Here is an 86,342-nt window from a genome sequence, read left to right as displayed (position 1 = left end):
CGGTTCGAACCCGTCATCCTCCACTATTTTGATTAATACCTTGGAGGGGTAGCGAAGTGGCTAAACGCGGCGGACTGTAAATCCGCTCCTTCGGGTTCGGCAGTTCGAATCTGCCCCCCTCCACCATTGATGGGCTATAGCCAAGCGGTAAGGCAACGGACTTTGACTCCGTCACGCGCTGGTTCGAATCCAGCTAGCCCAGTTTTTTGAGCCATTAGCTCAGTTGGTAGAGCATCTGACTTTTAATCAGAGGGTCAGAGGTTCGAATCCTCTATGGCTCACTCATTAATGAGACTCGGGTTAACCTAGTTATTTAGTAACTGGTTAACCCGAGTTTTTTATGTTTATCACGTTATGGGTTTTATGTGGTTTTCTTAATTTAAATAGTCTATTTAATTAATAGTTGTATTTGTATTTAATTATGATAATTTATTAGTAGGGAATGAGTTGCTATTGCAAAAAATCATACAAAGGAGTCATTTTCTATGAATGATATTGTCGTAGTTATATGTTGTGGAATAGCAGCACTCGTTGGAGGTCTCATCACAGAAGTGACCTTAAAAAATAAACCTATACTCATTAGATTGCTATCTATTTTAATCATTTACATTATTGTTTTTGTGATTTTATTACTTATTAGCTTTAAGTTCTTTTAAATTTGGACCTCAAGTAATTATAAATTAAACTATTCATTTAATGTCTGATGTTGGGTTGTTATTTCTAACATTAGACATTTTTACAATTATGTCTGGCGTATGCTACTTTATAACTTTAAAATCCCCATATTATCTACATATACAATGATACTGCAGCTTCTTATTTAACTACTCACCATCTCCTCAAAATACGCATTAGAACGGAAGCAACCCCATTTTAATGCCGAAATTAAATTATTTTTCCTTATTCTTTAAAAAATTTATTTTGAATAAATATACAGGTTATATAGTAAGAATAAAATGGTTAAATTAGAAAGCGCTTACATTTCATTAGAAGACTCATTTTTGACAATTGTATGTTCAATAATATTTATGGTTTTTTTATGAATTTTGTCTTGTTATATAATTCTTATTATAACTTGATATATAAAGTTAATTACCTTACTATAAATTTAATTGAGTACAAAAGGGGTTTTAGACATGAATAAAACAATAGACATCATAGGAGCGCCTGTAGCATTTGGACAAAGAAAACTAGGTGTAGACTTCGGCCCAGATGCGATCAGATATGCTGGTTTATTAAATAGATTAAAAGATTTAGATCTTACATTTAATGATAAAGGAAATATACAAGTGCCTAAAATAGATTTAGAACGTTATTTGAGTGAGCAAGAGGGTGCACGTAACTTACCTGAAATCGTAGAAGTTTCTAAAACATTAAGTGATGCGACGTCAGAAAGCGTAGCCCAATCTCATTTTCCACTCACGCTTGGTGGAGACCATTCTTTAGCGATTGGTTCTATATCTGGTATCAGTCAACATTATGAAAATCTAGGAGTCATTTGGTATGACGCACATGGTGATTTAAATATTGCAGAAGAATCACCATCAGGGAACGTGCACGGCATGCCATTACGCACATTACTAGGTGAAGGTGATGAACAGTTAGTTAATGTAGGAAGTGAAGGTGCTAAAGTTAAACCTGAAAATGTCGTGTTAATTGGGATGCGTGATTTAGATAGCGGTGAACGACGCTATATTAAAGAACAAAACATCAAGACATATACAATGGCTGATGTGGATCGCTTAGGCATCCAACAAGTCATTAAAGAGACGATTGAATACTTAAAAGATAAAACAGATGGTATTCACTTATCGTTTGACGTAGACGGCTTAGACCCATATGAAACACCGGGAACGGGTACACGTGTGCCAGGTGGTTTAACATATCGCGAAAGTCATTTTGCGCTTGAACTGTTAAGCCAATCAAATTTAATTACATCTATGGATCTTGTTGAAGTGAATCCATTATTAGATCAAGGGAATAGTACTGCAGAACAAGCAGCAGTACTATTAGGTAGTTTCTTCGGAGAAACATTACTTTAAAATATAAATATCCATTTTTAGCTGGAGCTCCAATGAGTTCCAGCTTTTTTGTGAGAAGGAAGTAATCAAAAGAAAGTTTCATTAAAACCACCTGCTAAACATGTCATCCTTATTTTAAAAGAATCCTTATTTTCTCTCTGTTTTGTGTTTAAATTAATATGACAGGCGCCCTTGAGATTGGTATAATAAAAGAACGTGGGAACAGATTACCGGAGGAGATGCTATGGATTTATCCAATTTATTTGATAACTGGAGTACGCTTAAAATTATAACAACCGTACTCGATTTAATCATCGTTTGGTATGTACTTTATCTTCTCATTACAGTTTTTAAAGGTACGAAAGCCATTCAATTATTAAAAGGGATTGTTGTTATTGTAATCGGACAACAAGTCAGTAAAATGCTGGACTTAACCGCGACAGCTCGACTGTTTGACTTAGTTATCCAATGGGGTGTACTCGCACTCATCGTCATTTTCCAACCTGAAATACGTCGGGCCTTGGAACAATTAGGTCGAGGTAGTTTATTTAAACGTTATACGGGTACAGTCAATGATACTGAAGATCAACTCGTTGAAGCTGTAACAAAAGCGGTACAATATATGGCCAAACGTCGTATAGGGGCCTTGATTGTATTTGAAAAAGAAACTGGCCTCCAAGATTATATAGAAACAGGGATTTCGTTAGATTCTGATATTTCGCAAGAGCTTTTAACGAACGTCTTTATTCCTAACACACCATTACATGATGGTGCGATGATTGTACAAGGTAAGAAAATCGCAAGTGCAGCGAGCTATTTACCACTATCAGACAGTGCTAAAATAGCGAAAAGCTTAGGTACTAGACACCGTGCCGCAGTGGGTATATCTGAAGTTTCAGATGCGTTCACGGTTGTCGTTTCAGAAGAGACAGGTACCATTTCAGTCACTTTAGATGGTAAATTACGTAAAGATATCTCAGCTGACGCATTTAAAGAATTATTAGCTGAACATTGGTTTGGCTCACACTTGAAAAAGAAAGGTGTGAAATAATATGATAGAGAGTAAATGGGGATTGCGCTTCATCGCTCTAGTCCTAGCACTTTTGTTTTTCTTATCAGTGAATAACGTCTTTGGTAATATATTTGATATTGATAATATAGGTCAAAAATCTAACGAAACAGTAGAGGATGTACCTATACAAGTTAAATATGATTACAAGACGTTATATGCAAGTAATGTACCTGAAAGTGTTGACGTCGAGTTATCTGGTTCACATTCTCAAATTCTTAAAAATGCGAACAACGAAAACATTAAAGCTGTGTTAGATTTAACCGGCGAAGAAAAGGGTATACACTCCTCAAAATTTAAAGTGAGCGGACTAGAAGACGATATTAAATATTCAGTGAAACCGAAACAAGCTACTGTAAACCTAGAAGAGAAGGTAAGTAAAAATATTAAAGTCACACCAGATGTGAGCTCCAAACACATTGATGATAGATATAAAATCAGCGATCAAACAGTTTCTCCGGAAAATGTTAAAGTAACTGGTGGTCAAGAACAAATTGATAAAATTGCTTATCTTAAAGCAACATATAAAAACGATAGTAAAATCACGCAAGACACAACAGATGTAGCAAAAATCACCGCATTTGATAAGAATTTAAATAAACTCAATGTGGCGGTTGAACCTAAAGAGGTTAATCTGAGCGTTAAATTAGAACCTTACAGTAAAAAAGTAAAACTTAAAACGAAAACAGTAGGTAGCTTATCTGATGGCAACAAACTAGATGACATCAAATTAAGCGATAAAGAAGTAGAAATTTTTGGTAATCGTGATGATCTAGAAGATATAGATTCAATCACCGCTAAAATAGATTTAGATGACATTCATGAATCGACTGAACAAGATGTCGACTTAGAATTACCAGATAATGTATCAAAAGCAGAGCCAAACGAAACGACTGCTACGATAAACTTAAAATAACAGGAAAATGATAAAGGAGACATAGACAATGGGAAAATATTTTGGTACGGACGGCGTTAGAGGCGTTGCAAATAAGGATTTAACTCCTGAACTTGCCTTCAAATTAGGCCGTTTCGGTGGTTATGTACTCGCACATAATGAAGATAAGGATCACCCTAAAGTATTGGTCGGTAGAGACACACGTGTATCTGGCGAAATGTTAGAATCAGCATTGATTGCCGGACTTGTTTCTATAGGCGCAGAAGTCATGCGCTTAGGTGTCATTTCTACACCAGGTGTTGCTTACCTTACAAAAGAGATGGAAGCGGAATTAGGCGTTATGATCTCAGCTTCACATAATCCAGTAGAAGACAATGGTATCAAATTCTTTGGATCAGATGGTTTTAAACTCTCTGACGAACAAGAGTTAGAAATCGAAAAATTACTCGATGAAGAAGATCCTAATTTACCACGCCCAGTTGGTGAAGATATTGTCCACTATTCAGATTACTTTGAAGGGGCACAAAAATACATCAGTTACCTTAAATCTACAATTGATGTTGATTTAGAAGGTATGAAAATTGCTCTAGATGGCGCGAATGGTGCGACATCTTCACTTGCACCATTCTTATTCGGTGATTTAGAAGCGGATACAGTTACAGTAGGTTGTAACCCAGACGGCTACAACATTAATAAAGAAGTAGGATCTACGCATCCTGAAACACTAGCTGATGCAGTTGTTGAAAATGAATGTGACTTCGGTCTTGCATTTGATGGAGATGGTGACCGCTTAATCGCAGTTGATGAAGAAGGTCAAATCGTCGATGGTGACAAAGTGATGTTCATTCTTGGCCAAGCCATGGCGAAAAATCAAGAGCTTAACGATAACATGATCGTCTCTACAGTCATGAGTAATTTAGGCTTCTATAAAGCACTTGAAAATGAAGGTATTGAATCATCTAAAACCAAAGTAGGTGACCGTTACGTCGTCGAAGAAATGCGTCGTGGTGGCTACAACCTAGGCGGTGAACAATCTGGTCATATCATCATGATGGATTATAATACAGCAGGTGATGGCCTACTCACAGCGGTTCAACTTGCGGCAGTGATTAAAATGACAGGTAAAAAACTAAGTCAACTTGCTGACCAAATGAAAAAATATCCGCAATCATTAATCAATGTGCGTGTGACTGATAAACACGGTGTCACTGATAACATTGAAGTACAAGCGGAAATGGAAAAAGTAGAATCCGAAATGAACGGTGAAGGTCGTATACTCGTTCGTCCTTCAGGCACAGAACCCCTCGTTCGTGTCATGGTAGAAGCTTCAACAGATGAAGAAGCAGAATCATATGCACAACGTATCGCAGACGTGGTTGAAGCACAAATGGGTCTAGACTAATATAAATCAAAAGCACGACTACCTAATGATAGTGTACTGAACCCCAGAAATTAGATTTTAGTCCAACTTCTGGTGTGCACATCATAGGGCAGTCGTGCTTTTTTATTAAAGCGATTCATAGACATTTACAAAAAGCATGAGTTATTACGTTAATTTCTCACTTTCATTACAATATTGTAAAAATAATACTATAAATAATTTGCAATGCGCATCAGAAACGTTGTAGAATTAGACATAATTAATGAAAGGAGGATAGGGGTATAAAAGTAAAGCGCCTGTACAAGTCTCAAAGAGCTGTTTAACATTTAAAGTTTATAGCAGAAATTTTAATAGACAACTCTGAGGAGCTTGTAGACGAGGAGGATAGTGATCGAATTATCGGCGGATGCTATCCCGGATGTGGCTCATCCGAAATCTTATTAAGTAAAACATTGAGGCAACTCAGTGCACAAAGTTAATAAGTTAGCCGAAAGTAAGTAGCAAATATTAAGAATTTGAGTAAAAGGGTGCAGTATGCCTTTTTAAGGTTTGTGAATTCATATGCATCTTGGAAAATTTAATCGAGAAACTTTGCATTTATGACTACATCACTTATATATAAAGCGCATATTGGCCGTTTTACCTAACTATTGGAGGTAAATTACTTATGTGTGGAATTGTCGGATATATCGGCTATGAGAATGCGAAAGAATTACTATTAACTGGATTAGAAAAATTAGAATATCGCGGTTATGATTCAGCAGGTGTGGCAGTTGTCAATGATGACGGCACACACGTTTTTAAAGAAAAAGGCCGAATTGCAGAATTGAGAAAAATCGCTGATGAAGACGAAGCAGATGGAACAGTAGGTATTGGTCATACACGTTGGGCAACACATGGTACTCCTAACTATGAAAATGCTCACCCACATCAATCTTCTTCAGCACGATTTACACTTGTTCACAACGGTGTAATCGAAAATTATGAAGAATTAAAATCAGAATATATGCCAGATACAGAAGTGGTTTCAGACACTGATACAGAAGTCATTGTCCAATTAATTGAACACTTCTCAAATGAAGGCTTATCAACAGAAGAGGCCTTTACAAAAGTCGTATCATTACTTGATGGATCTTATGCCTTAGGTTTATTAGATAGTAACGATAGAGATACGTTATACGTAGCGAAAAATAAATCTCCATTACTCATCGGTGTAGGAGATGGCTTTAATGTCATTGCATCAGACGCATTAGCAATGCTTCAAGCAACAAATGAATACAAAGAAATCCACGACCACGAAATCGTTCTTGTAAAACGTGATTCAGTTACAATTAAAGACCAACAAGGTAACGTACAAGACCGAGAAACTTATATTGCAGAAATTGATGCATCAGATGCTGAAAAAGGCGTTTACGATCATTACATGTTAAAAGAAATCCACGAACAACCTGCTGTGATGCGTCGTATTATTCAAGAATATCAAGATGAAAATGGTAACTTAAAAATCGACCAAGATATCGTAAATGATGTTGCTGAAGCGGATCGTATTTACATCATTGCTGCAGGTACAAGCTACCATGCAGGGTTAGTCGGTAAAGAATTTATTGAAAAATGGGCTGGTGTGCCAACAGAAGTACACGTAGCCTCTGAATTCGTATATAACATGCCGCTCTTATCAGAAAAACCATTATTCATCTACATTTCTCAATCAGGGGAAACAGCAGACAGTCGTGCTGTATTAGTTGAAACGAAAAAATTGGGACACAAATCATTAACTGTAACAAATGTAGCTGGTTCTACATTATCAAGAGAAGCAGATCATACATTACTCTTACACGCAGGTCCTGAAATTGCGGTCGCTTCTACAAAAGCATACACTGCTCAAATCGCTGTGTTATCTATACTTTCACAAGTGGTGGCACAAGCACGCGGTAAAGAAGTAGACGTAGAATTACTTCGTGAACTAGCGAAAGTGACTACAGCGATGGAATCTGTTGTCGATGACGCAGAATATATGGAACAAATTGCGAAAGACTACTTAGCTACAACACGCAATGCATTCTATATTGGTCGTACGATCGATTATAATGTCAGCTTAGAAAGTGCGCTTAAACTTAAAGAAATTTCATATATTCAAGCAGAAGGATTTGCGGGTGGTGAATTGAAACACGGTACAATCGCATTAATCGAAGAAGGTACGCCTGTCTTTGCACTTGCAACACAAGAGGGTGTGAATGGTTCAATTCGCAGTAATGTGCAAGAAGTCGTCACACGTGGTGCACATACATGTATCGTTTCAATGGAAGGACTCGATAAAGAAGGAGACACTTACGTGATTCCTCACGTCCATGAATTATTAACACCACTTGTTTCCGTTGTGGTCTTCCAATTAATTGCATACTACGCAGCTTTACACAGAGATCTTGATGTGGATAAACCACGTAACTTAGCGAAATCTGTAACTGTAGAGTAATTGCGAATGGCTACATTTAAATGTAATGAGCGATAATAATTTCATTTTAAAATGATAAGAAAGATCCAGTTGGCGTCTCTTCGCTTCAAACTGGATCTTTTTATATATCAGCCTTTTTCAAAACGAAAAGCCATGATTAAAATCAATATGCATCATTGAACAAAGGGGGAGAAGCTTATGTTGATTAACCTAACACATCTTTCTAAAATCAAAAGGGGTAAAGAAATTTTAAAGGATATTTCTTGGCAGATTCAACCAGGTGAGAAGTGGTTACTTTACGGTTTGAATGGCGCAGGGAAATCTACGTTACTTAATATTTTAAATGGCTATGATTTTGCGACAAGCGGGACTGTAGAACTGTTCCAGATGGAGCCTGGTAAGGTGGGATATTCTGCAGATCGTGTCAGACAACACATTGGCTTTGTCTCACATCAATTAATGAATCGTTTTCAAGAGGGAGAAACTGTCCTTGATATTGTCATTAGCGGTGCATATCAATCTATCGGTGTGTTTCAAACGGTGACCGCTGAAGTTGAAAAACAAGCATATCAGCTTTTATCAGAAGTAGGCATGGGAGCCTTTTCCGAAGCCTATTATGGCACCTTATCTACGGGTGAGCAACAACGTGTCCTCATTGCACGTACGCTCATGGGTCAACCATCGATGTTAATACTCGATGAACCAGCGTCAGGGTTGGATTTTATTGCCAGAGAAACTTTATTATCAGCATTGGAACAGCTCTATATTCAACGGCCTGAACTTTCCGTCATCTATGTCACACACTTTGTAGAAGAATTAACGCCCCATATGACGCATGCATTATTGTTACGTGACGGGCAATGTTTTAAAAAGGGAGAAATCCGTGACGTACTCAATGAGACAGTGCTGTCTCAATTCTTCCATCGACCCGTACATTTAAAACAACACGAAGATAGATATGCTTTATTTTTACAGTGACAAAGATTGCGCAAATAGGTATGGCGTGCCATACTTTATATAAATGACCATGAATGATAACGGAGGGAAATGAGATGGACGATGTTAAAGCAATATTTTTAGACATGGACGGGACGCTACTCCATGAAAATAACCAAGTTAGTTTATATACTAAAGAGGTGATTGATCAGTTACGTACACAGGGTTATAAAGTGTTTTTAGCAACGGGTCGATCACATGATGAAATTCACTATCTTGTGCCTGAACATTTTGAAGTTGATGGTATCATTAGTTCTAATGGGACATTAGGCCACACATTAGAAGGTGTACTGTTTAAACACACCTTATCTCAAGCGCAAGTGTTGGATCTCGCTCAACGCGCAAAAGCAGATGGTATTTATTACGAAGTGTTTCCTTTTGAAGGAGATCGCATCGTGTTAAACGAAGATCGTCAATGGATTGAAGCGATGATTGAAGGAGAAACTCCACCGAACCAAGTGAGTGAGAGTGAATGGTTATCACGTAAAGATGCGTTAAACGGCAAGATTAACTGGCAAGACGAGTTCTCTGGCGACGGCTATTCGAAAATATATTTGTTTGCGCCTGATTATGATAAGATTTCTGATTTTCGCAAGCAATTACAATTAGATCAAGATACATTACGTATCTCTGTGTCTAATTCATCTCGTTATAATGCAGAAACAATGGCTTATGGCATCGATAAAGGCTCAGGTATTAAAGAAATGATTGAGCACTTTGGCATCGAACAGCATGAAACGCTTGTGATTGGTGATAGTGATAATGATCGTGCGATGTTTAATTTTGGTCATTATACAGTTGCTATGAAAAATGCGCGACCTGAAGTCCAAGCTCTAGCTAAGGATATTACTTCTTTAACGAATGAAGAAGATGGGGCGGCTAAGTATCTAGCACAGAACCTATTAGGAGAAAAGTAACTGCACACGTTAAAACTAAAAAGAGTTGTTTAGACATAAAAAATGCGGGAACTGAATCGTTCCCGCATTTTAATTTATTATTACTGTTTTGGTTCATCTGATTTTGTAGTATCACGATCTGATTCTGTTACTTGTGACTCATCTACATTTGACTCTGTTTGATGGTGTGATGTTTCGTCGTTAGATGGTGTCGCATAATCTTCAGCATTTAGACCTGAGGATTGAATGTTTGAAGGACCTACTGAAGGTTGTGCTGACGTTGTGTTATCACTGCCATTTAGACGTCCATTACGGTTGAAGTATTGTACGACTGCAATGATGTTGAAGTAGTAAATTAAGATACGTACAATGACTACGATCACCATAAAGATGTTAATCAAGATTGTTGCTACGGTTTGAGAAATACCACCTGTAGAAATTACAAGGGCTTGATTAACTGGTCCATCTAAGATGAGCACGACTAAGTTAAGTAATAGGATACCGATAAAGAATTTGAACCAAGTTTTGTTTCCGTTTTTAATACCTTTGAATCCTAATTTCACATCTTTCCAAGCGCCTCTTCTTGGATCTTCTGTATATGCTGTAGTGTAGTTAACAATGACAATAGTGAAGAACCAAGTAATAATTGATTGGATGAATGCTAAGATTAACACTAAAATGACATTTAGTGTGAGTGCATAACCAATAAAGTGCTCAGATGTTGCTAGGCGTGCTTGAATTGCACTGAATAAATGAGAAACACCTAGATTAGCGAGTTGTACTACGATGTATGTAATGACACCGAGTATGACTAGGAATAATAAAGTAAATAGTGAAAGTTTTAAACTTTTAGCATATCTACCTTTTCTAAAACTAGCTATGATATCGCTAAATGAAACTTTTTCTTTATTGATTGCTTTTCGAATCGCATGAATGATGCCTGCTATTAATGGATAACCAATGAAAATGTACAGTAAGATCGGCAACAATATAGCTAAAGCAATTAATGCGATCACTTTACCAGTAATTTGCTGCATCATGAGAGATAGGACCAATGTTTGTATTGCAGCTGACACTGGAATGACAGATACAAACGCTAAAACAAATAAAATCACAAGACCAATTAACGTGATAAGTAACGTTTTGGCGTGTTGTGGTTTCATATTCTGTATAGCAAGCTTATGAAATTTAAACACTTTGCACACTCCTTTTTAGTGATATAAACACGATACCAAAAATTTTAGGATTTTAAAATAAATAGGTAGCCAAATGGCAAATAAATGTTATTATAATAAGAATGGAAATAATTTTAAAAGGGAGGTTTCATCATGAAATTCGCAGTTATCACTGATATACATGGTAACTTTGATGCTTTAGAGGCAGTATTGGATGATATTGATAGTAGAAGTAATGTCAAAAAGATTTATAACTTAGGCGATTTAGTCGGTATTGGTCATGAAACGAATAAAGTATTAGATGCTGTATTCGATAGAGATGATATGGAGATCATTGCCGGTAATCATGATGAGGCTGTGATGTCTATTATTAATGACACACCGTATCCCAAAGATTTGGAAGACAAATTTTACGAACATCATCAATGGATAGAAAGTCACATGGATGAAGATTACTACGAAGAACTTAATGCATTACCAAGAACGAGAGAACTCACAGTAGAAGGTAAGAAAGTTCTTTTCATTCATTATGAAATACCAAATGATCAATTGGAAGTATCTATTGATGAACAACCATTTAGTCCAATCGTGACACCTTCATTAGAAAATATGTCTGAACTTTTTAGTGATAAAGATGCAGATCTCATCGTGTTTGGTCACAACCACACTGTGCACATGTATGATGATAAAGAAACCATTTACTTCAACCCTGGTTCTGTAGGTTTAAACAATGGTGCTTATGCGAGCTATGGACTCGTGACGATTAATGAAAATGAATTTTCTATCGAACGTGTCAAAGTACCTTATGATAACGAAGAGTTTATTGCAGGTTTTGACGAAAAACAAGTACCAGCCAAATCGCTGATATTTGATCAATTTTTATAGACACAGCGCAACAAAACGCAGTCACGAGATACACAACAATTCAAAATGATACAAAGAAAGACGTATTGATTTATCTGCACTTCATAGAAAGGCAAAGTACGATTTGCCAAAGAAGTTGCGAGATACCAATACGTCTTTTTTAATGTATATAGAATTCATCTACATTGTCTTTAGTGGTGGTGATGATGTGCATGTTTCGTATTATTAATGACAGAACAAAACGTTTCATCACCGTGATCATGGTTGGCTGTTTCTAATTGAATGGTCATGTGTTGGATATTGCGTTTTGCGAGTTTTTGTTCGATAGATTTCAGTATCGCATCACACGCCTCAACGGTGAGCTGTGGATCGATGACCGCATGACAGCTTACTGCGTTAATCCCATTTGAAATGGTCCAGACATGACAGTCGTGTACATGTGTGACTTGAGGTTCAGATTTAATCGCATGGATGACTTGTTTAATAGATACATCTTCAGGTGTTCCTTCCATCAGTACATTAATTGAAGCGGCGATAATACCCCAACTGCTATGCAAGATAAGCAACGATACGATGATACTAATGATAGGGTCGAGGAAGTTCCATCCAGTGAGCCAAATACCCACTGCCGCTATCATTGCACCGACAGAACCTAACAGGTCACCCATCACGTGGATAAATGCACCGCGCATGTTAATGTTATGGTCTGTATCACCGCTTTTAAACATTAACCATGCCACGACGATATTCACGATTAAACCGATTAAACTGATGAGTAACATTTCTATCGATTGCACGTCTTCAGGTTCGATAAAACGCTGAATCGCTTCAATAATTATGATGATGCCCACGATGAATAAAGTCACACCATTAAATAACGCTGCTAAGATTTCAAAACGTTTGTAGCCAAATGTTTTATGAAAGGTTGCTCGTTTTTCTGAGAAGTAAAAAGCCACGAGGGCCACACCGAGTGAAACAGTATCACTCACCATATGTAAACCATCTGACATCAACGCCAAACTGTTAGAAAGAAAACCACCGATGATCTCGACAATTGTAAACGAAAGAATAATAATAAAACTGATTGCTAAAATCGTTTTATTATCTGTATGAACATGTTGATGCATGTGATTATGTTGATGATTACTCATTGTCGTCATCTCCAGTTATATTAGTGTTTAGCATGGTGTATTGCTTGATAGAGTAGGTCAGTGACGTGGTGATCGTCTACTTCGTAAATCATAGACTGACCTTGTCGTGTCGCTTTAATCAACTTGGCTTGTTTTAAGGTGCGCAGTTGATGCGAAACATTGGATTGAGTCATATCGAGTGTCGTAGAGATATAATTGACGCTCGCTGATCCTTGATTGAGTAAATGTAAAATTCTCACTCTGTTTTGATCACTGAGTGCTTTAAATATTTCAGTTACCCGTGCAAGTGTTGTTTCGTTTAACACTTGGGATTGTTTTTTCATGCTATCACCTTTTTAATATATTAATATATGTTCATATATTAATCCTTTTATTTTAGAAGGTCAAGCCTGAGAGCTAGTCGTGTTTTATAAAATGATAGCCGGGTAGAAAATGGGTAAATGATTGATGAAGGGGAGAGATATAAATGAGTATATTAGTCATAGGCGCTAATGGCGGCGTAGGTAGTAAAGTATTAGCTAAGTTACAAGCAGATGGACAAGATGTCACTGCAGGTGTGAGAAATGAAGATCAGTTGAATACTTTAAAAGACAGCGGTCGCAAAGCTGTGTTAATCGACGTAGAACACGATGATATTGAGACACTTACTGAAAAAATGAACGGTTTTGACAAGGTGCTCTTTTCTGTAGGTTCAGGTGGTAGCACAGGTGCAGACAAAACGATCATTGTAGATCTAGATGGTGCTATTAAGACGATAGAAGCAAGCAAAGCGAATAACGTTTCACAATATGTGATGGTTTCAACATTTGATTCAAGACGTCAAGCATTTGATGATAACAGCAATTTAAAACCATATACGATTGCGAAACACTATGCGGATGAATACTTGAAAGAGTCCGGACTCAATTATACGATTGTTCATCCTGGTACGTTAAAAGATGACCCAGGCAGCGGTAAGATCGAAAGCGAAGCCTTCTTTGACAAGCACGGTGAAATTAGCAGAGAAGATGTCGCTGCTGTGTTAGAAAAAGTACTTACCGATTGGCAAGGTCACAATAGTGAATTCCAAATCATTAATGGAGATACTGAAATAGACTCAGCACTTGAACCATTTAACAAATAAAATAACATTGAAAATGTGATGCCCACTAGTTATGTCTATGTGAAGACATATTTAGTGGGCTTTTATGATGGAAAATTAAATGAAGGACTATAATTATAGGAAGAGAGTTGATATAATTAGGAGAGGTATATAGCTTTATTTTAATCATGTGAAATGAACTGATATGAAGGCTATAGCTCGTAACGTAGTTGAGGTTGCTCACATCATTCACAGATTACAGAATTTTTATGATACATAAATGAGCTAAAAATCGTTTTGGAGGTGCGGTAATGCCGTTATTTTTGAAACCAGTATTACACGAAAAAGTTTGGGGCGGAAGACGACTTGAAGACTTTGGCTATCGTCTACCCAACGATCATATAGGAGAGGCATGGGCAATATCTGCACATCCAAACGGTAAGTGTGAAATTGTGAACGGTCCTTATGCCGGCCATACACTAGATCAAGTGTGGGAAGACCATCGCGAATTGTTCGGTGATTTCCCAAGCAAAGATTTTCCGCTATTAGTGAAAATGGTCGATGTCCAGTCACCACAATCTATCCAGGTGCATCCAGATGATGCTTATGCGTATGAAAATGAAAATGGACAGTACGGCAAGTCAGAAAGTTGGTACATCATTGATGCAGAGCCAGGTGCTGAAATCGTCTATGGCGTTACATCAGAGGACCGAGATGAAGCCATAGATAAGATTAAACAAGATGATTACGAAGCGGTGCTCAACAGAGTGACAGTGACACCTGGGGAATTTTATTTTATTCCTGCTGGCACGATTCATTCAATTGGAGCCGGTGTCATCGCATATGAGACAATGCAATCATCTGACGTTTCTTATCGCATCTATGACCATGACAGAGATGCAGAAGGTTTAGGTCGTGAATTAAATAAAGAAAAAGCGTTAGATGTGATTGAAACCAATCAAAGCTTAACTGCTGCTACGACAGATGTTGAATTCGTTGAAAATCACAAGCGGACGAAACTCATCGCCAATGATTTCTTTTCAATGGTGAAATGGGAAATATCAGGCACATTAAATTATATGAAACCGAGAGAATTTGTATTGATTTCAGTCATTGATGGTGGCGGAGAAGTCGTCGTTGATGGTGAGATTTATAACGTGGCGAAGGGCAGTAACTTTATATTGACGTCACATGATTTAGATACTGTGTTCGAAGGAGATTTCATTTTACTCGTGAGCTTTTTATAACATAGAGAGGAAGGGTTCATCGTGGAAAAATTTTTATACGTCGCATTGTTTTGCGGCATACTATCTGGCGGTGGTGTGTTTATGGGCATGCCTCCCTTTCCGTCAGTTGCACTGCCCATTATCATCAGTTTAATTGGGATTATATGCAGCTTGATTACGATTAAAGACAAAGATGTCAATGGCTTCTTGAAATTAGGCGGTGTGCTCATTAATATTATGCCTTTATTTGGAGCATTCACGTTAATGAGATAAAAGATAGTATTGACACATTGGATGTACAGAAATAGTGCGTTTAGCAGAATATGAGGTAGCGATGTGACAAGATTAAAAGGACTGACGTTAACAGTAACTATTGCAGTAATTGCGACATTATTAGGCATGGTTGTCCCAGTGATTGGTAGTGCCATTTTCGCTATTATCTTCGGGATGGTCGTGAATCATTTCATACGACTACCTGACTCGTTTACACCGGGGATTAAATATAGTGGTAAGAAGATTTTACATTATAGTATTATCGTCCTTGGTTTTACGCTCAGCTTTCAGGCTATCGGGGAAATAGGTTTACGCTCGTTACCTATCAACATAAGCACACTCATCGGTGCATTTTTAGTAGTGTATATGGTGATGAAATTATTGCGTCTCGATACAAAGCTCAGTATATTAATCGGTGTAGGAACTGCAATTTGTGGGGGCTCTGCCATCGCGGCAACAAGTCCTGTGATCAAGGCACGTGAATCACAAGTGGCTTATGCTATTTCAACTATTTTTCTATTTAACATCATTGCCGTGTTTATTTTCCCACCACTTGGACATTTATTACATATGAGCCAGACGGCATTCGGTTACTTTGGTGGCACCGCCATCAATGATACATCCAGTGTGGTGGCTGCGACGGCAAATTATGGAGGACATGCATTAGCGACAGGAACGATAGTGAAGCTCACGCGTACATTGATGATTGTACCAGTCGTCTTATTTTTTACATATTTGACGGTAAAGGAAGAAAGAGAACGAAATCACAGAGTTTCGATCTTTCAAATATTTCCTTGGTTTATCGTCTGGTTTGTTGTAGCCTCATTCGTAAGTACGGTGCTAAATTTCCCACCTGCATTAATTAATGTCTTTCATCACATTGCGCTCTTTTTAATTACGATTGCAATGGCAGGTATCGGGTTAACCGTAGATATGAGACAGTTTAAACAAGCAGGGATAAAGCCAGTAATATTAGGTTTGTTAACATGGTTGGTCGTGATTGTGATCAGTCTCATCATGATGAAATACATACAGCTCTTTTAAAGGGAACAGCTCATGTGAATGGTTAAAATGATAAGAAATAAAAAATTTTGTATAAAGGTAAGGGAGTATCCAAATGACAGAGGAAATCAATTATTTTTGGTTGAATTGCGGCTATAATCGTTGGGATCATCAATCGCAACTGGAAGGACAGACAACACTGTTTGAATCTGGTGCACATTTTAATCCAAGCCAAGGATTTCGTGCTTTTAAACATGCCAAAGTAGGAGATCAGGTGATATTTTACCAAGTACAGATGGATACAGGCCTCTTAGGATATGGTGAAATCACGCAAGTTCAAACAGGTGCACAAAATAAAATTCGTGTGCAGTTTGAATTAAAAAAACAGTTAAAACCGCTCACAACAGATTACTTAAAACGTAGTGAGACGTTAGAGTTTCGCATTAACAATATGAAAGAAACGTTATTTAATCAAATTACGAAAGAGGAATTTGATTTGATTGTTCAACTCGGTGAGGGTGAATCTAAAATACCGAGATATTTCTTTTTGGCTGAATCACAAGAGTTTGAACCTGAAACGAATTATACGATATATACACATACGTATAACGGTATCAAACGTAATGGCTATCATTATTATACGCAGTTAGAAGTAGGAGACCAGCTTGTGTTTTTCGATCGAAATGCCAATCAATCTGTCATTGGATTAGGCGAAGTCAGTACCCACATTCATGAAAAAGCACCGATACCTGGACGTACGAATAGCACAGCGATTGAAGTTTATTTTGAACGTGAAATTCCACCTGTGTCTCTCGCAACACTAAATCAACATCCTAAGTTGAAAAACTTATATTTTTTACAAGAAAATGCGAAACAGGCCATCGCTGGATTATCTTCAGCACAATATGAAGCTATTCTAGAGATGAGTGAAAATCAAGGCGTTAAGCCACAATTTAAAGCCGTTAAACCAAACGAACAAGTCGTTGAAAGTACTTCAGATGACATTAAACCGTTCATTTTACTCGTCGTGGACAAAAAAGAAGAAGGTCTCAAGTCTGCAGAAGATTTACTCCAATCTACTAATGCGAACCCTGTATTAACGACAGGACATCCAGACTTTAGCGAAGACATGTTATATGGTAAATATTTACCGAATGAAACGGGCGCGTTATATTACAGAGAAGGTTTCATCACAAACTTGATGCCAAGCCGAGATAAACGTTACTTAGTCATCGATAACTTTAATCGCATTGATCCTGATATTTTCCAAACGTATATTAATGTATTAGAAGGTTATGAAATGACATTGCCACGTTACAACAAAGATGGTTCCATGGTTAAATGGTCACGCAACAAAGATTCTTTCTATCATTTTAATCCGAACTGGCACATTATCGGTATTACTTATGATGATTTAGAAACGATTAAATCTAAATATTCTTCTCAGTTTTTAAAATATGCGCGTATTGTCAGAGTGAATCAAGATTAATTGAATCAATTTTATCTTAATGAGAGTGAGATATATCATAGCTATTCCAAGGTGTTCGTATGCTGAATGATACATGAGGTTATTCAAGCGTAGCACCTGGTTGAGCAGTGTATGTTATATTTCGCTCTCATTTTTGTTTGTAGGGGGATGAATTAGGTTATAGTAAGGGTGAAAGTGATGTGTTAAAGCATAAGGAGTGAATCAAGATGCCAATTATTTATTATGATGGCAATTGTGTATATTGTTTTAACTATACGATTTGGTTAATTCGTCATGGATTACCTAAGACGTATCAATTTGCGCAATTACAAGGTCGCATCGGTCAGCAGTTAGCACATAACTATCCAGAAACACAACAATATGACAGCGTGATTTTACAGGAAGGATCAGATTTTAAATATTATTCTGACGCAATCAAATCCATTTTACTTGCGCTCCCGGTCGACTATAAAGGCCTCGGTCTTGGATTATCGCTTTTTCCTAAGACAGTGAGAGATGTAGGGTACAAGACCTTTGCGAATAATAGAGATAAAATGTGGAAAACGCACTGGCAACAGGCAACACCTTATGAAGAAACATTTTATTTAGATCGAGAAGAAAATACGAACTTGAACAATTAGCGAAAGATTGAGGTATTTTAGAATGTACAGCATAACGTTTGAAGTCTGACCGTTGAGGCAATTTAGCGGTTCATACGGCATGATGGACACTAACACTTTTAGCATACGATACGCTCTGCAAATGCATGCTATTATCAATTAGATGATATGTATTATCAATTAGGGTGTAGAAAAATGTAGGTTGAATGTTAATGTGTAGTATCATCATAAAAGTATAAGTATGTTTATACAAGCCGATATGAAGCGGTATGCGTTAAGTTTCGAAGTTTCTTAAAGTTATTGCTCAAAAGGCTTTACTTTTGATAATTATTATAATATAATAGTTATTGTAAAGAACACAGATAGTGAATTAAAAATTTGAATTGGTATAAGGAGAGATTTTTAATATGGCAAATAATAGCGAAGTAGTACGCGTATTAAATCAACAAGTTGCAAACTGGACAGTGGCATTCACTAAAATTCATAACTTCCACTGGTATGTAAAAGGACCTAACTTCTTCTCACTACACGTTAAATTTGAAGAATTATATGACGAAGCAAGCCAATATATCGATGATTTAGCTGAACGTATTTTAGCAATCGGTGGTAACCCAGTTGCAACATTAAAAGAAAGCTTAGACATTTCAATCGTTGAAGAAGCAGGCAAAGGTTATACAGCTGCTCAAATGGTTGAAGAATTATCAAATGACTTCACTAACATCTCTAAACAATTAGACGAAGCAATTGAAGTTACATCTGAAGCAGAAGACGATGTAACTGAAGATATGTTTATCAGCATGCAAAATTCAGTAGATAAACATAACTGGATGTTAAAATCTTTCTTAGGTGAATAATCCATCTAAGTTAAATGAATCATATACGGTGAGTTCAATATAGCCGTAACACAAAAGTGCGGGGCAGTACCTCTATTAAAGAGGTGACTGTCCCGCTTTTTTATTGAAAAATATGTGTTTGAGACTTAAAGGCAAACTTTGTATATCAACTATCATGAAAGCGCCGACTGATGAGACACATCAATCGACGCATAATACTGGGTATATAAATCGATTATTCAGCGATTTCTAATGCAATTTCCATCATTTGTGTAAATGAAGTTTGACGTTCTTCGGGTGTTGTAGATTCATCACGAAGTAGGTGGTCACTTACAGTAAAGATGCCAAGTGCTTTTTTACCAGCAGCAGTGGCATTGAGATATAAAGCAGCTGATTCCATTTCAACACCTAGGATGCCCATACGTGTCCATGGTTCATTGAATGATTCATCAGTATTGTAGAATGTATCTGATGATAAGATGTTACCGACATGTGTTGTAGCCCCGATATCGTCTGCTTTCGCTTTAGCTTGTGTAATTAAATTAAAATCAGCTAGTGGTGCGAAGTGGCCTGGAATTTGGTATTGATCGACGTAGTTAGAATTTGTAGATGCACCTTGAGCAATGATGATGTCATAGAGGTTTACATTTTCTTGAAGTGCGCCACAAGATCCTATACGTATAATTGTTTCTACATCAAAAAAGTTAAACAATTCATATGAGTATATACCAATACTAGGAATACCCATACCTGAACCCATGACTGAGACGGGTTTACCTTTATATGTACCTGTGTAACCAAACATGTTACGGACTTCATTAAATTGAACGACGTCTTCTAAATAGTGTTCAGCGATGTATTTTGCACGGAGGGGGTCTCCTGGCATTAATACTGTTTTAGCAATTTTTGCGCCATTCGGTTGTATGTGTGGTGTACCTGTTGTCATTTGTATCGACTCCTTTAATTATTTATCAAAATAAAGATAACATTTGTTTATATTTTTTGCTAATTTTTGTAGTATTACTGTGAGGAACGTTTTAAAAAGACGAACTTTAATAAAATAAAAGACGTACTCATTTTGAAAGTACAGGAGGCAAATGATTAATGAATATCGCAAAATATATAGATCATACGTTATTAAAACCAGAAACAACACGTGAACAATTAGATCAATTGCTTGAAGAAGCTAAGCAATATGATTTTAAATCTGTGTGTATTAATCCTTCACACGTTAAATATGCAGCAGAAGCATTAAAAGATACAGATGTATTGGTGTGCACAGTGATTGGTTTCCCACTCGGAGCTACAACAACAGCGTCAAAACAATTTGAAACGGTCGATGCGATTAAAAACGGTGCGAGTGAAGTCGACATGGTCATCAACATCGGTGCGTTAAAAGACGGACGTTATGATGATGTTCAACAAGATATTGAGGGCGTCGTAACATCAGCAGAAGGACATACGGTTAAAGTGATCATTGAAACATGTTTACTTACTGATGAAGAAAAAGTTAAAGCTTGTGAATTGAGCCAAGCTGCAGGCGCTAACTTCGTGAAAACATCAACTGGTTTCGCCGGTGGAGGTGCTACCCCTGAAGATGTAAAATTAATGAAAGACACAGTAGGTGATGCATTAGAAGTGAAAGCGTCAGGTGGCGTTCGTACAGTAGAAGATTTTAATCAAATGATTGAAGCAGGTGCTACACGTATCGGTGCAAGCGCAGGTGTGAAAATTATCCAAGGGTTAGAAGCAGATACGGATTATTGATTGCACAACAAAATAAGCAATAAACGACTACATCTTCATGTGACGTGACTGCGTCTAAGATGAGACGTTTGAAGGAGGCAACAATGATGAGAATGGTTGATATCATTGAGAAAAAACGAGACGGTAAAGCATTAACCAAAGAGGAAATCGAATTCTTTATTGAAGGCTATACGCAGGGAGATATTCCTGATTACCAAGCTTCTAGTCTAGCGATGGCGATCTTTTTCCAAGACATGGATGATGAAGAACGTGCGACTTTAACGATGGCGATGGTTAATTCAGGAGACTATATTGATTTATCTCACATCAAAGGCGTCAAGGTAGATAAACACTCCACAGGGGGTGTCGGCGATACGACTACACTGGTACTCGCACCACTTGTAGCGTCTGTAGGTGTGCCCGTCGCGAAAATGAGTGGTCGTGGATTAGGCCATACGGGGGGTACGATTGATAAATTAGAATCCATCGAAGGTTTCCATGTAGAAATTTCTGAAGATCAATTCACACAACTCGTGAATGATGATCGTATTGCAGTCATCGGTCAAACAGGTAACCTCACGCCAGCTGATAAAAAATTATACGCCTTACGTGATGTGACAGGTACAGTTAATTCAATTCCACTCATTGCTTCATCGATTATGAGTAAGAAAATTGCTGCGGGTGCAGATGCGATTGTTTTAGATGTGAAAACCGGTAACGGCGCATTTATGAAAACGGTCGAGGATGCAGAAGCCCTCGCACAAGCGATGGTACGTATCGGTAATCAGGTGGGCCGTCAAACGATGGCGATCATTTCAGATATGAGTCAACCATTAGGGCACGCCATCGGTAACGCTTTAGAAGTTAAAGAAGCGATCGCCACTTTACGTGGTGAAGGACCTAAGGATTTAACAGAGCTCGTATTAACATTGGGTGCACAAATGGTCGTTTTAGGCCAACAAGCAGCGACCATTGATGAGGCACGCAACTTGTTAGAACAAGCGATAGAGGATGGTCGTGCGTTAGATAAATTCAAAACCTTCATCTCTAATCAAGGCGGTGATCCGTCAGTCGTAGATGATGTATCTCGTTTGCCTCATGCACAATATCAATACGAACTTGCGGCACCACGCACAGGGGTTGTCACTGAAATTGTGGCAAACGAATTAGGTATTGCCTCTATGATGTTAGGCGCAGGAAGAAAGACGAAAGAAGACGAGATCGACTTAAGCGTTGGACTTGTGTTAAATAAAAAAGTTGGAGACAATGTGAACGAAGGTGAATCGTTGTTGACCATCTATAGTAACCAAGAAGAGATAGAAGAGGTTAAACAAAAACTGCTAGATAATATAACAATATCTGACAGTGGTGACGCACCCACATTGATATATAAAATGATTACAGAGTAGGGAGAGTTTGACATGACAACACTATTTAAACGCGTACATTTAATTGTAATGGATTCAGTAGGTATTGGCGAAGGCCCTGACGCAGAAGCGTTTGGTGACGAAGGAAGTCATACATTAAAACACACGTTAGAAGGTTTTTCAGAAACATTACCTAACTTAGAGCGTCTAGGACTTGGGAACATAGAAACTTTACCAGTGGTTTCATCCGTGGATGCACCACAAGCGTTTTACACAAAATTAAGTGAAGCATCTGTTGGTAAAGATACAATGACAGGTCATTGGGAAATCATGGGCTTAAATATTATGCAACCATTTAAAGTGTATCCTAATGGCTTTCCAGATGAACTCGTACAAGAAATTGAAGCGATGACTGGCCGTAAAGTTGTGGCTAACCGTCCTGCATCTGGTACGCAGATTATAGAGGAGTGGGGCGAACATCAGATGAAAACGGGTGATCTGATTGTTTATACTTCAGCTGACCCTGTTTTACAAATCGCAGCACATGAAGATGTCATCCCGTTAGAAGAGCTCTATGACATTTGTGAAAAAGTAAGAGAGTTAACGAAAGATCCTAAATATCTGATTGGTCGTATTATTGCACGTCCTTATGTAGGTGAACCAGGTAACTTCACACGTACCTCTAATCGCCATGACTATGCGCTCAAACCATTTGGTCGTACAGTGATGAACGAGTTGAAAGATGCTGGCTATGATGTCATTGCCTTAGGTAAAATCAATGATATATATGATGGTGAAGGTGTGACTGAAGCGATCCGTACGAAAGACAACATGGACGGTATGGATCAATTAATACAAACCGTAAAACGTGACTTCAGCGGTTTAAGTTTCTTAAATCTCGTTGACTTTGATGCGAAATATGGTCATCGTCGTGACAAACCTGGATATGCGCAAGCATTGAAAGACTTTGATAATCGCTTACCAGAACTCATAGACGCATTACAAGAAGATGACTTAGTGATTATCACTGCAGACCACGGTAATGACCCAATTGCAGAAGGTACAGATCATACGCGTGAATACATTCCAGTCTTGATGTTCAGTCCGAAAATCAATCAATATCATGCGTTATCACAAGATACAACATTTAGTTCTATCGGTGCGACGATAGCAGATAATTTTGGCGTCACATTGCCAGAGTTTGGTTCAAGTTATCTCGCTGAAATGGGAGAACGAGAATGATGAAATTGTTACGCATGTTTATAGCAGCGATTTTTACTGGCGCTGGCATATTACACTTTACCAATGAGTCAGGCTTTAGAAAAATCGTACCGCATTACTTACCATTACGTAAAACGGCTGTATTGATTACTGGCGTATTCGAAATTATATTTGGCTTGACTTTATTTATAAGAAGACCCGGTCAAACTATGAAAAATGCGATGAATGCTTTCTTATTAGCTGTATTTCCTGCTAATATTTACATGGCGAGAAAGCAAGTGGCATTAGGTGAGTTACATTTACCTAAATGGATCTTATATGCGCGCTTGCCACTACAATTTGTATTAATGAAAATCATTAAAGCATTATAAAAAGAAAAAAAGCCTTATCCTAATGACGAGCTAAGACATATGATGTCATGATTACTCGCTATAGGATAAGGCTTTTTTGATAGTTAGAAGATATTATTCTCCTGTACCGTAAATATCATGCCATTGATCACGATGATCTAAAAAGTCTTGTGCAATGGCTTTTGCACCGTCTAATGAGTGGCTTGCTGCCCAACCACATTGTACTTCATTACATGCAGGGACTTCAGTCGCATTTAAGACATCGTTAAGTGTTTGTTCAACGATATTTAATACGTCATCGTAGTCATCATGGTTGATGAAAGAAACGTAGAAACCTGTTTGACAACCCATTGGACTTAAATCGACAACTTTGTCAGTATGGTTTCTGATATTTTCAGCCATTAAATGTTCAAGTGAATGAAGTCCTGGCATATCCATGTGTGCTTTGTTCGGTTGTTTAAAGCGAATATCATATTTGTGAATTGTATCGCCATTTAATCCTTCTACTGTACCTGCTAAGCGAATAAATGGTGCTACAACTTTAGTGTGGTCTAAGTTAAAGCTTTCAACGTTCATTTTTGTCATGTCTAACCCTCCTAAGTTCAATCCTACCGTCATTGTATCAATTGCTATACACTTTTACAATTTCACTAACCCCATGCGATAGATACATTTTAGCTTAAATAACAGAAAATTGTTGCAAAAACGAGTATATCCGATAAAATAGGTAATAATTAAAAATACACAAGTAACCAACTTTAAAGCGACATATTTAATAATAATTTAACAACATTGTGTACGTTTGTAAAAGAGTAATAATATATGGAGATTAAGCAATTTATCTTAGATTTTATAGATAATCAGCGATCTGATTACATTTTGATGAGCCATCGCATTCACCAACGTCCAGAATTAGGAAACGAAGAAATTTTTGCTTCAAGGACACTGAGTGAACAATTAAGTAATCATGGTTTTGAGGTGGAGACGGATATAGCGAGTCATGGTACTGGATTTATTGCCCGTTATGACTCTGGTAAAGAGGGACCTAATATCGGCTTTTTAGCAGAATATGATGCATTACCTGGTTTAGGACATGCTTGTGGTCACAATATTATCGGCACGACGAGTATTTTAGCAGGGATTGCATTATCTAAAGTCATTGATGATTTGGGTGGACAAGTGATTGTGTATGGTTGTCCAGCTGAAGAAGGTGGAGAGAACGGCAGTGCGAAAGCCTCATATGTCAAAGCGGATATTTTCGATGATTTGGATGTAGCTCTCATGGTACATCCAGGTAATGAAACGTACGTGACTGGGCCGACACTAGCTGTAGATGTCTTGGATATTAAATTTTACGGAAAAAGTGCTCACGCCTCTGAAAATGCACCATAAGCACGCAATGCATTAGATGCGATGATTTCTTACTTTAACGGTGTCGCACAACTGAGACAACACATCAAAGAGAACCAACGCGTACACGGCATCATTATCAATGGAGGCAGTGCTGCAAATATTATACCGGATTTCACGCATGCACGATTCTATACACGTGCGACATCGCGTGAAGAGCTCGACATACTCACAGACCGTGTAAGACAAATTGCAAAAGGGGCTGCACTTCAAACCGGATGTGATTTTGAATTTGCGCCGATACAAAACGGCGTCAACGAATTTATCATCACGCCCAAATTGGATGATCTATTTCGTAAATATGCAATTGAAATGGGAGAACGTGTGGTTGATGAAGACTTTGGTTACGGTTCGACTGATACTGGGAACGTCAGTCATGTCGTACCAACGATCCATCCACATATCAAGATAGGCTCACGTAATCTCGTGGGCCATACCCATCGTTTTAGAGAAGCAGCTGCAAGTGTACAAGGGGCCGAAGCTTTAATTAACGGCGCTAAAATACTCGCGCTAATGGGTCTAGAATTAATCAGCAATCCAACGTTACTCGCTGAAATTCAGGCCGAGCACCAACAAATAAAGGGGAATTAGTATGACAGAACTTCGGGGATTACATCCTAAACTAACGTTAAGTGACTTATACGATAGCAATGTCGTTTATACATCGAGACCATCTTATACTTCTAATCCATGGCTTGAACCAGCCGAACATCAATCTAATTTTTTGACGGGACGTGAATTGTTAATCGCAAATCAGATGCCAGTCATCGTACATGAAGCGAGTGTTACTGATAAATTATCACAATTATTTGACGCAATTGGCTTCTCAATACCTGATTCGATTTATCGTTTTCACGATCAAGAGAGTTATGAATCCTTAATCCAACGTCTTGCTTTGAATGAGGATAAAAAGATTTATTTCCAATATGTGCATGGGGACGAAGTGCTAGATGCAGCCCATTATGCGTTAAATAAAGAAACGTTTATCGCATTAAATAATAAAGCGCGGATTGAAGAATGGACAGGAGGACGTTATCTACCACGCCGTCAAATTGTCACGCTTGAAGACTTTGATGGTGTTATTAAAGAGTGGGATTTTCCATTTGTATTAAAACCAGGAGACGATCTTCCTACTGCGGGTGGCTATGGTGTGATGATTTGTTATGACGAAGCGGATCTGGAAAAAGCATCACGACGCATTCACCAAGCTGAAGAAGCGACCCAACATATCATTATTGAACAAAAAGTAGAAGCGGTGGCGAACTATTGTGTGCAGTATGCCTATAGTGATGAATTAGGACTACAGTATTTAAGGACTGCAGAACAATTAACCGATCGATATGGTTTTTATAAAGGCAATCAGAATGTGAAAGACGTCCCTCAAAATGTGATTGATGCAGGACGTGAAATCATGGAATTGGGTGTTGAACAAGGATTCTTTGGCGTAGCAGGATTTGATTTACTGCTCGACGATCAAGATGAAGTTTACGCCATTGATCTCAACTTTAGACAAAATGGTTCGACGAGTATGTTACTACTCGAACCGGAACTCAATGAGGGTTATCACAAGTTTTATAGTTATATTTCGCCATGTGATAATACACACTTCTTTGAAACGATCTTAAAATATGTGAAACAACACGTGCTGTTCCCGCTTTCTTACTATGACGGCGAATGGTATACCTCAGAAGAAGTACCGTCGCGTTTTGGATGTATTTGGCATGCATCTAGTAAAGAAGAAGTGGAACAGCTCGAAGCACAATTTTTAGCCGAACTCGAGGGATGAGCAGTGCGCTTCATCGTCTTTTAAGACAATCTCTTTTCAAAAAAAGAGTTTCTTTCACAGGTTTCAGTGGTTTGACAGTAATGTTTAATTTTTGAATCCATCGTCACTTAAACCCTCGTGTCAAACGATGTTGTTTGACTACCATATAGGAGTCATATATATTGTTAATTGCATACAAATTTATGAAACGAGGGTTAAATTATGTCGTATAAAGAACAGTCATTTTTTCGTGATATACTGGTAACAGAAATCTTTTACATCGCTACAAAAGACAAAAAAATGATTCGCGCTAAAGATTCAGACTACATTTGCGCATGGTCTGATCGTGATTTAGCAGAAAGTTATTTAAAAGATGCACAAGTGCCTTATGACAAGATTCATGAAATGGATATCGATCGTTTTGCGACGTATGAAGTAGATGAGGTCTTTGATAAAGGGGATCATGTGTTAATTAATCCTTCAGCTGACGAAGAAGGGACACAAATTGATATTGTAGAAGTCACTGAAGAATTAATGACTGAATTAGATAACATCCGTGTGAAAGAATTCGCCAAAGATGTTGCGAAAGAAGATTCAGTATACGGTTTAACACGTAAAGATGAAAACCACTTCATCATGATTGGTGATAAACCAGATGAAAAACCACACATCATGCCTGTTTGGAGTATCCGTAACAGAGCAGCAAAAGTGCGTGACCATGACTTTGAAGAATGTGAAGTTATTGAAATTGAAGGAGAAGTCTTTGCGGAATGGTTAGATGAACTCCGTGATGATGATAATGCGGTTGGCGTCGACTTAAAAGCTGGGGTCGTTGGAACAGTCGTATCTGCCCAAACTTTAGCAGATGAAATGTATTAATCTATCATAAATAAAAGAGTAGGATAGAAACCTTGTTCTTATAAACAGGTTTTCATCCTACTCTTTTTTAGATTTAAGCGTTTAGATAAATCGTACCGAGGGCACCAGAAAAAGCACCATGGTCAATATAATATGGTTTGCAACCACGTAAGATCGTATAATCTTCAACGACTTTCCGTAATAATGAATCATTGTGGAATGAAGATCCAATATAAACGACATTTTCAGTTTGATATTCGCGTGCAACGGTGATGGACATTGTTGTGACAACTTCACCTACGACACCTACGACAGAAGCAAGTTTATCTGCATCAGAAAAATCTTCATCCATATGTTGCATGACATGAGCAAAGTTTGCGGCAGTTAAGTCACCTGAAATAGGTGGTTCTGAATCTTTATAAATGTGTTTCACTTTTAAATCTATTAATTCTCGATCACCTTGTTGTGCTGTATCAGTCAGTGTTTTGTAGTCTTTGATACCAGTGAGTAAGAATCCTAAACCTTGAATCATACCGCCACCTGTACCGATGCCACCGACACGTTGTTGTTTAGTGCCATCATAATAGTGGATCGAAGTCCCTGTACCGACATTTGAGAAAATATAATCATCGAGATAGTAACCTTGTTCTTCTAATAAGATATGTAATCCTTTTGCAGCTGCGTCGAATTCTACAAATGTATTCGCGTCTTGTTTGAGTTGATCTTTGATGACGCCTGCATTACCTCCTGTTAAGCTAATGGATTCAAAGGTTTCACTATTTAACCATTGAATGACTTCATCGATATTTGTTGTTAAAGTTGTTTCATAACTCCGTTCATTATCTTGGACTTTGACGATTTTAATTAATGTCCCACCTGCGTCAATGCCTACTTTCATGACTAGACCACTCCTAAATAATTTTAAACCATACAATAGGTTGCAAAGATATTAAGTTAAATCAATATTATATTAACGAAAGAGGAGTCCTAATGTAAAGATTTTCGTAAGCGCTTTACTACCTGATACCACTTAAATCTAATCGCGCACAATCATAAAAACGCAGTCATATGTAGATATGCCATGATGCGTAGAGCTAATTGTGAAGAAATCATGACGCTTTGCTTTACAAATGTATATTTTTCACAATATTTATCATTTCAAATCACTGAAATTAGCTTATTTACGCGTGATTAAGGATTATTACAGAGAATAAGGGGAATAAAATATTAAGTTATGTTTCATCTTATCTGAATGAAGGTTTTATAATTAAGCAGATTTTAAGCCTGGCAACAAAATGAGATGAAACCATCAAATTAAACGAATGAAAATTAAAAAAGATGAACCAATTAATAAACTGGGGGATATAAAGATGTTTGTAAAAGAACAATATGAAGATATAACAGTACAAGTCTATGAGGAGCGCTATAGAGATGCGTTATATGATTTTGTATTAAGTGAAAGACAACAAGTCTATTCTTCTTTACCTAAAGAGGTGCTGGACGATGCGCTCAATGATGAAGATCGGACGGCAAATATCGTATTAAATGAAGAAGATGAAGTGGTAGGATTCTTCGTATTACATCAATACTATCAACACGAAGGCTATGATACACCGAATCATGTCGTATATGTGCGCTCATTATCAATCAACGAAGCACATCAAGGGAAAGGGTACGGTACTAAAATGATGATGTATTTACCGCAATATGTACAAACTTTATTCCCTGATTTTAACCATTTATATCTTGTCGTAGATGCTGAAAATAAAAGTGCATGGAATGTTTATGAACGTGCAGGTTTCATGCATGCAGCTACGAAAGAAGAAGGACCGATTGGAAAAGAACGCTTATATTATTTAGATTTAGATTCTAAATATGTGTCTTCCCTTAGATTAAAACCTAACGAAGATGCGTCTATAGAAGAGATTACGATTGTGGATTTAAATAAAGATGATCAACAAGTTGGCTTTTTAGCGCTCGAACAACAAGAACAAACACTCGTTATTCACGCGATAGAAGTCGTAGAAACTGAACGCGGTAATGGTATCGCTGAAAGTGCCTTAAGACAATTGGCTACGTATGTGCGTAAGCATTTTGAAGCGGTGAAACAAATTCGCATTACGCTATACGGTGAGGAAAATGAATTCAAACCGCTCTGTCATGCAAGTAATTTTGTCGACGTAGCAAGTAACGCATACTTCACTGTTTTTGAAAAATACATAAACTACTAATATGCGTTGCGAAATCACGTGTTGTCATTTATAATTTAAATTTGTTACCATAAATAGAGTTACGACGACAATGAATTTTTGATAAATGCCTGTGAAAGGAAGTATATGTAGTATGAAAATTCAAGATTATACAAAAGAAATGGTTGATGAGAAATCCTTCATTGATATGGCTCATACAATGTTAGAAGAAAAAGGTACTACAATGAACTTGTATGACATGATAGATGAGCTTAAAGCATTAGGCGAATATACAGATAAACAAATTGAAGACCGCATCGTACAATTTTACACAGACTTAAACACAGACGGTCGATTCTTAAATGTTGGAGAAAATGAATGGGGCTTACGCGACTGGTACTCTGTCGCTGACATTGAAGAAAAAATCGCGCCAACAATTCAAAAATTTGATATCTTAGACGATGAAGATGAAGAAGATAAAAACTTAAAATTATTAGGTGACGATGATCATGACGATGACGACGATATTCCAGCCAGCACCGATGACCAAGAAACATTAGATGCAGCTGAAACACCTAATGATGACAGTCAAACTGAAGAAGAAATCAATGATTCTGATATCGTTATTGATGAAGACGAAGATGACGAATTAGAAGAAGATGAAGCGGCGATTGCTGATCAAGAAGAAACATCAGACGATGAAGATTTCAATGAAGAATCATCATAATTTATAATTGACTTTTTGACGCAAAATGATAGAATTTAGTTTGGGCTCCTTTAAATAGGACAACGTGTATAAACCATACGCTCCCCCTTACAATACGTGAGAGGGAGCGATTTTTTTATTAATAATAATGATGTGAAAAATAAACGCATTAAAAAACTAAAAATTACGATTCAATGCGATGAATAAGTCGTGGAGATTAACGTTTGGAAGTAGGAGGACTAGAAATGACAAAATTTATATTTGTAACTGGTGGGGTAGTTTCTTCATTAGGTAAAGGAATCACTGCAGCTTCATTAGGTAGATTGTTAAAAGATAGAGGATTAAATGTAACCATTCAAAAGTTTGACCCTTACCTCAATGTCGATCCGGGTACGATGAGTCCGTATCAACATGGTGAAGTATTTGTCACTGACGATGGTGCAGAAACAGATTTGGATTTAGGACATTATGAACGTTTTATCGATATTAACCTAAACAAATATTCAAACGTTACAGCAGGAAAAGTTTACTCCCATGTACTGAAAAAAGAACGCCGTGGTGACTATTTAGGCGGTACAGTTCAAGTCATTCCACATATTACGAATGAAATTAAAGAACGCTTATTATTAGCAGGTGAAAGTACGAATGCGGATGTCGTAATCACAGAAATTGGTGGGACTACGGGTGACATTGAATCACTCCCATTCATCGAAGCCATCCGTCAAATTCGCAGTGACTTAGGTAGAGAAAATGTCATGTATGTCCACTGTACTTTATTACCTTATATAAAAGCAGCGGGCGAAATGAAAACAAAACCAACACAACATAGCGTCAAAGAACTACGTGGTCTTGGTATTCAACCAGATCTTATCGTCGTGAGATCTGAATATGAAATGACGCAAGACTTGAAAGATAAAATTGCATTGTTCTGTGACATTGAAAAAGAAAGTGTCATTGAATGTCGTGATGCATCTTCTCTATATGAAATTCCATTACAACTCAGCGATCAAAATATGGACGACATCGTCATTGATCGCCTTCAATTAGAAGCTAAATATGAAACACAATTAGATGAATGGCAATACTTATTAGATACAGTGAATCACTTAGAAGGTACCGTTAATATTGCGCTCGTAGGTAAATATGTAAGCTTACAAGATGCTTATTTATCTGTCGTTGAATCATTGCGCCATGCTGGTTACCCATTCAAAAAAGACATTGAAGTGAACTGGATTGATTCTAGTCTACTTACACCTGATAATGCGGCTGAATACTTATCAGAAGCAGATGGTATTTTAGTTCCGGGTGGCTTTGGTTTCCGTGCAAGCGAAGGTAAAATTGCAGCAATTCAATACGCACGTGAAAATAACGTACCGTACTTTGGTATTTGCTTAGGTATGCAACTCGCGACTGTAGAATATGCGCGTAACGTCTTAGGATTAGAAGGTGCACATTCTGCAGAGTTAGATCCAGAAACACCGTACCCAATTATTGACCTATTACCTGAACAAAAAGACATTGAAGATTTAGGTGGTACATTGAGACTTGGCCTATATCCAGCACATATTAAAGAAGGAACAATGGCGAGTGAGATTTATTCAGAACAAGATATTGCTGAAAGACACCGCCACCGTTATGAATTTAACAACGATTTCCGTGAACAATTAGAAGAAGCTGGTTTAGTATTCTCAGCTACAAGTCCAGATGGGCGCTTGATTGAAATGGTTGAATTGCCGAAAAATGATTTCTTCATCGCTTGTCAATTCCACCCTGAATTCTTATCAAGACCTAACCGTCCACATCCAATCTTCAAATCATTTATTGAAGCAAGTTTAAACTACCAACAACGTAAATAATAAAATGAGTATGATAGGGCTAAGTCTAGATGCGCACTGATGCGCGAGACTTAGTCTTTTTTTAATAAAATCATCATGGCATCGTTCCTTTTAACGTCGAAAATACTGCCTCGAATAGCCAATAATTAAAAATGCAAAATAAAAACGTTTTCATTTAAAAGTATTTCTGTACATGGGGTGGAATTCTGGTATAATCAGTTTGAATTTGAAAAAGACGTGCGTAATGCACGAATAGGAGGAACTACAATGCCTTTAGTTTCAATGAAGGAAATGTTAATTGACGCGAAAGAAAATGGTTATGCGGTTGGACAATACAATTTAAACAATTTGGAATTTACTCAAGCTATCTTAGAAGCTTCTCAAGAAGAAAATGCACCAGTGATTCTTGGTGTGTCTGAAGGCGCAGCACGTTATATGAGCGGATTTTATACAGTAGTGAAAATGGTGGAAGGGTTAATCCATGATTTAAATATTACTGTGCCTGTTGCGATTCACTTAGACCATGGTTCTAGTTTCGATAAATGTAAAGAAGCGATTGATGCAGGTTTCACATCTGTCATGATTGATGCCTCTCATGAATCATTTGAAGATAATGTGGCAATCACATCCAAAGTAGTGGAATATGCACACCAACACGGTGTTTCTGTAGAAGCTGAACTCGGTACAGTAGGTGGACAAGAAGACGATGTTGTGGCAGATGGTATCATCTATGCAGATCCAAAAGAGTGCCAAGAGCTTGTTGAACGTACAGGTATCGATACACTTGCGCCAGCTTTAGGCTCAGTACACGGTCCATACAAAGGTGAACCGAAATTAGGTTTTAAAGAAATGGAAGAAATTGGTGCTTCAACTGGTTTACCACTCGTACTTCACGGAGGAACAGGTATCCCAACCAAAGATATTCAAAAAGCGATTCCATTCGGCACAGCTAAAATTAATGTAAACACTGAAAATCAAATTGCATCAGCAAAAGCAGTACGTGACGTCCTCAACAACGATAAAGATGTATATGATCCACGTAAATACCTAGGACCTGCACGTGAAGCAATTAAAGAAACAGTCAAAGGCAAAATTAGAGAATTTGGCACAGCGAATAAAGCTTAAACGTCATCTCACTCATCACAATACAAAGTAAAAATCATCTTATATAAAACGAGATCTCAATGTGATTCTTTAGTTGATAACAGCTCAGCGAAGCCTGCAGATGTGCGTTAGCCTTACACATCTAAAGCAAAAGGGTCAAATACCGAGGTCTCGTTTCTTTGTGTGCAGTTCTATCATTCAGCGTATAGCTTAAATTGTGCTATAATAATTTATGCTAAAGTACAACTTTGTGCTACAAACGAAACCATTTACCTTGCATGAGTATGAGTGACTGTCGATGCACGATTTATGTGTAAGGGTTATCATAAATCGTTGACCTAAAAAATGAAGGCTGTCGTTGTTTTCTCATTTTGCAAACCGTATTCTTTTCATTTATAATGCTCATGATGTAAAAAATAAGTAGGACAAATATAAAGGAGATTAAGCTATGGCTCAAGAAGTGATTAAAATTAGAGGTGGTCAAACACTTAAAGGGACAGTAGACATTCACGGTGCTAAAAACAGTGCAGTAGCGATTATTCCGGCTACTATTTTAGCAGAAGAACCTGTGACGATTGAAGGCTTACCTCAAATTTCAGATATAGATACATTAGTCAGTTTATTAGAGGATTTAAATATTAAAACTGAGATTGATGGCACAACTTTACATGTAGATCCTACTGAAATAAAAAATGCACCCCTACCTAATCATAAAGTGCAATCATTACGTGCTTCATATTATATGATGGGAGCAATGCTTAGCCGTTTCAATAAATGCGTGATTGGTTTACCAGGGGGATGCCCACTTGGACCTAGACCGATCGATCAACATATTAAAGGCTTCAAAGCATTAGGTGCAGAAGTCGATGAATCAAGTAGCACATCTATGAAATTAGAAGCGGAACACTTAGCAGGTGCTGAAGTTTATTTAGATGTGGTGAGTGTCGGTGCCACAATTAATATTATGTTAGCAGCAGTTCGTGCTGAAGGACGCACAGTGATTGAAAATGCTGCGAAAGAACCAGAAGTCGTTGACGTGGCGAACTTCTTGATGAGTTTAGGCGCAAACATTAAAGGTGCAGGTACCACTTCAATTAAAATTGAAGGGACAGATCATTTACACGGAACTACACATACAGTCATTCCTGACCGTATCGAAGCAGGTACGTACATGTGCATGGCCGCAGCCTGTGGAGAAGATGTAAGAATTAACAATATTATTCCTAAACATATGGAACCTCTTACAGTGAAATTAAAAGAACTCGGCGTTAACGTTGACGTTCAAGAAGATCACGCTGTGATTAGTAAAGGTGATACGTATCAAAGCGTAGACATTAAAACGGTAGTTTATCCTGGTTTTGCAACAGATTTACAACAACCCATTACACCATTACTTACAATGTGTGACGGTATTTCTACAGTAACTGATACAATTTATCCAAAACGTTTTAAACATGTCGATGAGTTAGAACGTATGGGTGCATCTATTACGACTGACGACGGTACAGCTACAATCAAACCTTCAACGTTATCTGGCGCAGAAGTTTATGCGAGTGACTTACGTGCCGGCGCATGCTTGATCGTTGCTGGTTTATTAACCCAAGATGTCACAACTATCTACAATGTTAAACACATCTACAGAGGTTATACAGACATCGTGAAAACATTGAAATCTTTAGGTGCAGATGTGTGGACTGAAGAAGTTTAAGATTTGTGGTATCATTGTATAATAAAAGTGATAATAAGTGAAAATATACAATGATATTGGGAATGAACCAATTGGGAGAGGTGATATTGATGGAAGTTTGCCCATATCTAGAAGAAACTTTTAAAATTGTAGGTAAAAGCTGGAATGGCCTTATCATCAACTACTTGTCTCAGTGTCCAGAGCAGACGGCACATTTTTCAGAAATCAAACGAGATTTAAAAAAAATTACACCACGCTCTTTAAGTATGAAACTGAGTGAGTTAGGTGGATGGGGATTAGTTGAAAAACAAATAACATCTAAACAGCCAGTACAAATTAGATATCAATTAACAGAAAAAGGTGTCGCACTGGCAGAAGCGTTAAAACCATTGGAAAATTGGGCACATACCTTTATTAATTTAGAACAAGAAAGTGCTCAAGACGACAAAAACGCACAATAATGTAAGCATCGTTATGCGATCTGCATCAACGATCTAACGCATTTAAATTAGTAATAAATGAGAACGATTAAATCCGATCAACCGCAGAAGATTTTGTAGAAATCACTGACGTTTAGCGAAAATGCTAGGTTGAGTTTCGAGGTTTAATCGTTCTTTTTATGTTTAGAAAAGCGGAAGCATGTCAATATAATATATATATGATTAAGAATTAAGGAGTGTTGAGATAATGAAAAACTACACTAAACAGTATATTAATGGTGAATGGGTAGATAGTAATAGTAACGAAACACTTGAAGTTATCAATCCAGCAACTGAAGAAGTTATCGGCACAATTGCAAACGGTAATAAAGAAGACGTTGACCAAGCAGTTAAAGCCGCTAAAGACGTATATTTAGATTTTCGCAACACACCAGTAAAAGAACGCCAAGATTTATTAGATCGTATCGTTAAAGAATATCAAAACAGAAAAGATGACATTATCGATGCCATCACAGAAGAATTAGGTTCTCCTTTATCAGTATCTGAAAACACACATTATCAAATGGGCTTAGATCATTTCACAGCTGCAAGAGACGCTTTAGATGATTTCCAATTCGAAGAAAAACGTGGAAATAACTTAGTGATGAAAGAAGCGATCGGTGTTGCAGGTTTAATCACACCATGGAACTTCCCAACAAACCAAACAGCATTAAAATTAGCAGCAGCATTCGCAGCAGGTTGTCCAGTGGTACTTAAACCATCTGAAGAAACACCTTATGCCACTATTATTTTAGCAGAAATTTTCGATAAAGTAGGCGTACCTAAAGGTGTATTTAACCTTGTCAATGGTGACGGTGAAAACGTTGGTAATCCAATTGCAGAACATCCAGATATCCGCATGGTATCATTCACAGGATCAGGTGCAGTTGGTTCTAAAATCATGCAAAAAGCTGCAGAAGACATCACAAAAGTTTCTCTTGAATTAGGTGGTAAATCACCTTACATTATCCTTGATGATGCTGATATCACAGAAGCAGCTAAAGGTGCGACAAGCAAAGTCGTTAATAATACAGGTCAAGTTTGTACAGCAGGTACACGTACACTTGTTCCAGAAAGCAAAAAAGAAGAATTCTTAACAGCTGTTAAAGAACAATTCGAAAACGTTAAAGTCGGTGATCCTCGTTCTGAAGAAACAGACGTTGGTCCAATCATCAACAAAAAACAATTTGATCAAGTTCAAAGCTACATCGATAAAGGTGTTGAAGAAGGTGCTGAGTTATTCTTCGGTGGCCCTGGTAAACCTGAAGGCTTAGACAAAGGTTACTTCGCACGTCCAACTATCTTTAACAATGTAGATAACAAAATGACAATTGCACAAGAAGAAATCTTTGGTCCAGTGATGTCTATCATCACTTACAATGATTTAGACGAATCAATCGAAATTGCGAACGATACTAAATACGGCTTAGCTGGTTATGTATTTGGTAAAGATCAAGAAACATTACAACGTGTTGCTCGTTCAATCGAAGCAGGTACTGTTGAAATCAACGAATCAGGTCGTACACCAGACCTTCCATTCGGTGGTTACAAACAATCTGGTTTAGGTCGTGAATGGGGCGACTACGGTATCGAAGAATTCTTAGAAGTGAAATCAATCGCAGGTTATTCCGAAGAATAATCAAACACATTCTCATATCAACTTGAATGAAAGCGAAGTGGCTGAAACATCGTGGTTATGTTTTCAGCCACTTTTTTTATTCTTTTTTAAAATGAATTTCCGTATATATTTTTTACATATTGAAGCGGGTTAGCAATTTAAATTCGTTTTGTGTTTGTATGAAAAATTTGCTATAGTTAGTGAGGTACATGAGATTAATTTTGATCAGTTCAAAAAATATTAAAATATGAAATGGGTGCAAGATTATGCCTGGAAAAGAACGTACATCTCCTCAATATGAGTCTTTCCACGAATTATATAAAAATTATACGACAAAAGAACTCACACAAAGAGCGAAGTCACTCAAGCTAGTTAATTATAGTAAATTGAATAAAAAAGAATTAGTCTTAGCCATCATGGAAGCACAGATGGAAAAAGACGGCAATTATTATATGGAAGGCATCTTAGATGATATTCAACCTGATGGTTATGGCTTTTTAAGAACAGTCAACTATTCCAAAGGTGAAAAAGATATTTACATCTCCGCAAGCCAAATCAGACGTTTTGAAATCAAACGCGGCGATAAAGTGACCGGAAAGGTTAGAAAGCCTAAAGACAATGAAAAGTATTACGGTCTCTTGCAAGTTGATTTTGTCAACGATGAAAATGCCGAAGAAGTCAAAAAACGTCCCCACTTTCAAGCTTTAACACCTCTCTATCCTGAAGAACGTATTGTTCTCGAAACTACAGCTGAAAATTATTCAACGCGTATCATGGATTTAATTTCTCCGATTGGTTTTGGCCAACGTGGTTTAATCGTGGCTCCACCTAAAGCAGGTAAGACATCCTTATTGAAAGACATCGCAAATGCAATTGCTGAAAATAAACCCGACGCAGAATTGTTCATCTTGCTTGTAGGTGAACGTCCTGAAGAGGTGACAGATATTGAACGCTCTGTAGAAAGTGTTGAGGTTGTACATTCTACTTTTGATGAGCCACCGCAACACCATGTTAAGGTTGCAGAGTTACTACTCGAACGCGCAAAACGTCTTGTAGAAATCGGAAAAGACGTGATTATCTTAATGGATTCCATCACACGTTTAGCTCGTGCCTACAACTTAGTCATCCCACCGAGTGGCCGTACACTTTCTGGTGGTTTAGATCCAGTATCACTGCACAAACCGAAAGCCTTTTTTGGTGCAGCGAGAAATATTGAAGCAGGTGGTAGTTTGACTATTCTTGCGACCGCACTTGTCGATACAGGTTCTCGCATGGATGACATGATTTATGAGGAGTTCAAAGGAACGGGTAACATGGAACTTCACTTAGATCGTAAATTAGCTGAACGTCGTATCTTCCCAGCTATTGATATTAGACGTAGTTCTACGCGTAAAGAAGAATTGTTAATCTCACCAAAAGATATGGAATCACTATGGCAACTACGTAACATGTTTACTGATTCTGTAGATTTTACAGAACGCTTTATCCGAAAATTAAAACGTACGAATGATAACGATGAATTCTTTAAACAGTTACAAGAAGCTGCGAAAGAAAGTACGAAAACTGGTAAACCAATCATTTAAGGTGATTTGCAAAGGTTGCGTTTCACCATAGAAATTTTACAATAATGGGTTGCGTTTTATATCGCTAACATTTATAATAATTTAGTATTGGGTAAGAAACTCACAAATAACTCTGTTCCAGATGGTTCAGGGCAAAGGAGCTGAAAATAATGAAACAAGGCATTCATCCCGAATACCACAAAGTTATCTTTTTAGATACAACTACAGATTTTAAATTCTTAAGTGGTTCAACTAAAACATCATCAGAAACTATGAAATGGGAAGACGGTAACGAATATCCAGTTATTCGTTTAGACGTGTCTTCTGATTCACATCCATTCTACACAGGACGTCAAAAATTCGCTGCTGCGGATGGTCGTGTAGAACGTTTCAACAAGAAATTCGGATTCAAATCAAGCAACGACAACAATTAATATTGTTTTTTCAACAGGCTGGGGCAGTTTATCGTCCCAGCCTTTTATCGTTCTTGAGCATCATGATGATGAACTTGTGTAGAGCGTTGACACTTTATGCAATACGGTTTCATAGGTGATCAGAGCGGAATACGTGGTACTCTGGCCAATCATGAAATGATTTTGTGAAAGCAATCCTGCTCCTTTTTTGTATTTTCAAAATACGATGAAACGGAAGATATATACATACAAAATATGATATAATGAATCGATTATGTTTTGAAAAGGGTGGAACTGACGATGAATGAAGCGCACCAATGTGGGTGGATAGAATGTATTACAGGCAGCATGTTTAGCGGAAAATCAGAAGAACTGATTCGTCGCTTACGCCGCGGCTTGTATGCAAAACAAAAAGTGATCGTTTTTAAACCCGCTATAGACGATCGCTATCATAAAGATAAAATTGTGTCACACAATGGTAATTCAGTTGAAGCGTTTAATATTACGACAGCTTCTGAAATATTCAAACAAGATTTAACCGATGTAGATGTGATCGGTATTGATGAAGTACAATTTTTCGAAAAAGAAATTGTTCATATTGCACAAAAACTTGCGGATCAAGGCCATCGTGTCATCGTGGCAGGATTAGACCTCGATTTTAGAGGAGAACCTTTTGAACCTATGCCACAACTCATGGCTGTCAGTGAAGAAGTGACCAAATTACATGCGGTATGTTCTGTGTGTGGCGGTCCAGCAAGTCGAACTCAACGTTTGATTAATGGGAAACCAGCAAGAATAGATGACCCGATTATTTTAGTAGGTGCAGACGAAAGTTATGAAGCGCGTTGTCGAGCACACCATATTGTATTACCATCTATAGAAGAGGAGGAGAACGATTAATGTTTGATCAATTAGAGATAGTAGAAGATAGATATGAACAACTCAATGAAATGTTAAGTGACCCAGATGTAGTAAATGATTCTGAAAAACTACGTCAATATTCTAAAGAACAAGCAGATTTACAACAAACGGTCGATGTATATCGCCAATACAAACAAGTGAAAGAAGATATCGAAGAAATAGAAGCGATGTTACAAGAGACAAGTGATAAAGATGAAATTGACATTTTAAAAGAAGACTTAAATGCTTCTAAAGAACAAATTCCTGAACTTGAAGATCGTTTGAAATTCTTACTCATCCCTAAAGATCCTAATGATGATAAAAACGTAATTGTTGAAATCCGCGCTGCAGCTGGTGGCGATGAAGCGGCAATCTTTGCAGGTGACTTATTGCGCATGTATTCTCGCTATAGCGAAACGCTCGGTTACAAAACAGATATCGTAGAGATGAATGCAAGTGATCACGGTGGCTATAAAGAAGTGAGTTTCATGATTCAAGGTCAAGGCGCCTATTCTAAACTCAAATATGAAAACGGGGCGCACCGTGTACAACGTGTACCAGAAACAGAATCTGGTGGTCGTATCCACACGTCTACAGCGACGGTTGCTGTATTACCTGAAGCGGAAGACGTAGAAGTCGAAATTCGCAATGAAGATATTAAAATCGATACGTATCGTGCAAGTGGTGCAGGGGGCCAACACGTAAATACAACGGATTCTGCCGTACGTATCACACACTTACCGACAAACACAGTCGTTACTTCCCAAGATGAAAAATCACAAATTAAAAACCGTGAAAAAGCGATGAAAGTATTAAAAGCGCGTGTGTATGACATGAAAGTGCAAGAAGAAGAGGAAAAATACGCGTCAGAACGTAAATCCGCAGTAGGTACAGGGGATCGTTCAGAACGTATTCGTACCTATAACTATCCTCAAAACCGTGTCACAGATCATCGTATCGGTTTAACGATTCAAAAATTAGACCAAATCATGGAAGGTAAATTAGAAGAAATTATAGATGCCTTAACAATGTCAGAACAAACCGAAAAACTGAAAGAATTGAACAATGGTGAACTATAAAACAGCCCTTGAAACTGCACAGCAGCAAGCACAACAACAAGGGTTTGAAGCGTCTCGTGCAGAATGGTTGTTGCTAGATTGTTTACACTGGAATCGGACGCAGTTGATTATGCATTTAAACGATGAGATGCCTGAAAGCCATGTGAAAATGTATGAACAGGCCGTAGAGCGCATGCTCAAAGGCGAACCGATTCAATACATCGTTGGTTTTCAATCCTTTTATGGTGAAACATTTGAAGTCACCCCAGATTGTTTAATTCCGCGACCAGAAACGGAAGAAGTCATGCTTTATTTTCTGGAACAGCTTAACGAAGGCGAGCGTGTCGTAGATATAGGAACAGGAAGTGGTGTACTGCCAATTATGTTGAAGCGGTTGATGCCATCATTAGATGTGTATGCGACCGATTTATATCAAGCGCCACTCGAAGTAGCTAAACGTAATGCAGGCCACCATCAAGTCGAGATTCAGTGGTTAAAAGGCGACGTATTGACGCCGTTAATAGAGCGAAATATTAAGGTAGACGGCCTCATCTCAAACCCTCCCTATATTTCACAGAATGAACGCGACGTGATGGATCAATCGGTCATTGATTATGAACCATCACAAGCATTATTCGCAGAAAATGAAGGCTATGCAATTTATGAAAAAATTTTACAACAGCTACCCCAAGTGCTCAATGCCGGTGCCCATGTTGTGTTTGAAATAGGGTATCATCAGGCGGATTATCTGAAACAGTTCATTCAAAATCTGTATCCGACGATACCGGTCAATGTTGTAAAAGATATGAATGGCAATGATCGAATCCTTGCGTTTCAGTGGTCTGCTGAGTCGTAAATGAATTTGTAGTGTTCATATTGTTAATAATGACGAAAGGAGTGTGACACGAAGATGGAAACTAAAGTTTGGGATTTGAGACCGTATCGCGATGACTTAACACGTTATCCCGATTTAAGTGAAATTCAACAAATATATCGACAAGGTGGTTTGATTGCGCTACCAACAGAAACGGTCTATGGCCTCGGAGCAAATGCTTTAGATGAATCAGCGGTTCGTCATGTGTATGAAGCTAAAGGCAGACCTTCTGATAATCCACTCATTATTCATGTACACAGCGAGGATCAATTAAATGACTTTGTGTCACATATCCCAGCTGATACGCAAACATTGATGGATGCATTTTGGCCAGGTCCTATTTCGTTCATTTTACCGTTGAAAAAAGGTTATTTATGCGATCGTGTGACAGGAGGACTTGATTCTATCGCTGTCAGAATGCCGAGCCATCCGATTGGACGACAAGTGCTACAACTGGTTGACCTTCCTATTGCAGCACCGAGTGCTAATTTAAGTGGGAAACCTTCACCCACAACATTCGACCACGTCTATCATGATTTAAATGGTCGTATCGATGGTATTATACAAGGAGATCAAAGTGAAGAAGGGCTTGAAAGCACCGTATTAGATTGTACACAAGTGCCATTCCGTATTGCGAGACCTGGGGCCATTACAGCTGAAATGATTGAATCGGTGATTGACCAACAAGTAGAACGTATGGGCCTGGTAGATCAAGATCGACCGATTGCACCAGGTATGAAATATAGACATTATGCGCCAGAAACACCAGTAACGATTGTGAGCACGTTAGAGGAAGCCCAAGCGTTGCAAGGTGACAAGGATTGGAGTCAAACGGCTCTGATTTTTCCAGATAATTATCAGAATGATATACCAGATCAAGCATCATTTATTTCACTGTGTCAAAACGAACAAGATATCAAAGGTGCGAACCACAACTTATACCATGTATTACATCAGCTTGACGCAAGAAGTAACATCAATCAAGCATATATTTTCGGCTTTAAACCGAGTGATGAAACAGCTGCCATTATGAACCGTATGGAAAAAGCAGCCACACCATCTGTAGCGAAAGGGGAATAAAGCAAATGCATATCATTTTTGTGTGTACTGGCAATACTTGTCGAAGTCCTTTAGCTGAGAGTATTGCTAAATCACAATTAAAAGATCATGAGATTGAGTCTAGAGGCGTCTATGCGATTGATGGACAGCCCATCGCTTCAGAAAGCCGTACACTCATTGAAAACCATGACTTGCCTATGGTAGATGCCGCACAAAACTTTAGTGCGAAAGATTTATCAGCAGATCTGATTCTAACTATGACCCAAACACATAAAATGGTGTTACAGACGCAGTATCCTGAAGTCGCTCATGTCTATACGTTGAAAGAATACGTCGATGAACAAGGAGATATCGCTGATCCTATTGGCGGCGGTCCCGAAACATATCAAGCCATCTACCAAGAACTAGACGAACTCATCCATACACTTGCGCAAAAATTAAGCTAAAAATAGAATAGAATCAATGAATTGGGTTTAGCTATCACATCACGCTTTGATGAATGATGGATGCTAAGTCCATTTTTTATATTTTGAAGGGATTTATAATAAACTCAGAAAAATTGTCATTGCCTAAATCATTGAGTAAAGTGGCTTTATAAGATTGCATTACGATACGAGACTCCTGAAGCATTCAGCCGAAACTGAACCTTCATTTTGGCCAAATGTGAAGCGGAATGGTAAATCAGTATGAGAACGTGTATAAATACGTTATAATGTTCATTAATAGCAGCGTGCTATTGCATTTCAGTCAAGCGACAGAGACTACATAAGGATTAAATAAAGAAGGGGGTGGGCATATGGAAGATTTAAACACATTGCTCAATGAATTAAAGTCACAAAATTTTTTCAAAAGTGAAGAACTATGCATCATCGGTTGTTCAACCTCAGAAGTGCTCGGCGAACGTATCGGAAGTGTAGGTTCAATGGACGTCGCTAAATCCATATTTGAAGCGTTAAAAGCGGTAGAAGAAGAAACAGGTGTATCCTTTGTGTTTCAGGGATGTGAACACATCAACCGTGCCGTTACGATTGAACGCAAACACTTTAATCCATTAACGATGGAAGAAGTGACAGTTGTTCCAGATGTACACGCTGGTGGGAGCTTAGCTACATATGCTTATCAACACATGGATGATCCAATGGTAGTGGAACATATCACAGTACCAAAAGGAATAGATATCGGCCAAACGTTGATTGGTATGCACATTAAACATGTCGCTATTCCCGTACGTACCTCAGTGAAAAACATCGGTGAAGCTGTCGTGACAATAGCTTCTTCAAGACCTAAGAAAATTGGTGGAGAACGCGCGAAGTATAACTTAGACGAAATGAGGGGATAGAATGTCATATATTCAAGAACAAGATGCTAAACTTTATGAAATCATTCAGAAAGAATTTAACCGTCAAAATAATAATATCGAGTTAATCGCTTCTGAAAACTTTGTTTCAAAAGCAGTGATGGAAGCACAAGGTTCAGTACTTACAAATAAATATGCAGAAGGTTATCCGAACCGCAGATATTACGGTGGCTGTCAATTTGTTGATGAATCAGAAACATTAGCCATTGAACGTGCGAAAGAGCTCTTTAATGCTGAACACGTCAATGTTCAACCACATTCAGGTTCACAAGCAAACATGGCTGTTTATTTTACAGTACTTGAACAAGGGGATACAGTATTAGGTATGAACTTAAACCATGGCGGTCATTTAACACATGGTTCAAAAGTCAACTTCAGTGGTCAATTCTATAACTTTGTTGAGTATGAAGTCGATAAAGAAAGTGAATACATCGATTATGATAAAGTGTTAGAAATTGCGAAGGAACATCAACCTAAATTAATTGTAGCTGGTGCATCTGCGTATCCACGTGAAATTGATTTTGCGAAATTTAAAGAAATTGCAGATGAAGTCGGTGCTAAATTAATGGTAGATATGGCGCATATTGCTGGTTTAGTTGCTGCAGGTTTACATCAAAATCCAGTAGAACATGCTGATTTTGTTACTACAACGACTCATAAAACATTAAGAGGCCCACGTGGCGGTATGATTTTATGCAAATCTGAGTACAAAAAAGATATTGATAAAAAAATCTTCCCTGGCGTACAAAGTGGTCCGTTAGAACATGTTATTGCAGCAAAAGCTGTCGCATTTGGCGAAGCGTTACAACCTGAATTTAAAACATATCAACAACAAATCATAAAAAACGCACAAACATTAGCATCAACGTTAGCTGATGAAGGATTCCGCATCGTTTCAGGTGGTACAGACAACCACTTAGTTTTAGTTGATGTTAAAGGTTCTACAGGTGTGACTGGTAAAAAAGCCGAAGAAGCTTTAGATGAAGTCGGTATTACATGTAACAAAAATACGATTCCATTTGATGAAGAAAAACCATTCATTACAAGTGGGTTACGTATTGGTACACCAGCAGCTACGACACGTGGATTCAAAGAAGAAGACTTTGAAGAAGTAGGTAAAATCATTAGCCTAGTACTTAAAAATCCAGAAGATCAAGATGCGATCGAAGAAGGTAAATCACGTGTGAAAGCATTAACAACAAAACATCCTTTATATCAACCATAGTAGGAGGCATTTAACAATGGGTAAAGTTCACGTTTTTGATCATCCATTAATACAACATAAATTAAGCTATATTAGAGATAAACATACAGGTACGAAAGAATTTAGAGAGCTTGTAGATGAAGTTGGTATGCTCATGGCATATGAAGTCACTAGAGATTTAGAGCTACAAGACGTTGAAATCGAAACACCTGTTACTACAATGACAGCAAAACGATTGAGCGGTAAAAAACTCGCTTTCGTTCCTATCTTAAGAGCAGGCTTGGGTATGACATCTGGTATTTTAACACTAGTTCCTGCAGCACGTGTGGGACACGTCGGTTTATACCGCGATCCACAGACACTAGAAGCTGTAGAATATTTTGTTAAACTACCACAAGATATTCAAGAACGTGAAATCATCGTCGTTGATCCGATGTTAGCGACAGGTGGTTCAGCAATCGCAGCGATCGATTCACTCAAACGTCGCGGTGCTAAAAACATTAGATTTATGTGCTTAATTGCTGCACCTGAAGGCGTAGAAGCATTACAAAAAGCACATGAAGATGTAGACATCTATATCGCAGCATTAGACGAAAAATTAAACGACAAAGCTTATATTACGCCAGGCTTAGGTGATGCAGGCGATAGATTATTCGGTACAAAATAATCATGTAGGAGTTGCAGCACATGAAGAGAATAATGACAGTTTTTGGCACGCGGCCAGAAGCGATTAAAATGGCACCACTTGTACAAGCATTAAAAGCGGATTCAATGTTAGATCCCATCGTTGTTGTCACTGCACAACATCGAGAAATGTTAGATACTGTGCTACAACAATTTAATATTGTACCTGACTATGATTTAGATATCATGAAGCCCAATCAGTCCTTATCTGAAATCACTGCTTCAGTTGTTCCTCAATTAGAACAAGTAATGCAACAGGAAAAACCAGATATGGTATTAGTCCACGGGGATACGATGACGACATTCACCGGTAGTTTGACGGCCATGTATAATCAAGTCCCTATCGGTCATGTAGAAGCAGGACTACGAACATGGGACAAACGGGCACCATTTCCTGAAGAGATGAACCGGCAGATGGTAGGAGTGATGGCAGATTTACATTTTGCTCCTACCGATAATGCTGCCAGTAATCTTGAAAGGGAAGGCAAGTCAAAAAAAACGATCGTCGTGACAGGTAATACAGCCATTGATGCAATGCAAACGACGATAACCCGACATTATCATTCCAGCATTATCTCTCAATATCAGCAATCGAAGGTCATATTATTAACTGCACATCGACGCGAAAATATTGGGCAACCGATGTCACACATTTTTAAAGCGGTTCGACGTATTGTTGAAGACCATGAAGATGTCGTCGTCGTATACCCAGTTCATAAGAATCCTAAAGTACAAGCGTTAGCGCAGCAATATTTAGGAGAACATGAACGCATTCATTTAATCGATCCACTCGATGTGGTTGATTTTCACAATTTCGCAAATCAAGCTTATCTGATTCTTACAGATTCAGGTGGTGTGCAAGAAGAAGCACCTTCATTAGGTAAACCCGTGCTCGTGCTTCGCGATGTGACTGAACGACCTGAAGGGGTTGCAGCCGGTACGCTGAAAATTGTAGGGACTTCAGAAGCCTCAGTTTATGATGCCACACAATTGCTATTGAATGATGAAAAAATCTATCGTAAAATGAGTAGTGCTACGAATCCATATGGAGATGGGTTCGCATCTCGACGCATTTGTGAAAATATTAAATATTTCTTTTGTTTAATAGATAAAAAACCGTTACCCTTTACATAAGCGATTGATATTCAAGTCAAAAATGTGGTTTTTAAAAGAATTTATCACAACTATTTGAATAGAATTGACACGGAATATCACGTATATTATGATAGAAAATGTATGAGTGGAACGGTTTTTATTTGTGGATTTAACAATGAAATGAGGCACATTTTTTGAAACCTTTCAACATCATTTTTAAGCAATACATTCAGTACTATATCTATGCAGTTATTGTGCTGATTATTGTGTACTTTTTCACAAACTCACCATTTATATTAGGATTAATTGTCGGTACAATCGGTTCCATGTTAAATACGTACACGTTTGAATACTATTTAATGAAGGCGAAAAGATCCGATACGTTACATATTTCGACAGGTAGTGTATGGAGATACTTGATTACACTTCTCGCTTGTATTATATGGTTAGTCTTCAGATCTCGTATGAATATTTTTGGTGTAGTTGTCGGTTTAATGATTTCTTATGTATTAATGGTGATAAGACCATGGTTACATAGAGAAAAATAAGTTACGAAAGAGGTGTGAATATGGATCACGGAAAACCTACTGTGAGTTGGAATCTCTTTGGTGTAGACATCGTGTTTAACTTGTCATCGATTCTGATGATGGTTGTTACAGCGCTTATCGTTTTTGTTATAGCTATTATCTGTACACGAAACTTACAAAAGCGGCCATCAGGTAAACAGAATTTCATCGAATGGGTCTTCGATTTCGTTCGAGGAATCATTGAGAGTAACATGGCTTGGTCCAAAGGTGGCCAATTTCATTTCCTAGCAGTTACTTTGATTTTATTCATATTCGTGGGTAACATGTTAGGACTTCCATTTGCTATAATTGTGAATGGAGACACCTGGTGGAAATCTCCTACAGCAGATGCCACTGTTACTTTAACGTTGTCTACATTGGTAGTGTTATTAACACACTTCTATGGACTGAAAATGGGTACCAAGAAACAGTATGTGAACAACTATACTAAACCGATTTTCTTATTACCAATTAACTTATTCGAAGAGTTTACTTCAACGTTGACGTTAGGTCTTCGTTTATTTGGTAATATCTTTGCAGGTGAGCTCCTACTAGGATTATTAGCAGGGCTTGTTTTTGAACACGCCTCATGGGGTTGGATCATCGGTATACCAGGCTTAATCGCTTGGCAAGCGTTCTCTATCTTTATCGGTACCATCCAAGCATATATCTTCATTATGCTATCAATGGTTTACATGTCTCATAAAGTACAGAGCCATTAATTAAGTTACAAATAAACATTATATTAGGAGGATTTTTAAATGAATTTAATCGCAGCAGCAATCGCAATTGGTTTATCAGCATTAGGTGCTGGTATTGGTAACGGTCTTATTGTATCTAGAACAGTTGAAGGTGTAGCACGTCAACCAGAAGCACGCGGACAATTAATGTCAATTATGTTCATCGGTATTGGTTTAGTCGAAGCATTACCAATCCTTGGTCTTGTAATTTCATTCATCGTAATGTTCATGTAATTACACACTAGAAAGGGCGAAGTCAATAGGCTTTCGCCGTTCGTTTTATCTATAAGTATTACGTTCATAATGAATGAAAGGAGTGTCTAAGTAATTGACTGCGACGATAAATACATTCGTGCTTGGTGCAAACCTTAATGTAGAATGGGGCACAATGATTATTACCCTCTTCACATTCTTAGTTTTACTTGCGCTTTTGAAAAAGTTCGCATGGGGTCCGTTAAAAGACATCATGGATCAACGTCAAAATGATATCAATAAAGATATCGATGACGCTGAACAAGCAAAACTAAATGCACAAAAGCTTGAAGAAGAAAACAACCAAACATTAAAAGCAACACAACAAGAAGTGCAAAAAATATTAGAAGACGCAAAATTACAAGCACGTGAACAACAAGAACAAATCATTCACGAAGCAAATACGCGTGCAAACGGTATGATTGAAACTGCACAAAATGAAATCAACAGCCAGAAAGAACGCGCACTTGCGGATATCAACAACCAAATTTCACAACTGTCAGTTTCAATTGCAGCTAAAGTGTTAAACAAAGAAATTTCTGAAGAAGATCAAAAAGCCTTAGTTGATAAGTATATCAAAGAGGCAGGCGATAAATAATGGCAAACATCGAACAAAAATACGCAAAAGCATTATTTGATGTCGCATTAGACACTAACACTTTAGAAGAAATGTACGAGGATTTCAGTGCGATTAACGAAAGCGTACAACCCTACATTTCACAGTTCAAAGCAATCGATCAAAACCCTCAACAGACAAATGAACAACGCTACCGTTTTGTAGGCATTGTTTTTGGTGGTGCCAATAAATACTTGTACAACATGTTTATGGTTCTAGCGAACAATCGTCACTTAAGCATCATTGGCAAAGTGTTTGAGGTTTTTAATAGTTTATATAACAAATACTATAATCAAGACACTGCTGTTGTCGAATCTGTATACGAATTGTCAGACGAGCAATTGACACAGATTGAAAATGTGATTAAAGATCGTACAAATCTCGACAAAGTAATGATTGAAAACAAAATCAATCCTTCATTAATCGGCGGGGTACGTATCACAGTGGATACAACAGTCATGGATGCAAGTATCGAGAACGAATTAAAAAATATGAAACAACAAATGCTTAGATAAACAATAAATCAAAAAGGAGTGACATTGATGGCCATTAAAGCTGAAGAAATCAGCGCATTACTTCGCTCACAGATCGAAAACTATGAGACGGAAATGTCAGTTACCGACGTAGGTACGGTCCTACAAATTGGTGACGGTATCGCCCTCATCCACGGTCTTAACGAAGTCATGGCTGGTGAGCTAGTAGAGTTTAGTAACGGCGTACTAGGCCTAGCTCAAAACTTAGAAGAATCTAATGTTGGGGTTCTTATCTTAGGACCATATTCCGACATTAAAGAAGGCGATGAAGTTAAACGTACTGGTCGTATCATGGAGGTACCAGTAGGAGATGAATTAATCGGTCGTGTCGTTAACCCATTAGGTCAACCACTTGATGGACAAGGCCCAGTGAATACGACAAAAACACGTCCTGTTGAGAAAAAAGCAACAGGTGTTATGGATCGAAAATCAGTTGAAGACCCATTACAAACTGGTATTAAAGCGATCGACGCATTAGTACCAATCGGTAAAGGTCAACGTGAGTTAATCATCGGTGACCGTCAAACTGGTAAAACAACAATCGCAATCGATACAATCTTAAACCAAAAAGACCAAGGTACAATTTGTATCTATGTTGCTATTGGTCAAAAAGAATCTACTGTACGTGCGAACGTAGAAAAATTACGTCAACAAGGTGCGTTAGACTACACAATTGTTGTCTCAGCATCAGCAGCACAACCAGCACCATTACTTTACATCGCACCATATGCCGGTGTATCAATGGGTGAAGAATTCATGTTCAACGGTAAACACGTATTAATTGTTTATGACGACTTAACTAAACAAGCCGCTGCTTATCGTGAACTGTCATTACTATTACGTAGACCACCAGGCCGTGAAGCTTACCCAGGTGATGTCTTCTACTTACACAGTAGATTGTTAGAAAGAGCTGCGAAATTAAACGATGAACTTGGCGGTGGTTCAATCACAGCACTCCCAATCATCGAAACTCAAGCAGGCGATATTTCAGCATACGTACCAACTAACGTAATCTCTATCACAGATGGACAAATCTTCTTACAATCTGATTTATTCTTCTCAGGTGTAAGACCAGCGATCAACGCAGGTCAATCTGTTTCTCGTGTCGGTGGTTCAGCACAAATCAAACCGATGAAAAAAGTTGCCGGTACGTTACGTTTAGACTTAGCTTCTTATCGTGAATTAGAATCATTTGCACAGTTCGGTTCTGACCTTGACGAATACACAACTCAAAAACTTGCACGTGGTGAACGTACAGTTGAAGTGTTAAAACAAGATCAAAACCAACCACTACCTGTAGAAAATCAAGTATTGATTATCTTTGCTTTAACAAATGGCTATTTAGACGATATCCCTACAAAAGATGTAACACGCTTTGAAAGTGAGTTAAATCAATGGGCTAAATCAAATGCGAGCGATTTATTAAACGAAATTAAAACTTCTGGTAAACTTCCAGAAAGCGATAAATTCGATTCAGTACTTAGTCGTTTTAAAGAAACTTTTAGCAAATCAGAAGACTAGTCGTTAAAGTAATTACAAAGGTGGTGAGATAATGGCATCTCTAAAGGAAATAGATAGTCGTATTTCTTCAACGAAAAAAATGAAGCAAATCACAAAAGCGATGAACATGGTTTCTAACTCTAAATTGCGTCGAGCTGAAGAAAACACAAAATCATTTAGACCTTATATGGAAAAAATGCAAGATGCGATCACAGCTGTCGCAGGCGCAAGTAAAAATAGTAATCATCCAATGCTACAACAACGTGATGTTAAAAAAGTCGGCTATTTAGTAATTACGAGTGATAGAGGTTTAGCAGGCGCTTATAACGCAAATATCTTAAGAACTTTAATTAATGATATTAACGAAAGACATCAAAGTTCAGATGAATACGAATTATTAGTACTCGGTCGTACAGGCGTTGAATTCCTCGAACACAGAGACTACGAAATTCGTGATACTTTATTACAAGTACCCGATCAACCGTCTTTCAACGAAATTCAAACATTAGCTAAAAAAGCGATCGATATGTACAATAACGAAGATATTGATGAACTTAAAATCTACTATAATCACTTCGTAAATATACTAGAATCTAAACCAAGCAGTAAAACGGTTCTTCCATTATCTCCAGAAGATTCTAGTCAAGGACAAGGTCAAATGTCATCTTATGAATTTGAACCAGACAAAGAATCTATATTAAGTGTGATTTTACCGCAATATGTGGAAAGCTTAATATATGGAACGATATTAGATGCGAAAGCGAGTGAACATGCTTCACGTATGACAGCGATGAAAAATGCATCTGATAATGCGACAGAACTTATTGATGATTTATCATTAGAATACAACCGTGCGCGTCAAGCAGAAATCACGCAACAAATCACTGAAATAGTCGGTGGTTCTGCAGCACTTGAATAACGATTAAAGGAGGAAATAAACATGGGAGTAGGCCGTGTAACACAGGTTATGGGTCCAGTCATTGATGTTCGTTTTGAACATAACGAAGTGCCTAATATTAATAACGCCTTAGTACTCGATGTTGAAAGAGAAGACGGAACAGTGTCTTTAACTTTAGAAGTAGCTTTACAATTAGGCGATGACGTTGTTCGTACCATTGCAATGGATTCAACTGATGGTGTTAAACGTGGTAACGAAGTCAAAGATACTGGTAATAGCATTAGCGTACCAGTCGGAGACGAAACTTTAGGACGTGTCTTCAACGTTCTAGGTGAAACAATTGATTTAGAAGATAAACTTGATGATTCTGCGCGACGTGACCCTATACATAGAGAAGCGCCAGCGTTTGATCAATTATCAACTCAAGTTGAAATTTTAGAAACAGGAATTAAAGTTGTTGACTTATTAGCACCTTATATTAAAGGTGGTAAAGTTGGACTCTTCGGTGGTGCCGGTGTTGGTAAAACCGTTTTAATCCAAGAATTAATCAACAACATCGCTCAAGAACACGGTGGTATTTCAGTCTTTGCCGGTGTAGGTGAACGTACACGTGAAGGTAACGACTTGTACTATGAAATGAGCGACAGTGGTGTAATCAAGAAAACAGCCATGGTCTTCGGACAAATGAACGAACCACCTGGCGCACGTATGCGTGTTGCTTTATCTGGTTTAACAATGGCTGAATATTTCCGTGATGAACAAGGACAAGACGTATTGTTATTCATCGACAATATTTTCCGTTTCACACAAGCCGGTTCAGAAGTTTCTGCCTTACTAGGTCGTTTACCATCAGCCGTTGGTTATCAACCTACATTAGCAACAGAAATGGGACAATTACAAGAACGTATTACTTCAACAACAAAAGGATCAGTTACTTCAATCCAAGCAGTCTTCGTTCCTGCCGATGACTATACTGACCCTGCGCCAGCAACCGTATTCGCTCACTTAGATGCGACAACAAACTTAGAACGTAAATTAACAGAAATGGGTATTTATCCAGCCGTTGACCCATTAGCTTCAACTTCAAGAGCGTTAGAACCATCAATTGTTGGTCAAGAACATTACGATGTTGCCCGTGAAGTACAATCTACTTTACAAAAATATAGAGAATTACAAGATATTATCGCTATCCTAGGTATGGACGAATTATCTGAAGATGACAAACAAACCGTTGACCGTGCACGTCGTATTCAATTCTTCCTATCACAAAACTTCCACGTAGCGGAACAATTTACTGGTCAAAAAGGTTCTTATGTACCAGTAAGTAAAACAGTTGAAGACTTCAGAGCTATCTTAGATGGTAAATATGACCATATCCCTGAAGATGCTTTCCGTCTCTGTGGTGGCATGGAAGATGTACTTGAAAATGCTAAAGATATGGGTGTTGAAGTCTAATAAATTAGGAGGTAAAGATAATGGATAATGTATTCAGTTTAAATGTTGTCACTCCTAATGGTTCTGTTTATGAACGTGAAGATGTTGTACTCGCTGTGTTAAAAACAACAGCCGGAGAACTTGGTGTCATGAAAGGGCACATTCCAACAGTAGCAGCACTTAATATGGGCTATGTCAAAGTTAGTTTAGACAATGGCTCTGAATATCTCGCAGTTAGTGATGGCTTTGTTGAAATTAGACAACAGAAAGTTTCAATCATTGTCCAAACTGCAGAACCTGCGAACGAAATTGATGTAGCTAGAGCAGAATTGGCTAAGTCAAGAGCAGAATCTCACTTAAATAGTGATGATGAAAATAGTGACATCGAAAGAGCGAAACGCGCTTTAGCACGTGCGAATAACCGAATTCGTGTTGCAAACTTAGTATAAGCAAGTCAGATTGAAGTTAGTAAAGAGGTTGAAGCTTTTACTAGCTTCAATCTTTTTTTATGTCTTCATTAATTTAATCATCTTCTCTGTTATAGTTACCATCGCATTCATTAGAAGTTATGATTTAATTCATGTAAAATAAAAGTACAGTGAATAAACGAGGAGATACGAACATGGAATATTTAAGTCAATTTGCGATCGTCCATTTGGTGTTACATGTGTTATGTATATGTGTCGCTTATTGGGCGTTAAATGCATTGAGATTAGATCAACTTTTTAAAAAGGGATATGCGTTACAAGTTCAAGTGTGCATGATTTTCTTCGCCATTTTACTTGGAACTGCAGTAAGTAATTTCCTTGTAGACCTTTTACAATATTCAACTCAATTAAAATATATACTTCAGTAATTCAAATACTTTTCATGGATTTGTATTAAAGATATAATTGTTTAGAACTTATTAAGAAAGGCAATGATTTAAAGGATATAAAGTGGAGGATTTTAGATGGATATGAGAGATAAAATCGTGATCAATGGAGGACATAAACTCACGGGGGAAGTCCAAATTGAAGGCGCAAAAAATGCCGTTTTACCCGTATTGACTGCTTCATTACTAGCAGCAGAAGGCACAAGCGTATTGAGAAACGTCCCAGCGCTCAGCGACGTTGATACGATCAATAATGTGATTTCAAACTTAAATGCAGATGTGAAATATGATCAAGCTGCAGGTACAGTCACAGTGGATGCGACACAAGAATTATATGAAGAAGCACCTTATGAATACGTTAGTAAAATGAGAGCCAGCATCTTAGTGATGGGGGCATTATTAGGACGTTTAGGACATGCGAAAGTAGCCTTACCTGGTGGTTGTGCAATTGGAGCAAGACCGATTGAACAACACTTGAAAGGATTCGAAGCATTAGGTGCAGAGATTCATATGGAAAATGGTTTCGTCTACGCTGAAGCTAAAGGTGGCTTAAAAGGTACAACGATTCACCTTGATTTTCCTAGTGTGGGCGCAACTCAAAACATCATCATGGCTGCTTCTTTAGCAGAAGGCAAATCAGTACTTGAAAATGTCGCAAGAGAACCCGAAGTCGTTGATTTAGCCAATTACATCAATGAAATGGGCGGTAATATCACAGGCGCAGGTACAGATACCATTACGATCCAAGGGGTAGATACCTTACATGGCGTAGAACATTCAATTATTCCTGACCGTATTGAAGCAGGTACCTTCTTAATTGCTGGCGCGATTACACGTGGAGATATTCTTGTTAAAGGCGCAATTAAAGAACATATGAAGAGCCTTACTTATAAATTGGAAGAAATGGGCGTGACATTGGATGATCAAGATGATGCAATCCGAGTTACAGCTCCAGATGAATTGCAACCTGTGGATGTTAAAACATTACCACATCCAGGTTTCCCAACAGACATGCAGTCTCAAATGATGGCTTTATTACTCACAGCAGAAGGTCACAAATTGATGACTGAAACAGTGTTTGAAAACAGATTTATGCACGTAGCAGAATTTAAACGAATGAATGCGAATATTTCTGTGGAAGGTAGAACTGCGAAGATAGAAGGTAAAAGTGAACTTCAAGGTGCTCAAGTAAAAGCGACCGACTTACGTGCAGCTGCTGCATTGATTTTAGCAGGATTAGTTGCTGAAGGTACAACAGAAGTCACAGAACTGCAGCACTTAGATCGCGGTTATGTTAATTTCCATCATAAACTGGCAGATTTAGGCGCAGATATTAAACGCGTTTCTCAATAATGAGCGCATCACAAGAAAATATTAAAGTAAGTGTTGGAGGTTATTAATATGGAAACGATTTTTGACTACAATCAAATTAAAGAAATTATCCCTCATAGACAACCATTTCTATTAATAGATAAAGTGGTTGAGTACGAAGAAGGCCAAAGTTGTACAGCCATTAAACAAGTGTCTGGTAATGAACCATTTTTCCAAGGGCATTTCCCAGAATATGCAGTGATGCCTGGAGTACTCATCACGGAAGCGTTAGCTCAAACAGGGGCTGTAGCATTATTAAATACTGAAAATAATAAAGGTAAACTTGCGTTATTTGCTGGTATTGATAAATGCCGTTTTAAACGCCAAGTCGTTCCTGGGGATACATTACGCTTAGATGTAGAAATTACTAAAATGAAAGGACCTATCGGTAAAGGTAGTGCAAAAGCAACAGTCGACGGCGAATTAGCTTGTAGCTGTGAACTTACTTTCGCATTACAAGATCCGCAATAAATCGTCCATATCATTAAAATGTACGATTAAATAAAAGGACAATGCGCCACTGAGGATACGAATCAAACATGAGATGTGTTTAGTGATAGGTATCCATCAAGATTGGCACATTGTCCTTTTTTTATTTGTTTTCATTTTTTTCTGCTTTAAGACGGGGTTTCGATTGCATCATACGGACAAACGATTGTTTAAGTTCTTCACCTGTAAGTCCATCATCTACTAATTGTTCTAATAAACTTTCAGCATAGACTTGTCTTAACGTATAGATATGGCATTCAAAAATGACAGAAATGGTAGATTCTAATTTTTTAATATGTTTAATCGTAGCATCGAATAATGCGGGATCATTCGCAGGACGTGTAATGACAACACGAATTTCTAACAGTGTTTCATCTTCATAGTACTGTTTCATTTGTTCATAGTGATTGTTAGAAATAACCACTTCTAATAACCAGCCAGGTCCACTATTTTCTAAGTTGATAATGACTCCGTCTTGCAACTCGTACTCGGTGACTGAGCCGTTACTTGCCACGATTTGAAATCTTACAGCTTTAAATGTTTTCATGATCTCACTTCCAATCCATATTTTGAAAATATACCATATATTAATTTATGTACTCATTATAACGCAATTTATACCATGAAGGTGGGAATTTTCATATTTTATAGAACCGACCTTATAAAATTCTTGTAAAAGTGCGTTTTGACTCAGTATAAGTAGATTGATTAAGATATGAGTAATCAAAGGAGGTGACATATGGTCAATACAATTGTAATCGTGGGTCGATTAACGAAAGACCCTAAATTCATAGAAAAGGAGGACACGCAATTTGCTACATTTTGTGTAGCAGTCGAACGTAACTACAAGGACAAAGATCAACAGCGCCCCGTCGATTTTTTGTTCTGTAAAGCTTTTGGTCGTATTGCAAATAATATTGCAACGTTTACGGAACAGGGTTCACTTGTTGGAATCACTGGTCAAATGCATTCTCGCACATTTGAAAAAGAGGACCAAACACACTTTGTTTCGGAATTATACGTTGAAAAGATTAAATTTTTATCTTCTAAACCAGACAAGCAGACCAGCCCTATGCAAGACGCTGCAACTTTTAATGTTGAACACGAAGAAGATATTTCTATCGAACATTTAATTCCTTTTAAAAACATTGACTCAATAGAGCGAATCTAAACTCCCTTTATCCATCTTTAAACAATTTCATTAATCCATCCTACTAATCATTATACTCATGAGGGCTGATTTCCATGAAATTTCAATTATTTATGGAAAATAGCCCTTGATTTTTATATTTTATGGGTGAAAAAGGGTTGATTTTAAAAAAATAAGGCCTTTAAAAGGTAAAATTGGTCCCCTAAACAGGGCAGAATTATGTGATAAATTACAGGGATATTACATAGATTTTTCTTATATATAATACATAAAAGGGGAGCACGACAGTCACTAAAGAATGAAAGGTATATATTACAAGCGCTTATGCATGTAATCCGCATGTAAAGAATCTCCTGTTTTTTTTTATTTCGCTGTAACCTACGAACTTTTGCATGATGTTATAGTATTACTTGTAAATAACAAGAGAAAAAAACTTACCTAAATAGGAGGATTTATAAATAATGAAAAAAACAGTATTTGCTTCAACATTAGCACTAGGATTAGGCGTAACTGGTTTAGTAACTGGTCAACAAGCAGATGCATCAGAAGAAGGAATTAACAAAGCAGAATTAGCACAATTAGCTCAATCAAACTCTGAAGAATTAAACCAACACCCATTACATGAAGGTTCATATAACTATGACTTCACTTACAATGGTGTGCCTTATCACTTTGAATCAGACGGCCAAACTTGGAGCTGGTCATACGGTATCGAAGTTGGTTCAAACAACGTTTCTGAATCAAACAACGATGTAGCAGCTACTAGCCAAGCTACTTCAAATAACAATGTAGAAACTCAAAACTACACTGCACAAAGTGAACAACAAAACACTCAACAACAATCAACTCAACAATCTGAAAACGTTCAACCAGAAGCACAAGCTGCACCACAAACTGAATCAACGCAACAACCACAACAATCAACTCAATCATCAAACAACTCAAGCAGCCAAGCTTCATCTGGTTCTTCAGTTAACGTAAATGGTCATTTACAACAAATCGCTCAACGTGAATCAGGCGGCGACATCACAGCTGTTAACCCTTCATCAGGCGCAGCTGGTAAATACCAATTCTTACAATCTACATGGGATTCAGTAGCACCAGCTGAATACCAAGGTGTTTCTCCTGCAGAAGCTCCAGAACATGTACAAGACGCAGCTGCTGTTAAATTATACAACACTGCTGGCCCTACACAATGGGTAACTGCATAATCTCAGTTAGATTAAGATAATGAAAAGATAAGTGAGGACGAACATCGTCCTCACTTTTTTTATGCCTTTAATTAGTCTGATATGAAGTGAAATAAAAGTATTATCTTATTATACATTCATCAATGTATGCGCTTATATTTTTGCTTTTAATAACTGCTTTTGTTATGTTAAAGACAAATACGATAACTACTAGGGGAGCATTTTGCTGAGATGATGAAAATCAGACCCTTATGACCTGATTTGGTTAGTACCAACGTAGGAAAGTAGTCTTCGGAGCGAATGATGACACATTTTTGCCTGAAACTACATTCCTGCGTGGATGTAGTTTTTTTAGGAGGAGAAAAAGATATGTCATTTTCACAAGAATTAAAAGATGCTGCACAACCATTGATTAAAGAGATTTATCATGATCCATATATTCAAGGCATGTTAAAAGGGGATTTACCGAAAGAAGCTGTACGTTTTTATTTGAAAGCGGACGCCTCTTATTTGAAAGAATTTGCGAATCTTTACGCATTGATTATACCTAAAGTAGATCGATTGGAAGATGTAAAATTCCTAGTTGAACAAATCCAATTTATCGTAGATGGTGAAGTTGAAGCGCATGAGATACTTGCTTCTTATGTAGAAGAACCTTACGAATCTATCGTGAATGAAAAAGTTTGGCCACCTTCTGGAGATCACTACATTAAACATATGTATTTCAATGCGTTTGCGAAAGAAAATGCTGCTTATACGATTGCAGCGATGGCACCTTGCCCATATGTATATCAAGTGATTGGGCAACAAGGTCTTAAAGACGATGCACTAAATAAAGATTCTGTGCTCTCAAAATGGTTTGAATTCTACAGCACTGAAATGGATGAACTCGTTGATGTCTTTGATCAACTTTTAGATCAATTAACAGCACAAATGACAGATACTGAAAAAGAAGAAGTGAAAGCAGCGTTCCTTCAAAGTACGGTTCACGAACGTAACTTCTTCGCAATGTCTTACAACCAAGAATCTTGGGAGTTTGGAGGTCAAGACCATGAATAAACCTAAAATTGCATTAACAATTGCAGGTACTGATCCTACTGGTGGCGCAGGCGTAATGGCTGATTTGAAATCATTCCACTCTTGTGGCGTGTATGGCATGGCTGCGATTACGAGTATTGTGGCGCAAAATACAAAAGGGGTTCAACACATCCACAATCTAGATATTGAGTGGTTGAGAGAACAACTTGAAAGCATTTACGACGATGAATTACCTCAAGCTTTAAAAACAGGGATGATTGCTTCTAAAGATATGATGTTACTCGTCGAAAGTTATATTAAAGATCATCCTGAAATACCATATGTTATCGATCCTGTCATGTTAGCGAAGAGTGGAGATTCACTCATGGAGGATGAAGCCAAACAACATCTTCAAAATATTTTATTACCACATGCCATGGTTGCGACACCTAATTTACCTGAAGCTGAAGAAATTACAAATCTTAATATTACAGATGAATCTTCTATCTACCAAGCGGGTAAAATATTTATAAAAGAGATTGGAAGCCAAGGTGTTGTGATTAAGGGTGGCCATATGGGTGATGATGAGAAAGCGACAGATTATCTCTTCACAAAAGATGATGTCTTTACATTTGAAGAACCTCGTTATGATACACCACATACGCATGGCACTGGCTGTACATTCTCAGCTGTGATCACTGCTGAATTAGCCCAAGGACGTTCTATTTATGATGCTGTGAAAAAAGCAAAACGCTTTATCTCACTTAGCATTAAACATACGCCTGAAATTGGCCAAGGTAGAGGTCCGGTGAATCATTTTGCATATATGAAGGAAGTAGGTTTAGATGATGAGTAATTTAGAAATATTAAGAGAAAATAATCCACTCGTGGTTTGTTATACCAACGATGTCGTTAAAAATTTTTCAGCTAACGGATTGTTAAGCTTAGGTGCAAGTCCTGCGATGAGCGAGGCACCTGAAGAAGCAGCCGATTTCTTTGGGGTTGCAGGTGGACTTGTCATTAATATAGGTACGATTACTGAAGGTCGTGCAAAAGATATGTTAAGTATTGCACGTACAGCAAATCAAAAAGGTACACCGATTGTATTCGACCCTGTCGCTGTAGGTGCTTCTCAATATCGTAAAGCCTTTAGTGCACAGTTCTTAGATGAAATTGATGTTGCTGTAATTAAAGGCAATGCTTCTGAAATTCAAACATTAATCGATAGTGAAACGACAATGAAAGGGACAGAAAGTGCCGATGATCTAGACGTAGTTGAAATTGCACGAAAAGCACACGAAACATTCAATACAGCCATCGTAGTGACTGGGAAAGATGATGTAGTTGCACATCAAGGCCAAGTGATTAAACTTTCTAACGGCTCACCGATGTTGGCGAAAATCACAGGTGCTGGTTGTTTGTTAGGTGCAGTCGTTGCGGCATTCTTACAACGTGAAACAAATCCTGACGCAGAGACATTGGTTGAAGCAGTCGGTGTGTACAATATCGCTGCAGAACACGCACAACAACATACCGACGATCAAGGACCTGGTAGCTTCTTAACTGCATTAATGGATGCGCTCTATCACATTACATCTGAAGATGTGGCTCAACAGCTTAAGAAAGAAGTGATTTAATGGCTTTTAATCGTAAACAGTTGCGTTTATACTTTATTGCCGGTACGCAAGATGTCGTGAGTGATACCTCACTCAAAGATATATTGACTGAAGCATTAGAAGCGGGCATTACACTATTTCAATATAGAGAAAAAGGCCCAGGCTCATTGACCGGGGAGGAGAAAGTAAACGAAGCGAAAGCATTACAACAACTATGTCATCAATATGATGTCCCATTCATCGTTAATGATGATGTAGCCTTAGCGAAGGCGATTGATGCAGATGGTATACATGTGGGACAAGATGATGTTGAAGTAGCTCAGTTTGCTGAACAATTTGAAGGTAAAATCATAGGCTTGAGTGTCGGAAATGTAGAGGAGTACCAACAATCCGATCTGTCGCATGTGGATTACATCGGTGTTGGACCAATGTATACGACGATTTCTAAAGCTGATGCAGAAGCGCCTGTCGGTCCTGAAATGATTCCAGAATTGAGACAATACGTTCAAGATTTACCGATCGTTGGTATCGGTGGCATCACTACGGAGAATTACGATCAAGTACTTGAGGCAGGTGCAGATGGTATCTCAGTGATTTCAGCCATTACACGTAGTGAAAATGTGACGAAAACTGTACAGAAATTTTTACAAAAATGAAAATAGAACATAATTATCCATTTTTTGTTTTCTACTTGCCTCTTATTATGATAAAATGAAGCCTATGCGAATATATCTTTTGAGGTGGGAAAATGAAGAAAAAAGCACTACTACCTATGTTATTAGGTGTAATGGTCTTTTTAGCAGGGTGTGACTACTCAAAACCAGAGAATAGAGATGGTTTCTTCTTTAATACATTCGTTGCACCTATGGATAAACTGATTCATTGGTTAGGGCATGCCTTCAATGATAACTATGGTCTAGCAATCATTGTTTTAGTATTAGTGATTCGTCTAGTCTTAATGCCATTCATGTTATCTAACTATAAAAACAGTCATATGATGCGTGAGAAAATGAAAGTGGCTAAACCTGACATTGATGCAATTCAGGAAAAAGTTAAACGCGCACGCACACAAGAAGAAAAAATAGCAGCTAACCAAGAAATGATGGAAGTTTATAAAAAGTACGATATGAACCCGATGAAAAACATGTTAGGTTGTTTACCGATCATCATTCAAATGCCAATTATCATGGGCTTATTCTTCGTGTTGAAGTACCCATCAAGTGGCGGTTTTACAGAACATCCTAATTTCTTATGGTTCGATTTATCTAAACCAGATATTTGGATTACCATTATTGCCGGTGTATTATACTTCTTACAAGCATACGTATCAAGTATGAGCATGCCACAAGAACAAAGACAAATGGGTTATATCATGATGATCATTTCACCAATCATGATTGTTTGGCTTTCATTAAGTTCTGCTTCAGCCCTCGGTCTTTATTGGTCAGTCAGTGCGGCATTCTTGGTTGTACAAACGTACATAGCTAATACATACTACTCAAGATTAGCTAAAAAAGAAGTTGCACCAATGATAGAAGCTGTTGAAGCAAAACGTAATAACAAAGGTAAAAAAGGTAAAAATACCCAAGTCGTTTCTAAGAAAAACAAGAAAAAATAAGCATCTTTGAATCATGTCATACAAGGGTATTCAATGAGATACATCCCCTTTACTTATTTTAATCACAAAATGAGTAAAGGGGTTTTGTTTGTTTAAGGGGCTCTCCACCATTTATGGTGGGAAAATGTCACTATATATTAAGTGGTGCTCTACAGATTGCTTACCTGTCCTCGCTTTCTTAGGCGCTTCACTTCAACTAATTTTGGCTAATAAATAACACATTAAATTACTACATGTATTTGGCCAAAATGGATTTTCAGTTTCGGCTAGATGCCTCAGGAGTCTCGGACGGTGATGCAATCTTTCTAAGCGACTTTATCCGATGTTTCTGTTGGAGTCGCCTTTTTTCTTATCTCGTTTATAAAGTCTAAAGATAATAAAAATCCTATTTTTAAAGAAGTCAAAGTTACGATAACCGTAGGATACCCGCTTAATCAACTTAATTTTGTGATTGATTCCTTCTATAGCACCGTTATTTAAATTTTGATAATCCATCGCATTATCTATAATTTCTTGATGTTTTTTATAAAATCTAACGATTTTCTATATGACAGGTGTTACATCATTTTTATGGTTCTTCATCTTTTGTTTAAGTACAAATAAAAGAGAAATAGAAGTAGATCGCTACTCATTCATTAGACCTAGATTTGGGCATTAACATTGAGCGAGGGAGAAGAAACTCGTATAATAGATTGTTACCAATTACTGGGAGGTACAAAGAATCGTGAAGAGAGCGATAAAAATTTTATTGATTTGCGGTGTAATCTTAATTCCTGCGATACTCATTTTCACCAACATGGAACGCATACAATCTTGGTTTAATGATATTAAAACCACAGTTGCATCTTCAGATCAGTCTGAAGATGATTATGACTGGGATGATTTGTTTGATGGCAGTAGAGAGACAGAAACCTTTGGCGAATATGAATATGCTGACTTCGATGGGAAACACTATGGCATTGACTATGCATTGCCAAGAAAAACACCGATTAAAGCAGCTGCAGATGGCATAGTGACACGTACCTTTAAGGATAAATTAGGCGGAAATGTATTACAGATTGCAGAAGATGACGGTAAGCATTATGAATGGTATATGCATTTAAGTGAGTACAAAGTAGAAACTGGGGATGAAGTGAAGAGAGGGGACGTCGTTGCATTATCTGGTAACACAGGTGAGCAGACGACCGGTCCACACCTTCATTTTCAACGCATGAAAGGCGGCGTAGGTAACAAATACGCTGAAGATCCAGCGGATTTTGTGGATCAATTACCTGATGGCGAAAAAAGTCTATATGATCTAGAGAAATAAATGTCCATCATCTTATAAGCACCATGGCACACTTCCGCGAAGCCATTTCATCTTCCAAAAAAATCGTCCATAATATATAAAATAAGCGAGGTTGGATCGCACGCTTGCTTGATTGATTCAGGCAAAGTCGTGTTCCAATCTCGCTTTTTTAATAAAAATATGAAGTTAATTTTATAGCGTTAACTCTACAGAATCGGTGATATAAGTCTTGAGATACCTTCTTTAAATTTAATCCATAAGCCTCGTTTTTCATAAAGTGATTTTGTCAGACGGTAAGAGACCTCTAGATCTTCATAGAAACTGTCTCTCAATTGTTTTGCAATATCTGAGTTATAAATAAAGGCATTGATTTCAAAGTTAAGAGTAAAGCTGCGGTGATCAATGTTTGTCGTACCTACACTCGCAATTTCGTCATCGATAACCATCACTTTCGCATGGAGGAAACCATTGTCGTAATGGAACACGTTAACGCCAGAATCTAATAATGATGCGACATTATTATACGTTGCCCAAAAGACGAATGGATGGTCCGGTTTACTAGGAATCATAATATTAACGTCGATCCCACCTAGCGCAGCGATTTTAATGGCATCTAGGAATGATTGGTCTGGGATGAAATAAGGTGATTGTATGAAAATGGATTTTTTCGCTGAAGCGATCATTTTCAAATAACCGTATTTGACTTGTTCCCATTCTTCATCAGGGCCACTCGTTGCGATTTGAACACCGGTCGTACCGCCAGAATCAACATCAGGGAAGTAGCGTGATTCGTATTGTAAATTGTCACGAGAAGCTTGAGAGTTCCAATCTAACATAAAACGTAATTGTAAGGCATTAACCGCATCTCCGACGATACGTAGGTGGGTATCACGCCAGTAACCAAATTTTTTCTTCAAGCCGAGATATTCGTCACCTACATTGAAGCCGCCAACGTAGCCGATGTGACCATCAATCACGACGATTTTTCTATGGTTACGGTTATTTATACGTAAATTGATGAGTGGTAACTTAGATGGGAAGAACGCCTCAACTTGTCCGCCTTTTTTACGAAATGATTTAAAGGCTTTCAGTGATAGACCACGAGAACCCATATCGTCGTAAAGCATTTTAACTTCTACACCTTCTTCTAGTTTACGTTCCAGTGCCTCTAAAATGCGCTTACCTAAACCATCATTACGAATGATGTAATACTGAATATGTATGTAATCGCGAGCCTGCTCAATATCTTCTAGTAATTTATCGAATTTTTTCTTACCATCTGTAAAGATTTGAATATCATTATCTGTAGTAAGAAAGGCTGAATTATTCCCTAACAACATTTGAATCATGTCTTTATATTTCACGATCTCATAACTGCCTTTGGAAAAGTCATCGGATTGTATTTCTGCGAGTTGTTCTTTAACGATCATCTCAAGTCCAATTTTGTCTTCATCATTCAATTTGAAAATGTGAGAACGTTGGATTTGGCGACCGAATAACAGATAGAGAATGAATCCTAAGATAGGGATGAAGGCCAGTACAAATAGCCATGCCCAAATCGATCCTGCAGAACGTCGCTCTAGAAATACAATGGTAAATCCAAAGATAATATTTAAAAGGAAGGCGCCAATTAAAACGATGTTAAGAATTAAGTTTGTCGATCCAAAAGCTGTCATGTATGGAAAAAAATCAAACATAAGCTGTCCTCCTTTATGTAACGTTGATCACTTTGTTTTTAAATTCTACAACATTGTATCACTTATTTACCAGTTTGACATTTGACTCATACGGGGACGGGGTATAACATGAACGTGAATTATGAAAGAGGGGTGCTTTTGGTGGAGGAGCAACATGCGCATCATTCCGAAGAAGTTAAAACCAATTTAAGATCGAGATTGAACCGCATTGAAGGACAAGTGCGAGCGATTAATCGCATGATCGATGAAGATGTGTATTGTGATGATGTGCTCACACAGATCAGAGCGACACGTTCAGCACTTAATAGTGTGGCGATGCGACTATTAGATTATCACATGAAAAGCTGTATTATGGACAAGGTCAATGACGGTAAACAACAAGAAGCGATGGAAGAATTATTAGTGACGTTTCAAAAGTTGATGAAAGGGTAAGATCAATTAATTATGAAGCAAACCAAGACGATTTATTTGGAACCAGTGAAAGATCAGACAGAAGGTGAACATATAGAAACGACGCTCACACACTTAATCGGTGCAGACAGAGTAGCCTTTAATGACAATCCAGATGAAATCGAAATTGAATTTGACACACCAATGAACCTCAATACATTAGAAAAAACTGTTTATGATCTCGGGTGCACTGTGCTATATTAAATATGAAAGGAAATTGAATCCGTGTGATTGTATATAGCTTAAATTTGAGGTTCAATCCATGACGATGAACCCTTAAACACAGACGAATAATGTTAGTTATATTTATTTATTGTGAAGTTTTTAAAAGATTCGAAAATTATGTAGTAATTTATATTTAATTAGGGTAGAATAAAAATGAACTTATAGTAAAAGGTGTGATAACATGGATGACAATAAAGATAAATTGCAAAATGTAGTTAAGTTGTTATCATCATTAGGAGTAAACATAAAGAAAACTAAATCTAGACTTGAAGTAATGCATTCATTACCAGCAAATATTAAACCGACAAATGAATTGAAGTAATAATTCACATAGAACGATTAATTTGTCATTTTGCATAGATAGATATCGCGATTTAGTTTAAATGGTTTACATGAGAAGTAAATAGGGTCACTTGCGAATTTGTTCACGACCCTCGAAATAGGTAGCTTGAAATTTTTAGCATAAGGACAACGATACAGTCTAGATTGTTCCAGCATGTTCGTATACCGATTTAGATGAGTATATGACATGGTTTTGCTTATTGTATATAAAAAGATTAGATCAATGTTATCAATCCATATGATATAAGGTACTGCTACATTGGGATTTACGTAAAGATCTCAAGTAGGAGTACCTATTTTTATGCCTTTTTCTAAATCATTTGCTAATCCTACTTTGCTTTATTTAAAAAGAAAACGCCGATTCACCTGTAAAAGTGCAATCGACGTTTTTTATATACCTTATGTGATAGGGGTGCTTTTTTACTGTTGTTCTTGATAAAGCCGTGTAGGTTGATGATAGTAAATCGATAACACGATACCGACACCACACATTAAGCTCCATAGCGAACTACCACCGTAACTGATAAATGGTAATGGAATACCTGTAATAGGTAATAATTGGATAGTCATACCTACATTTTGTACAAGGTGGAAGAGAATTAAAGAAATAAATCCTATGATAAAGATTTTATTGAACGGTCCATCATTTTTTGTAGCTAATCGTGTGAGATGGAACACAAGTGCTAAGAAGATAAGAATGAGTACGACTGCACCAATAAAACCAAATTCTTCACCGATGACTGAAAAGATAAAGTCGGTATGGTTTTCAGGGATGTAAACTTCCCCTTTATTAAAGCCCTTACCGAACAGCTGACCTGAACCAATGGCTTTCATTGATTCGGTTAAGTGATAACCCTCGCCACTACTATAGGTATATGGATCTAACCAAGAATTAATACGACCCATTTGATAAGTTTGAATGCCTAGTAGTTTTTCAATCAGTTCTGGTTTAAATATAACTGACAAGATAATACTTGCAGCAGCGATGATACCAGTCAGGAATAACGGCGCCAATATCTTCCAAGTAATCCCGCTAATGATCACGATACCTGCAATAATAGCTAGTAGTACGAGCGTTGTACCTAAGTCGTTTTGCAGTAGAATCAATATGAGCGGAATGAAAGATACGCCAATAATTTTAGCTAATAAAACGAAATCTGTTTCGATCGATTTATTAAATGTAAACTTGTTATGACGTGATATTAAGCGTGCCAATGCAAGGATGAGCACGATCTTCATGAACTCTGAAGGTTGTATACTGATTGGTCCAATTGTATACCAACTTTGTGCACCGTTGATGATTGGTGTGATGGCCGTTTCAGGCATGATGATTAAAACGAGTAACATCACGCATAAGATCGCGTACAGTAAATAGGCATATTTCATTAATTTTTTAGGCGAGATAAACATAATTAAAGCGGCGAGTAAGCCACCTAAGATGTAATAAATAATTTGTCTATTACTAAAGTCGGAACTGTATTGTCCGCCACCCATCGCGGAGTGAATAATAATGACACTAATGATGGCTAACAATGCAATGATACCAACGAGTATCCAGTCTATCTTGCGTATCCAATGTTCATTTTTTGATTGACGTGAAGTATTCATTATGTACTCCTTTAAATCGAATATTTCCCTAATAATCTATTATATACCGATTCTATATGACTTTATACTAATTTGCTAGAATCAACTACAGTTTTAAATAGAAAACGCTAGGTTTGAGACTTTCATTTAAATGAGATCAAACACGTATTTTTATCACTAAAATAAATGTTTTAAAAATCTTTCATATAAAATGGGTAACAAATGCAAAAGCGTATGTAATCATGGTATGATAAAGTTTAAGAAAATTATTTTGGAGGCAACATACATGGCAAAAGAGAATATATGTGTAATTTATGGGGGAAAAAGCGCAGAACATGATGTGTCGATCCTGACAGCGCAAAATGTATTAAATGCGATAGATAAAGAGCAATACGACATCGATATGATTTATATCACCAACGATGGCCTATGGAAAAAACAAGAACGTGTCTCAACACCTATCGAAGACCAAGAGACATTAAAACTCGAAGATGTTGAGCCAGGGGATATCTCTCAACTCTTAACTTCAAATGCAGATGGCGAAAGTTATAGTGCAGTCTTTCCATTATTACATGGACCTAATGGTGAAGATGGTACTATCCAAGGTTTATTTGAAGTCTTAGATATTCCATACGTGGGCAATGGTGTACTCGCTGCATCAAGTTCTATGGATAAACTTGTGATGAAACAATTATTTGCGCATCGTGGCTTACCACAATTGCCATATGTAAGTTTCTTACGCAGTGAATATCGTAAGTACGAAGATAACATCTTGAAACTTGTGAACGATAAACTTGAATTCCCAGTGTTTGTTAAGCCAGCAAACTTAGGTTCAAGTGTCGGTATTAGTAAATGTAATAACGAAGAAGAGTTAAAAGCAGGTATCGAAGAAGCATTCCATTTTGACCGTAAACTTGTCATTGAACAAGGTATCAATGCACGTGAAATTGAAGTAGCTGTGCTAGGTAACGACTATCCGGAAACGACGCTTCCAGGTGAAGTGGTGAAAGAAGTTGCGTTCTATGACTATAAAGCGAAATACAAAGACGGTAATATCCGCTTAGATATTCCTGCTGACCTAGCACCAGACGTGCAACAAACGTTACGTGATATGGCTGTAGAAGCTTTCAAAGCGACGGACTGTTCAGGTCTTTTACGCGCAGATTTCTTTGTAACTGAAGACAATCAAATCTTCATTAATGAAACGAATGCAATGCCAGGGTTTACTGAATTTAGTATGTACCCAAGTCTTTGGGAAAATATGGGACTTGCATACCCAGATCTCATTAAAAAATTAATCGACTTAGCTAAAGAGAAATATGCTGATAAACAACAAAACAAATACAAAATTGACTGAGGTTGATAAACGATGATTGAAGTAACCTTAAAACAAATACAACAGTGGATTCCTTGCGACATAGAAGCGGAAGATTTATCACAATCAATCAAAGGTGTCACAATCGACTCACGCCAAATCGAACCTGGCATGTTGTTCATTCCATTTAAAGGCGAAAATGTTGACGGACATCAATTTGTGAAACAAGCACTACAAGATGGTGCAGGTGCGTCATTTTATGAAAAAGGAACAACGATAGACAAAACTGTTTCTGGTCCTATTATATGGGTTGAAGATACACTCGACGCATTGCAACAATTAGCCCAAGCCTATGTAAACGACGTCGATCCTAAAGTCGTTGCAGTTACTGGATCAAACGGTAAAACGACGACGAAAGATATGATTGAAAGTGTATTGAAACCACACTTTAAAGTAAAAAAAACGCAAGGTAATTATAATAATGAGATTGGTTTACCCCTCACACTTTTAGAGTTAGATCATGATACTGAAATCTCTATTTTAGAAATGGGCATGTCTGGTTTTCATCAAATCGAATTATTGTCTCATCTTACACACCCAGATGTCGCAGTAATTACGAATATCGGAGAATCTCATATGCAAGATCTGGGTTCTCGTGAAGGTATCGCACAAGCTAAATTTGAAATCACAACAGGTCTAAAATCAGATGGTTTATTTATCTATGATGGCGATGAACCGCTCCTCGCTCCACACGTCAATACATTAAAAGAAGTCGAAGCTGTCAGTATAGGACTCCAAGCAGAGAATAAATGCGTATGTCACTTGGATGAGATCACCTCAGAGGGTATTTCGTTCACATTGAATGCAGAAGAACAATATCATTTACCAATCTTAGGTAAACACAACATGAAAAATGCAGCAATGGCGATTACAGTAGGTAAACATTTAGGACTCACTTATGAGATGATTCGACAAAACATCGCCCAAGTGCAGCTTACTGGCATGCGTATGGAACAACACCCATTAGCACAAGGTGGGCTTGTGATTAATGATGCGTACAATGCAAGCCCTACTAGTATGAGAGCAGCTATAGATACGCTTGGTGCTATGGAAGGTCGTAAAATTCTCGTTCTTGGTGATGTGTTAGAGCTTGGCGACAACAGCGCTGATATGCATGCAGCTGTCGGAGCATATCTAGAGGGTAAAGCGATTGATATACTTTATACGTTCGGAACAGAAGCAGCAAATATTCATCGTGAAGGTCAACGTTTTGTTCAAAGTGCGCAACATTTCGATGATAAATCTGCGTTAATTCAACAGCTTAAACAACAGGTCCAATCAGGGGATAAAGTGTTGGTAAAAGGTTCAAGAGGGATGAAATTAGAAGAAGCGGTCGATGCATTATTAGATGACGGTTCACGATAAACCCTAAAGATTGTTATGATGGTGAAAGGAACCAAATAAAAGTGATCTATACTTTAACTGTATTAATCCATGCGTGAGATCGCATTGTGATGAAGTTAAAACACATATTCTAATTATAATTTGCTTTTTTAGCGCTTTATTAATGACTCGATTAACAAAATATATTTGCAACTTGTGTTTTAATAGTGGTAATATTAAGAAGTTGAAAAAATTACACAATTAAAAGAACGTAATTAAGTATATATCAAATAAAGGAGAATTACTTTGCAAAATTTTAAAGAGTTAGGGATCTCGGCTAAAACAGTAGAAACCCTAGAATCAATGGGTTTTACAGAAGCCACACCGATACAAAAAGATAGTATCCCTCTTGCCTTAGAAGGTAAAGACATTCTTGGCCAAGCACAAACAGGTACAGGTAAAACAGGTGCTTTCGGTATCCCCATTATAGAAAAAGTTGCCGGCAAAAAAGGTGTTCAAGCCTTGTTATTAGCTCCAACAAGAGAATTGGCGATGCAAGTCGCAGAACAAATCAAATCTTTTGCGGTGGGACAACCGATTCAAGTAGTGACTGTCTTTGGTGGTATGCCGATCGACCGCCAAATTAAAGCGTTGAAAAAAGGACCTCAAATCGTGGTAGGGACACCTGGACGTGTGATTGACCACTTAAATCGTCGTACCCTTAAAACGAACGATATTCATACCCTCGTATTAGATGAAGCAGACGAAATGATGAACATGGGCTTCATCGACGATATGAAATTTATCATGGACAAAATTCCTGCAGAACAACGTCAAACACTATTGTTCTCAGCGACAATGCCTAAAGCAATCCAAACTTTAGTACAACAATTTATGAAATCCCCAGAAATCGTGAAAACGATGAATAACGAAATCTCAGACCCTCACATCGATGAATATTATACAATCGTGAAAGAATTAGAAAAATTTGATACGTTTACGAACTTCTTAGATGTACATCAACCCGATTTAGCAATTGTGTTTGGTCGTACAAAACGTCGTGTTGATGAATTAACAAGTGCATTATTATCAAAAGGCTATAAAGCAGAAGGGTTACACGGTGATATCACTCAAGCCAAACGTCTTGAAGTGTTGAAGAAATTTAAAAACGATCAAATCGATATCTTAGTAGCGACTGACGTTGCTGCACGTGGTTTAGATATTTCTGGCGTCAGTCACGTTTACAACTTTGATATTCCGCAAGATACTGAAAGTTATACGCACCGTATCGGACGTACAGGCCGTGCAGGTAAAGAAGGTATTGCGGTAACATTCGTTAATCCTATTGAAATGGATTATATTAGACAAATCGAGCAAACGAATGGTCGCCAAATGAAAGCACTTCGTCCTCCACATCGTAAGGAAGTATTAAAAGCACGTGAAAACGACATTAAAGATAAAGTGAAACGCTGGATGTCTAATCCTAGTGAACCAAGACTTCAACGCATCGCTTATGATTTATTAGAAGAATATAACGATGTAGAACTTATCGCGTCATTACTTCAAGAACTCGTAGAAGCAAACGATGAAGTGGAAGTACAATTAACATTTGAAAAACCATTAGCACGTAAAGGCCGTAATAACAAAGGTGGTCCACGCCGTAACAATAAACGTGGTGATGGTAAATACGATAATAAAAATCGTCGTAATAGAAACTACAATAATAAAAAAGGCAACCACGACCGTAACTCAAATAAAAAATCTATGAAAGGTCGCACATTTGCTGATCATAAAAAATAAGTAACGTGTGTGATGTAAGCAAGGTAGGAATCATGAATGGTTCCTACCTTTTTTAGTGCAACATGAAGTAGGTGAAAGGGCAAAAGAAAGCGGCTGATTCATTATTTTAATTAATTTATAAAATAAAGGGACCTATTTTTAGTGAATTTATGATATGTTATAAGTAATAAAAATTGCTGAAAGGGGTATGACATGAATACGAATGAAGCATATCATCGCAGCCCAAAGCAGGCGTTAATATATTATTACATTACAGAAATTGTTGAGGGGATTATAACTATTGGGGTTATACTCGCGTTATTATATTGCTCTATTCATTTTAATTGGCTCAATATTTTCGATTATGGCTTTTATGTATTACTTGCGCTAGACGTGATTTATATCTGCGTTGGGCCTTGGGCGAGATATAAATTCCAGTTTTATAAAGTGACGCCAGAATTTTTAGAAGTCAAAAGTGATTTTATTTTCAAATCGCGAAAAATTATGAAATATGAACGCATTCAATTTACTGATAGGAAGACGAATCCGTTGATGAACCGCTGGGATCTAAGTGCTTTAGAGTTAACGACGGCGGGACATGAATTAGAACTACCGTTGATGGCGAATGAAGATATAGAACGTATTGAAGCGGATGTCTTTCAACGTTTGAGAGGTGAAGATACCGATGTCTGAACCACAAAAATTACACCCTATTTCTTATTTATCCGGTTTAATTAGCGTAATCAAACAAAACTTTATTATTATTATTATCTTTTTAGTATTTAACATTAGAGATTTTGATTTTACGGATCCGATGAGTTATATCATGCCATCTGGATTTATGATATTGATTATAGTGCTTTCAGTCTATGCGTTTCTTGAGGTCTATCAAACACGATATTGGATTGAGGGAGATCATTTTATCGTGAAAAAAGGGATTTTGACGAAGAAACGAACTGAATTAAATATTCGTCGTATTCAATCTATGGATACGAACCAAGGGATCATCCAACAACTTGTGAAAGGTGTTGAACTTAAAGTTACAACACCGAGTGATGGCATCGTGCTTGATACGATTTCAAAAAGTCAGAGTGACATGTTACAACAAGCATTGAGAGAAAAACAACGTGAACTAAAACAAGCACAGTCAACTGATCATGTAGAGACGAATGAAGCACAATCTGAAGCAGCGCTTGATACCGACACAATAGAGGAGAAACATCGTATATACCATATGACAGTGAAGGAATTGCTACTCATGGCGATGACGAGTGGGGCAATCGGTGTGGCCTTTGCGGTGATTGGACCGATCGTTGGTAACTTTACAGAATTTATACCATGGGATGACTTGTTTGGTGAATTTGCAGTTTTAGGTCAATCTGTGACACTCGTAGTGATCGCAACACTGATGATAGGTATTCTTATCAGCTATATCGTAGGTACGTTGATCGTTATTGTGCGTAATTTTAATTACACCGTCGATCAATCTGGCAATCACTTATATATTAGTTATGGTTTATTCACAGTGAAGCATATCACTGTACCGGTAGATCGTATGCAAGCGATTGTTGAAAATCAGTCATTCTTAAGAAAATTATTCGGTTATACTTCTATGTCGCTCATTATCACAAGTGATATGACAAGTAGTGATGTTGGTGATGACAATGTTGAAGATGGAAAAGTAAAAGTTTTACCTTTTATAAAAAGAGACAAAGCATATGAATTGATGAAAGATTTGATACCAAGTATGCATTTTGAAGAGCCAGAAACAGGCATGCCTTGGCGTGGTTACCATCGTCACTTCTGGATTCCTGCTGTCGTATTATTTGCGATCGCCGGTATTGTCCATTACTATTCCACATCTTGGGGCTATGCAGTGGCAGGTGCGATCACAGTCATCATGGCGTTGCATGCTTTAGCCTCTGTTAAAATGTCAGGTTTCAACGTGAAAGATGACGAAATGGTCGTTCGTGACGTTACAACCTTTGGTATCGAGCAGTCTTATTTCAAATATAATAAAGTGTTAGGTATGGAAATGGATAGCAATCCTTTCCTTGTCAGAAGCGAATTGCTCAATTTCAACTTTGTAATTGCTAAAGGTATTATGGATGAAGATATTGGACTCGAATTCGTAGAACAATCCAAAGTAGAAGCTTTAGAACAATGGTACTTGAGAGGTGAGAACCATGACTAATTATCAACGTATGTCCCCATCAGCTAAACCTGTAATGCGTATTACAGGTGTTATGACTAGTATCATTTTAGCGATACTTTTAGGTTCGGTGATTGTTGCAAATCAATTTCTATTACATTGGGCCGGCGACACGGTGGTTAAATGGGTTACTATCATAGGGGTCGTACTTATCATATTGATTGCAGTCTACATGATTTTAATTCGACCTATTTATAAATATAAAATTTTCCGTTATGATGTGGGTGACCAGGAGATTACTGTACGTAAAGGTATTTGGTTTATTAAAACGAGAAAAGCACCCTATTTTCGTATACAAAACTTGAATATTGAAGAAGGGCCTATCATGCGAAAATATGGGCTAGCTACATTGTCGCTATCCACAGCTGGTGGTGATCTCGATGTAACCTTAGTTCCAAAAAAAGAAGCACGAAATCTAAAAAAACGCATTAGAGCACTGAAAAAATCTGATAACGCTGTAGTCTCTAATGAAGACGGCGTTGCACAACGTGTCGATGTGCATGAGGTTTCTCCTGTCTCACATGAAGATTCAGAAACGCCTCATGAATATAAGGAAGAATATTCACAAAAACAAAATGAAGTAATACATGACTCTGAAACGCAACATTCACAAACCCAGAATGACAATGATAGCTTTACGAGACGAGATGAAACGATGTCAGTTAAAGATGATATTGAACACAGAGAAAATTCAACTTCTGATGATAGCGATCATGCCCGTCGTTAAGAATAAGTTGATTAAGACAGTCAAAAGTAATGATTAAAATAGGAAAGAGTGACATACATGATTCATGGTATCGGGATTGATTTAATTGAAATTGAACGTATCCAACACGTACTGAATCGACAACCGAAAGTGGTTGAACGGATTCTGACCACAAATGAACAACAACGATTTCATTATTTTACAAGTGAACAACGCAAGGTAGAATTCTTAGCGGGACGCTTCGCATGTAAAGAAGCATTTAGTAAAGCACTCGGTACCGGATTAGGAAAAACGGTTGCTTTTCACGATATCGATTGTTACAACGACGAGAAAGGGTGCCCACATATTGATTATGAGGGGTACCGTGTTCATGTCAGTATTAGCCATACTGAACATTATGCGACGAGTCAAGTCGTGATTGAAACGGCAGATGCATGAGTCGTTTAGTCTATTGAAGAAAGATTAATTTCAACAAACCACGCATCAGTTAGATAACTTGAGGTTATATGGTAAAAGCAAACTTTTCCATGTATCAATATCGTGTCTACACTAGATGGGTGGTTTTTTCGTTATGATATAAAAATGATGTAAAGAATAGGAGTGTCGAATCACAGTGATAGTGCTATTTTTCATTTTATGCATATGTGCATGCCATAAATTGTTACAAAGTGATTAAAATTACTGAAAATAAACGGATTTATTTTGGTCTTCTCTTGGTTTTGTTATAAACTTGTTGTATTAAATCAATAATAAGGGAAACGTTGCTTTCTAGGAGGAAATTAAAAATATGTCAGATAAGTATTATAGACCCACCCGTGTGAATGTGGATTTAGATGCAATCACTTCGAATTATCAAATGTTCGGTAAGTTACATCCAAATAAAACTGTAATCCCTGTGGTTAAAGCAAACGGTTATGGTCTAGGTAGTGTCGTAATCGCACGCCACTTGATGGACATCGGCGCTAATTTTTTTGCGGTTGCAACGTTAGATGAAGCAGTAGAATTAAGGATGCATGGTGTTGATGCTAGAATATTAGTATTAGGTGTTATTCCACCTGAACATATTAATAAAGCAATTCAACACCGTGTTGCAATGACTGTACCTGATTTAACATGGATGAAAAAAGCAGTCTCATATGTAGATGAAGAAAATGAAAAACGCATGTGGTTCCACGTTAAAATCGATACAGGTATGGGTCGTTTGGGTGTGAAATCAGCACACGAATATAAAGAAATTGTGTCATTGATCCAATCTACATCAAACATGATATTTGAAGGGGTCTTCACACATTTTCCTACTTCAGATGAAGATACGGATGCGATGAAAGTTCAACAAGAACAGTTTGAAGCCATCGTAAATGAAGTCGAACATCCACCTTTTGTACATTCACAAAACTCAGCAGCGAGTCTACTCAAAGATAGTCAGTTTTGTAATGCAGTACGTGTAGGTATTTCACTCTATGGCTATTATCCTTCTGAATATGTGAAAGAAAACGTGAAAGTTCATTTAAAACCGAGTGCGCAGTGGGTCACAGAAATTGTGCAAACGAAGAAATTAAAAGCAGGCGAATCTGTGAGCTATGGTAGCACTTTTACAGCAGACCAAGATATGACAATAGGGATTATCCCTGTTGGATATGCGGATGGTTATTTGAGAATGATGCAAGGATTTACGGTGAACGTGAACGGCGAACAGTGCGAAATCATTGGTCGCGTGTGCATGGATCAAACAATTATCGCCATTCCGGACTACGTGAAACCAGGCGCTCAAGTGATACTTATGGATCATCGTTCTGATGTACCGCAGTCCTGTGAAGCCTTGGCACGACAACAACAGACGATCAATTATGAAGTGTTATGTAACTTGAGTCGTCGCTTGCCTCGTGTCTACTATAAAGGTGAAGATGTAGAAATAAAAAACGAATTACTGAAATAGTGTAGTCACTGCAATTAAAGTTTGATATCATTAGATTAATGAAGCAAATAAAATTAATTATTCTATGAAGGTCGCTTGGAGGTCTTATTCATGTCTAATTTTAACACTACGAGATATCACAATATGGAGCAAATCTTAAAAGAAGGCTATTCACAAATGGCCGATCTTAATCTCTCCCTAGCAACAGAAGCTTTTCCTTTCGAATGTGAAGCTTGTGATTGTAACGAATCATTCCTCAGCTCCAATCACAATAATGAATGATGAGACGAGGAGATGTATATTTAGCTGATTTATCACCAGTTCAAGGGTCTGAACAAGGGGGAGTAAGGCCTGTTGTTATCATTCAAAATGATACTGGGAATAAATATAGTCCTACCGTAATTGTCGCTGCAATTACAGGTAGGATTAATAAAGCTAAAATTCCAACCCATGTAGAAATAGACAAGAAGAAATATAAATTAGATAAAGATTCAGTTATCTTGTTAGAACAAATTCGAACATTAGATAAAAAGAGGCTGAAAGAGAAATTAACATATCTATCTGACGAGAAGATGGAAGAAGTAAATCGTGCTATCTTCATAAGTTTAGGGTTACATAATATGAAACATTTCAAATCATGATCTAACAGCCGTACTCCAAATAAAAGACGACAACAGTTTTGGTACATAAATAGAGACCACAACATATGCGTGCATAAACGAGAAACAGCGACCTAAAGAATAACAATGTACAGATATGCTTACGTAACAAACGGAAAGAACTTACTAGGTAGCTCACTTTAGATATCAATGTTCAAAGTGAAGCATGCTATCTTTGTAGGGGCGGGAAACCGCAATCTTAAATTTGCAGTAGCACAACTACTGGAGAGTAATACGAATTAATCAAATAGATGTATTACTATAAGATTTCAATCCCGCTCTTTTTGTAATTTATCACTGCTATATAAGTTACTGTTAAATTATAATACTTTTCAGACAAGTACAAGGAGGAGAAAGTCTTACGTCACTGTGAGTCAACACAGTGGTGACATAGTCATGTAGTACGAATATGTAGATTACAGGTTGAGGAGGACAAGTCACTTGGAAGTATTCAAAGTTCAATATAAAGCACTCATTGACAAAAGTTTAGAAACTGACGATTTTGATGCCTTACGTCAAGAATGTTGTGAATTTACAGAAGAAGTTATTAAAAAGGATATCTTACCAGAGGACATTGTAGATATTCATAAATCATATATTGCGACGTTAAATTTAACGGAGCCCCAAATACTCAACACGCTAGAAGTGTTAGAAGAAGTGGTCAAAGGATTTGGCTATAGCTATCGAGATTATCAACGTTTAGTCAATAAACTGCAACACCATGACAAAGAGATGGAAGTTGCAGCAAGGCTCCAACAAACGATGTTAAAAACAGATATTCCGCAATTTGACAGTATTCAAATTGGTGTCATTTCTGTTGCTGCTCAAAAAGTAAGTGGAGATTATTTTAACTTAATTGATTATAAAGATGGCACGATGAGTTTTGCGATCGCCGATGTCATCGGTAAAGGCATTCCTGCAGCACTTGCAATGAGTATGATTAAGTTCGGCATGGACTCTTATGGACATTCCCAACTCCCAAGTGATGCGTTAAAACGTTTAAACCGCGTTGTTGAGAAAAACGTAAACCAAAACATGTTCGTCACGATGTTCTATGGTCTGTATGAAGAAATGAATCATCTGTTGTACTGTAGCTCAGCAGGTCATGAACCAGGATACATCTACCGGGCTGAGTCAGAAACGTTTGAAGAAATTGATGTACGCGGTAGAGTGTTAGGTATTAGTCAACAAACACGTTACGCTCAACAAGAAATACCGATTTACTTAAATGACTTAGTCATTATCTTTACAGATGGTGTCACTGAGACCCGAGACAATGACGGGAACTTCATAGACAAGCAAAAATTATTGGATATGATACATAAAAATAGACATCTTCATCCTCAAGATATCGTACAACAGTTATACGAATCACTTTTAAAAATACAAAATCCTAAGAAGCGTGATGACCTCACGATATTAATTATCAAGCGCGTGAACTAGTTTCGATATGGATTAATTTTAGTAAAAAGCGGGTATAGCAAAATATTACTTAAGACAAAACTAGGAGTGTACGAGTATGAATCTAAACATTGAAACAGTGACACATGACAACTATTATGAAGTGAAAGTGGCTGGAGAGCTTGATGTTTATACTGTTCCAGAACTAGAGGAAGTGCTAGTCCCGATGCGACAAGAGGGCACACATGATATATATGTTAATTTGGAAAATGTAAGTTATATGGATTCAACTGGATTAGGATTATTTGTTGGTACCTTAAAAGTATTAAACCAACACGAAAAAGAATTATATATCTTAGGTGTGTCTGACCGTATTGAAAGATTGTTTGACATTACTGGGCTGAAAGATTTAATGCATGTCAATAAAGGAACGGAGGTTGAGTAACATGCCGGCCAAACAAGACTATATCGAAATGCGCTTACCAGCAACAGCAGAATATGTGAGCTTAATACGCTTGACACTCTCAGGTGTATTTTCTCGAGCAGGTGCTTCGTATGATGACATTGAAGATGCTAAAATAGCAGTAAGTGAAGCAGTCACAAATGCTGTAAAACACGCATACAAAGATGATTCAGATGAGGGCATGATTAATCTGTGTTTCGAAATATTTGATGACAAGATTAAAATCGTTATCTCAGATCAGGGAGAAAGCTTTGATTATGAAGAAACGAAGAAACAACTTGGACCATATCAAGACAATGAAAGCATCAACTTTTTAAGGGAGGGTGGTCTTGGACTGTTTCTCATTGAATCGTTAATGGATGAAGTGACTATAGATAAAACTTCTGGTGTAACGATTAGTATGATAAAGTTTATAAGAAAAGAGCAGGTGCGAAATAATGACGAAAGAGTCGAAATCAGTTAATGAAGTATCACCTGAACAAATAAATCAATGGATCAGCGAACATCAGAATAATGAAGATACGAATGCTCAAGAGAAACTTGTAAGACATTATCGTAAATTAATAGAGTCCCTTGCTTATAAATATTCTAAGGGACAATATCATCATGAAGATCTTGTACAGGTTGGTATGATTGGCTTAATCGGTGCCATCAACCGATTTGATATATCATATGATCGAAAATTTGAGGCGTTTTTAGTACCGACTGTCATCGGGGAAATCAAACGCTATCTACGCGATAAGACATGGAGTGTCCATGTACCTAGACGTATTAAAGAGATTGGACCGCGTATTAAAAAAGTCAACGATGAACTGACAAATGAACTCGAACGGTCACCTTCGATAGAAGAAATTGCGAACCGCTTAGATGCTACTGAAGAGGAAGTATTGGAAGCGATGGAAATCAGCCAGAGCTATAATGCTTTAAGTGTAGACCATTCTATTGAAGCGGATAAAGATGGCTCAACGGTGACATTATTAGACATCATGGGTCAACAAGATGATAATTATGACCTCACCGAAAAACGTATGATATTAGATAAAATACTCCCTATCTTGTCTGACCGAGAACGTGAAATCATACAATGTACTTTTATTGAAGGCTTAAGTCAAAAAGAAACGGGTGAACGCATTGGACTCAGCCAAATGCACGTTTCTAGATTACAACGTACAGCAATAAAGAAACTCCAACAGGCAGCAGTAGAATAAACAGCCACAACACTATGCACATCATTTCTTTATACAGAACGGATGATGTGCTTTTTTGTGTTTTATTTTGAAAAGGGAACAACAAGGGCAAAGTTCGCTCACATTGCCTCATCTAAATTTCTGAGGTTATCGAGTAAGGGGAGATTTTCCGAAAAGTGAGAGGTTGAGATAGCTCGTAAACATCTCGAGAAGTCTTTAAATATGTTAAAATAAATCATTGCATAAGTCATTAGAAGTAGTGGAGGATATCATGGATAACAATTTGATTCAAACAATCATAGAAAAATATAACTTTTCAAAGAAACAAATTGAAGCCGTCTTAGGTTTGTTAGAAGAAAATAATACCGTGCCGTTCATCGCACGTTATAGAAAAGAACGCACAGGCGGACTCGATGAAGTCGAGATTAAACAAATTAATGATGAATATCAATATATGGTGAACCTCCAAAAACGTAAAGAAGAGGTCTTACATAGTATTGAAGAGCAAGGCATGCTCACAGACGAATTGAAAAAAGATATTTTAGCACAAACCAAACTACAAAGAGTCGAAGATTTATATCGACCTTATAAACAGAAAAAGAAAACACGTGCAACAGAAGCGAAACGAAAAGGGTTAGAACCGCTCGCACAATGGATACAACAAAGTTCTTTAGATATGCCATTAACAGAAAAAGCACAAGCATTTGTTAATGATGAAGTGGAAACAGCAGATGCAGCGATTGCAGGCGCACAAGATATTATTGCAGAGCACATCTCAGATCAATCAACTTACCGTACGAAAGCTTTGAAAGATACAAATCGTCACGGTGTACTTGTAACGCAAAAGAAAAAACAAGCTGATGATGAAAAACATATTTATGAAATGTATTACGATTACAGTGAACCCGTTAACAAAATCGCTAATCATCGCGTTTTAGCAGTAAATCGTGCAGAGAAAGAAAAAGTGATTACTGTCAAAATCGATATGGACACACAAGGGATTGAAAATTTCATTCGCAAACAAGAAATTAACGGGGATCATGAAGGTACTGCAGTGATACAATCAGCGATTAAAGATAGTTTAAAACGATTAATCATGCCTTCCATTGAACGTGAAATCCGTGGAGATTTAACAGAGCGAGCTGAAACGCATGCCATTGACGTGTTCGGTGAGAACCTCAGAAACTTATTATTACAACCACCAATTAAAGGTAAGCAAATCCTTGGAGTCGATCCAGCATTCCGTACAGGTTGTAAACTCGCAGTGATTAATCCGTTCGGCACGTTTGTCGATAAAGGTGTAATGTACCCGCATCCACCTGTGAACAAAAAAGAAGAAGCGGAACGTATTTTCTTAGATTTCGTGAAACGTCATAATGTAGAACTGGTAGCGATTGGTAATGGCACTGCAAGTCGTGAAACAGAACAATTTGTAGCGCAAGTGATTCAAAAACATCAATTAGCAGTTCAATTTATTATTGTAAATGAAGCGGGCGCGTCCGTATATTCAGCTTCAGAAATCGCACGTAACGAGTTCCCAGACTTTCAAGTTGAAGAACGAAGTGCGGTATCGATTGGACGCCGAGTTCAAGACCCGTTAAGTGAGCTCGTGAAAATCGATCCGAAATCTATAGGTGTCGGTCAATATCAACATGATGTAAACCAAAAATCACTAGCAAATACGTTAACCTTTGTCGTAGAAACAGCAGTAAACCAAGTAGGGGTAGATGTGAATACAGCATCACATGCGTTACTACAATATGTGGCAGGTCTATCTTCAAGCACTGCGCAAAACATTATTAACTATCGTGAAGAAAACGGTGCAATTAAACATAATAAAGAAATTGCGAAAGTGAAACGATTAGGCGCAAAAACCTTTGAACAAAGTATCGGATTCTTACGTATAGTGGATGGTGAAGAACCACTAGATAATACATCCATTCACCCTGAAAGTTACCAAGTCACTTATCAGCTTTTAGATGAGTTGAATTTATCTGTTGAAGATCTCGGGTCAGATCAGTTGAAAGCTACCTTGAACCGAATTAACCAACATGAAGTCGCTGAAAAGTTAAGCATTGGGGAACCCACACTTGAAGATATCGTGAGTGCATTGATTGCACCTAACCGAGATCCACGTGATGAATATGAAACACCTATATTAAAATCAGACGTATTATCCATTGAAGATTTAACAAAAGGTATGAAACTGAGTGGTACTGTGCGCAATGTTGTGGATTTTGGGGCATTTGTAGATATCGGTGTGAAACAAGATGGTCTTGTACACATATCTAAGCTTTCTCGAAAATTTGTTAAAAATCCAATGGATATAGTCAGCGTAGGAGACATTGTTGACGTATGGATTCTTGATATTGATGAACAAAAAGGGAAAGTATCATTAACAATGATTGATCCAAATGAATGATGAACAATTACAAACGTTAACGGAACAGATTTCACAGTCTGAATTTCATCGACCATTTAAACACCAGGCATATTTTAATCGACGGTTAAGAACAACAGGTGGAAGATACTTGTTAAAAAGTCATAATATAGAAGTGAACGATAAACAATATGAAAAATATGGCTATCAAGCTGTTGTCGATATTATTAAACATGAATTATGTCATTATCATCTTCATCTTACAGGCAGAGGTTATCAACATCGAGATACAGATTTTAAACAACTGAGTCTACATGTTGGTGCGCCTAGATATTGTACACCGATTCAATCGTATGAAGAACGTGTCAATTACATGTATGAATGTGGTCGTTGTCACGCGAAATTTCCTCGAATTAGAAAAGTTGATACAAAGAAAATGAGATGCGGCCGTTGTGGTGGTAGATTGAAGTTAATTCAACATTATAAAACTAAATAGAAATATTTGAAGAGGTTAGAACGGTTAGTATAATTATCGCGACTAGAACAAGAAGCTAGGTGGACTATTAGATAAAATCCAAAGCTTATTTTTAGTGAAAGTGCGTTTCAAAATGACCAGTTCTAACCTTTTTCATAAAAAGCAATTGAGTTTGAATCTTTACAAAGTGAAGGTCATCATGAGTGATTAGATAATTTATTTAGAAAAATAAGCATAACCTATTGACTATTACTCGAAAATGTTATAAGATAATAAACGTTGCGTTAAAGAAATGACATAAACATTACATTCCCGTTAACTTTGTAAAATTGATTTTAAAAAGTTGTTGACAAAGTTAATTGATAAGCGTACAATGTTAATTGTTCTCTTTTGAGAGGTAATGAATTTCGTCTTGCCAATGCGGTCGTGGCGGAATGGCAGACGCGCTAGGTTGAGGGCCTAGTGGGAGAGATCCCGTGGAGGTTCAAGTCCTCTCGGCCGCATCAACAATTTATTATATCGCATCTCATGCGGGTGTAGTTTAATGGCAAAACCTCAGCCTTCCAAGCTGATGTTGTGGGTTCGATTCCCATCACCCGCTCCATTAAATTGTTTGAAGAAATGAACATTGAAAACTGAATGACAATATGTCAACGTTAATTCCAATAAACAACGATTCAATCGTTGATTGAACAAGTGTTGAAGAAACACATTTAGCAAATATGAGCTAATCAAACATCATATATTTTATATGGAGAGTTTGATCCTGGCTCAGGATGAACGCTGGCGGCGTGCCTAATACATGCAAGTCGAGCGAACAGATAAGGAGCTTGCTCCTTTGACGTTAGCGGCGGACGGGTGAGTAACACGTGGGTAACCTACCTATAAGACTGGAATAACTCCGGGAAACCGGGGCTAATGCCGGATAACATGTTGAACCGCATGGTTCTACAGTGAAAGGCGGCTTTGCTGTCACTTATAGATGGACCCGCGCCGTATTAGCTAGTTGGTGAGGTAACGGCTCACCAAGGCAACGATACGTAGCCGACCTGAGAGGGTGATCGGCCACA

General features: G+C 37.6%; 88 protein-coding genes, 5 tRNA genes, 1 rRNA gene, 1 pseudogene and 1 riboswitch. Of the genes and pseudogenes, 85 read left to right on the top strand and 10 right to left on the bottom strand.

Annotation, left to right across the window (positions count from 1 at the left end):
* Positions 1-42: 42 nt before the first annotated feature.
* From APS80_RS09000 to APS80_RS08955, 10 genes are all read left to right on the top strand, one after another.
* A tRNA-Tyr gene (locus APS80_RS09000) sits at positions 43-126 on the top strand.
* A 4-nt stretch (positions 127-130) separates the two neighbouring features.
* Positions 131-202: transfer RNA gene (locus APS80_RS08995), tRNA-Gln, on the top strand.
* Positions 203-208: 6 nt separating this feature from the next.
* A tRNA-Lys gene (locus tag APS80_RS08990) sits at positions 209-281 on the top strand.
* Between the two features lie 855 nt (positions 282-1,136).
* Positions 1,137-2,042 carry an arginase gene (rocF, locus tag APS80_RS08985; RefSeq protein WP_059107934.1) on the top strand — a complete coding sequence of 302 codons (906 nt, stop codon included), beginning with the start codon at positions 1,137-1,139 and terminating at the stop codon, positions 2,040-2,042.
* Positions 2,043-2,265: 223 nt separating this feature from the next.
* The gene (gene cdaA / locus APS80_RS08980) at positions 2,266-3,072 is read left to right on the top strand and encodes a diadenylate cyclase CdaA (protein ID WP_059107933.1); all 807 of its coding nucleotides are present in this window, start codon (positions 2,266-2,268) and stop codon (positions 3,070-3,072) included.
* Between the two features lies 1 nt (position 3,073).
* Positions 3,074-4,006 carry a CdaR family protein gene (locus APS80_RS08975; protein WP_059107932.1) on the top strand — a complete coding sequence of 311 codons (933 nt, stop codon included), beginning with the start codon at positions 3,074-3,076 and terminating at the stop codon, positions 4,004-4,006.
* Positions 4,007-4,034: 28 nt separating this feature from the next.
* Complete coding sequence (glmM, locus tag APS80_RS08970) at positions 4,035-5,387, top strand: phosphoglucosamine mutase (protein ID WP_059107931.1); 1,353 nt, start codon at positions 4,035-4,037, stop codon at positions 5,385-5,387.
* A gap of 646 nt (positions 5,388-6,033) precedes the next feature.
* Complete coding sequence (glmS, locus tag APS80_RS08965; protein WP_059107930.1) at positions 6,034-7,839, top strand: glutamine--fructose-6-phosphate transaminase (isomerizing); 1,806 nt, start codon at positions 6,034-6,036, stop codon at positions 7,837-7,839.
* A 177-nt stretch (positions 7,840-8,016) separates the two neighbouring features.
* Positions 8,017-8,796, top strand: coding sequence for an ABC transporter ATP-binding protein (locus tag APS80_RS08960; RefSeq protein ID WP_059107929.1), 780 nt, complete (start codon positions 8,017-8,019; stop codon positions 8,794-8,796).
* 74 nt (positions 8,797-8,870) lie between these two features.
* Positions 8,871-9,731 carry an HAD family hydrolase gene (locus APS80_RS08955; RefSeq protein WP_059107928.1) on the top strand — a complete coding sequence of 287 codons (861 nt, stop codon included), beginning with the start codon at positions 8,871-8,873 and terminating at the stop codon, positions 9,729-9,731.
* A gap of 80 nt (positions 9,732-9,811) precedes the next feature.
* Here the strand turns inward: APS80_RS08955 and APS80_RS08950 are convergent, their stop codons facing one another.
* The gene (locus APS80_RS08950) at positions 9,812-10,906 is read right to left on the bottom strand and encodes a DUF975 family protein (protein WP_083498197.1); all 1,095 of its coding nucleotides are present in this window, start codon (positions 10,904-10,906) and stop codon (positions 9,812-9,814) included.
* 132 nt (positions 10,907-11,038) lie between these two features.
* Between APS80_RS08950 and APS80_RS08945 the strand changes: the two genes are divergently transcribed.
* A complete protein-coding gene (locus APS80_RS08945) occupies positions 11,039-11,770 on the top strand; it encodes a metallophosphoesterase family protein (RefSeq protein ID WP_059107927.1) in 732 nt (243 codons plus the stop codon).
* A 170-nt stretch (positions 11,771-11,940) separates the two neighbouring features.
* Here APS80_RS08945 and APS80_RS08940 read toward each other — a convergent pair whose 3' ends face one another.
* Positions 11,941-12,909 (bottom strand): cation diffusion facilitator family transporter, encoded by a 969-nt coding sequence (locus APS80_RS08940; RefSeq protein ID WP_059107926.1) that lies wholly within the window; start codon positions 12,907-12,909, stop codon positions 11,941-11,943.
* 11 nt (positions 12,910-12,920) lie between these two features.
* The gene (locus tag APS80_RS08935) at positions 12,921-13,223 is read right to left on the bottom strand and encodes an ArsR/SmtB family transcription factor (protein WP_059107925.1); all 303 of its coding nucleotides are present in this window, start codon (positions 13,221-13,223) and stop codon (positions 12,921-12,923) included.
* Between the two features lie 143 nt (positions 13,224-13,366).
* On the opposite strand from APS80_RS08935, the gene APS80_RS08930 reads away from it, so the two are divergent.
* The 7 genes from APS80_RS08930 (at position 13,367) to APS80_RS08900 (ending at position 19,424) form a co-directional block, all read left to right on the top strand.
* On the top strand, positions 13,367-14,023 hold the full coding sequence (locus tag APS80_RS08930; protein WP_059107924.1) for an SDR family oxidoreductase: 657 nt from the start codon (positions 13,367-13,369) through the stop codon (positions 14,021-14,023).
* A gap of 269 nt (positions 14,024-14,292) precedes the next feature.
* Positions 14,293-15,228 (top strand): type I phosphomannose isomerase catalytic subunit, encoded by a 936-nt coding sequence (locus APS80_RS08925; RefSeq protein WP_059107923.1) that lies wholly within the window; start codon positions 14,293-14,295, stop codon positions 15,226-15,228.
* 21 nt (positions 15,229-15,249) lie between these two features.
* A complete protein-coding gene (locus tag APS80_RS08920; RefSeq protein ID WP_059107922.1) occupies positions 15,250-15,480 on the top strand; it encodes a hypothetical protein in 231 nt (76 codons plus the stop codon).
* 63 nt (positions 15,481-15,543) lie between these two features.
* Positions 15,544-16,524, top strand: a complete 981-nt coding sequence (locus APS80_RS08915) for a YeiH family protein (RefSeq protein WP_059107921.1) — start codon at positions 15,544-15,546, stop codon at positions 16,522-16,524.
* 73 nt (positions 16,525-16,597) lie between these two features.
* Positions 16,598-17,971, top strand: coding sequence for an EVE domain-containing protein (locus APS80_RS08910; RefSeq protein WP_059107920.1), 1,374 nt, complete (start codon positions 16,598-16,600; stop codon positions 17,969-17,971).
* Positions 17,972-18,177: 206 nt separating this feature from the next.
* A complete protein-coding gene (locus tag APS80_RS08905; RefSeq protein WP_059107919.1) occupies positions 18,178-18,591 on the top strand; it encodes a thiol-disulfide oxidoreductase DCC family protein in 414 nt (137 codons plus the stop codon).
* Positions 18,592-18,977: 386 nt separating this feature from the next.
* The gene (locus APS80_RS08900) at positions 18,978-19,424 is read left to right on the top strand and encodes a Dps family protein (RefSeq protein WP_059107918.1); all 447 of its coding nucleotides are present in this window, start codon (positions 18,978-18,980) and stop codon (positions 19,422-19,424) included.
* 214 nt (positions 19,425-19,638) lie between these two features.
* On the opposite strand, the gene deoD is transcribed toward APS80_RS08900, so the two are convergent.
* The gene (gene deoD, locus APS80_RS08895; protein WP_059107917.1) at positions 19,639-20,349 is read right to left on the bottom strand and encodes a purine-nucleoside phosphorylase; all 711 of its coding nucleotides are present in this window, start codon (positions 20,347-20,349) and stop codon (positions 19,639-19,641) included.
* Between the two features lie 158 nt (positions 20,350-20,507).
* Between deoD and deoC the strand changes: the two genes are divergently transcribed.
* The 4 genes from deoC to APS80_RS08875 all read left to right on the top strand — a co-directional run bounded on the left by deoC (position 20,508) and on the right by APS80_RS08875 (position 24,108).
* A complete protein-coding gene (deoC, locus tag APS80_RS08890) occupies positions 20,508-21,170 on the top strand; it encodes a deoxyribose-phosphate aldolase (RefSeq protein WP_059107916.1) in 663 nt (220 codons plus the stop codon).
* Between the two features lie 86 nt (positions 21,171-21,256).
* A complete protein-coding gene (locus tag APS80_RS08885; protein WP_059107915.1) occupies positions 21,257-22,558 on the top strand; it encodes a pyrimidine-nucleoside phosphorylase in 1,302 nt (433 codons plus the stop codon).
* 12 nt (positions 22,559-22,570) lie between these two features.
* On the top strand, positions 22,571-23,758 hold the full coding sequence (gene deoB / locus APS80_RS08880; protein WP_059107914.1) for a phosphopentomutase: 1,188 nt from the start codon (positions 22,571-22,573) through the stop codon (positions 23,756-23,758).
* The gene (locus APS80_RS08875) at positions 23,758-24,108 is read left to right on the top strand and encodes a DoxX family protein (protein ID WP_059107938.1); all 351 of its coding nucleotides are present in this window, start codon (positions 23,758-23,760) and stop codon (positions 24,106-24,108) included. Before deoB ends, APS80_RS08875 begins: the two co-directional genes overlap by 1 nt.
* A 93-nt stretch (positions 24,109-24,201) precedes the next feature.
* On the opposite strand, the gene APS80_RS08870 is transcribed toward APS80_RS08875, so the two are convergent.
* The gene (locus APS80_RS08870) at positions 24,202-24,672 is read right to left on the bottom strand and encodes an S-ribosylhomocysteine lyase (protein ID WP_059107913.1); all 471 of its coding nucleotides are present in this window, start codon (positions 24,670-24,672) and stop codon (positions 24,202-24,204) included.
* Positions 24,673-24,909: 237 nt separating this feature from the next.
* Here APS80_RS08870 and APS80_RS08865 point away from each other — a divergent pair.
* The 3 genes and pseudogenes from APS80_RS08865 to APS80_RS08855 all read left to right on the top strand — a co-directional run bounded on the left by APS80_RS08865 (position 24,910) and on the right by APS80_RS08855 (position 28,141).
* Positions 24,910-26,088: pseudogene (locus APS80_RS08865) on the top strand (M20 family metallopeptidase).
* Position 26,089: 1 nt separating this feature from the next.
* Positions 26,090-27,283: an L-aspartate--L-methionine ligase LdmS gene (gene ldmS, locus APS80_RS08860; RefSeq protein ID WP_059107912.1), complete on the top strand. Its 1,194-nt coding sequence runs from the start codon at positions 26,090-26,092 to the stop codon at positions 27,281-27,283.
* Between the two features lie 201 nt (positions 27,284-27,484).
* Positions 27,485-28,141 carry a DUF2750 domain-containing protein gene (locus APS80_RS08855; RefSeq protein WP_059107911.1) on the top strand — a complete coding sequence of 219 codons (657 nt, stop codon included), beginning with the start codon at positions 27,485-27,487 and terminating at the stop codon, positions 28,139-28,141.
* Positions 28,142-28,214: 73 nt separating this feature from the next.
* Here the strand turns inward: APS80_RS08855 and coaW are convergent, their stop codons facing one another.
* Positions 28,215-29,018: a type II pantothenate kinase gene (gene coaW, locus APS80_RS08850; protein ID WP_059107910.1), complete on the bottom strand. Its 804-nt coding sequence runs from the start codon at positions 29,016-29,018 to the stop codon at positions 28,215-28,217.
* A 472-nt stretch (positions 29,019-29,490) separates the two neighbouring features.
* On the opposite strand from coaW, the gene APS80_RS08845 reads away from it, so the two are divergent.
* From APS80_RS08845 to fabZ, 30 genes are all read left to right on the top strand, one after another.
* Entirely contained in the window at positions 29,491-30,351 is an 861-nt protein-coding gene (locus tag APS80_RS08845) for a GNAT family N-acetyltransferase (RefSeq protein ID WP_059107909.1), read from the top strand.
* A 112-nt stretch (positions 30,352-30,463) separates the two neighbouring features.
* The gene (gene rpoE, locus APS80_RS08840; protein WP_059107908.1) at positions 30,464-31,036 is read left to right on the top strand and encodes a DNA-directed RNA polymerase subunit delta; all 573 of its coding nucleotides are present in this window, start codon (positions 30,464-30,466) and stop codon (positions 31,034-31,036) included.
* A 224-nt stretch (positions 31,037-31,260) separates the two neighbouring features.
* The gene (pyrG, locus tag APS80_RS08835; protein ID WP_059107907.1) at positions 31,261-32,871 is read left to right on the top strand and encodes a CTP synthase; all 1,611 of its coding nucleotides are present in this window, start codon (positions 31,261-31,263) and stop codon (positions 32,869-32,871) included.
* 246 nt (positions 32,872-33,117) lie between these two features.
* Positions 33,118-33,975: a class IIb fructose-bisphosphate aldolase FdaB gene (gene fdaB, locus APS80_RS08830; protein WP_059107906.1), complete on the top strand. Its 858-nt coding sequence runs from the start codon at positions 33,118-33,120 to the stop codon at positions 33,973-33,975.
* 427 nt (positions 33,976-34,402) lie between these two features.
* Positions 34,403-35,662, top strand: coding sequence for a UDP-N-acetylglucosamine 1-carboxyvinyltransferase (murA, locus tag APS80_RS08825; RefSeq protein WP_059107905.1), 1,260 nt, complete (start codon positions 34,403-34,405; stop codon positions 35,660-35,662).
* 89 nt (positions 35,663-35,751) lie between these two features.
* Positions 35,752-36,102, top strand: coding sequence for a winged helix-turn-helix transcriptional regulator (locus tag APS80_RS08820; RefSeq protein ID WP_059107904.1), 351 nt, complete (start codon positions 35,752-35,754; stop codon positions 36,100-36,102).
* 226 nt (positions 36,103-36,328) lie between these two features.
* Complete coding sequence (locus tag APS80_RS08815; protein WP_059107903.1) at positions 36,329-37,759, top strand: aldehyde dehydrogenase family protein; 1,431 nt, start codon at positions 36,329-36,331, stop codon at positions 37,757-37,759.
* A 245-nt stretch (positions 37,760-38,004) separates the two neighbouring features.
* Positions 38,005-39,321, top strand: coding sequence for a transcription termination factor Rho (rho, locus tag APS80_RS08810; protein WP_059107902.1), 1,317 nt, complete (start codon positions 38,005-38,007; stop codon positions 39,319-39,321).
* A 149-nt stretch (positions 39,322-39,470) separates the two neighbouring features.
* Positions 39,471-39,734, top strand: a complete 264-nt coding sequence (locus tag APS80_RS08805) for a type B 50S ribosomal protein L31 (RefSeq protein WP_059107901.1) — start codon at positions 39,471-39,473, stop codon at positions 39,732-39,734.
* Between the two features lie 279 nt (positions 39,735-40,013).
* Positions 40,014-40,613: a thymidine kinase gene (locus APS80_RS08800; RefSeq protein ID WP_059107900.1), complete on the top strand. Its 600-nt coding sequence runs from the start codon at positions 40,014-40,016 to the stop codon at positions 40,611-40,613.
* Positions 40,613-41,692, top strand: a complete 1,080-nt coding sequence (gene prfA, locus APS80_RS08795; protein WP_059107899.1) for a peptide chain release factor 1 — start codon at positions 40,613-40,615, stop codon at positions 41,690-41,692. The genes APS80_RS08800 and prfA overlap by 1 nt, the downstream gene beginning before the upstream one ends.
* Complete coding sequence (gene prmC / locus APS80_RS08790; protein WP_059107898.1) at positions 41,679-42,527, top strand: peptide chain release factor N(5)-glutamine methyltransferase; 849 nt, start codon at positions 41,679-41,681, stop codon at positions 42,525-42,527. The genes prfA and prmC overlap by 14 nt, the downstream gene beginning before the upstream one ends.
* Before the next feature lie 54 nt (positions 42,528-42,581).
* Entirely contained in the window at positions 42,582-43,625 is a 1,044-nt protein-coding gene (locus APS80_RS08785) for an L-threonylcarbamoyladenylate synthase (RefSeq protein ID WP_059107897.1), read from the top strand.
* A 5-nt stretch (positions 43,626-43,630) separates the two neighbouring features.
* The gene (locus APS80_RS08780; protein ID WP_059107896.1) at positions 43,631-44,050 is read left to right on the top strand and encodes a low molecular weight protein arginine phosphatase; all 420 of its coding nucleotides are present in this window, start codon (positions 43,631-43,633) and stop codon (positions 44,048-44,050) included.
* Positions 44,051-44,400: 350 nt separating this feature from the next.
* Positions 44,401-44,943 (top strand): TIGR01440 family protein, encoded by a 543-nt coding sequence (locus APS80_RS08775; protein WP_059107895.1) that lies wholly within the window; start codon positions 44,401-44,403, stop codon positions 44,941-44,943.
* A gap of 1 nt (position 44,944) precedes the next feature.
* On the top strand, positions 44,945-46,186 hold the full coding sequence (locus APS80_RS08770) for a serine hydroxymethyltransferase (RefSeq protein ID WP_059107894.1): 1,242 nt from the start codon (positions 44,945-44,947) through the stop codon (positions 46,184-46,186).
* Positions 46,187-46,202: 16 nt separating this feature from the next.
* On the top strand, positions 46,203-46,832 hold the full coding sequence (gene upp, locus APS80_RS08765) for a uracil phosphoribosyltransferase (RefSeq protein ID WP_059107893.1): 630 nt from the start codon (positions 46,203-46,205) through the stop codon (positions 46,830-46,832).
* A gap of 20 nt (positions 46,833-46,852) precedes the next feature.
* Positions 46,853-47,983 (top strand): non-hydrolyzing UDP-N-acetylglucosamine 2-epimerase, encoded by a 1,131-nt coding sequence (wecB, locus tag APS80_RS08760; RefSeq protein ID WP_059107892.1) that lies wholly within the window; start codon positions 46,853-46,855, stop codon positions 47,981-47,983.
* Between the two features lie 155 nt (positions 47,984-48,138).
* Complete coding sequence (locus tag APS80_RS08755) at positions 48,139-48,492, top strand: ATP synthase subunit I (RefSeq protein ID WP_059107891.1); 354 nt, start codon at positions 48,139-48,141, stop codon at positions 48,490-48,492.
* A gap of 20 nt (positions 48,493-48,512) precedes the next feature.
* On the top strand, positions 48,513-49,232 hold the full coding sequence (gene atpB / locus APS80_RS08750) for a F0F1 ATP synthase subunit A (RefSeq protein ID WP_059107890.1): 720 nt from the start codon (positions 48,513-48,515) through the stop codon (positions 49,230-49,232).
* Between the two features lie 39 nt (positions 49,233-49,271).
* Positions 49,272-49,484 (top strand): F0F1 ATP synthase subunit C, encoded by a 213-nt coding sequence (atpE, locus tag APS80_RS08745; protein WP_002510315.1) that lies wholly within the window; start codon positions 49,272-49,274, stop codon positions 49,482-49,484.
* Between the two features lie 94 nt (positions 49,485-49,578).
* A complete protein-coding gene (locus APS80_RS08740) occupies positions 49,579-50,100 on the top strand; it encodes a F0F1 ATP synthase subunit B (RefSeq protein ID WP_059107889.1) in 522 nt (173 codons plus the stop codon).
* Positions 50,100-50,633: a F0F1 ATP synthase subunit delta gene (locus tag APS80_RS08735; protein WP_059107888.1), complete on the top strand. Its 534-nt coding sequence runs from the start codon at positions 50,100-50,102 to the stop codon at positions 50,631-50,633. The genes APS80_RS08740 and APS80_RS08735 overlap by 1 nt, the downstream gene beginning before the upstream one ends.
* A gap of 27 nt (positions 50,634-50,660) precedes the next feature.
* Positions 50,661-52,172 (top strand): F0F1 ATP synthase subunit alpha, encoded by a 1,512-nt coding sequence (atpA, locus tag APS80_RS08730; RefSeq protein ID WP_059107887.1) that lies wholly within the window; start codon positions 50,661-50,663, stop codon positions 52,170-52,172.
* 31 nt (positions 52,173-52,203) lie between these two features.
* Positions 52,204-53,070, top strand: a complete 867-nt coding sequence (gene atpG, locus APS80_RS08725) for an ATP synthase F1 subunit gamma (protein ID WP_059107886.1) — start codon at positions 52,204-52,206, stop codon at positions 53,068-53,070.
* A gap of 21 nt (positions 53,071-53,091) precedes the next feature.
* Positions 53,092-54,504 (top strand): F0F1 ATP synthase subunit beta, encoded by a 1,413-nt coding sequence (atpD, locus tag APS80_RS08720; protein ID WP_059107885.1) that lies wholly within the window; start codon positions 53,092-53,094, stop codon positions 54,502-54,504.
* A gap of 20 nt (positions 54,505-54,524) precedes the next feature.
* Positions 54,525-54,932: a F0F1 ATP synthase subunit epsilon gene (locus APS80_RS08715; RefSeq protein WP_059107884.1), complete on the top strand. Its 408-nt coding sequence runs from the start codon at positions 54,525-54,527 to the stop codon at positions 54,930-54,932.
* 173 nt (positions 54,933-55,105) lie between these two features.
* Positions 55,106-55,339 (top strand): DUF1146 family protein, encoded by a 234-nt coding sequence (locus APS80_RS08710; RefSeq protein WP_059107883.1) that lies wholly within the window; start codon positions 55,106-55,108, stop codon positions 55,337-55,339.
* A gap of 102 nt (positions 55,340-55,441) precedes the next feature.
* Positions 55,442-56,710, top strand: coding sequence for a UDP-N-acetylglucosamine 1-carboxyvinyltransferase (murA, locus tag APS80_RS08705; RefSeq protein ID WP_059107937.1), 1,269 nt, complete (start codon positions 55,442-55,444; stop codon positions 56,708-56,710).
* Between the two features lie 48 nt (positions 56,711-56,758).
* Positions 56,759-57,199, top strand: a complete 441-nt coding sequence (gene fabZ / locus APS80_RS08700) for a 3-hydroxyacyl-ACP dehydratase FabZ (protein WP_059107882.1) — start codon at positions 56,759-56,761, stop codon at positions 57,197-57,199.
* Positions 57,200-57,320: 121 nt separating this feature from the next.
* Here the strand turns inward: fabZ and APS80_RS08695 are convergent, their stop codons facing one another.
* Positions 57,321-57,764, bottom strand: coding sequence for a YwpF family protein (locus APS80_RS08695; protein WP_059107881.1), 444 nt, complete (start codon positions 57,762-57,764; stop codon positions 57,321-57,323).
* 192 nt (positions 57,765-57,956) lie between these two features.
* On the opposite strand from APS80_RS08695, the gene APS80_RS08690 reads away from it, so the two are divergent.
* The 7 genes from APS80_RS08690 to yidC all read left to right on the top strand — a co-directional run bounded on the left by APS80_RS08690 (position 57,957) and on the right by yidC (position 63,808).
* A complete protein-coding gene (locus APS80_RS08690; RefSeq protein WP_059107880.1) occupies positions 57,957-58,388 on the top strand; it encodes a single-stranded DNA-binding protein in 432 nt (143 codons plus the stop codon).
* A gap of 440 nt (positions 58,389-58,828) precedes the next feature.
* Positions 58,829-59,578 (top strand): transglycosylase family protein, encoded by a 750-nt coding sequence (locus APS80_RS08685; RefSeq protein WP_059107879.1) that lies wholly within the window; start codon positions 58,829-58,831, stop codon positions 59,576-59,578.
* 181 nt (positions 59,579-59,759) lie between these two features.
* Positions 59,760-59,857, top strand: a riboswitch (TPP riboswitch).
* Positions 59,858-59,926: 69 nt separating this feature from the next.
* Entirely contained in the window at positions 59,927-60,616 is a 690-nt protein-coding gene (gene tenA / locus APS80_RS08680; RefSeq protein ID WP_059107878.1) for a thiaminase II, read from the top strand.
* Complete coding sequence (gene thiD, locus APS80_RS08675) at positions 60,609-61,430, top strand: bifunctional hydroxymethylpyrimidine kinase/phosphomethylpyrimidine kinase (protein ID WP_059107877.1); 822 nt, start codon at positions 60,609-60,611, stop codon at positions 61,428-61,430. Before tenA ends, thiD begins: the two co-directional genes overlap by 8 nt.
* The gene (gene thiM / locus APS80_RS08670) at positions 61,423-62,211 is read left to right on the top strand and encodes a hydroxyethylthiazole kinase (RefSeq protein ID WP_059107936.1); all 789 of its coding nucleotides are present in this window, start codon (positions 61,423-61,425) and stop codon (positions 62,209-62,211) included. Before thiD ends, thiM begins: the two co-directional genes overlap by 8 nt.
* Entirely contained in the window at positions 62,211-62,846 is a 636-nt protein-coding gene (thiE, locus tag APS80_RS08665; RefSeq protein ID WP_059107876.1) for a thiamine phosphate synthase, read from the top strand. Before thiM ends, thiE begins: the two co-directional genes overlap by 1 nt.
* A gap of 92 nt (positions 62,847-62,938) precedes the next feature.
* Positions 62,939-63,808 carry a membrane protein insertase YidC gene (gene yidC, locus APS80_RS08660; RefSeq protein ID WP_059107875.1) on the top strand — a complete coding sequence of 290 codons (870 nt, stop codon included), beginning with the start codon at positions 62,939-62,941 and terminating at the stop codon, positions 63,806-63,808.
* Positions 63,809-64,123: 315 nt separating this feature from the next.
* Here yidC and APS80_RS10640 read toward each other — a convergent pair whose 3' ends face one another.
* The gene (locus APS80_RS10640; protein ID WP_258026013.1) at positions 64,124-64,348 is read right to left on the bottom strand and encodes a transposase; all 225 of its coding nucleotides are present in this window, start codon (positions 64,346-64,348) and stop codon (positions 64,124-64,126) included.
* Positions 64,349-64,529: 181 nt separating this feature from the next.
* Between APS80_RS10640 and APS80_RS08655 the strand changes: the two genes are divergently transcribed.
* On the top strand, positions 64,530-65,117 hold the full coding sequence (locus APS80_RS08655) for a M23 family metallopeptidase (RefSeq protein ID WP_059107874.1): 588 nt from the start codon (positions 64,530-64,532) through the stop codon (positions 65,115-65,117).
* Positions 65,118-65,302: 185 nt separating this feature from the next.
* Here APS80_RS08655 and cls read toward each other — a convergent pair whose 3' ends face one another.
* Positions 65,303-66,793, bottom strand: coding sequence for a cardiolipin synthase (gene cls / locus APS80_RS08650; protein ID WP_059107873.1), 1,491 nt, complete (start codon positions 66,791-66,793; stop codon positions 65,303-65,305).
* A 108-nt stretch (positions 66,794-66,901) separates the two neighbouring features.
* Here cls and APS80_RS08645 point away from each other — a divergent pair, with 108 nt between their 5' ends.
* The 3 genes from APS80_RS08645 to APS80_RS10875 all read left to right on the top strand — a co-directional run bounded on the left by APS80_RS08645 (position 66,902) and on the right by APS80_RS10875 (position 67,790).
* Entirely contained in the window at positions 66,902-67,225 is a 324-nt protein-coding gene (locus APS80_RS08645; RefSeq protein ID WP_373364584.1) for a metal-sensitive transcriptional regulator, read from the top strand.
* A 12-nt stretch (positions 67,226-67,237) separates the two neighbouring features.
* Complete coding sequence (locus tag APS80_RS08640; RefSeq protein WP_059107872.1) at positions 67,238-67,447, top strand: hypothetical protein; 210 nt, start codon at positions 67,238-67,240, stop codon at positions 67,445-67,447.
* A gap of 202 nt (positions 67,448-67,649) precedes the next feature.
* Entirely contained in the window at positions 67,650-67,790 is a 141-nt protein-coding gene (locus tag APS80_RS10875) for an Lmo0850 family protein (protein WP_169791263.1), read from the top strand.
* A 440-nt stretch (positions 67,791-68,230) separates the two neighbouring features.
* Here APS80_RS10875 and APS80_RS08635 read toward each other — a convergent pair whose 3' ends face one another.
* A complete protein-coding gene (locus APS80_RS08635) occupies positions 68,231-69,418 on the bottom strand; it encodes an FtsW/RodA/SpoVE family cell cycle protein (protein ID WP_059107871.1) in 1,188 nt (395 codons plus the stop codon).
* 265 nt (positions 69,419-69,683) lie between these two features.
* Here APS80_RS08635 and APS80_RS08630 point away from each other — a divergent pair, with 265 nt between their 5' ends.
* The 19 genes from APS80_RS08630 to APS80_RS08540 form a co-directional block, all read left to right on the top strand.
* Positions 69,684-70,754 carry a D-alanine--D-alanine ligase gene (locus APS80_RS08630; protein ID WP_059107870.1) on the top strand — a complete coding sequence of 357 codons (1,071 nt, stop codon included), beginning with the start codon at positions 69,684-69,686 and terminating at the stop codon, positions 70,752-70,754.
* Between the two features lie 12 nt (positions 70,755-70,766).
* Positions 70,767-72,137 (top strand): UDP-N-acetylmuramoyl-tripeptide--D-alanyl-D-alanine ligase, encoded by a 1,371-nt coding sequence (locus tag APS80_RS08625; protein ID WP_059107869.1) that lies wholly within the window; start codon positions 70,767-70,769, stop codon positions 72,135-72,137.
* Between the two features lie 264 nt (positions 72,138-72,401).
* Positions 72,402-73,895: a degradosome RNA helicase CshA gene (gene cshA, locus APS80_RS08620; RefSeq protein ID WP_059107868.1), complete on the top strand. Its 1,494-nt coding sequence runs from the start codon at positions 72,402-72,404 to the stop codon at positions 73,893-73,895.
* Positions 73,896-74,087: 192 nt separating this feature from the next.
* Positions 74,088-74,567, top strand: a complete 480-nt coding sequence (locus tag APS80_RS08615) for a PH domain-containing protein (RefSeq protein WP_059107867.1) — start codon at positions 74,088-74,090, stop codon at positions 74,565-74,567.
* Entirely contained in the window at positions 74,560-76,068 is a 1,509-nt protein-coding gene (locus APS80_RS08610; protein ID WP_059107866.1) for a PH domain-containing protein, read from the top strand. Before APS80_RS08615 ends, APS80_RS08610 begins: the two co-directional genes overlap by 8 nt.
* Positions 76,061-76,813 (top strand): PH domain-containing protein, encoded by a 753-nt coding sequence (locus APS80_RS08605; RefSeq protein ID WP_059107865.1) that lies wholly within the window; start codon positions 76,061-76,063, stop codon positions 76,811-76,813. The genes APS80_RS08610 and APS80_RS08605 overlap by 8 nt, the downstream gene beginning before the upstream one ends.
* A gap of 57 nt (positions 76,814-76,870) precedes the next feature.
* Entirely contained in the window at positions 76,871-77,230 is a 360-nt protein-coding gene (gene acpS, locus APS80_RS08600) for a holo-ACP synthase (RefSeq protein WP_059107864.1), read from the top strand.
* A 349-nt stretch (positions 77,231-77,579) separates the two neighbouring features.
* Complete coding sequence (gene alr, locus APS80_RS08595; RefSeq protein ID WP_059107863.1) at positions 77,580-78,728, top strand: alanine racemase; 1,149 nt, start codon at positions 77,580-77,582, stop codon at positions 78,726-78,728.
* A gap of 90 nt (positions 78,729-78,818) precedes the next feature.
* Positions 78,819-78,989: a type II toxin-antitoxin system antitoxin MazE gene (gene mazE / locus APS80_RS08590; RefSeq protein ID WP_059107862.1), complete on the top strand. Its 171-nt coding sequence runs from the start codon at positions 78,819-78,821 to the stop codon at positions 78,987-78,989.
* Entirely contained in the window at positions 78,986-79,348 is a 363-nt protein-coding gene (locus APS80_RS08585; protein ID WP_059107861.1) for a type II toxin-antitoxin system PemK/MazF family toxin, read from the top strand. The genes mazE and APS80_RS08585 overlap by 4 nt, the downstream gene beginning before the upstream one ends.
* A gap of 459 nt (positions 79,349-79,807) precedes the next feature.
* Entirely contained in the window at positions 79,808-80,809 is a 1,002-nt protein-coding gene (locus tag APS80_RS08580; protein ID WP_059107860.1) for a SpoIIE family protein phosphatase, read from the top strand.
* Between the two features lie 76 nt (positions 80,810-80,885).
* Positions 80,886-81,212 carry an anti-sigma factor antagonist gene (locus tag APS80_RS08575; RefSeq protein WP_059107859.1) on the top strand — a complete coding sequence of 109 codons (327 nt, stop codon included), beginning with the start codon at positions 80,886-80,888 and terminating at the stop codon, positions 81,210-81,212.
* Between the two features lies 1 nt (position 81,213).
* On the top strand, positions 81,214-81,693 hold the full coding sequence (rsbW, locus tag APS80_RS08570) for an anti-sigma B factor RsbW (RefSeq protein ID WP_059107858.1): 480 nt from the start codon (positions 81,214-81,216) through the stop codon (positions 81,691-81,693).
* Positions 81,668-82,438 carry an RNA polymerase sigma factor SigB gene (gene sigB / locus APS80_RS08565; RefSeq protein ID WP_059107857.1) on the top strand — a complete coding sequence of 257 codons (771 nt, stop codon included), beginning with the start codon at positions 81,668-81,670 and terminating at the stop codon, positions 82,436-82,438. The genes rsbW and sigB overlap by 26 nt, the downstream gene beginning before the upstream one ends.
* 250 nt (positions 82,439-82,688) lie before the next feature.
* Positions 82,689-84,839: a Tex family protein gene (locus APS80_RS08560; protein ID WP_059107856.1), complete on the top strand. Its 2,151-nt coding sequence runs from the start codon at positions 82,689-82,691 to the stop codon at positions 84,837-84,839.
* Positions 84,832-85,293: a SprT family protein gene (locus APS80_RS08555; protein ID WP_059107855.1), complete on the top strand. Its 462-nt coding sequence runs from the start codon at positions 84,832-84,834 to the stop codon at positions 85,291-85,293. Before APS80_RS08560 ends, APS80_RS08555 begins: the two co-directional genes overlap by 8 nt.
* 399 nt (positions 85,294-85,692) lie before the next feature.
* Positions 85,693-85,775 (top strand) — tRNA-Leu (locus tag APS80_RS08550).
* 27 nt (positions 85,776-85,802) lie between these two features.
* A tRNA-Gly gene (locus APS80_RS08545) sits at positions 85,803-85,876 on the top strand.
* 144 nt (positions 85,877-86,020) lie between these two features.
* Positions 86,021-86,342, top strand: a 16S ribosomal RNA gene (locus APS80_RS08540); the annotation flags it as partial.

It is taken from the genome of Staphylococcus auricularis, assembly GCF_001500315.1.
Taxonomy (GTDB): Bacteria; Bacillota; Bacilli; order Staphylococcales; family Staphylococcaceae; genus Staphylococcus; species Staphylococcus auricularis.
The sequence above is the reverse complement of the archived record's forward strand: the minus strand, read 5'-3'. Positions and strand labels throughout refer to the sequence as shown.

What these genes read in the sequence shown, in the direction of transcription:
- deoB (WP_059107914.1), top strand. Translation starts at nt 22,571, where the DNA reads ATGACAACACTATTTAAACGCGTACATTTAATTGTAATGGATTCAGTA.
- APS80_RS08975 (WP_059107932.1), top strand. Translation starts at nt 3,074, where the DNA reads ATGATAGAGAGTAAATGGGGATTGCGCTTCATCGCTCTAGTCCTAGCA.
- cdaA (WP_059107933.1), top strand. Translation starts at nt 2,266, where the DNA reads ATGGATTTATCCAATTTATTTGATAACTGGAGTACGCTTAAAATTATA.
- APS80_RS08575 (WP_059107859.1), top strand. Translation starts at nt 80,886, where the DNA reads ATGAATCTAAACATTGAAACAGTGACACATGACAACTATTATGAAGTG.
- pyrG (WP_059107907.1), top strand. Translation starts at nt 31,261, where the DNA reads ATGACAAAATTTATATTTGTAACTGGTGGGGTAGTTTCTTCATTAGGT.
- atpE (WP_002510315.1), top strand. Translation starts at nt 49,272, where the DNA reads ATGAATTTAATCGCAGCAGCAATCGCAATTGGTTTATCAGCATTAGGT.
- APS80_RS08770 (WP_059107894.1), top strand. Translation starts at nt 44,945, where the DNA reads ATGTCATATATTCAAGAACAAGATGCTAAACTTTATGAAATCATTCAG.
- APS80_RS08855 (WP_059107911.1), top strand. Translation starts at nt 27,485, where the DNA reads ATGTCGTATAAAGAACAGTCATTTTTTCGTGATATACTGGTAACAGAA.
- atpB (WP_059107890.1), top strand. Translation starts at nt 48,513, where the DNA reads ATGGATCACGGAAAACCTACTGTGAGTTGGAATCTCTTTGGTGTAGAC.
- APS80_RS08685 (WP_059107879.1), top strand. Translation starts at nt 58,829, where the DNA reads ATGAAAAAAACAGTATTTGCTTCAACATTAGCACTAGGATTAGGCGTA.
- APS80_RS08775 (WP_059107895.1), top strand. Translation starts at nt 44,401, where the DNA reads ATGGAAGATTTAAACACATTGCTCAATGAATTAAAGTCACAAAATTTT.
- rho (WP_059107902.1), top strand. Translation starts at nt 38,005, where the DNA reads ATGCCTGGAAAAGAACGTACATCTCCTCAATATGAGTCTTTCCACGAA.
- glmS (WP_059107930.1), top strand. Translation starts at nt 6,034, where the DNA reads ATGTGTGGAATTGTCGGATATATCGGCTATGAGAATGCGAAAGAATTA.
- APS80_RS08960 (WP_059107929.1), top strand. Translation starts at nt 8,017, where the DNA reads ATGTTGATTAACCTAACACATCTTTCTAAAATCAAAAGGGGTAAAGAA.
- upp (WP_059107893.1), top strand. Translation starts at nt 46,203, where the DNA reads ATGGGTAAAGTTCACGTTTTTGATCATCCATTAATACAACATAAATTA.
- APS80_RS08560 (WP_059107856.1), top strand. Translation starts at nt 82,689, where the DNA reads ATGGATAACAATTTGATTCAAACAATCATAGAAAAATATAACTTTTCA.
- APS80_RS08780 (WP_059107896.1), top strand. Translation starts at nt 43,631, where the DNA reads ATGCATATCATTTTTGTGTGTACTGGCAATACTTGTCGAAGTCCTTTA.
- rpoE (WP_059107908.1), top strand. Translation starts at nt 30,464, where the DNA reads ATGAAAATTCAAGATTATACAAAAGAAATGGTTGATGAGAAATCCTTC.
- coaW (WP_059107910.1), bottom strand. Translation starts at nt 29,018, where the DNA reads ATGAAAGTAGGCATTGACGCAGGTGGGACATTAATTAAAATCGTCAAA.
- deoC (WP_059107916.1), top strand. Translation starts at nt 20,508, where the DNA reads ATGAATATCGCAAAATATATAGATCATACGTTATTAAAACCAGAAACA.
- prfA (WP_059107899.1), top strand. Translation starts at nt 40,613, where the DNA reads ATGTTTGATCAATTAGAGATAGTAGAAGATAGATATGAACAACTCAAT.
- APS80_RS10875 (WP_169791263.1), top strand. Translation starts at nt 67,650, where the DNA reads ATGGATGACAATAAAGATAAATTGCAAAATGTAGTTAAGTTGTTATCA.
- APS80_RS08805 (WP_059107901.1), top strand. Translation starts at nt 39,471, where the DNA reads ATGAAACAAGGCATTCATCCCGAATACCACAAAGTTATCTTTTTAGAT.
- thiM (WP_059107936.1), top strand. Translation starts at nt 61,423, where the DNA reads ATGAGTAATTTAGAAATATTAAGAGAAAATAATCCACTCGTGGTTTGT.
- APS80_RS08690 (WP_059107880.1), top strand. Translation starts at nt 57,957, where the DNA reads ATGGTCAATACAATTGTAATCGTGGGTCGATTAACGAAAGACCCTAAA.
- APS80_RS08785 (WP_059107897.1), top strand. Translation starts at nt 42,582, where the DNA reads ATGGAAACTAAAGTTTGGGATTTGAGACCGTATCGCGATGACTTAACA.
- APS80_RS08955 (WP_059107928.1), top strand. Translation starts at nt 8,871, where the DNA reads ATGGACGATGTTAAAGCAATATTTTTAGACATGGACGGGACGCTACTC.
- glmM (WP_059107931.1), top strand. Translation starts at nt 4,035, where the DNA reads ATGGGAAAATATTTTGGTACGGACGGCGTTAGAGGCGTTGCAAATAAG.
- sigB (WP_059107857.1), top strand. Translation starts at nt 81,668, where the DNA reads ATGACGAAAGAGTCGAAATCAGTTAATGAAGTATCACCTGAACAAATA.
- APS80_RS08935 (WP_059107925.1), bottom strand. Translation starts at nt 13,223, where the DNA reads ATGAAAAAACAATCCCAAGTGTTAAACGAAACAACACTTGCACGGGTA.
- APS80_RS08695 (WP_059107881.1), bottom strand. Translation starts at nt 57,764, where the DNA reads ATGAAAACATTTAAAGCTGTAAGATTTCAAATCGTGGCAAGTAACGGC.
- APS80_RS08735 (WP_059107888.1), top strand. Translation starts at nt 50,100, where the DNA reads ATGGCAAACATCGAACAAAAATACGCAAAAGCATTATTTGATGTCGCA.
- APS80_RS08905 (WP_059107919.1), top strand. Translation starts at nt 18,178, where the DNA reads ATGCCAATTATTTATTATGATGGCAATTGTGTATATTGTTTTAACTAT.
- APS80_RS08610 (WP_059107866.1), top strand. Translation starts at nt 74,560, where the DNA reads ATGTCTGAACCACAAAAATTACACCCTATTTCTTATTTATCCGGTTTA.
- mazE (WP_059107862.1), top strand. Translation starts at nt 78,819, where the DNA reads ATGTCTAATTTTAACACTACGAGATATCACAATATGGAGCAAATCTTA.
- yidC (WP_059107875.1), top strand. Translation starts at nt 62,939, where the DNA reads ATGAAGAAAAAAGCACTACTACCTATGTTATTAGGTGTAATGGTCTTT.
- APS80_RS08930 (WP_059107924.1), top strand. Translation starts at nt 13,367, where the DNA reads ATGAGTATATTAGTCATAGGCGCTAATGGCGGCGTAGGTAGTAAAGTA.
- APS80_RS08625 (WP_059107869.1), top strand. Translation starts at nt 70,767, where the DNA reads ATGATTGAAGTAACCTTAAAACAAATACAACAGTGGATTCCTTGCGAC.
- murA (WP_059107905.1), top strand. Translation starts at nt 34,403, where the DNA reads ATGGCTCAAGAAGTGATTAAAATTAGAGGTGGTCAAACACTTAAAGGG.
- rsbW (WP_059107858.1), top strand. Translation starts at nt 81,214, where the DNA reads ATGCCGGCCAAACAAGACTATATCGAAATGCGCTTACCAGCAACAGCA.
- fdaB (WP_059107906.1), top strand. Translation starts at nt 33,118, where the DNA reads ATGCCTTTAGTTTCAATGAAGGAAATGTTAATTGACGCGAAAGAAAAT.
- APS80_RS08910 (WP_059107920.1), top strand. Translation starts at nt 16,598, where the DNA reads ATGACAGAGGAAATCAATTATTTTTGGTTGAATTGCGGCTATAATCGT.
- murA (WP_059107937.1), top strand. Translation starts at nt 55,442, where the DNA reads ATGAGAGATAAAATCGTGATCAATGGAGGACATAAACTCACGGGGGAA.
- atpG (WP_059107886.1), top strand. Translation starts at nt 52,204, where the DNA reads ATGGCATCTCTAAAGGAAATAGATAGTCGTATTTCTTCAACGAAAAAA.
- prmC (WP_059107898.1), top strand. Translation starts at nt 41,679, where the DNA reads ATGGTGAACTATAAAACAGCCCTTGAAACTGCACAGCAGCAAGCACAA.
- APS80_RS08845 (WP_059107909.1), top strand. Translation starts at nt 29,491, where the DNA reads ATGTTTGTAAAAGAACAATATGAAGATATAACAGTACAAGTCTATGAG.
- APS80_RS08945 (WP_059107927.1), top strand. Translation starts at nt 11,039, where the DNA reads ATGAAATTCGCAGTTATCACTGATATACATGGTAACTTTGATGCTTTA.
- acpS (WP_059107864.1), top strand. Translation starts at nt 76,871, where the DNA reads ATGATTCATGGTATCGGGATTGATTTAATTGAAATTGAACGTATCCAA.
- APS80_RS08940 (WP_059107926.1), bottom strand. Translation starts at nt 12,909, where the DNA reads ATGACGACAATGAGTAATCATCAACATAATCACATGCATCAACATGTT.
- APS80_RS08635 (WP_059107871.1), bottom strand. Translation starts at nt 69,418, where the DNA reads ATGAATACTTCACGTCAATCAAAAAATGAACATTGGATACGCAAGATA.
- deoD (WP_059107917.1), bottom strand. Translation starts at nt 20,349, where the DNA reads ATGACAACAGGTACACCACACATACAACCGAATGGCGCAAAAATTGCT.
- APS80_RS08615 (WP_059107867.1), top strand. Translation starts at nt 74,088, where the DNA reads ATGAATACGAATGAAGCATATCATCGCAGCCCAAAGCAGGCGTTAATA.
- APS80_RS08815 (WP_059107903.1), top strand. Translation starts at nt 36,329, where the DNA reads ATGAAAAACTACACTAAACAGTATATTAATGGTGAATGGGTAGATAGT.
- thiD (WP_059107877.1), top strand. Translation starts at nt 60,609, where the DNA reads ATGAATAAACCTAAAATTGCATTAACAATTGCAGGTACTGATCCTACT.
- APS80_RS08820 (WP_059107904.1), top strand. Translation starts at nt 35,752, where the DNA reads ATGGAAGTTTGCCCATATCTAGAAGAAACTTTTAAAATTGTAGGTAAA.
- APS80_RS08555 (WP_059107855.1), top strand. Translation starts at nt 84,832, where the DNA reads ATGAATGATGAACAATTACAAACGTTAACGGAACAGATTTCACAGTCT.
- rocF (WP_059107934.1), top strand. Translation starts at nt 1,137, where the DNA reads ATGAATAAAACAATAGACATCATAGGAGCGCCTGTAGCATTTGGACAA.
- wecB (WP_059107892.1), top strand. Translation starts at nt 46,853, where the DNA reads ATGAAGAGAATAATGACAGTTTTTGGCACGCGGCCAGAAGCGATTAAA.
- tenA (WP_059107878.1), top strand. Translation starts at nt 59,927, where the DNA reads ATGTCATTTTCACAAGAATTAAAAGATGCTGCACAACCATTGATTAAA.
- atpD (WP_059107885.1), top strand. Translation starts at nt 53,092, where the DNA reads ATGGGAGTAGGCCGTGTAACACAGGTTATGGGTCCAGTCATTGATGTT.
- APS80_RS08800 (WP_059107900.1), top strand. Translation starts at nt 40,014, where the DNA reads ATGAATGAAGCGCACCAATGTGGGTGGATAGAATGTATTACAGGCAGC.
- APS80_RS08875 (WP_059107938.1), top strand. Translation starts at nt 23,758, where the DNA reads ATGAAATTGTTACGCATGTTTATAGCAGCGATTTTTACTGGCGCTGGC.
- ldmS (WP_059107912.1), top strand. Translation starts at nt 26,090, where the DNA reads ATGACAGAACTTCGGGGATTACATCCTAAACTAACGTTAAGTGACTTA.
- cls (WP_059107873.1), bottom strand. Translation starts at nt 66,793, where the DNA reads ATGTTTGATTTTTTTCCATACATGACAGCTTTTGGATCGACAAACTTA.
- APS80_RS08640 (WP_059107872.1), top strand. Translation starts at nt 67,238, where the DNA reads ATGAAGCAAACCAAGACGATTTATTTGGAACCAGTGAAAGATCAGACA.
- APS80_RS08630 (WP_059107870.1), top strand. Translation starts at nt 69,684, where the DNA reads ATGGCAAAAGAGAATATATGTGTAATTTATGGGGGAAAAAGCGCAGAA.
- APS80_RS08605 (WP_059107865.1), top strand. Translation starts at nt 76,061, where the DNA reads ATGACTAATTATCAACGTATGTCCCCATCAGCTAAACCTGTAATGCGT.
- APS80_RS08925 (WP_059107923.1), top strand. Translation starts at nt 14,293, where the DNA reads ATGCCGTTATTTTTGAAACCAGTATTACACGAAAAAGTTTGGGGCGGA.
- thiE (WP_059107876.1), top strand. Translation starts at nt 62,211, where the DNA reads ATGGCTTTTAATCGTAAACAGTTGCGTTTATACTTTATTGCCGGTACG.
- atpA (WP_059107887.1), top strand. Translation starts at nt 50,661, where the DNA reads ATGGCCATTAAAGCTGAAGAAATCAGCGCATTACTTCGCTCACAGATC.
- APS80_RS08585 (WP_059107861.1), top strand. Translation starts at nt 78,986, where the DNA reads ATGATGAGACGAGGAGATGTATATTTAGCTGATTTATCACCAGTTCAA.
- APS80_RS08710 (WP_059107883.1), top strand. Translation starts at nt 55,106, where the DNA reads ATGGAATATTTAAGTCAATTTGCGATCGTCCATTTGGTGTTACATGTG.
- fabZ (WP_059107882.1), top strand. Translation starts at nt 56,759, where the DNA reads ATGGAAACGATTTTTGACTACAATCAAATTAAAGAAATTATCCCTCAT.
- APS80_RS08715 (WP_059107884.1), top strand. Translation starts at nt 54,525, where the DNA reads ATGGATAATGTATTCAGTTTAAATGTTGTCACTCCTAATGGTTCTGTT.
- APS80_RS08900 (WP_059107918.1), top strand. Translation starts at nt 18,978, where the DNA reads ATGGCAAATAATAGCGAAGTAGTACGCGTATTAAATCAACAAGTTGCA.
- alr (WP_059107863.1), top strand. Translation starts at nt 77,580, where the DNA reads ATGTCAGATAAGTATTATAGACCCACCCGTGTGAATGTGGATTTAGAT.
- APS80_RS08885 (WP_059107915.1), top strand. Translation starts at nt 21,257, where the DNA reads ATGAGAATGGTTGATATCATTGAGAAAAAACGAGACGGTAAAGCATTA.
- APS80_RS08870 (WP_059107913.1), bottom strand. Translation starts at nt 24,672, where the DNA reads ATGACAAAAATGAACGTTGAAAGCTTTAACTTAGACCACACTAAAGTT.
- APS80_RS08645 (WP_373364584.1), top strand. Translation starts at nt 66,902, where the DNA reads ATGAACGTGAATTATGAAAGAGGGGTGCTTTTGGTGGAGGAGCAACAT.